This window comes from Corynebacterium sp. CMW7794, from assembly GCF_001563605.1.
GTDB classification, from domain to species: domain Bacteria; phylum Actinomycetota; class Actinomycetes; order Mycobacteriales; family Mycobacteriaceae; genus Corynebacterium; species Corynebacterium phoceense.
In genome coordinates this window covers 1-86,467 of the sequence record NZ_KQ961747.1, presented here as the reverse complement: position 1 = coordinate 86,467, position 86,467 = coordinate 1, and the positions used below count along the sequence as shown (strand labels likewise).

Below are 86,467 nucleotides of genomic sequence, written 5' to 3'. Positions count from 1 at the left end.
CTGTAAGTTCGCGCAAGGAGTCGACGTTTTCTTCTTTGAGCCGAGAGACGAAAGTGGTCATGGCTTTGAAGCTATAAAAACCTGTCAAGGCCTGCAACGATGAGCGTGCAAATCTGTGGATAACTCGGCTTTTGCACAACCCAGTGGGCAACCATGAGCGCCTAGCCTGTGGATTACTCGGCAGAGGCGCGCCGGAAGGCGGCGACGAGGAGCACCGCGAGCGGCAGGAGCAGCCACGCGACGGTGAGAACCCACGGCGCGCGTGGGGCGGGGGCGTTCGTGGCGGCGACGACGCGGCCGTCCTCGACGATGGCGCCGATGCCGAGCCGCTCGAGCTCGGCCGTATCGCGGGCCTCCCACGCGGCGCGAGCGGCGACCCAACGAGGCGAGGGCGCATCGACGACCTGTCCGTCGACGACGAGCTCGCCGGAGGCGACCTGCGCGACCGCCTTGGAATACGGGTCCACGGCAGGTGCACGCGTGCCGTCCTGGGCGGTGACCTCGACGAGGCTGGGACGATCCGCGAAGAAGGTCGCGCGGCCGGAGAGCTCGCCCACGAGGCGGGCGTCGATGGAGGACTCGCGCGGGGCGAGGACGCTCACCGAGGTCGCGGCGTCGGGCATCTGGAGCACGAGACACACGAGCGCCGCGACGATGCCGCGCCGGTCGAGCGCGCCCAGCGCCGCGACGTAGGCCGGAAGCGCGAGGGCCACGAGCTTGCCGGAGTCGCGGAGGATGCCGGCGCCGGGGAAGGCGTCGATGACGCTCGCGAGTACGTCCGGCAGCAGCCAACACGCAATCGCCCCGCCCAGGCCCGCCGCGCCGAGCGCGAGCAGCGGCCACGATACGCGGCGCAGGCCCACGAGGACGCAGGCAAGCACTCCAAACCCGAAGACTGCGAAGCCCGCCTGGCGCGAAGCCGGGAGCGCGTCCGCGTTCCATAGACCGCCGAGCTGCAGCAGGGAGCCCAACGTCCCGGTGCCAGCCTCGGCGCGGGGGGCGAAGGCGGCGACGGAGGAGGGGGCATCGGAAAGCGGGGCGGGGTGGAGGGAGTCGATGAGCCCGGGCACGAGCCACGGGATGCAGACCGCGAGGCCCAGGCCCGCGGTGGCCAGGCGGCGGCCCTTGACCGTGGCGACGCCCGTGGCGAGACCGAGGAGCGCGCCGGTGGGCGTGAGAGAGGCGCCGAAGAGCGCGGCCCACGCGAGATAGGGGCGGCCGCGCAGTCCTGCGGCGGTGAGGAGTACGAGCAGCCACGCGGCGACGGCCAACGACCATTGGCCCTGGAGGAGGCGCTCGACGGTGAAGGGATTGATGACGGCGAGGAACATCGCGGGTGCCGGTGAACTCCGCGCTAGCAGCCATGCGCCCCAGGCGGCGGCCGCGGCGGCGGAGATGACGAGCGCGCGCAGCAGGAATGGTGCAGGCAGGAGCGTGGAGAAGAGGGCGAAGACGCCGTCCTGGGGAGCGGCGCGCGCGGCGAGGTCGCCAGCGCCGAAGTTGGCTGGGGTGAGCCCGAAGGTCTCGGGCACGGCCATGTCGCGCCAGAGGAACTCGGAGCCGGGCAGGAGGAACGGCCAGGTCACCGCGAGCACGAGCGCGGTGCCCCAGAGGACGGGCCAGGCGCGCCTAAACATGGTCGCGGCGGCGCAGGTACGTGAGCCCCGCGGCGGCGAGGAGCACGACAGCGAGCCCCTTGCCCACCCAGCTCACCAAGCCCATGGCCTTGTGGAGGCGAACCGTGGGGCGCGCGAGCTCAAGCGCGGAGTCCTGCGTGGCCTCGTCCCAGTGCAGATCGCCCACGAAGACGGCGCGGCGCTCGGGCGGGATCGAGGTATCGCGCGCCTGCTTGGCGTCCGTGGCCCAGACGAAGGAAAAATTTTCGTCTACGTCGAGGATGGTGCCCGTGGCCGGGTCGACGGTGACGGTGCGATCGACCGAATAGAACGAGTCGAGGACCACGGCGGTGTCCTTCTTCAGACCGAAGTGGGCGAGTTCCTCGTCCGTGTAGAAGTCCTCGGCGCGGCCGCGGCGACGCAGATCGTCCGGGGTGAACGTGGGATCATTTTCGGTCGCGTACTCGGCCGTGCGCGCGAGGATGTCTTGGGCCGGTAGGGCGTCGATGTGCTGGTGGAACTCGTAGACGTCGATTCCGCCGCGCTTGGACTTCCCCGTGTAGTCGATGGGTACGGCCTCTTGCGCGATGAAGTCGAAGTACGGGTAGGAACGCTGCTCCGTGTCGGCGGGGAAGAACGCGGTGAGCCCCTCCATGTCGCCGTTGTCGATGGACGCGCCGAGGTTGAGCTGCCGCACCGCGAAGGACTGGTGGCTCGCGAGACCCGCCTCCGGATAGGCGGATTCGCGGTTGAGCGTGAGCGAGGCGGACAGATGCGCGGATCGGTCTTCCGGCTGGCCCTCGGGCATGCGGTAGAAATCCTTGGTGGCGTCGAGCTGGACCAGCGCATCATCCTCCTCGTTCGGCGAGGTGATGTAGGTGTTGTCCATGCGCACCGTGGTCGCACCGGTTTCCACGAGGACCGCGGCTGGTTCAGTGACGGCGTGGAATTCCACGTCGTCGGCGAGCCGGATGGAGCGTCCCACCACGAGCGAGGGCACGAGCACGCCCGCGAGCAGCGCGAGGATCGCGGCGATAACGAGCCACGGCAAGGGCGAGCGGGCCATAAAGGGACATCCTTTGGTGCTAAGTTGGGCAGACGATGGCCAATACCTTACCGCAGCACGTACCCGCGTTAGACGGCCTGCGCGCGGTCGCGGCGCTGGGCGTGCTCGTCACGCACGTGAGCTTCCAGACCGCCACGGGCTGGGCCTGGGCCGAGCGGCTCGACTACTTCGTGGCGGTCTTCTTCGCGCTGTCTGCCTTCGTGCTGTGGCGCCGCCGCGACGCGCACTCGCCGGCGGGCTATTACCTCGCGCGCTTTCGCCGCGTTATGCCTGCGTATTGGGCTTGCGTAGCTGTGGTGTTCCTCGCGTTGCCCGGCGCGTCCTTCTCCGTGGTGCAGGTCCTGTCCACGCTCACCGCGACCCAGATTTACGTTCCGGACGGTCTGGCCTCCGGCGTGACTCAGCTGTGGTCGCTGTGCGTGGAGTTCGCGTTCTATCTCGTGCTGCCGTGGCTGCCTTCTTTCCGGTCGTTGCGCGCACGCCTGATCGCCCTCGGCTCCGTCGCAGCACTCAGCCTCGGCTGGGCGTGGGTTGCAGCCCCCATTGAGGACTTCACCGGCGTCAACGCGCAGATTTGGCCGCCCGCGTACGCCGCGTGGTTCGCCGTGGGCATGACCGCCGCGGAGCTCGAAGGCCGCGTTCGCGCCCCGCGCCGCGCGTGGCCGTTCTGGGTACTCGCCGCGGGGTGCGTGTGGCTCGGTTCCCGGGAGTGGTTCGGGCCGCAGGGACTGACGCACCCCACGCCCGGCGAGTTCGCGCGCCGCGTCGCAATGGGCGCCGTCTTCGCCGCGGCCATCGTCGTGCCTTACGCGCTGGGCACGCGCTCACCCGTCCTGGAATCCCCTCTCATGCGTCGGCTCGGCCTGTGGTCGTACGCCATCTTCCTGTGGCACGTCGCCGTGCTGTGGGTCGTCTTTCCGCTCACCGGCTTGCCACTCTTTTCGGGCTATTTCTTCCTCGTGCTTATCGCGACGGCCGCGCTCACCATCCCTATCGCGGCGGCGAGCTACTACTGGGTCGAGGTCCCCGCGTCCGCGTGGCTGGCGGCCAGCGCGCCGAGGCTCGCGCCCGCGAAGGCCGCGAGCAGCCAGAAATCGCCCGCGTAGTGTCCTGAGCCCCAGGGCCCGCGCGCGAGGATGAGGCCCGCGGTGGCCATGAGTCCGGCGCACAGCCAGCTCGGGCGCAGAGTTGTCCACCGCGCCGCCGCGAAGCCGCCGATGCCCCCAGCAAGCCCCGCCGGGCCCGCCGCTGCCAGCGCCACGAGCGCCAGGAGCGGAACGGGAACCCGTGCCGCGTGTGCGAAGTGACCGCGGCGCGGGCGAGCGAGGAGGAGCAGGCAACCCGCCACCGTGAGCAGTGCGAGGCAGCCGCCGCCCAGCAGTGCGAGACGGTAAGCGCGCTCCCCGGCGAACTCCAGCCGGAACTCGCCCGCCGCGCCTGCCGGGATGACGAAGGCCTGGGACGCGGCGTCGACCTCGCGGGGCTCGAGTTCCGTGTCGCCGAGGTAGCCGCGCAGGCCCTGATTGAAGGCGCGCGTGGTGACGAGCAGGCGGTCCGAGTCTGCGGCGGTGATGTCGCGGCCGGTCGCGGCGTACGCGCCTGCGTCCGCCTCGCCGAGGCGGACGACCTTCGCCCGGGTGCGCAGCTCGTGCGTGCCCGCGGCCAGGGGGACGGTCGCGCCGGGCTCGTAGGTCTCGCCGTCGATGTCCACGGGGCGGTCTGCGTCGAGCTTCAGCGACATGTCCCGCGGGGCGGTGAACTCGCGAATGAGGACGCCGGTGTCCACGATGGCGCGCTGGAAGAGGAAGGCGCGCGCCTTCGGCGAGCTATCCGGCACAACGACGGTCCGGGTGATCTCATGCCCCTCGACCTGCGCGTTGGCGAGACCCACACGCTCGTGGAGCTCGACCCGCACCGCGCTCGCGGCCCCGCCGGGAATGCGGACCTCGGTGGGTTCTTCGCCGAGATCGACGTTTACGGAGGCGTCGCCGTTGCGGACCGTTACGGTCGTCTCCGCCGTCGCGGTGAGCGTGAGCGTCGAGCGCGCCGGGAACTCGCCTTCGAGTTCCAGCCAGCCCGTATCTCCAGGTGCGGGCCACCAGGCGGTGGAATCCTCCCCGTCTACCGCCGCGGTCACCGAGTGCGCCGGACGCGCTCCGCCCAGGGCATTCGCGTCCGCGGCAGAGCTCGACGCGCGCACGTGGCCGCCACGTTCCTCTACCGCCACAATCGGGCCCGCCGAGGGATAGTCGCGCTCCACGTTGTGCGAGCGCGTCGGCTCGTCTGCGGGCAGCGGCGCGGAGACCGGCCCGTCGAGCGTGCCGAAGTTTCGGTCCACGAGCAACGGCGTATCTGTGACGACGTCCGCGTCTGCGTCCACCAAGGAGTACGGCCCGCCAGGTAGGAAGGCGAGGGACTCGCCGCCGCCGGCCACGCGTACCGGGTCGGTGGAGCCGAGCAGCATGTCCGGCCGTTCGTTGAGGAGGATGACGTCCACGTCGCCGAAGGAGTGGACCTCGCCCGGGACGTCCTTGAGCGCGCCGTGCTTCTCCACGCCATTGCGGACGACGAGCGCGCCGATGCCCAGGCGCGTGAGCCCCGAGGCGTCGCCCGCCTGGAGCGCGGCCATGACGCCGTCGAGCCCGCGGATGGCCTCGGGCGGCACGAGCGGAATCGCGTCGCGCACGGCCCACGGCACGTCGAGCAGCGGCTGGAGCGGTTCGTCGCGCGTCCAACCCCAGTCCTCGCGCGCGAAAGAACGCTCGGGGAAAAAGAGGGTGCGCGTGCCCTGTGCATGGGCATTGAGGAAGTCCGCCGCGTCCTGCCAGTACTGCGGCACCGCCTCGTACGCCCCGCGCGGCAAGAGCCGGCCCGTGAACGCCGGGCTTGCCGATGCCCCCACCACCAGCGCCACGGCCACCAGCGCCGTCGCGCGTTGCCCAGAGTTGCGCTGGCGGCTTAGCGCCGCCCAGGCAAAGCCGATGCCGAGCGCGAGCGGCAGGCGCACGAGCGGATCGAATTTGTGGACGTTGCGCAGCGCCGCGCCGGAGCCGTCGAGGAAATCGAGGTAGCCCGCGTAGTGGCAGCCGAGGACCGCGACGCCCACAAGGAGCATCGCGGTCCACACACGCGGGGCCTTGGTGAGTCCCGCCAGGCCCACCGCGGCGACGAGCGCCGTGACGAGAACGAAGAAAGGCTCGGTGGCCAGCAACGTGCCGGCGAGGCGTTCATTGTCGACGAAGGGCGACCAGCTCGTGGTGCCCCGCAGGATCTCCGCGAGGTTGAGCCAGCGCGTCGTGACGAACGAAGACTCGATGTAGTCCGTAAACGGCGGCGCGTAGCGGCCCAGGATGAGAAGCGGACCGATCCACCACACGCTCACCAGCGCGCAGCCGGCGAGCCACGGCAGCAGCGCCCGGCGGTGATAGACAAGCGCCACAAGGGCGGCCGGGACGCAGGCCGCGAGCGTCGCCGTCGCGTTGACCGCGCCCATGCAGGCAACCGGCAGCGTCGCCGCGGCCGCCGTGCGCCAGGCGCTCGACCGCGTCCCGTCGGCCCGCGGAAGGAAGGGGAGCACGACCCACGGCGCGAGCATGACCGGCCACGTCTCCGAGGAAATCGCCGTGAGCGTGGTGAGCGTGCGCGGCGAGAGCGCAAACGCCGCGGCTGCGAGGCAGGCCGGCGCCGTGGCGAGGCCTACGCGCCGGGCGAGTGCGAGCGTTCCTGAAAAGCCCACGCCGAGCACGAGGGTCCACCAGGCGCGCTGCGCGACCCAGTCGGGGAGGGCATCGGAAAGCGCGAAGAACGCGCCTTGGGGAAAGAGGTAGCCGTAGGCCTGGTTTTGGAGCTGGCCCAGGGTGAAGGAGTCCGTCCACGCGTGCGCGGCGCCGGCGAGGAAGCCGGCGGGATCGACGGCGAGATCGTGCTTCGTATCGGCCGCGACGCGGCCCCACGGCTGCGTGAAGGCGAGGAGGGCGGCGAAAAGCCACCCGGCCGCATGCGCCGCCCAGGGGCGCGCGAAAAGCTGGGCCAAGCTAGTTGCGGGAGCCGTATTCCGGGCCGCCGAGCAAAGCATCATCCGCAGAGACCGCCGCCGAGGACGGGACGGTGTCTTGTCCGCTGAACTGGGCAATGCCCACGATGGCGACGACGCCGAGCGCGATGCCGACCACCGCGGAGCCCACGGCCGGGCCGAGGGTGCGCTTTGTCATGGAGTCGGATTCAAGTGCCATAAGGCCACATCCTAGCAGCCTGCTCACGCAGGTCCGCCGATTATTCGGCGGTGTCGGTGTAGTTCGCGTCGTTCGGGTCGTCCGGCTCCGGCGGGACAACGAGGACGGGACGGCCCGCGGTGCGCACGAGCTGGTCCGCAGTCGACGCGTTCCACCACGCCTTAAAGCCGGTGAGCGCGCGGGTGCCGGTGACGATGACGTCGACGTCGAGCTCCTCGGCGGCATCGGCAAGCGCCTCCGCGGTGGTGGTGACGACCTCGACGAGGTGCGCGCGGCCCGCCAGGCCGAGCTTCTCCGCGACGGCGACGCCCTTGCGGCACACGGCCATGGCCTCCTCGTAGGCTGGGTCTTCTTCCTGCGCCGCGTCATCGAGCGCATACGTGGACTGGTGCAAGCCCGTGCGGCCCAGGGCGCGGGCTGCCTGGCGCGCGGCGGGCTCCCACGCGGTGAGGATCTCCACGATGCCCGGGCGCAGCAGCTGTGCCGCATACTCGATGGCGCGGTCCGCCCGCTCGGAGCCGTCGTACGCAATCAACATGGTTTGACCTTTCATGGTCCCCCAGCCTAGCGCCCCACGCGCGCCAAGAAGGACCTTATGCATGCGAGATTTTCACTCATACGCCATACTGAGAAAACAATGAAGAAAATTCTCGCGCTCGCCGTCGTCGCGTCCGCGGCGGCGCTCGCAGCCTGCGACCCGCCAGGCGAAAAGCCCTCGCCCGCCTCCCTCGAGTCCGTGAGTGCGGGAGTTCTGGCGAGCCCGTCACCGGCGCCGACGTCCGCGCCTTCTTCTGCCGCCCCGTCCGACCCGGCGCCAGCGGCTCCGGACGTTCCCGCTGCGAACCCGCTCGTCCCACCGGAGCAGCGCCGCGCGGCGGCGGCCTCACTGCTCATGCCTGCCGTGGTCAACTACGACGACGCGCTGGCTAAGCTGCAGGCCGGTGTGGGCGGCATCTTTATCGTGAGCTGGGCTGACCCGGGGCTGCTCACGCAGCCAGGCCGTGACCTGCACGCGCTGCGGGAGGCTGTGGGCCGTGACTTTGAGATCTCCATCGACTTCGAGGGCGGCCGCGTCCAGCGCTTCTCGGAGGTTCTCGGGTCCTACCCGTCGGCGCAGCAGATGGCGCAAGGCACACCCGAACAGGTCGAGGGCACCGCGTTCCAGATTGGCCAGACGCTCGCTGCGTACGGCATCACGCTGGACTTCGCTCCCGTGCTCGACGTGGGCGGCGCGGATCTCGACGTGGTAGGTGACCGTGCGTATTCCACGCACCCCGTGCGCGCCGGCGAGTACGGCGCCGCGTTCGCGCGCGGCCTAGAAAACGCAGGCGTCGATGCCGTGTTTAAGCATTTTCCGGGCCACGGCCGCGCCTCCGGAGACACGCACCTGGGAGCTGCGGTGACGCCGCCGCTGCCGGAGATGGAGGCCTTTGACATCGTGCCGTGGGACGGCGCGCTGCCCGGCGAACCGCGCGCGGATGCGATGGTCGGACACATGGTCGTGCCGGGGCTGGGCAATGGCGTCACGCCGTCGAGTCTCAACCCCGCGGCGTATGAACTGCTGCGCACCCGCGAGCACTTTGGCGGCCGGATTTTCACCGATGACCTCACTGGTATGGCGGCGATTACCAGCCGGTATACCCCAGAGCAGGCCATCGTCACGGCGCTCGCCTCGGGCGCGGATGTGGCACTGTGGTCGACGGCCACGGATATCAACTTCATCATCGACCAGGTGGTCGGTGCGGTGGAGGTCGGTATCATTCCTGAGCAGCGCTTCGCGGATGCCGTCGCACATTCTGCGGCTGGACTCGCCCCGCGCTAACGTTTTCGCGCTTCAAACGATAACCTTAAGTGTTGTGAAGAAAGCAGTAGGAAAGCGCAAGTCTCAAGGGCTCATCATCACCCTCGCGGTGGTGCTGGGGTTTTTGGTGCTCGCCGGGGTCGCATACGCCCTCGATATCGCCCAGAACCAGGGTAAAGTTCCGCGCGCGACGAGCGTGGGCGGCGTCGACATCTCGTCCATGGAGCGCACTGCCGCGGTGGACAAGCTCCAGAAGGAGCTCGGCGGCATCGAGAATCAGGTCGTTACCGTGCGCGCGGGGGAGAAGCACAGCGAACTGCTGCCGTCTGCCTCCGGCCTCGCTATGAACTTCCAGAAAGCCGTGGACGGCATTCCTGACGCCTCGCTCAATCCGTTGACGCGCGTCGCGTCCTTCTTTATGGACCCGCGCGAGCAGCCCGTCGCCGTGGACGTCGATGACGCCGCGCTGAACAAGGAGCTCGAGCGTGTCAAGGGCGAGCTGTCCATCGCTCCCGTCGACGGCGCCTTGGCCATCGAGAACGCAGACTTCAAGGTCACAGACCCCAAGCTCGGCCAGACGGTCGACCCCGCTCAGCTTTCCGATGCCGTCCAAGCCGACTGGCTCGACCCCGCCGGCGTCGAGGTGGAACCGCAGGTCGTCGAACCCGCCATCAATGACCAGGTCATCGAGGACATGCAAAAGGGCGAGGCGAAGACCGCGCTCGATAAGAACCTCGTGGTCAAGGGTGACAAGGACGTCACGGCGACGCTCGACCGTGGCGCCATCGCGCAGTTCGTCTCGATTTCCTCAAAGGACGGAAAGCTCGTTCTCAATATCGACGACGCGAAGGCGCAGGAGCTGCTTGCTGCGCAGCTTGCGGATTCCGAGGTCCCCGGCGAGAACGCCAAAGTGAGCTTCGCCGGCGGCGGCAAGTCCGTCACGCCGTCCCAGGACGGCAACGTCGTCAACTGGGAAGAGACCATGAAAGACTTCGACTCCCGCGTGCGCAGCGACGACAAACGTGAGTGGGAGGCGGCGTACAAGCCGGAGCCGGCCACGTTCACCACGGAAGAAGCCGAGGCCTCGACCTTCGACCAGGTCGTGAGCGAGTTCTCCACCGGCGGCTTCTCTGGCCCCTCGGGCGAGAACATCCGACTCGTCGCGCAGACCGTCAACGGCGCCGTGGTCAACCCGGACGAGACCTTCTCGCTCAACGGCTACACCGGTCCGCGCGGCACGGCGCAGGGGTACGTCGAGTCCGGCATCATCATCAACGGCCACTCAGGCACGGCCGTGGGCGGCGGCATCTCGCAGTTCGCGACGACGCTCTACAACGCGTCCTACTTCGCGGGCATGGAAGACGTCGCGCACACCCCGCACTCCTACTACATCTCGCGCTACCCGGCCGGCCGTGAGGCCACCGTCTACGAGGGCGCCATTGACCTGCAGTTCAAGAACACCTCGGACCACCCGGTGCGCATCGACACCTCCTTCGGTGGCGGCCAGATCACCGTCCGCTTCATGGGTGTGAAGACCGTCAACGTCGAGTCCGTGAACAACGGCCGCTGGGCCACGACTCAGCCCACTAGGATGACCGTCACCGATGACTGCTCGCCGTCCTCCGGCGCGCCGGGCTTTACCACCTCGGATACGCGCGTGATCAAGGACCTCTCCGGCAAGGAAATCTCCCGGGAGACCACCACCACGGTCTATGACCCGCAGCCTATCGTTACCTGCGGTTAAGCCACGACCCGGCCGATGCACACCGCGGTGAAGGACCCCGCGGACGTCGATCAGCTGGCCCAGCACCCAGTGAAGTTTGGTCGCGTCGCCGGCATCTTCGCAGCCCACCGCGGCACGCTGCTTGTGGTGGTAGCGCTCATCATTGCGACTTCTGGGCTGACCGTGGTGCAGCCTTTCTTGGTGCGCCGCACCGTGGACGAGGCCATTCCTGAGCACGACACCACGCTGCTTCTGTGGCTGGTGGGCGGCATGCTGGCCATCACCGTGGTCTCTCAGGCCATCGGCGTTATCCAGTCCTTTTTATCCGCGCGGGTGGGGCACACCATCATGCACGAGCTGCGCACGCAGGTCTTTGCTAACCTGCAGCGCCAGTCGCTGCAGTTCTTTACCAATAACCGCGGCGGCGAAATCCAGTCCCGCTTGACTAACGACATCGCGGCCATGCGCGGCATGGTGACCACCACGGCGACCTCTGTGGCCAGCAATCTCACCATGACGGTGGCCACGCTGGTGGCGATGGTCGCGCTCTCACCCACGCTCTCACTGTTGTCCCCTGGTGGTGCTGCCGCCCGCCGTGTGGCTCACCCGCCGCGCCGCCGTTCTGCGTTGCAGCCTCATGGAGAAAAACAGCCGCGCGCAGGCGACGTTGCAGCAGACCATTTCGGAAAACCTATCCGTGTCCGGCATGCGCCTGGCGGCAACGCTGGGCGCGCAGGAACGCGTCTATGACGGGTTTGAGAAGACCTCGCGCTCCCTGATCCGCCTGGAGCTCGAATCGCAGCTGGCCGGGCTCTGGCGCATGGCGCTGACCCAAATCATCTTCGGCGTGATGCCGGCGCTGATTTACCTGGTGGCTGGCCTGCGCCCGGGGATTACGATTGGCACGCTCATCGCCTTTTCCACCCTGCAGACTCAGATATTCCGCCCCATCACTGACCTGCTCAACGTGGGCGCGCAGTGGGTGGCGTCGATGGCGCTGTTCAGCCGCATCTTCGAGTACCTGGACCTGGAGCCCGAACTCACGGAAGCCACCGAGCCCGCGCAGCTTGCCGACGCCTCCCTCACCCTCCAGCACGTTTCCTACCGCTACCCAGGCACCGACACCGACGCGCTTTCCGACGTCTCCCTCACCATCCCCGCCCACACCACCACCGCCCTGGTTGGGCATACCGGTTCCGGCAAGTCCACGGTGGCCGCGCTTCTGGCGCGCTTGGCCGATCCGACTGAAGGCTCCGTCACCTTGGGCGGTGTCGACCTGCGTGATGTACCGGCGGAGCAGCGCGCTGAGGTCATCGGCGTGGTTTCCCAGGAAACCTACCTGATTCACGGCACGGTGCGGGAGAACCTCCTCTTTGCGCAGCCGGGTGCTAGCGAGGGAGAGATGTGGGCGGCGCTGCATGCCGCGCGCGTGGACGAGGTCATCGCCGCGCTTCCAGAAGGCTTGGACACAGTGGTGGGCTCGCGCGGCTACCGTTTCTCCGGCGGTGAGCAACAGCGCCTCTCGCTGGCCCGCACACTGCTGCGCCGCCCGCGGGTGCTCATCCTGGATGAGGCCACCTCGGCCCTTGACAACGAAACCGAACGCGCCATCCAGGAAACAGTCATTGGCGCGGACGCTACCCGCCTGGTCATTGCGCACCGCCTGTCCACCATCCGCGATGCCGACCAGGTCGTTGTCCTTGACGCCGGCCGCGTGGTCGAGCGCGGCACCCACGCCGAGCTGCTCGCTCGTGGTGGTGCCTACGCGGCGCTGCTTCGTGCTGCGTCCGCGGCTGACGCTTCGTAGAGGGCTGCTCCAGAGAATCTTAACGCTATTAACTTTCAGTCATGTGGCTTGTTGAAAGCTGAGTATCTGAATGGTTTTGGAATACCCCTGGGCCTTCTTGGTGATACTTCCTTTTGTCGGGCTGCTGAAGGCTCTGGATTATCTGCTGATATTGGCAGTATTAATGGTTGTTTTACTGCCGCAGGAGGGTACTCTCCGGAAAACCATTCCTCTGTGTGATGGTCGCTTGCTATGTGACGGGTGTAAAATCGAATAGGTTTACCCCCTCCAAGGGGTAATGAGTTCAATTTCACACAAAACTATATGACTTTTCAAAAACGGTTGTTGACCTGCGAAAAAGGTTTTCATGCTAGCGTGGATGAAGCGGAGCCTTGAGCGATCTGGCTGAATCTCCGGGGGGGGAGCTTTGGTCGGGGGCTTTGCCTCAGGTGCTGGGTGTAGGATCTAGTTATGTAATCCACAGGCCATCGTTAGTTAAGGCTAGGGCCTGCGCAGGCGTTTCCACCTGAAAACTGCTCTCGGCAGGCGAAAGAATCTTAGCAACGGGTCAGGTCATGGTGCGTGAACCGTGGGGAATGGATTGCACACAGCTAATGAGACGTGGTATCTCATTTCAGAACTCGTGTAAAGGACCAGTTTCCGTGAACAATATCTCTCGTACCGCTCGTTCAGTTGCCTTCGCTGCTATCGCCGGACTCGCTTTGGGCGTTTCCGCTCCGGGTGCACTGGCCCAGGATAACCCTGGCGCTGAGCAGGGGGCCGTGAACAAGGCAAACATCGATTTCACTAAGAAGGGCTCGATCACCCTCTACAAGAAGAAGGGCGCCGAAACCGCTAATCGGGCCACTGGTAAGGAAATGGCGGGCGTCCCGGGTGAGGCACTGTCTGGTGTGACCTACAAGATCACCAAGCTTAATTACGACCTGCAGAACGGTGATTGGGCGACGTTCCCGAAGACCGCTGCCGATGCCAAGGGCCACGAGACCGACACGACTGTTGAGGGGATCACTGGTGACGACGGCAAGGTGGCCTTCGAAAACTTGGACTTGGGTATCTACTTGGTAGAAGAGACGAAGGCTCCGGCCGGCATCGTTGCTGGCGCTCCGTTCATCGTGTCGGTGCCGATGGTCAATGAGGCTTCCGATGCGTGGAACTACGATGTCGTGGCCTACCCAAAGAACACCGAGACCAAGACCGAGAAGACCGTCAAGGACGCCGACAAGCACATCCAGGACGCATACACCTACACCATTAACGCCGACGCTCCGACTTTCGGCACAGATAAGACTCTGAAGAAGTTTGTCTTCTCTGACCAACTGGATGCTCGCTTGGAGTTCGACAAGGTTACTGAAGTTAAGGCCGGCGATGTCGTTCTGACAGAGGGCGACTACACCATCGACGCACCTGCTGCTGGCAACACCAACACTCTTACTGTGACCCTGACTGATCAGGGCTTGGCTAAGGTGGCCTCGGGTGCCAAGATGTCGCTAACCTTCGCCGTCAAGCGCAAGGAGGTCGGCGACACCACTGAATTGAAGAACCAGGGTACGGTCATCTTCAACAACCCGAACACCGACAAGGATGTCGAGAATAAGACTAATGAGGTCGTGACCTACCACGGCAAGCTGAAGGTGGTGAAGAAGGATGGCAAGGAAGCCGGCAAGGTCCTGCAGGGTGCGGAGTTCGAGCTCTACCGATGTGCCTCCGCGCAGGATAAGCTCGAGAACCCGCTGACGGTAAACGGTGTGGACAAGTGGACCACTGGTGAAGACGGCACTATTACCATCGACGGCCTGCATGTCACGGACTTCGCGGACAACGCACAGGTCACTGACGTGAAGAAGTTCTGTCTGAAGGAGACCAAGGCTCCGGCCGGCTATGCGCTGCCGGAGAAAAACATTACTGAGATTGACTTCACTCGCGACAACATCGCGAAGACTGGTGAGCTCAAAGGCGATGACAAAGTCACCCTCGTCTCTGAAATCGAAAATATCAAGCGCGACACCCCGAACCTGCCGATGACCGGTGGTGCCGGTGTGGGCATCCTGGCTGCTATTGGCGCAGCAATTGTTGCTGCTGGTGCTTGGTTCGCTCGTCGTACCGCGCGCAACTAATAGCCGGGCGTAGTTCCGGTGGCGCAGACTGTCCATGATGGTCTGCGCTGCGGGTCGGGTAATCAAAATATGGTGCTCGACCCAGTGAGGGGACTGGGCTAGGTATAGACTTCAGTCCCCTTCATTCTCTTTCGTTGTAATCCCGGTCGCGCTGCGCTAGCGCGTGGGGCATTGTTTTGGGTGGTGCGGGTCGTTGACTACGGTGGTAGGCCAAAATGCAGGTCGACGGCACAGGCGCCGTGGAGGCCTAGTCCTTCCGGCGGTAATCGTTGTCGTTGGGTTGTTAGTGATGCTGTACCCAGTGGTCTCGACCGCATGGAACAATTGGAACGCCTCAAGAGTGGCGCAGGAATATGCGCGACTGGATAAAGAGACACCGGTGCAGGTGCAGGATTCGGTTTGGGATGCTGCACATGCATACAACGAGGAGCATACGTCGGGCCCAATCTTGGATCCGTGGCTGAACCGTATCGGGGTAGACAATCCCGACTATGAGGCTTATTTGAAGCAGTTGGGCGAGAACGAAGCGATGGCTCGCCTCGTGTTTCCAGCAGTAGACGTTGATCTTCCGGTATTTCATGGCACCGCAGATAAGACACTGCAGCGTGGTCTGGGGCATTTGTATGGTTCTGACCTGCCGGTCGGTGGACCAGGAACCCATTCCGTCATTACGGGGCATACGGGTCTGGCAAATTCGACGATGTTTGATCACCTCGACTCTGCCACCGAGGGAGATGTGTTCTATATCCAGGTTGCTGGCCACAAATTGAAGTACGTCGTCGACAGCATTCAAGTGGTTCTGCCGAGTGAAGTTGATGGCCTACGGCCAGTCGCCGATCAGGATTACGTCACGCTGATTACGTGTACCCCATACGGGATCAACACTCATCGCTTGCTGGTGCGTGGCCATCAGGTTCCTATGGAGCCTGGGGAGGAGTCGGTGTTTGAAAACTCCCATGGTCCGGGCTGGCAATGGTGGATGTACGCGCTTTTGGCTGCAGTGATTGTCATTGGTTGCTGGCTGGTGTGGTGGCTGCGACGGCACCAGGCGGCTGTCGGAGCACAAGAAGTTATTAATGAAGAAAGTAGCGTGCGGGAGTAAGGCGATGCAGAGGTTGACAAGTACATGGTCGGCCCAAATGGCTGCCGTCGGAGTGGCGTGTGCAATTGCATTTGCTGGGCCGGGCATGGTTGCTGCGGGAGCGGTACAGGTTGCCGGGCAGCAGACTACTGGTGCGGAGCGCACCGTGGACTCGGATACGGTGACTGTTCGGCTCACGCAGGGCAATCCCGACGACGATGGGCAGGCACCCTCGGGGCAAGTCCAGGGAGTCACGATTCATCTAGCCCGGCTTGCCGGCCTAGATCCAAACAACGCTGACGATGCAGCACGCGTGCAAGACGCGAATCTGGACGAGATTCGTGAATGGCGTAGCGACGTGCACGTGGATCAGGTCACCGATGCCAATGGAGAGGTGACGTTCGATGGTCTAGCGGATGGCTTCTATGTGGTGACATCTTCGGCCCCGGATGATTCCTATCGGGAGATCAACCCGTTTGTGGTGGCGGTTCCGTTCCACACCGTGGTGGATAACCCGAATCCGGTACCAGGAGTAATCGTGGCTAAGACCCACAAACCGGGTGAAACGCCGACGCCAACCACGTCGTCATCTACTCCGAGCGCTCCGCCGTCACGCCCGAATACCCCGCAAACACCTCCGAACTATCCACCGACTAAACCAGGGAAGCCGCCTCACCAACCCGAGACAACGCCGTCGGCTACTCCAAGTGCCGGTAAGACCTCAACCCCAGCAGTGTCGTCGGGCAATGGTGGCTCATTGGCGATGACCGGTGCACAGGTACTCGGTGTCGTTGCCGCAGCGTTGGCGTTGATCGCCACTGGTTTCGTGATGATTGCCTTTAGCCGTAGGAAGAATTCAGAAAGCGAGGGACGCTAATGTCCTGGACAGATTCTCATCTGGTCGAGCCGGTAGCGTATCGCTGGCGCGTCGTAGGGGCGTTTGCTGCGGCGCTGGCCCTAGTTTTTAGCGTCGCTGCACCGGCTGCTCTTCCAGGTTTCGTTGGCGCTGTCGCCGAGGCACAAACCACAGCGTTGCGTGCCGAGCTTGATTCCTCAGACCAGCTGAGCATTCCCGCTGGCGACAGCGCTACATTTGAAGGCCATTTTGTCGATGGCGGAACGGTGGAAGAGCTGGAGTTCACTACCAAGGTTTCGCAGCTTGAATTCGAAGGCGCGGCATTCACGCTGACAATCGCCGGTGAGGAGATCCCCGTTCGCGAAGGCGACAATCTCGTTGTAGATACGACGAGCAATGCAGTGACTTTCCACGTCACCGGACTCAATGCCGATGTACCCGCAGGAGCAGCTTTTTCATTGAACACCCCGGCGGTCGCAGAGGAATCCGAGCTGAGCGGGATATCCGTCGATGCGTCTGGTTTAGTCGAGGAAAACGCTAGTACTTCTGTAAATGAAGACAGCGAAGCTTCGGAAGCGCCCGCGGAGGACGGCGAGTCGTTGGAGGTTTCTGACGTCGACGCGGCCCCAGCACGCCTGATGGCAGCACCGAACATTACTCCGTATGCTGCCGGTGACCACACCATCACAATCCAGAACGATGGATATGTGCTCAAGGGAAACCGCTATATTCCGAACTTCAAAATCCCAGCTACAGAGCTTCCGACAGGCAGAATGACCATCCCGGATGGCACGGTGGTTACTTTAAAGTCCAACGTCAATAGCTACCTTTCGACAGACCCTAACGATCTTACTGTCTATTACACCGGTGCTAATGGCGGCTGGTACGAGGCCAAGGCAACCTATAAGAAGATCAGTGCTAAGGAATACCACGTCACCCTCCCACAGATCGCTATTGGCGGTAACGCCCAGATTCAGTTCAAGGGTGTTCATCGTGGACCGGCTAATACGGTGTTTACGGCCTCTTTTACCGTGCCAGATCCGAAACAGTGTAAAGACGACACAACAGTCGAACGTAGACAACCAAAGCGTGAGCTGACTGCCGAGGAGTATACCGACGGTAGCCCAGTCTATGTCGTAACCAGTGAACCAAAGGATCTTCGCCGAGATACGTCTATCCTGAGCCGGCAAGTAAATCAAGGCCGAGACTTCCGGTCAGTGGGGGAAAAGTCGCCTTGGGTTTACAATGCGCTGGCATTCAATACAAATGATAATTGGCTCTATGCCGTGAGCCAGAAACGTGGCCTGAACGGTGATCCGTGCTACCCTGCCGGAAACCTTCTTCAGATCAATCCCGCCACGGGTGAGGTGCATAATCTTGGTCCGATTCTCGCGCCAGGAAGCAGTGGCACGCCATTTGAGAGCGAAGGCGACCGAGACTTCCTTAACGCAGGCGTGTATACCAGCGAGGGGTTCTTCGTGGGTAACGCTTCGACGTCTGGTACGCGCCATCTCTACAAGATTGATCCTGACAAGCTAACTGCTGACCGCACATTGGGCAACGCGACGTCCTACGCCGAAGACTGGGCCGTGCTCCCCCAAGCCCAGAAATACATGTGGGGTTTCCAGAGTAAGGCAAAAGCGGGCGATAGGCTTATTCTTGAGCGCATCGATACACAGACCGGCGCAATCAAGACTTGGGATCTCACAGGGATCAAAACCCTGGATGGCCGTACGATCTCTAATCCATCGGCCTCTTGGGGCAAGGCGTGGACCTATTCCAACGGTAACCTCGGCTTTGGCTCAGGCAGCAAAGATGCAAACCAGCTGGGCTTCGAGCTAAAGATCACCAACCCCGATTCCGATAAGCCGACATTTGAGCTGGTTAACATTATGGATAACCTGCCGGCTTCTTTCAACACGGACGCCGCCTCCGACCTAGTGCCGCCACCGCCAGAGCTGCAATCAAATATTGCGGTGAAGAAGCAACGCTCGGAGACCAAGGTGGTAAACGGCGAGGTGCGTACTTTCTGGACCATCTCCGTGGAAAACACCACGGATAACACCAGTTCGGGCGGCACATTCTGGGAGTACCTACCAACGGATACTCACTATGGTGTGAACGCTTCCGGTCCCACTGCGAAATTCGAGGGATTTGGAGCAGGATCTACCCAGGTCAACGGTCGTGGGCCAGGACCTGACCAGATTGCGCCGGGAACTGGTATTTATGCAGGCATGATTGTCCCGTCCGGAGCGGACGGTGAGTCTCGATACATGATGGGCTATGTTGGTACTCTTCCAGGGCGCGCGAAGGTAGAGTATGTCGTCTCTGCGCCGGTGCGAACAGACGAATACGGGAACCTTAAGACGGTGTGTAGTCCGAACAAGGTTGCTTTTCAGGCTACAGACGGGGAGTCGAGCCCGGCTGAAGATGACAACGTCGCTACAGAAGCCTGCTTCAGCAAGGTTGCCGTCGACAGCACACCGCAACCTGTTCCTGGTGCAGCGAATGAATACACTGCGAAGTACAACGTCGTAGTTGAGACCCCCGACGCGCCTGGGTTCGACACCAACGAAGTGATCTACGGCAAGCTCACGGACACCCCGAAGTTCGTTGGTGCTGCTACAGTTATTGGCGCCTCCGTCGTATTCAAGGACGAGTTCAACAAGACCAGCCAGCCGCGTGCGTACCAAGGTGCCGGCCCCTTTGAGCTCAACAAGAATGGCACTCCGAAGATCATTAAACCCAAGGGTGTTGACGGAAGCACTGGGCAGCACGTCTACGAGGTAACGGTGCGCTTCAAGCTGGATCGTTCGAAACTGGACAGCACCTCCGTCCCAGCCGGTTACCCGAGTCAACCTTCAGGAAACACCCGCTGCTACACCAAGGATGGCCTACATGAGCCAAAGTTTGGTCTCATGAACGAGGCAGAAATGGGCGGCTGGAAGGATACTGACTGTATCCCGCTGGAGACGGAAACGATGGACGTCCTGCTCGAAAAGGCGAGCTATAACCCGGACAACCCGGACGAGATCCAAACAGACGGGTTGCTTGGCGGCGCGCAGTTCACAGTCCACCGCGGTGACGCTGACGGAAACCTTAGGCTGAACGCAGATGGCAGCGTTAACACTGATGTTAACCCCGTGGTGAAGCAATCCACGACCACCACCACGGGCCGTGTGAAGCTCGAAGGCTTGGACGCCCCTGGCGTTTATTACCTCATCGAGACCAAGGCGCCGAACGGCTATAATCTGCTGCCCGCGCCGATCAAGTTCTCGACGGAGTGGGATCAGAATGGCAATGCAGTCATCAAGGTGCTCTCCGGAGGGACCGCGATCACCAGTAATAGGTGCGCTGAGTCTGACACCGCTGCCAACTGTGTGAAGAAGATCGGCGTCCTTCAGGTCGCTGACATCACCAAGGGTGCACTGCCCAAGACCGGTGGTGAGGGCGTAGGCCTGTGGGTGCTCGCGGGCGCCGCGATTGTCGCGGTCGGGTACCTTGCTTTGCGACGTCGCCCGGCGTAGAACCACCACTTGCGGCAACTTTTAGAAAAGGCCCGCTCTTCCAACCAGGGAAGGGCGGGCCTTATTGCATGCGCATTGTCGGTTAGGAGTCTTGCGGGTCGTCGTCAAGCGCGGCGTCCTTGGCGTTGCTGACATATTTGCGCCACCAGTAGATGAGCAGAAGCACGATGATGGCAGCGGCTGCCAGAATGGCCCACATCCACCACTGCCATTGAGCGCCCGAGTTGTTGAATGCGGCCTCGTCTTCCGGTTCCATCGGCACACGGTGGCCTGTGACGAGCAAGCGGTGGGTATTTACGCCGTAGGGAGTGCAGGTAATGAGCGTAACGAGGTCCTGGCCTGGCTCACGGTGGAGCGAGCTGGTGTCTGTTGGCTCGACGACCCGAATATCGTGTACGTCGTATTTGAGCTTCTCGCCGCCGGCGGCGATGTAGAAAGCATCGCCCTTCTTGACCTTGGTGAGGTTGTCCCACAGCGTGGCATTTTGTAGGCCAGTGTGGGCGGAAAGTGCTGCGTGCCGACCCGCGCCATCACCTACGCCGCCGACAGGTAGGTCCGTGCCATAGAGGTGGCCAGCGCCGCGGGAGAGTGCTTTTTCTGAGGTGCCGTGATAAATGGGCAGATCGGAATCGATGGAGGGGATAACAATGCGGCCCATGGCATCGGTCTCCGACAGCACAGACAGGTATTGGCGGTAGCGCTGGTACTCGGGAGAGCTCTCGTCATCGGTGGTGGTCCAAGCGTCTTCCACACTGATGTGGCCCAGCTGGGCGTTGTAGGCCTGTGCCTCCTCCCAGGCGGTGTGCAGTACTTCTGGCGGGGCTTGCTTCTCCAGCTTGGCGTATTCCTCTGCGGCACGCGATTGGTTAAAGTTATTCCACTGCGTGGCCACCACGGGGTAGAGCAAGACACCGAGGCCGACGAGGATCAGAATTAACGCAATGATGGCGTTGCGGTTGACGCCTTTCTTCTTGGGTGCGTCGCTGATTTCCGCTGGTTCGTGCTTGCCCATTGTGTCCTGCCTGTGTGGGGTCTGTTACCGCATGCCCTGGTATTGACGTGGGGGTAGTTTTGAATCTCGGACTAGGGACGATGTAGCTCTGAGAGAAAACGTGTCTGTCTAGTCGCCGATAACGAAGCACAGGGCTTCATACCGATTCAGAGTGGTCTCGTCGATGGCCAAGATTTGATCAACCGCGCGCTGTTCGCGGAGCTCATCGATTGTGCGGGGCGCAAGCTCTCGAAGTACATGCTCACGCTCAGCGCGAAGCTCCGCTGTGGTTTTGGGCGTGAAGATAGGGGCTGTCATGATCCATCCTGGAGGTATGAAATTAGTCCATGAAATGGGGAAATGTGGAGCCGACGACGGGAATCGAACCCGCGCTAGCAGCTTGGGAAGCTGCAGTTCTACCATTAAACTACGTCGGCACTGCTGCTAGAAGTTAGCAACTCAGACAGTCTAGCACCGCCCTCGCCGCGACAGGGAAAGGCACCGCGTAAGATGTAGGACGTGCTTCTTTCAGATCGTGACATCCGTGCCGCCCTAGACTCCGAGTCCCTCGTCATCGAGCCGTACGACCCGGAGATGGTCCAGCCGTCCTCCGTCGACGTGCGCCTAGACAAGTTCTTCCGCGTGTTCAATAACTCGCGCTACACGCACATCGATCCCAAAGAAGAAATGCCGGACCTCACGAGTCTCGTGGAGGTCGAGGACGGCCAGTCCTTCATCCTGCACCCGGGCGAGTTCGTGCTCGGCGCGACGTACGAAAAATTCACGCTGCCGGCGGACCTCGCGGGTCGCCTCGAGGGTAAGTCCTCGCTGGGCCGCTTGGGGCTGCTCACGCACTCCACGGCGGGCTTTATCGACCCGGGGTTCTCGGGCCATATCACGCTCGAGCTGTCGAACACCGCAAACCTGCCCATCGCCCTGTGGCCCGGTATGAAGGTGGGCCAGCTGGCCATCTTCAAGATGTCTTCGCCGGCCGAGAACCCGTACGGCACCGGCAAGCTTGGCTCGAAGTACCAGGGGCAGCGCGGTCCCACGCCGTCGAAGTCTTACCTCAACTTCCGTTAAGTCTTAAGCTGAACGTCGCCCTTTGTTTACCAGCCGCTCGTAGGATTGCCCTTTATGCGAATGACTGTGATCGGAACTGGATATTTGGGTGCCACGCACGCGGCGTGCATGGCGGAGCTGGGCCACGAGGTTCTGGGCGTCGACGTGGACGCGGCCAAGATTGAGGCGCTCCAAGCTGGGAAGGTTCCTTTCTTCGAGCCGGGGCTGCCGGAGGTCCTCGAGCGCAATATTGAGGCCGGTCGACTGTCGTTTACCACGGAGTACACAGAGGCCGCCGAGTTCGCGAAGGTTCACTTCTTGGGCGTGGGCACGCCCCAGCGTCATGGTTCGTACGCAGCGGATATGACCTACGTCAAGGCTGTCATCACGGACCTCGTGCCGAAGCTTACGGGCGAGAATCTCATCCTTGGCAAGTCCACCGTTCCCGTCGGCACCGCCGCGGAATTACAAGACATGGCCAACGAGCTCGCGCCCGCGGGCACCACGGTAGAGATTGCCTGGAACCCAGAGTTTCTGCGCGAGGGTTACGCGGTCAAGGACACCATTACTCCGGATCGCATCGTCCTCGGCGTCCAGGATGGCGGCCGTGCCGAAGAAGTCGCTCGCGAGATCTACGCCCAGCCGCTCGCTGGCGGCACGCCGTTCATCACCACGGACCTGCAGACCGCCGAGCTGGTCAAGGTCTCCGCCAACGCCTTCCTGGCCACCAAGATTTCCTTCATCAACGCCGTGTCTGAAATCTGCGAGATTGCAGGTGCGGACGTGACACAGCTTGCCGATGCCATCGGGTACGACGATCGCATTGGCCGCAAGTTCCTCGGGGCTGGGCTTGGCTTCGGTGGCGGTTGCCTGCCCAAGGATATTCGTGCGTTCATGGCACGTGCGGGTGAGCTCGGCGCGGACCAGGCTCTCACGTTCCTCCGCGAGGTCGACGCCATCAATATGCGCCGCCGCGACCGCGTGGTGGACCTAGCCAAGGCATCTTTCGCCGGCGCGCTGCTCGGCCACCGCGTGACGGTGCTGGGCTGCGCGTTTAAGCCAAATTCGGACGACGTGCGCGACTCGCCGGCGCTGTCCGTGGCCGGTTCGCTCTCGCTGGCAGGCGCGGCCGTGACGGTTTACGACCCGGAGGGCATGGCGAATGCGAAGAAGGTCTTCCCCACGCTCAACTACGCGCCTGATTGCGAGTCCGCGCTGCGCGACGCGGAGCTGGTCATCCTCGCCACGGAGTGGAAGGAATTCAAGGAGCTCGACCCGGCGGCTGCGGGCGAGCTGGTGAGCCGCCGCCACATTATCGACGGCCGCAACGTCCTCGACGTCGAGGCATGGCAGACTGCTGGCTGGACGCTCGACGCGCTCGGCCGCTCGCTTTAGGGCTCCCAGCTTTGGGTTTATGGCGCCTCGGCGTCGAAAATCTCGTGTGAGGCGCCATAAATCCAAAGCTAGCGCGGTGCGGATTCGGAAACGACCTGGAGAGCGCGACGTTCGGGGACCGTGAGTGCTGCGATGATCGTGGCGAGCGGCACGGCGATAGTGAGCGCCGCGGCGCCGATGCCGGAGCGCAGGAGCTCGGTGGACACGAGATCGGAGACGAGGATCTGGCCGGCGGGACGCTTCGCCGCAGTGATGAGGATGAGCAGGGGGAGTGCGGCGCCCGTATAGGTGAGCACGAGGGTGTAGACCATCGAGGCGATGTGGTCGCGGCCGACTTTCATCGCGGAGACGAAGAGGGAACCAGCGCGGGCTTCGGGCTCGGCGGCGGCGAGCTCCGTGACGGTCGACGCTTGGGCGATGGCCGCGTCGTTGAGGCTGCCCAGTGCGCCGATGATGAACCCGGCCATGAGCACGCCGATGACGGAGACGCCGGGCAGGTAGAGGACGAGCTTGAGGTTATCTTCGGAGCTCAGTCCTTGCAGGTGCGTCGTGTCGATCATCGCCCAAGCGAGGAGCGCGGTGACGCCTAGGGCGAGGAGTGAGCCGCCCATCGCGGCCGCGGCCTTCCAGTTCACGCCGTGGACCATGGGCACGGCGATGAGCACGATGATGGAGCAGGCAAGCAGCGTGACCACGATCGGATTGTGACCTTGGAGGAGCGCGGGGAGCAGGAAGAGGAAGACGACCGCGAGCGAATAGGCGAGCCCGAGGAGCGCGCGCAGGCCCTGCCACGCGCCGAAGCCCACGATGATGATCGCGACGATAGCCGCCCAGATCCACAGCTCGCCGCCGCGTTTATAGTCGGCGAAGGAATAGGTAAGCGAGCCGTCGGGATTGGTGGCCTCGGCAAGCAGGACTTCTTGGTCGACCTCAAGCGTTGGGTCGCCGGCCACGCCGTGGAAGACGAGCTGCGTCTGCTTGCCTTCGTTGGTGCCACTCGTGAGATCGAGCAGCGCGCGCGTACAGGACGTGTCCTCCTCGAACGCGGGGCGCAGCGGCGGCTCGTCAAACGCCGTGCCCGTGAGCGGCGAGGCGCACAGGTGATGGTCGACCGTCGTGACGCGCGCCGTAATCTGTGGCTGATTGAGCGCGTAGGTTCGAGTGAACTCGGGGCTGAATATCGGGGTGCCCGAAGGCCACTGCCACGCGAGCCCGATCGCGGTGAGGAGGAAAGCGAAAAGCAGCGCACCGGCCAGGCCGACGCGCCATGGGTTGCGGCCGGTGACCGGTGCGGAATGTCGAGACATGTTCACTATTGTGAACTATCTCCAGCAATAGCGGAAATCGTTACTGTTTGTAGCTCACGAGGAAGTTGCCGAGGCGCTCGATGGCATTCTCGATCTGCGAGGCCCACGGCAGCATGACGATGCGGAAATGATCCGGGTTCGGCCAGTTGAAGCCCGTACCTTGAACCATGAGAATCTTTTCCGCGCGCAGGATGTCGAGCATGAGTTTCGTGTCATCGTGAATGTCGTAGACGTTGGGATCCAAGCGCGGGAACGCGTAGAGCGCGCCCATCGGCTTCACACAGCTGACACCCGGAATCTTGTTGAGACCCTCGTACGTGACGTTGCGCTGCTCGAGCAGGCGGCCGCCCTGGCCGGTGAGCTCGTAGATGGACTGGCGCCCACCGAGCGCGACCTGGATGGCGTGCTGGCCCGGAACGTTGGCACACAGGCGAGTGCCTGCGAGAAGATCGAGGCCCTCGATAAAGCCGTGAGCGTACTTCTTCGGACCCGTGACGACCATCCAGCCAGCGCGGTAACCGGCGACGCGGTAGGCCTTGGACAGGCCGTTGTACGTGATGGTGAGCAGATCCGGGGCGAGCGAGGCGATCGAGATGTGTTTCGCACCGTCGTAGAGGATGCGGTCGTAGATCTCGTCGGCAAGGATGAGCAGGTCGTGCTCGCGCGCGATGTCGACGATGCCCTGGAGGATTTCGCGGGAGTACACCGCGCCCGTCGGGTTATTCGGATTGATGACGACGATGGCCTTGGTCTTCTCCGTCACCTTGGAGCGGATATCCTCGAGCGAGGGGTTCCAGTCGTCTTCTTCGTCGCAGAGGTAGTGCACCGGGGTGCCGCCCGCGAGCGAGGTCGCCGCCGTCCACAGTGGATAGTCCGGCATGGGGATGAGGACCTCGTCGCCATTGTTGAGCAGCGCCTGCGTCGTCATGGAAATGAGCTCGGAGACGCCGTTGCCCACGTAGACATCATTGATGTCGAAGGGCGGGAAATTCTCCAGCTCATAGCGCGTCACAATCGCACGGCGCGCCGGGATAATGCCCTTGGACGTGGAATAACCCTGGGACGTGGGCAGCGCCGCAATCATGTCTCGCATGATGACGTCCGGCGCGTCGAAGCCAAAGATGGCTGGGTTACCGGTGTTGAGCTTCAGAATGGAATGGCCGTCGAGCTCCATGCGCTCGGCCTCGGCGGTCACCGGGCCGCGGATGTCGTATGCGACGCCCTTGAGCTTGTCTGCCTGATCGAAAATGCGAGTCATGCCGCCTAAGTCTATACCCCGACTAGGCTACTTTTCGTTCCACTGATTGAATTTCTTCTTTGCGAAATTCATGGCCTCGCCCGTGAGCTCGCTTGCCTGCTGGCGGCGCTGCGCCCACATCTGGGATTCGATGGCTTTCTGCTCTGCGCGCTGTGCCGCCGTGGCCTGCTGGATTTCCCGCATGCGTTGGCGCTCCATTTGCCGGGCGCTGGGCGTGCTCCAGTTTTCCGGACCCACTTTCGCGACGTAGAGGAGGATCCACAGCACCGGTACCAGTGCTAAGAGGGTGACCACCCCAACGGCCGCCCCCGCACCCGTGCCCGCAACGCCGACGGAGATGGCGGCCACGTTGAGGCCGATCGTGCCGATGAGCGCCGTGGCCAGACGCGGCTTGCGCGCCGCAGCTCGTGCACGCTCCAGATCGCCCTGCGAGTAGACCTTGAGCTCCTGCGTGCCACGCGCCGGGATATCGGCAAAGAGCGGCACGAGATCGCGGCGCGTGGCCGCGCGCATGATGTCATCCGAGCGCTGTTCGAACTCGTCCATGGTGATGCGTCCCTCGCCCACGGCGCGGGCGAGTTGATTCATGGCGTCGGTGCGCTCGGCATCAGAAAGCCGCAGCGAATTATCAAACGGGGAGGCTCCAAAGCTAGTCACGCTGTCTATATTAGGTGTTTGAATCCTTACGGAGCTCGTCCTTGACTGCTTGTTCTCTCTCAGCGTGCTCCGCTTCTTCCCTGGACTCGGCCGTGGAGTCCTCGTCTTCTTTTTGCTTCTCCTCCGCGTTCGGGTCATTGCTGCGCACCAGAGAACTCAGCAGCGGGAAGATCACGACGGTGAGCGCGCCGCCGGCGATGAAGATGGACGCGTGTTCGTCATCCATGATGCCGGAGGCCACCGCCACCGTGGTCACGGCGACGATGATCGGCAGACCCGTCGCGGCATAAAGTGCGACTTGCAGGCGCTCACGCGTGGTTTCGATTTCGGAGCCAGTGTGGTGAACATTCTCGCGCAGGAAGACTGGCAGGCCGCGCGTGAACAGGATGAGCAGCGGGATGCCGATGACCTGGAGCGGTTTGTCTGCGATGACCTTCCAGTCGATGGACATGCCGGAGACCACGAAGAAGACCGGGATGAGCATGGAGTAGCACAGCACGTTGAGACGGTTTTCCAGACCCTTGTGGAACTCGTCCGGCACCACGCGGTTCAGGATAATGCCAGCCGCGAACGCGCCCAGAACGATGTCGAGCTCAAAGACCGCCGTGACCGCCATGAGGATGGCCAGGATAAGCACGATAAGGCGCAGGATGGTTTGGTTCGTCGCGCCCGCACCGGCGATAAACGCCCGCTTCACCCAGGGCGCGAGCTTTCCGATGGCCTGGGGCGCGACCGCCACAAAGACCGCAATGCCCAAGAAGGCCAGGAGGATGAGCGCCGTGAGCCACGTGGCGCGGGTACCCAGCAATAGCGCCATCGCGGTAATCGGTGCGAGCTCACCAACGGCGCCGTGGATCATCACGGAGTCGCCCACGCGCGTGCCGATGAGCTTGTCCTGCTTGAGCATCGGCGTAATCGTGCCCAGCGCCGTCGAGGTCACGGCGATGCCCATGACGATGGCGAGTGGAATCGTATCCACCAGGAAGTACGCGCCCGCGATACACGCGATAATACACATCAGCCACGTCGTAAACGCGGTCTTCGCTTGCTTGGATTTCAGCGTGCCGAGGTCAATCTCGAAGCCGGCGAGGAGGAACAGCGCGCCCACGCCAATTTCCTTGAGCATGCCGATGCCCGGATCCTCGTGCGCCAGATCCAGGATCGACGGGCCGATGATCATGCCGAAAATGATGAGCAGTGCCACCGACGGCAGCCGGTTGCGCAGCATGGCGGCCACAATCGGGGCAAGCAAGGCTACCGCCATGATCCACGCGAAGGAGACCAGGGACGGCGTGTAGTCGGTAGAGCCAGCCGCGAGGACAACAACATCTGCGGCGAGAGTGTGAGTCATGCGATTAGAGTACTTTCCTCCCGCGCCGTGTGCCTACTCTCGGCGCTGCTCCGTGGCCCAACCGTTATCGATTCCCCACACCCCGCCACGAGTGTGCCATCTCACCTGCTGCCAGAGAATTATCAGGAACTGCCAGAAAGCGCGCAGGCGCTCGTACGGCCTGTGCAAGGTGCGCGCCCCATAATGAGTTCATGCGTTTGAGAGGCGCATACCTGAGAGAGATAGAGAGATAGCCCCGGGTCCCGGGGGTGGCGACGTGAGACACCGCCAATGGGACACCTCCTAAGAGAGATAGAGTTGCCTCGAGCCCCGGCCTTTCGGTCGGGGCTCGAGGCGTTCTCTTTGCCCGCGTGCGCCTAGGACGCACCGCCGAGCACTGCATTATCGGGTGCGTTAGTGACAAATTTCCCGCGATGTTCGCGCCAATCTCGTCCGCGAGAACGTGCGCATGCGAGGCGCCCATGCCCGGGGCCGCACCAGTGATGAAAACTACTTTGCCGTGAACTCGATTACTCATGCCGCCCACGGGACGCGTGGACGCTGCAGCGTTCCTGTCGAAAATCTCGTTTCAGCTCGAGGCGCGGAGCGCTTTTGGGCAGCAACAAAAAAGTTCCTTGTGAAAATCGCTCAAATTTTTCGATCTGAGAAGCGATTTTCGCAAGGAACTGAACTAGCTGGACTTAGCGCATGTTGAGGAACCAGTACGCGCCGCCGCCCAGAGCGGCCAGGACAGCGACAATCGCAGCAATGATGCCGCCGATGAGCCCGCCGTCCTTGCTCGAACCCTTATCCGTAGCAGCACCCGGCGTCGCCATAGTCTTCGTGACCGTGACCGGTGCTGCGACCTTCGTGACAGTCGCGGTTTCAGTGACCGTCGTCGGAGTGGCCACAGTCGTCGGGACAGCGACGGTCTTCGTGGTGGTTGCGGTTGTAGTCTCGGTGGCTGTAGCAGGCTCGCGGTTGATGACCGTGGTGGTGACCGGTGCGGGTTTCACGGTGACGGTCGTCGTAGCGGTAACAGTCGGAAGCTCCGGCGTCGGGTCTGCGGGGATCGGCTCGCCGTCCTTGACAAGAGTGGGAATGGGAGCGAAAGTCCTAATTCCCGAAACGGTGTCTCGAGTTCCGTCGGTGTAGATGATTGTTGCGGTGAAAGGCACGCTGAATTCAGCAGGGTAAATGGGCTCTGGGTTGATTGAGGCTTTTGCAAAACTTGGAAGGAAGCTATTTCCTGCGAGGTTGATTGGGTACGGACTTTCTCCGAATTCAACATTTACACGTGAAATGTAGTCGTTGCTTGGGAGACCATCCAGAAGGATGACTCCCGATTCTGCGGAGCCAACCTCAGCCGGGAAGGGGTTGAAAGGTTGCGGGTCGTAGGCTTCGGCGAAAGTGAGGGGCGCAGCGGTTGCGGCCTGGGGGACGACCACGAGCGCGCCGGAGAGCGCGAGGGCCGAGAGAAGAGTTCCAATCTTGCGCACGGGCAAAGACTCCTTGAGTTAAGAGTGGCGGACGTGGGAGCAATGAAAGAGGAACAAATTTTCGGGATGGCGCATTCGGGGGTTGAAACATTAAAAACCCCTGATTTACTGCTAAGAAGCAGGAGATCAGGGGCGGCAGCACGAGTCTCGGGGAGGAGGTTAGTCCTCCGCGAACTGGGCCTGGTTGAGACGCCAGTACGCGCCGTGGGCCTCCAGCAGTGAAGCGTGGGTGCCTTGCTCCACGATGTCGCCGTCTTCCATGACGAGGATGAGGTCCGCGTCACGGATGGTGGACAGGCGGTGGGCGATGACGAAGGACGTGCGGTCGGCGCGCAGGGCGTTCATGGCGTCCTGGACGAGGACCTCGGTGCGGGTGTCGACGGAGGAGGTGGCTTCGTCGAGGATGAGCAGCGCCGGTTGGGCGAGGAAAGCGCGCGCGATGGTGATGAGCTGGCGCTCGCCAGCGGAGACGGATCCGCCGTCCTGGTCGATGACCGTGTCGTAGCCGTCGGGGAGGGAGTGCACGAAGCGGTCGACGTACGTGGCCTTCGCGGCGGCGATGACCTCCTCGTCCGTGGCGTCGAGGCGGCCGTAGCGGATGTTATCCATGATGGTGCCCTTAAAGAGCACGGCATCCTGGAGCACCATGCCCACCTGGGAGCGCAGCTCAGCGCGCGAGAGCGAAGCCGTGGAGACACCGTCGAGGCGAATTTCACCCGAGTCGATCTCGTAGAAACGCATGAGCAGGTTGACCAGCGTGGTCTTACCGGCACCGGTGGGGCCGACGATGGCGGCGGTCTGGCCGGGCTCGACGCGCAGGGACAAATCCTTAATCAAGGGTTTGTCCGGATCGTAGGAGAAGGCCACATGATCGAACTCAACGAGGCCGCGGGCGCGGCCGGGGTGGGAGGAGGGGGCATCGGGAAGCTGTTCCTCGGCGTCGAGGAACTCGAAGACGCGCTCGGCGGAGGCGACGCCGGACTGGACCTGCTGGGCCATGCCGCCCAGCTGGCCGAGCGGCTGGTTGAACTCGCGGGAGTACTGGATAAACGCCTGGGCATCGCCCAATGTCATCTGGCCGTGGGCCACGCGCAGGCCGCCGAGGACGGCGATGGCGACGTAGGACAGGTACGAGATGAACTGCATGATCGGCATCATGATGCCGGAGAGGAACTGGGCGAGGGACGCGGAGCGGAAGAGCTCCTCGTTGCGCTCGTCGAACTCGGCGGTCATGGCCTTGGTGCGACCGAAGACCTGGGCAAGCTCGTGGCCGGAGAAGGCCTCCTCGACCTGGCCATTGAGCAGGCCCGTGGACTTCCATTGCGTCTTGAATTGCTTCTGGGAGCGGGTGCCGATGACGCCGATGACGATGCCGGTGAGCGGCAGCGAGAGCAGCGCGATGAGTGCGAGGCGCCAGGAGACGTTGAACATCATGACGGTAATGCCCACCACGAGCAGGACGTTGTAGAACATCTGGCTGATCGCCTGTTGGAGGGCCTGCTGCACGTTATCCACGTCGTTGGTAGTGCGCGAGAGGAGGTCGCCGCGCTGGTTGGTGTCGAAGTAGTTCAGCGGCAGGCGGTTGACCTTGGCCTCGACCTGCTGGCGCAGATCGTAGACGACGCCCATGACCAGCTTGTTGAGCCATAAGCCCTGCCAGAGCTGGAAGAGCGAGGACACCACGTACATGAGGATGACGAGGATGATGATCTGGCCCAAGCGCGTGAAGTCGATTCCGCTGCCAGGGTGGAGCTCCATGCCCGACGCCATGTCCGCGAACTGGTCCTGGCCAGCAGCGCGCAGGCCCGCGACGGCTTCTTCCTTGGTGGTGCCGGCGGGCAGCATGCGCGAGACGACGCCGGAGAAAATGACGTCCGTGGCCTTACCCATGATCTTCGGGGCGACGACGGCGAGGACAACGCAGACCACGTTGAAGAGGCCGATGACCGCGAGCGCCGCCTTGTGCCCGCCGAGCAGGCCAATGAGGCGCTTGGCCGAGGGCCAGAAGTTCTTCGCGGTGCGCGGGGCGGAGCCGGACCAATCGTCGCCAGCGGTGGCGGCTTCGAGCTCGTGGAGCTCCTGCTCGGAGAGTTCTTGAGTCTTTTTAGCCATGGTTTATGCCTCCACCGTCGCTTGGGATTCGACGATCTCGCGGTACGTCGGGGATGTCTCGAGCAGCTGCGCATGGGTGCCCTTGGCCACCACGCGGCCGGCCTCCATGACAAGAATCTGGTCCGCGTTCTCGATGGAGCTCACGCGCTGCGCGACGATGATGGTCGTGGCGTCGGCGGTATAGGAGCGCATGGCCTCGCGGACTTTCGCGTCCGTGATGACGTCGAGCGCGGAGAAAGAGTCATCGAAGAGATAGACCTTCGGTTTTGCGACGAGCATGCGCGCGATGGACAGGCGCTGGCGCTGGCCACCGGAGACGTTCGTGCCGCCCTGCGCGATGGGCATGTCGAGGTCCGTCACGAAGTTCGCCTGCGCGACTTTAAGGGCGTCCCACAGCTCCTCGTCCGTCGCGTCGGGTGCGCCGGTGCGTAGGTTGGAGGCCACGGTGCCGCTAAACAGGTAGGGTTTTTGCGGGACGAGGGCCACGCGCTTGACGATGCCCTCTCGCGCCAGGTCGCTCGTTGCCACACCGTCGATCCGGACCTGGCCCTGCGTGGGCAGGTAGAGACGCGGAATGAGGGAGAGCAGCGTGGTCTTGCCTGAGCCGGTCGCGCCGATAATGGCGGTGGTCTGGCCGGGGTGGGCGGTAAAGGAGACGTTCTCGAGGACGGGGGCATCGGCGCCGGCGTAGGAGAATGTCACGTTATCGAATTCGACCTCGCCGGTCTCGTGTGCGGGCTCGATGGGGTGCTCGGGCTCGACGATGGACGGGGCGCGGTTGAGGACCTCGGTGATGCGCTTGGCGCAGATGATGGCGCGGGGGAGCATCATGGCCATAAACGTGCCCATCATGACGGCGGCGAGGATCTGCATGAGGTACTGGAGGAAAGCCGTGAGCGAGCCGACCGCGACGAGTCCGTCGTCGACGCGGTGGCCGCCGAACCAGAGCACGGCGCCGGTCGCGACGTTGAGGATCACCGTGATGATGGGGAACATCGTGACGAACAGGTTGCCGATCTTGAGCGAAAGCTGCGTGATGTCCTCGTTGGCCTCGGTAAAGCGCTCGGTCTCGTGGGCCTCGCGGACGAAGGCGCGGACGACGCGGATGCCGGTGATCTGCTCGCGCAGCGTGCCGTTGATGGCGTCAAGCTTGTCCTGCATGACGCGGAAGAGCGGCATGAGCTTGGCGATGAGCGCGGAAATGACGCCGAGGAGCACTGCGACGGAGACCCACACGAGCCAGGAGAGGCCAGCGTCTTCACGCATGGCCATGATGATGCCGCCAATGGCCATAATCGGCGCGGCCACCATGAAGTTCAGGGTCATCATGAACGTCATCTGGACTTGCTGGACGTCGTTCGTGCCGCGCGTGATGAGCGTCGGCGTGCCAAAGTGACCCATGTCCTCGGCGGAGTAGCGCGCGACGCGGCGGAAGACCATCGCGCGGATATCGCGGCCGAGGCCCATGGCGGAACGCGCGCCGAACCACACGGCGATGACGGCGGCGATGACCTGGACGAACGCGACGGCGAGCATGACGCGGCCCGTGGTCCAGATATAGGGGACGTCGCCCTGGGCGACGCCTTGGTCGATGATGTCCGCGTTGAGCGACGGCAGGTAGAGCGTCGCTGCGGTTGAGATGGCCTGCAGCGCGAGTACCGCCAGGATTTGCCAGGTGTACGGCTTCGCGTAGCGACCGATGAGTTTGATCAGTTCCACAAGGAACCAACTTTAGCAATCTTCGGTGTTAAAGCTTTAACTGCGAACTGGGGGTTCGCTTGCAGCGTCGCTTATGTGCGCGAACTACGCCATGGCGAGCTCGGTGGCGCGCACGCCGGCATGGCGAGCGCTGGACTGGATGGCTTCCCAGTCCGTGGGCTCTGCGCCGTCGAGGGGGACGCACAGTCCCTCCCACGTGGTGACGGGAATGCCGCGGGCCTTGAGCTCTAGGATGATGAGCTCGCGCTGGCCGGTCGCCGCGAGGCGATGGAGCTCGGCGTGGGTGATATCCCCCTCTCCTGGGCGGGCGCCGACTTTCACGTTGCCGATGAGCCGCAGGCGCGGGGTGGCTGCGGGGCCGCAGGGATTGAGGGCATCGGAAGCATAGCGCTGGAGTAGACCGAGCGGTGCAGGAGAGGAAGAGATGAGGTCGACACACATGCCCGCAGCGATGAGGTGTTCTGCTGTGGACAGCGAGGATGGGCCCTCGCCGACGATGATGACGCGCTGGTGGTCGTGCATGCGTGTCGTCCTTTCTGTATCCCTAGACTGGCTTGTCTATAAATATAGACCGAGCCGTACACCTTGCGCAATTAACATTCATGACATCAGGCAAGCTCACGTCCCGTAATGTCCGGTTCGGGCTGCAGCAGACTGCGTGGTTCTTTAGAGTGTTCGGCATGACAGAACCGATTAATCTCCTGGACGCGGGAAAGACGTTCCGCGACCCGGCCATGAGCCCCGAGGGCACGCGCGATACCGCGCCGCTCGACCCCGAGGTGGCCGCCACTAACCGTGCGCTCGTCGAGGACTGGGCCGACAAGCTCCATGACGCGACGGCAGAAGAGATCATCGAGTGGGCCGCCGAGCACGCGCCGGGCCGCCTCGCCGTGACGATGTCCATGGAGAACACTGTTCTGGCCGAGCTCGCGCACCGCGCGCACCTCGACGCGGACCTTCTCTTTATTGATACGGGGTTCCACTTCCCGGAGACTCTCGAGACCGCCGACCGCGTCGCGGAACGCTACCCGGACCTCCCGCTCGTGCGCGTCCTCCCGCTGTTGAGCCCCGAGGAGCAGGACGAGGTCTACGGCCCCCGCCTCTATGCCCGCGACGTCGCCGCGTATAACCGCATGCGTAAGGTCGAGCCGCTCAACATGGCGATGGACCCCTACGTCGGTTGGGTCACCGGCCTGCGCCGCGCCGACTCTGAGCACCGCGCCACCGCGCCGGCGCTGAGCCTCGACCAACACGGCCGCCTGAAGATCTCGCCGATTATTACGTGGGACCTCGAGGATACGGACGCGTACATCAAGGACCACGACCTCATCATCCATCCGCTTACGCTGCAGGGTTACCGGTCCATTGGCTGCGCCCCGCTGACCTTCCCCGTCGCAGAAGGCGAGGACGCGCGCTCGGGCCGCGTTTTTGCGGATGGCAAGACCGAGTGCGGATTGCACGAGTAAGGAGCTGACCCCCATGACTACGACTATTTCTAAAGCGCCGGCAGGCGCGCTGTCGCCGCACCTCAAGGACCTGGAGAACGAATCCCTCCACATCCTGCGTGAGGTCGCCGGCCAGTTCGACAAGGTGGGCCTGCTGTTTTCCGGCGGCAAGGACTCCGTGGTCGTCTTCGAGCTTGCCCGCCGCGCCTTCGCTCCGGCCACCGTGCCCTTCGAGCTCCTCCACGTCGACACCGGCCACAACTTCCCGGAGGTCATCGAGTTCCGTGACCGCCTCGTCGCCGAAACTGGTGCCCGCCTCCACGTCGCAAAGGTCCAGGACTGGATCGACCGCGGTGACCTGCAGGAGCGCCCCGATGGCACGCGTAACCCGCTCCAGTCCGTACCGCTTGTCGAAACCATCGCCGAGCGCCAGTACGACGCCGTCCTGGGCGGCGCCCGCCGCGACGAGGAGCGCGCCCGCGCCAAGGAGCGTATCTTCTCCATCCGCGACTCCTTCGGCGGCTGGGATCCGCGCCGCCAGCGCCCCGAGCTCTGGGACCTCTACAACGGCGGCAAGATGGCCGGTGAGAACGTCCGCGTCTTCCCCATCTCCAACTGGACGGAGTCCGATATCTGGGAGTACATCGGCGCCCGCAACCTGCAGCTGCCGTCCATTTACTACTCCCACCAGCGCGAGCTGTTTAACCGGGGCGGCATGTGGCTGTGCCCCGGTGAGTGGGGCGGCCCCAAGGAGGGTGAGGAGCTCGTGACCAAGACCGTGCGCTACCGCACCGTGGGCGACATGTCCTGCACCGGTGCCGTCGAGTCCACCGCGTCCACCCCGGACGAGATCCTCGCTGAGATTTCCATCTCCACCCTGTCCGAGCGCGGCGCCACCCGCGCCGATGACAAACTCTCCGAGTCCGCCATGGAGGACCGCAAGAAGGAAGGCTACTTCTGATGACTACCGCTATTGATACCGCAACGCCGCAGGTAGCCGCCCTCAAAGAGCGTGAGACCCTGCGCCTGTGCACTGCCGGTTCCGTGGACGACGGCAAGTCCACCTTCGTGGGCCGCCTGCTCTACGACACGGAGTCCGTACTCGCCGACCAGGTCGAATCCATGGAACGCTCCTCTGCGGACCGCGGCTTCGACGGCATGGATCTTTCCCTCCTCGTCGATGGCTTGCGCGCCGAGCGTGAGCAGGGCATTACCATCGATGTCGCCTATCGCTACTTCGCAACGGATAAGCGCACGTTCATCCTCGCGGACACCCCGGGCCACGTGCAGTACACCCGCAACACCGTGACCGGCATGTCTACCTCCCAGGTCGTCGTCCTGCTTATCGATGCCCGCTATGGCGTCGTCGAGCAGACCCGCCGCCACCTCAACGTCGCCGCACTCCTGGGCGTGCGCCACGTCATCCTCGCAGTGAACAAGATCGACTTGGTCGACTATGACGAGGCGACCTTCCGCGCCATCGAGGAGGACTTCCACTCCATCGCCAATCGCCTGGGCATCACCGACTCCACTGTCGTGCCCATCTCCGCGCTCAAGGGCGATAGCGTTGTCGAGCCGTCCACCAACATGCACTGGTACACCGGCCCCACGGTGCTGGAGGTCCTTGAGTCCATCCCCGTCACCGGTGGCCGCGCGGAAGAGCTCGCCTTCCGTTTCCCCATCCAGTACGTCATCCGCGAGCACGCCTCGGACTACCGCGGCTACGCGGGCCGTGTGAAGGCCGGCTCCATCGCCGTGGGCGATGAGGTCACCGCCCCGCACGGCCGCACCACGACCGTGACCAACATCGACACCACCGATGGGCCTGCCGATGCCGCCCGCGCCGGCGACTCCATCGTCCTCCGGCTTGCCGATGAGATCGACCTCGCCCGCGGCGATCTCCTCGCCGCCGGCCCCCGCCCCGAGCCCGTCCGCGAGTTTGTCGCCACCGCCGTCGTCCTCACCGAGAAAGACCTCACCCCGGGCCAGATGCTCAAGCTGCGCTACGGCGCGGCCCAGGTCAAGGCCCGTATCACGAGCGTCGACCGCATCCTCGACCTCGATGGCGTCGCCGACACTGACAACCCGGAGAAGGCCACCCTCAACGACATCGCGCACATCACGCTGCAGACCGCCCAGGAACTGCCCGTGGAGGACTACGCCGCTCGTGGCGCCGTGGGCAACTTCCTGCTTATCGACCAGTCCAGCGGCAACACCCTGGCCGCTGGCTTCGTGGGGCAGCGCCTGCGCTAGATAGCGCCTTGTGCATTAGCCCTGAATTCGGCCGGGCATCGCAGAAATCCTGTGGTGTCCGGCCGAATTTCTGTGGTTTTCGGGGTGACATTTTTTGTAACCTCTGGGCGGCTACGAGGGCGTTCGCATGCTCGTTCTAGGCTCAAGTCCACGGCGCCCGAGTTCATGTCAGGGGTGCTTCATAAGGTGGACACCATAGCGCGCAATCCCGAGCGCTATGACCGATGTCGACCCTCGTACAAGAAAAGGAACCAACCTCATGTCCGCCCCCTATTCCCACAAACCCGGCACGCTGACCCCTAATCCGGCTGCCATCGCTGCCTCCGCGCGCCCGGTTGCTGCATCGCTCGTCGTCTATGGTGCCCTCGTTACCGTGGACTCGGTCCGCTACGCGGTCGTGTCGACCGGTTGCAATGGCCGCGCCAAGGACCTCTTCGTCCGCGTCCTGACGCCGGCCAAGGAGCGCGGCTTCGGCGACTACCCCGAGGACTGCCGCATGCAGGTCGCTCGTGCCGAGGCCATGGACCTCGCCGGCGTCATGGCCGAGGCCTTCCACCGCCTGTGGTCGCAGCATGCCGCTCTTGCAGAGGACGGCACCACGGCCGTGTACGTCTCCTCGCCGGAGGTCTGCCAGGTGCTCACCGCCTACCCGGAGGAATACCCTGGCATGGTCGTGCGCACCGTTGTCTCCGGCGCTGCGATGCAGTCCACGTGGCAGGCCTGCCGCACCTGGCACTCCGCTGCCGTGACCTCTCTGCAGGACGAGTACGAAGCCAAGCGTGCCCGCGAAGAGGAAGCCAAGGCTGCTGCCGAATACGCGGCTCTTGCTCACGTTGTCGTTGGCACGGACGCCTCCCGCAATACTTACGGCACCACCGCTGGCTGGGCGGCGGCTGCGACAACGGGCGATATTTTTACGGGTTGCTTGCGTACTCGCTCGATAGCGCATGCGGAGGCAACGGCAATCGCGTCTGCGGTCAAGAGGTGCGGCCGTCGCGGATTCCGCACTATTGATGTGCTCACCGACAGTATGGCGTGTTATCGCCTGTTCAACCATCCAGAGCAGTGCTTGCAGATGCTGCAACAGTCCGCCATGCGAGAGTGCGCCGAGGTCGTCCAGCAGTGGCGAGATGCCGGAGTGGTGGTCAATATCCACTGGGTGCGCGGGCACAATGGTCACGTGCTCAACGAGTTCGCGGATCGCGCTGCGGTACATGTTCGTCGTAAGTATGAGTGGGGTCTCCACGGCGACTGTGGGCGCTCTATTTATAGCCGGATCCGTACGGATTTTGACGAGGCCTTGGCGAAGGTCGATATCGACGACCTCGTGGTGATGGACCCCAGCGCCGATTTCCACGCCGCCTTGGCCCACGCCTAGCCATCCCGGCTACACCGGACTTCAAGAACACAACAAGCCGACGCATCCACTGCGTCGGCTTCTGTGCGTGCCAACTCGTTAGATGAGGCCGAACTGCGAGGCGAGGCCGCCGAGTACGCCCAGCAGGCTGATGACGCCAGTGATGATGCCGATGATCGAGCCAGCATCCAGCGACGAGCCCGTCTCCGTGCTTCCAGAATCGGGGTTAGTCGGAGACGGTTGTGGGGTAATAGTTCCCGGATTCGTCGGCGTCGTGCCAGGGTTCGAGGGACGGACCGGAGTGTTCGCCGTGGAGGTGAAGATGGAGGGGTCAAGCGACAGCGGATTGATAAAGATACCGCTCTCGATGCCCGCCATCTCGCCGCCGGTGGTGATGAGTCCGGAGGTCACGCCTTGGATTTCACCCTGGGCGTTGAAGAGCGGGCCGCCGGAGTCACCCTGGATTATGCGCGCGCCGTTGGCGATATTGCCAACGGCCAGGTGTGCGTCGTACAAGGTGCTGGCGCTTGTGGACTGTTCGTTGAAGAGGACGGTGGCTGTCGCCTTGCGAGTGACACCATCGGTAGGGCCGCCCTTGCCATACACGGTCAAGGTCTGACCGTTCTGTGTCGGTGCGGTGGTCGTTTGTGCAATGGAGCCGGTCCACGCGCGGCCGAGCGTCAGGATGGCAACGTCGCTGTCGTTACCTTTCCTGTAGCTGGTGACGGGGAGGACGGAGCCATCCGGCGCGGTCACGGACCGGGGCGTCGTGGTTTCTACGCAGTGGCGTGCGGTAAGGATTTCCGTGGCGGAAATGGCAGCGCCGGTGCACACGCCGGTGTACCCCGTGCCGTCGGAGGTGATGCGTGCGACGGTGTTGGAGAGGGCATCGGAAGCAATCGGCGCATTCTGAATGGCCGACGCCGGCGCCGCCATGAGGGAGGTGGCGGCAGCCAGGGCGACGGCAGTAGAGGCGAGGCGAGAGGCAAGAGACATGAGAAACCTCTAGTGATGAGTGATAAAGAGGGGCGAAAGGATAGAATTTCCTTTCTCGTTTTAATAATCGTCGACGAATTTCAAAGCGTTTCATCAGGTGACTTAAATCATGGAAATGCCCTGCAAGGCGGGCTTTGCGTGGGGTGGCCGGTGAATTTGAACGGGGAAAGACGTAGAATTATCGGCATGCGTCCTCATCCTTTGTCGAGCCTTGAGCTTAAAAATTTTGGTCCGTTCTCCGCCGCGCGCGTGGACTTCGCGCCAGGGCTCAACCTCCTCCTAGGCGGCAACGCCACCGGTAAGACGTATGTGCTCAAGGCGGCGTATGCGCTCACCAAGTCGCTGCGCGACGGCGCCTCGCAGCCGGCGGAGCGCCTGCCCACGGTGCTCACGGACAAGTTGGTGGGCACGTATCAGCCGGGTAGTCTGGGGCGCCTCGTGCACCGCGCGCCGTACCCCACCGAGGCGGGCATGACTGCGATGTACGCCGAGCTTGCCGATGCCCTCTCGCTCAGCTTTGCTTCCCGCGGCACCGCCGCGGTCGACGTGGCGAGCGCTCCCGCAGCTCAGGAAATTGGCGGGTCCCATTATTTTGGCGCACCAGAAGCTTTGACGCAGACTGGCGGGGACGACACATGGTCCGATCTGCAGCAGATGCTCGCGCGCCCTGTGCGCGAAGGTGGCCCGGCCGGTCCGGAGCAGCAGCTGGTGCCCGCTTTTGATGTCGTCCTGCACGGCGGCTCTATTGTGGACAAGGACGGCGGCTTCTATCTGGAGCAGCTCGGCGTGGGCGTTATCGAGCCGGGCCTCATGTCGGATAGCCAACGCACATTCGGCATGCTGCAGCGCGTGCTGGCCAACGGGACACTCAAGCCGGGCGGCTACATCTTCTGGGACAACCCGGACGCGGGGCTCGACGCCGCGGCGCAGAACGCGCTCGCCCAGATTCTCACCGTCCTTGTCCACTCGGATATCCAGGTCTTCATCGCCACCCACAACACGGACTTCGCACGCACACTCGCTGACCTGGCCCGTGAGGTGGAGGCCGAGCCGCGCTTTGTCACTTTCACTCGCGATGGCTCGCGTGCGGCGGCGCTGGCGAATATCAGCGTGGAGTCTGCGACGCAGCTGCTCTGAATCGGGGGCAGAGAACTAACCGAGCAGCGCCAGCGGGACAACCGCAATGCCGTCTTTGCGGCGGTACGCTGCCGGGCCAGTCGTGACAACGACGGCATCGACGAGGCGATCCCCAAGCTTCTCCTTGAGCCAGTGAAGATGCCGAACGTCGCGATCGGTTGGGGTGGGCTTTGTCTTCACTTCGAAAGCGATGACCTTGCCGTCGTAGCGCTCGAGGATGAGGTCGACTTCCTGCTTTCCGCCTTGAGTTCGGAGGTGGAACGTGGACGCCTCTGCTGCCTGCCCAGCGACTCGGACAGTGAGCGTGACGAGTGACTCAAAGAGCTGCCCAAAGGCTTCAAATCCACCGGGCGCTTGTGGCAGGAGCATGTCTGGGGTGAGCCTGAGCAACGCTGCCGCAATTCCCGGATCGAAGACGTGGTGTTTGGGAGCACCGGTGAGCCGGGTAAACGGGGAGTAGTTGGGTGACCACGCCGGACAGGCTCGATGAGCTGGAGCTGCGTCAAAATGGTGCGGTAGTTGAGCGACGTTCCCTTGGCCAGTTTGTCCGATTCCCCTGGCGTCGCAGCATTGAGGATTTTTGTGTAGTTCGTTGTCGTTGCTGTCGCGGCTGCGCATGCCGCCCACCACGCGCGGAGCATGTCCGGCCGTTGGACACGCATACCTTGATCCACGACATCATGCGTGACTGCGTAGTCGATATAGCGGGAAATCGTCGCGCGGCGTTGGCGGGCTGGCAAATCCTTGACGCCGGGCAACCCCGTGGCGCAGAGCGCTTCCGCGAAGTCCTCGATTGTCCAGTCGCTCGTTCCTTCGATGGTGGCTTTCCCGCGAAGAGATCGTCAATAAGCACCGTTGGCGTCGTTTCTTCGTATTCCGCGAGACATAGCGGGCGCATGGTGAGGGCCAGGATGCGTCCAGCACCGGAGTGGGTATCGGTACCAGGTATGGGGCTTGCGCTGCCGGTGAACAGATAGCGGTTGGAGACTCCCTCGTCCACGTTGTGACGAACAGCGTTCCAGAGTTCGGGGAGCCTTTGCCATTCGTCGAGGCAGATCACGGGGTTTTCGCGCAGCTTTGTATCCATAGCAGCGCTCATAAGCTCAAAGTCGGTAGAGCGATCGAGTGAATACATGATGTCCGCTCGTCGCACTGCAGTAGACGTCTTTCCCACGCCTTTTGCGCCATTGATGGCGATCGCCGCAACACCCTCAAGATCATCCAATTCGCGGTCAAGGTAACGCGTCAAATACGGCTGACTTTTATCGGGAGTCTGCGGTGTCATGACCAGTAGTTTAGTCGAAGATTGAACGTTCTAACACCCTGACTTTGAACGTTTCAACACTCTTGGATTGAACGTTTTAACACCCTGTGATTGAACGAATGATCATTCAGGTTGGGGGATTTCACGTCGCTCAAGTGCTAGACAAAGAACTTCCCTTTCTGTCATATCAAAGTCATGCACGAGTTCTTGGAGTTTGCGGTTAAGTTCGCTTGAAAGCCGCACCTGCACCCGACGCGAACGGCCTGTGCCGCGCGTTGCACCATCGAGGCTTGGCCGGCCGACGCGGCGCTGTAACTCGCGGAGCGAGGCAAAGTCGTCCTCGGTTGGAGGCTGTGCAATGCTCAGTGCTGTGATGGCCTCGTCACTTTCGGTATACCGCTAATCCGTTGAACTTTCGCCCTCGGGCGGGCGTAGATCGGGGAGATACATATCTAGTGCTAGCGCTTCTTCCAGATTCGATCCCTCGCCGGAGGCCGTTGAATTGAGTTGTTTCTCAAGATACTCGTGGCATCCGATACCAAGAGTTTCGGGGCTTTCAACACGTGGAGCAAGTCCCTCCGCCCAAGCGCGGCCTGGATGAAGGGTGTCCCACATGCTCCTGACTGATTTAGACCGTCCTGATCCGGGATTGTGGTTTCCTAATCCCGTAAGGTACGAATTCCATATTGGCTGATGGTTTCTAATCGAGATGATTTCGGCCAATGCAACCCATGTGGGGGTTAATGATAGAGCTCGAAACTGAAAATCTTTAACGTCGATGCCGTCACCGAGAATGATCGACTTTCGGTGGTCGTCGATCCTGTTGTACAGCTTATTTCCTATCTGAAGGTGACTTTGGGTCGGATCTCCATTTGGGACATAGTCGAACCCTTTTTGTGCCGCATTCATTCCTGTGCGGCTGTTCTCGGCGGAGGCTCGGCCAATATAAATTGGAACAGATCCGGGATTTTTCCGGTTCGCTTCAGACAGTAATCGGTAAGGGTGAAAGTCCCCCGAGTAGTACAGGACATACACACCGACGCCTTCAAACCGCGCTAGGCTTGATAATTTTTGCAGCGGCTGTCGATCAAGCGCCCGCGAGATCGAGTCTCCGAGATTTGCATAAGAAAGAGGGTCGAAGGGCTCCATGTCACACAACCTTTAGGAACGGTAAGGGGTGTTGTTGCTCCTCAAGGTGAGAAACAACGCTAGATACAACTTGTTGGGCAAGCTCCACTGGTACAGCATTTCCGAGTTGTCGGAGTGCCTCCGACCAAGCACCATGTAGCGCGTAATCATCGGGAAATGTTTGGATACGGGCAGCTTCGCGAACTGTAAAATAACGTACTGATCCGTCAGGATAACGAATCATGTTTTCGCCACCCGGGACACCGTGGACGCCAGCTTTTAGCGCTTTTGACGGCGCGTCGATTGGGGAGCCAGTATGGCCAGGGTAAGTCTTTGCACCTGGTTTATATTCATGATTGAGCCACTTATCCGAGCGGACCTGAGGATCGGGAAGCCCATCGAGAGCTTGGCGCACTGTTTTCCACGGTATCATCCCGTCATCAAGAGGCTTCTTTGAAATGGCAATGCGATCAGCGCGCGGAACCTTCATTCGTTCCCAATACTCCCCATTCGCTTGAGCCAGGGCTAATGCTGCGCCACTGTGTGTCGGTTTGGGGAAGTGCCATTGCGCGTCGATATCTGCTCGGAAGCCAACGATAAAAAGCCGATGCCTATGTTGTGGAATGCCATAATCAGCAGCATTCACTAACGTCGAAACGAGATTGTATTGCAAATCACTGTGTACGGAGGTGTGTTCCTTTTGGAGGCGCAAGAAATGCTCGCGCCAGCTTTCACGAGGGCGGGCTGAAATAGCAGGGTGTTGCAGCCGAAGCTTGATGAACTCAAGATACTCTGAAAATGAAGGACGAGTAAGGCCTTTAACGTTCTCAATTACAAATGCTTTGGGCCGAAGCTTCGAGATGACGGCAGTTGCAGCGGGAAACATATCACGCGGGTCTTCAGCATTTCGAGCCAATCCTCCCAAGGAAAAAGGTTGGCAGGGAGGGCCGCCGGTAACCAGGTCTATCTCGTGTCCTTCAGTGACTTCATCCCAATCGACCTTCCTAATATCGCCTTCGAGGACTTTAAGACCTGGGAAAAAACGAGAGTCTGACTGGGAATTCTCGCGCATAGTTTCGCAAGCCCAGTGGTTCCATTCGACAGCTGCGACGTGATCGACATTAGCTTGGGAAGCACCAAGCAGTAGACCACCGCCGCCGGCGAATAATTCGACGCTTCGTACAGGCATGAGGATAGGTTACCTTACATTTTTTGAAATTTTGCATTATGTCGAGCGAGTGGATGGGCTCTTGAGATTCGAGTGTATCTAGCAAGGGCAACATGTTTCATATAGCGACGAGACCTATCGAAAATTTCAGCGAAAGACAAGAACGAAGGACGAAGGCTTGTACCTACTGAATGGAAGAAGTACGCTGAGAATCACTGAGCAGGAATCACCTGCACATTAAAAGAAATTTCGGTCCCGAGGTTATCCTTGGGGCCGTTTTCAGTTGCATGACAGCCCCCAGTTGGCCCAAAGTTTAACATCACATTGGTTGTGTGGCTTGTGCACTCTTTGGAGGTCGCGAGCATACTTAGTCCGCTACGCTTAGACACTATGGATGCAACCCTCAACGCTAATCCCAACGCCAGTGAGGCTATGGAAAACTACGCGGCCGAGATCCTCTTCGTCGCCGCTGTAGACAAGGAAGCCGCGGCCTTGCCGGAGGGCACTCCGCTGTTGGTGACGGGTATTGGCACGCTTCCGGCGGCGATGGCGCTGACGGAGTATCTCACGGTGGCGCGCGAGGAGGGCACGCTGCCGCGCCGGGTGGTCAATATTGGCACGGTCGGCGCGCTGCGCGACGGGCTGGATGGCGTCTACGAGATTGACCGCGTGACCAAGCACGACTTCAAGCTGGAAATCCTCACCGATATTGACCGCTACCTGCTGCCCAAGGTCATCGAGATTCCCGTTTCCGGCAACCATCCGGTCCAGGGGTTGGCGACGGGTGACATGTTCGTTTCAGATACGCACACCCGTGAGCGTCTGGCGCAGGACTCGGGTCTATGCGACATGGAGGGTTACGCCATCGCGGCGGTCTGTCAGCGCTTCGGCGTGCCGGTGACGCTGCTCAAGCAGGTCTCGGATCCAGCTAATGAGTCGAGCGTGGGCAAGTGGGATGACGCTCTACCGCGCGCGGCGCACGAGCTGCACGAGGCGTGCGTGACATCGGGATTCCTTTCGCAGGCTTAGGTCGTTGTTCGCAACGGTTGCACCACGCCCGGTGGGACAGGGAAGTCTGTAGGAGGGGGCATCGGCAAGCTGGCCCGCCTGATGTGGGCTTGTACGTGGGAGAAGCAGGAACGAAAAAGAAAATCACCTCGCCCGTAGGCGAGGTGTGGGCGCTTGTGTATGTAGATGCGCTCCGAGTGCTAGGCGCTCGGCGCCATCGCGAGGTAGAGCTCGCGCACCTTGGCGCGCGGGGAGTCGGGAGCGAGGCGCTCGATGTCGCGGGCGATGTCCATGTCGGGGCTGGAGTCAGTGGCGTTGTCGTCGGCAGCCTGCTCGGAAGCGACGGAATCTTCGGCCTTGGTGGCGTCCTTCTTCTTCGATTTCTTATCGGGCTTGGGCGCGCCGGTGACGATCTCAGCTGAAGCGGGATCGACCTCGCCGGAGCGGATGGAGGTCACGAGCGCGTTGTAGCGGAAGATGACGCCGATGGTCGCGGCGACGGGCACAGCAAGGAACGCGCCGATGATGCCAGCGAGGGCGGAGCCCACCGTCACGGAGAGCAGGATGATGGCCGCATGCAGGCCCATGGCCTTGGACTGCAGCAGCGGCTGGAGGACGTTGCCCTCAATCTGCTGGACGGCGACGACGATAATGAGCGCGATAATCGCGCTGGTGAAGCCCTGCGAAACGAGCGCGATGGCGACGGCGAGGATGCCAGCGGTCACGGCACCGATAACAGGGATGAAGCTGGCGAAGAACGTGACGACGCCGATGACGAAGGCCAGCGGCACGCCCATGATCCATAGGCCGGCGCCAATGAGGACGGCGTCGACGAAGGCGACGGTGGCCTGGGCCTGGATGAAGCCGGAGAGCGTCTTCCAGATGCGGTTGGACAGCTCCGTGATGTGCCAGCCAGTGGAGTGGCCCACGTACTTGCGCAGCCAGGGCAGGAACTTCTCGCCTTCCTTGATGAAGAAGAAGGTGAGGAAGAGCATGATGACGAGGTTGACCACGATGGAGCTCACCGTGGACACGCCAGAGAGCACGCCGCCAGCGATGTTGGAGGCCTGGTTCTTAATGAGGTTCGTGACGTCATCGACCACGGACTGGATCTGTGCCTGGTCGACGTTGAAGGGCAGTTGGTCCGTCATGTCAACGAGTTTGTTAATGCCCTCCTCGGCCTGCGAGAAGAGCTGGCCGCTCTGTTCCTTGACGGTCGGTGCCATGGCGACGAAGATGCCACCGACGATGACGAAGAAGCCCACCAGCGTTGTCGCCGCGGCGAGCGCACCCGGGAAGCGCCACTTCGTACGCATAAAGGCGGTGACGGGGTAGAGCACCGTGGAGACCAGAATTGCGAGGATAACGGGAAGGAGGCCTGCCCACACGAACTTGAGCACGTAGCCGATGAGCGCGATGGCCGCGACGATGACAATGAATCGCCACGAGAACGACGCCATCGACTTGAAGTCGTGGTGGATGACGGCGGTCTTGCGGTCGTGCGCAAGGGCATCGGGCACATCGGCGCCAATGCCTTCGGCGTCGGAAGCGACGAGTGGCTGCGCAATCTTTGCCTGGCTACCCGTGGCTGCCTGCGGCACGGCGGTGCCGTGTGCCTGTGTGGAGGTATTTTCTTGGGATTTGTCAGAACTCACCCGTCCCATATTGCCACAAATGCCCCAACCTCCTGCAGAAAGGGCAGAAAGTTGGGGCAGGACAGCGTGCGTCTATGGCACGCCGCAGGCGCGCTTAACGCGCGATGCCAGCGACCGAGCGGATGATACCGAAGCGGTGCATGGTCACCGAAACTGCCTGCTCCAGGAGGTAGGGCAGGAGCTCCCGGCGGCCATCGGCAAGCACCGGCTGGTCGAGGATGACCGAATTGGACTCCACCGCGGCCGTGCGGGCATCGTCCGCGACGGCGCCGAGGGCACGCACGCGTGCAGACGGCGTGTGGGCCAGCTCGCGGGCGAAGTCCTCGTCCGATTGTGCAGCGACCGTGACGCCCAGCTTGCCGATGCCCCGTTCCGCCAGCTCAGCCGCAATCTCCGGCGTCGCGGAGAAACGCGGCTCCACGTTGCCGAAGTGGACTCCGTCGAACTCGGCTCGGAGGAGGGCGCCGGCGAGGGCATGGCGGACGACGTCACGCAACGCGTAGCCGGAGCCGATGCGGATGCGCAGCGGCTCGAGCACTGGGCGGTAGCGGAAGATATTGGCTTCGGAGACGAGACCTGCGCGGTCGTGTTCGCGGCCGAATTCCTCCTGCCACGCGAGCTGGTCGAGTTCGGCGGCACGCCACAGCCAGGCGATGTCCTCCTCACTGAGGGCATCGGGAAGCTGGGCGAGCAGGGCCTTGACCGGGGCCTGAATGTCGACGTCGTGGACGCGGAGCTCGCCGTCGGACCACGTGCCCATCTGCGGGACGTAGTTGGGGCCGCCGGCCTTGGCACCCGGACCCATGACGGACTTCTTCCAACCGCCGAAGGACTGGCGCTGGACGATGGCGCCGGTAATCCCGCGGTTGACGTAGGCGTTGCCCACCTCGACGTGGTCCATCCAGTACTCGATCTCCTTGTCGTCGAGCGAGTGGATGCCGCCGGTGAGCCCGTAACCAGTGGCGTTCTGCCACGCGATGGCCTGCTCGAGGGTGTCTGCATGCATGATGCCGAGCACTGGACCGAAGCACTCGTTCAGGTGGTACCAGGAACCTGGCTGCACGTTATCGCGAATGCCCGGGGACCACAGGGTGCCCTCCTCGTTGAGCTTTTCTGGCTTGAGCAGCCACGTCTCGCCCGGCTCCAGCTGGGTGAGGCCGCGCAGGAGCTTCTCACCGGGAGCTTCGGCGAGACCGTTCATCGTCGTGGTGATGTCGTGGCCGGGGCCGACCTTAAGGGTCTTGGCGGCATCGATAAGCTGCGTGCGCAGGCGCTGCGAGGTGCCTGCGGCGCCGACGAAGATGACGAGGGAGGCGGCGGAGCACTTCTGACCGGAGTGGCCGAACGCCGAGTTGTAGAGATCCGCGATGGCCAGGTCCGGGTCCGCGGCCGGGGTGATGATGAGCGCATTCTTGCCGGAGGTCTCCGCCATGAGGTTCATCTCCGGGCGCCAGGAGCGGAAAAGCGCGCCGGTGTCCGAGGCGCCGGTGAGGATGACGGCGTCGACGTCCTCGTGGGAGATGAGTGCCTTGCCGGCCTCGCCTTCGTCGGTGAGGACAAGCTGGACCAGGCTGGTATCGAGGCCGTGCTCGCGCAGGCCTTCGTGGATGGCGCTGACCGCGACCTTGGCGCAGTGGACGACCTGCGGCGCCGGCTTGATGATGACGGCCGAGCCCGCTGCGAGCGCGGAGAGTATGCCGCCCACCGGAATGGCCACCGGGAAGTTCCACGGCGGGGTGACGACGGTGACCTGGTTCGGGGTAAAGATCGAGCGGGCATCGTCAAGCAAGCGTGCGGACTGCGCGTAGTAGGTGGCGAAGTCGATGGCCTCGGAGACCTCCGGGTCCGTCTGCGTCACCGTCTTGTTAGCCTCCCACGCGGCGACGGAGATGAAGTCCCCGCGGTGGTCCGCCAGTTTGTCCGCGATGGTGTCGAGGACCTCCGCGCGCTCGTGGCCGGTCTTCGCACCCCACTCGGGCGCCAGCGCCTTGGCCGTCGCGATGGCGGCGACAGCCTGCTGGGGATCGGTGACCTCTTCGATGCCGTGCTCGCCTGGGTTGGTGGTGAGCGCTTCCTGTGCCCACTGGCGGTTGGCATGCAGGGCCGGATCCGTGTCCGGCTCGTTGGTAAAACGGCCGGTGCGTGGGGCCTGGCGTCCTTGTTTGTTCGTCGATTCATCGACACGATCTTGGGTGCGCTTCGGGCCAGCAAAAGTCTCCCAGCGCTCGGCGACGGCGGTCCGGAAATGCTGCTCCTGATCGGCGAGGGCCTGCTTCTGGTCCGGCGCGAAGAGCGCGTAGAGGAAGTTCTGGGACGCGGAGTTTTCCTCGAGGCGGCGCACGAGGTAGGACACGGCGACGTCGAAGTCCTCGGCGTGGACGACCGGGGTGTAGAGAATCTGGCGGCCCTCGAAGCGGGTGCGGACCGCTTCTTGCTGTGCCGGGGACATGCCTTGGAGCATCTCCGAGTCGAGCATGCGCAGCACGCCGCGCTTGGTGGCGAGCTCGTAGGCCATGCCCGCGGTGAACAGGTTGTGCGTGGCGATGCCGATGCGCACGGCGTCCGCGAACTGCGGGCGCACGATGTAGTCAAGCAGGCGGTAGTAGTTCGCGTCGACCTGCGCCTTGTCCTCGTAGGTGGCGACCTTCCAACCGTGGATCTCGCCCTGGACGTGCTCCATGGAGAGGTTCGCGCCCTTGACGATGCGGATCTTGATGGGCGCTCCGCCCTTGGCGACGCGCTCAACACCGAACTCCGCGAGCTCCTCCAGGGCCTCGAACGTATCCGGCAGGTAGGCCTGGAGCACGATGCCGGCCTCGAGGTTGTGGAACTCCGGCTCGCTGAGCAGCTCCTTGAAGAGGCGAATGGTGAGGTGGAGGTCGTGGTATTCCTCCATGTCCAGGTTGATAAAGACGTGCGGGCTGCGCGCCACCGCGGCTTCGTAGAGCGGACGCAGACGCTCCTTCAAGCGCTCAACCGAGCCATCGATATCCCAAGGATTGAGCTGCGCCACCATCGAAGACGCCTTGACGGAGACGTACGTGACCTTGGGGTTTTGGATGAGTGCCAGGGTGCGCGCTGCGCGCGAGCGGGCCTCGTCCTCGCCGAGGACGGCTTCGCCGAGTAAGTTGAGGTTCAAGTGCTCGCCGGACGCCGCGGCCTTGTCGAGCATCTTGTCCAGCGCGTCCGACTCCGCGTCGAGGACCAGGTGGCCCACCATCTGACGCATGCGCAGGCGCGCGAGCGGCATGACGAGGCTCGGGAGGATCGGACCGAAGAAGCCACCCAGGCCCACGAGCGTGCCGTTGATAAGACCCAGGAAGCGCGCGTCATAGCGGCTAGTGACGTCCTTGAGGGCGTCGGCGGCCACGGCGTTGTCCTCCGGGCGCATGACGCGGTCGACGAAGTCCATGGTGAAGTTCACGCCATCGGAATCCCGCAGCAGGCTGGCGAGCTGCTCGGTTCCCTTGTCTTGCTCGTCCGCGCTGGCGTTGAGGAATTCGTGGGCGCGGGTGACGGCGGCCTCGACGACGGCGTCGACATCATCGGATTCCGGCAGGCGGGTGTAGGCAGGGGAAGAAGAATTCTGGCTGGTCATAGTGACAGTACCTCTCAGTCATGCTCACCGTGGCCGAACCCTCGAAAGCACGACACACGGTGCTCAGACACGTCCCTGCCTCTGGCTCGCGGCTGGTGTGCCGTGGCCCGGGGCGAGTCGGGTCCGAAGAAGAAAATATGTGGTGGTGCACTTGAGGGGGCCTCACGGGTGCGTGCGCCCTTGTAGGTACGAGGTGCCGGGGCCTGAAGCCGGGCTTTAACCGGGTCCTTATGCCTGGGGTTTCAACGTGGGCTTTATGCCGGGCACCGCGCGAGCTGTCATGTGACGCTCCTCTAACCTGGGTGCGTTCCGTGATCTATCTCGCTTGATGAGAAAAAATAGCGCTCGCGTTGGGCGTCGTCAACCCATTCACGCGGGCGGGGGTAACCGGGTTCTTTGGCGCAAGTGGAAAAATATTTTTTGCTTTTTACCTGCGGGTATGGGGAAATTTGAAAGAAAGTTGAGTCATATGGGAACAACTTCGGAAGTCGTACCGTTGTGTAGGTTGAGTGACGGGCGCTCAAGGTTCTACCTTCGAGTCGCGGACTTCTGTTAGAGTGGCGCAAGGACTCCAGCGAAGTTGAGTCACGCCGGGTCAACCCTTAAGGCTTAAGGGGCAGCCCGAAACGATGAATACACAACAAACCTGTAGAAGGAGAACATCATTATGGGACGCGCAGTAGGTATTGACCTCGGCACCACGAACTCGGTCGTTTCCGTTCTGGAAGGCGGCGAGCCGACTGTTATCGCTAACTCTGAAGGTGCTCGCACCACCCCGTCCGTCGTCGCATTCGCGAAGAACGGCGGCGAAATCCTCGTTGGCCAGTCTGCCAAGAACCAGGCTGTGACCAACGTTGACCGCACCATCCGCTCCGTCAAGCGCCACATCGGCACCGACTGGACTGTGGATATCGACGGCAAGAAGTACACCCCGCAGGAGATTTCCGCTCGTACGCTCATGAAGTTGAAGCGCGACGCGGAGGCGTACCTCGGTGAGGACGTCACGGACGCCGTCATTACCGTCCCGGCGTACTTCGAGGACTCCCAGCGCCAGGCCACCAAGGAAGCCGGCCAGATTGCGGGCCTCAACGTCCTGCGTATCGTCAACGAGCCGACCGCCGCTGCTCTGGCCTACGGCCTGGAGAAGGGCGAGCAGGAGCAGACCATTCTGGTCTTCGACCTTGGTGGCGGTACCTTCGACGTCTCCCTGCTGGAGATTGGTGACGGCGTTGTTGAGGTTATGGCTACCGCCGGTGACAACCAGCTCGGTGGTGACGACTGGGATCAGCGCATCGTCGACTGGCTGGTGGAGAAATTCAAGAACGCCAACGGCATTGACCTGACCAAGGACAAGATGGCCCTGCAGCGTCTGCGCGAGGCCGCGGAGAAGGCCAAGATTGAGCTGTCTTCCTCCCAGTCCGCCACCATCAACCTGCCGTACATCACGGTCGACTCGGACAAGAACCCGCTCTTCCTCGACGAGACCCTGTCCCGCACCGAGTTCCAGAAGATCACCCAGGACCTGCTCGACCGCACTAAGGCGCCGTTCAACCAGGTCATCAAGGACGCTGGCCTGTCCCTGTCGGACATCAACCACGTCGTCCTCGTGGGTGGTTCCACCCGTATGCCGGCCGTCTCTGAGCTGGTCAAGGAGATGACTGGTCGCGAGCCGAACAAGGGCGTGAACCCGGACGAGGTCGTTGCCGTCGGCGCTGCCCTGCAGGCTGGCGTTCTGCGCGGCGAGGTCAAGGACGTGCTGCTCCTCGACGTCACCCCGCTGTCCCTCGGTATCGAGACCAAGGGTGGCGTGATGACCAAGCTCATCGAGCGCAACACCACCATCCCGACTAAGAAGTCCGAGACCTTCACCACGGCTGAGGACAACCAGCCGTCGGTCCAGATCCAGGTCTTCCAGGGCGAGCGCGAGATGGCTTCGGCCAACAAGCTGCTGGGCTCCTTCGAGCTGGGCGGCATCGCCCCGGCCCCGCGCGGTGTGCCGCAGATTGAGGTCACCTTCGACATCGACGCCAACGGCATCGTCTCCGTGTCCGCGAAGGACAAGGGCACTGGCAAGGAAAACACCATCAAGATCCAGGATGGTTCCGGCCTCTCCCAGGAGGAGATCGACCGCATGATTAAGGATGCCGAGCAGCACGCTGAGGAGGACAAGAAGCGCCGCGAGGAGCAGGAGGTCCGCAACCAGGCTGAGGGTGCTTCCTACCAGACTCGCAAGTTCCTTGACGAGAACGCAGACAAGGTTTCTGAGGACGTCAAGACCAAGGTCACCGAGGCTGCCGACGCCGTCGACGAGGCCCTCAAGGGCGAGGACATCGAGGCCATCAAGTCCGCCGTGGAGAAGCTCAACACCGAGTCCCAGGAGATGGGTAAGCAGATCTACGAGGCTCAGGCTGCCGAGGCCGCCGCTGCCGACGCTGGCGCGTCGGCAGGAGCTGACGAAGACCCCAACGTCGTCGACGCTGAGGTTGTCGACGAGGACACCGAAGGTAAGGACAACAAGTAATGGCTGACCACAACGGAATGCCGGACAACCCCGGCGACCCGGAGCACACCGACCCCGAGGCTACCTCGGCCGACCGCGCCGAGTCCGCTGCCGAGGAGGCTCGCGCCGCCCAGGCTAGCGGTTCCGCTGAGGAGCTTGACCCCACGCTCGAGTCCGACCTCGAAGAGGCCCTCGCCGACGTCGAGGCTGACCTCGACGCCACCGAGGACGGCGCAGAGGCTGAGGCCGCGGCTGCCGATGCCGCCTCCGACGCCGAGGCTTCTGCTGAGCCGACGGTCGAGGAGCAGCTCGCCGAGCGCACCGAGGACCTGCAGCGTCTCAACGCGGAGTACACCAACTACCGCCGCCGCACGGAGCGCGAGCGCTCCCAGGTCATTGAGACCGCTAAGGCGCAGGTGCTGGGGCAGTTCCTGCCCATCCTCGATGACCTTGCGCTGGCTCGCCAGCACGGCGACTTGGAGGATGGCCCGCTCAAGTCCATCTCAGACAAGCTCGTGGGCGTGCTCACCGCTCAGAAGGTGGAAGCTTTCGGCGTGGAGGGCGACGCATTCGACCCGGAGATTCACGAGGCAGTCCAGGATCTCTCCTCCGGTTCCGAGCAGGTCATCGGGACCGTCCTGCGCCAGGGCTACCGGGTGGGCGAGAAGCTCATCCGCACCGCCATGGTGATTATCGCGGACCCGGCCGAGTCGGCTGAGTCAGCGACTGACGCGGAGTAGAACGCTGGGGCGCCGGGGCCACACCAATGGTTATCCGGCGCCCGCGGTGTATCCGCACCTTTTAGATTTTTAGTTAGAGCTTTAGAACACACGTTGACAATGACACCACGCCGGTGTGGGCCGGCGACCAACACGAAAGGAGGAGATGCCCAGTGAGCGTGAAACCTGAATGGGCAGAGAAAGATTATTACGCGGATCTGGGGGTCTCCTCATCCGCAACCCCGGAGGAGATCAAGCGCGCCTACCGCAAGCTGGCCCGCGAGAACCACCCGGACGCTAATCCCGATAATCCGGAGGCGCTCGAACGCTTCAAGGCCGTCGCCGAGGCCCACGAGGTCCTCGCTGATGCCGCGACCCGCAAGGAATACGACGACTTCAAGGCTATGGTCGCACGCGGCGGCGGCTTTGGGACGGGAGGCGCCGGCTTTCCCGGCGGGTTTCGCACGGCGCCGGGGCAAGGCTTCGAAGCGGACTTCGACCTCTCGGACATCTTCGGACACGCTGGAGGAGCGCCTCGCGGCGGTGGTCTTGGGGATATCTTCGGTGGCGTTTTCAACCGCGGCGGTGGTGCTGGCCGAACAGCTCGCCCGTCGCGGGGGGCGGACGTCGAAACGCACGTCACCCTTGAATTCCGAGAAGCGGCGAAAGGGACGACGCTTCCGCTCCAACTAACGGGCGACGCGCCGTGTACCACGTGCCATGGCTCTGGCTCCCGCTCCGGCAAGAAGCAGAAGTGCTCACGCTGTGACGGCACCGGGTTTACCTCGGAGCAGCGCGGCACCTTCGGGTTTTCCCAGCCGTGCACCGACTGCGGCGGCACCGGCCAGAAGATCACGGATCCTTGCCCGGACTGCAACGGCAGCGGAACGGTGCGCCGCACCCGCTCGATCACCGTGCGCATCCCCGCCGGCGTCATCGACGGTCAAAAGGTGCGCCTGGCCGGCCAAGGCGAGGCAGGCCCCAACGGCACTCCCGCGGGCGACCTCTTTGTGAGCGTGTCCGTGAAGCCGGACAAGGTCTTCACTCGTGACGGCGACGACCTGCACATCACGGTCCCCGTGTCCTTTGCGGAGCTGGCCCTCGGTGACACCATCACGGTGCCCACGCTCGACCAGCCGGTGCGCGTGAAGATTGCCGCCGGTACTCCGGATGGCCGCACGCTGCGCGTGCGTGGCCGTGGCATCACGCGCCGTTCCGGTACACCGGGTGACCTCATGGTGACGGTCCAGGTCAAGGTCCCTTCGACGCTCGATGCCGCAGCCACCTCGGCTCTGCGCACCTACGCACAGGCTGAGCGCGACTCCGGCTTTAACCCGCGCGCCGACTGGGCGGGCAACAAGTAAGGCAGGTGAGCAGTGATGGCTAATTCCACCGACGGTCCGCGCGAGGCACCGAAGAAGATGTACGTTATCTCCGTCGCTGCGGAGCTTTCCGGAATGCATGCGCAGACCCTGCGCACGTACGACCGGATGGGTCTGGTGTCCCCGGCCCGCACGCGCGGCGGCGGACGCCGCTACTCTGACCGAGACATCGAGCTGCTGCGCCACATCCAGGAGCTGTCCCAGGAGCAAGGCGTCAACCTCGCCGGCATTAAGTCGATTATCGAGCTCACCGAGGAACGCGACCAGCTTCTCGCCGAGCGCGACGCGCTTCTTGAGGAAGTCCGCGAGCTGCGTGCCCGCTCCTCGTCTGCGTCGACGGGCCGCGAGCTCGTCCACGTTCCGCGGTCGACCTCCGTGGTCATGTGGACCCCGCGCCGCAAGCGCGGCCGCTAGTGTCGCACGCCAGCTCGCTGCACCCGAGGGTTCTCCCTGTTGGCTCAACAGGAGGGCACTCGGGTGCTTGTGGTTTCATCGTCTATTTTGAGTGGGATGTCGTAGGCGGGACGGTGTGGTGCTAGTGGTCTGTGGTGAGTAGTTGCGTCGACATTTCTCCGTAGCGGGCTGGGGTTGCGATGCCTGCGGCAAGAAGGGGATGCGTGGCAAGGATTGGCTCGACGCGGTTGGCGAGCCAATCATGCTGGAGACCGGTCTTGGTGGCGACCTGGTCAAGCGCTACGAAGATCTTGTAGATCGAGTGATCACTGAACTGACGGTGGTTTCGTTCGACTCGTCGTACGATGTTAGGCAGGAGTCCTGGACGGTCGAGGACCGCATGGTTCCACAGCTTCGCACAGTGGGCGTTGCGGTTGCGCAAGTAGACGAATGACCGGACTTGGCTTGGCAGCGTAGTTGGAGAAACGTTCATCGACGCTGCCATGTCGTGCAGCACTCCGGACTTGCTTGAAGCTTCAATAAGCCTGGATAGACTGCCAAACGAGAAGGCCTCAACCGCTACCCAGATGGGCATGCGCGCATAGGCATCGATGCTGTAAGCGTTGCCCGTTTTGAGTCATCGCGGTAGTGAGACACAAAGGTCTCTTTGCTGCGATCTAAATTCGCCAGCGCATGTTCTTCGACACGTTCGTCATTAGGATCGGGCGATTGCGTGAACCCGTCACCACGGGCGAACGTTCCGATCGTTCCGACCCGCTGTGCGTAATAGTAGGCGAACCGGGTTCTCAGAAGGACCTCGATCGGGTGGAGAACTTCATCGCATACTGCAACCAAGTCTTGCTCGGCTTCGTAGAGCCTCTGAATATCTTCAAAGGAGGAACCATCGAGGAAGCGATTGTTGCCTGCCATTGGGTCAACTTGCCAATAACGGAAATATCCCGAAAGACGGTAGTAGTTTACGCGAGATAGAAATTCGGCTGCTGATGCGGTGTCAGCGACGTTCAAACCGCGTTCTTGAAGCAGCGTGATTTGTTCGCCGTAACTGAGCCAGTGTTTGACCATGAGCTTCCTAGAATGTGAAAGGCCCCGGTCATTTGTGCATTGTCCCTTGCGGGATTAGAGGCCTGACCGAGGATCTATCGCTTCTTACGGTACGTCAACGTGGCTGCTTGGTCAACCTTACGTGTCGAAGCTGGTGTCTCCACATGAGAGTCCCGGCCCACTTTTAACAGGGGTTAAGTCGAGCTGAATGGTTGCCCTCAATCTAGGCAGTCTCATGCCGGTCTCTAGGGGCAGGAATCGTGTCAAGGCTGCCACAACGATCTTCCAGGTGGCTCGTCCGGATTCGCAGGTGCTCAAGGGGAGTGGGCACTTCGACGGGTCGCGAACTCGTCCACGTTCCGCGGTCGACCTCTGTGGTCATGTGGACCCCGCGCCGCAAGCGCAGCCACTAGCGCAGTACGCCACGTCAGCACACTCGAGCGCCCTTTCTGTTGAGCCAACAGGAGGGGCGCTCGGGTGTTTTTGATTCCTGCCAGCCGATTGGAATACCCCCGTTGAGTTGGGGTTGGATGTCGTGTGAACAGCGTGAATATTCATGGGTGGGGGATCCTTGCAAAGCTTCGCAAAGTAGTAGTGCCGGAGTTGTGGCGGTAGTTAAGTCATTTCAGTTACTGTTGGGTAACTCAATCCGATATGGCGTAGCTCACTACAGAAAAGAATTGTGGCGACGCCTCCGCTTCGAAAGGACACCACCATGACCCGCTACGCAGATCCCGGCACTGAAGGCTCCATCGTCACCTACCGCGACCGCTACGACAACTACATCGGTGGCGAGTGGGTTGCCCCGGCCGACGGTGAGTACATGGACAACATCACGCCGATCACCGGTGAGGTCTTCTGCCAGGTTGCGCGTGGCAAGGAAGCAGACATCAACCTCGCCATCGATGCGGCAGAGAAGGCCTTTGAGACCTGGGGCCACACCTCGCCCGCCGAGCGCGCCAACATCCTGCTCAAGATCGCGGATCGGATCGAGGAGAACCTCGAGAAGATTGCCGTCGCGGAGACATGGGACAACGGCAAAGCCGTGCGCGAGACGCTCGCCGCAGATATCCCGCTCATGGTCGACCACTTCCGTTACTTTGCGAGCGCCCTGCGCTCCCAGGAAGGCCGCCTGTCGCAGATCGACAAGGACACCGTCGCTTACCACTTCTACGAGCCGCTCGGCGTCGTGGGCCAGATCATCCCGTGGAACTTCCCGCTCCTCATGGCGGCATGGAAGCTGGCGCCGGCGCTCGCCGCAGGCAACACGGTCGTCCTGAAGCCGGCCGAGCAGACCCCGGCCTCCGTCCTCTTCGTCATGGAGCTCATCGGCGACCTGCTCCCTGCGGGCGTCGTCAACATCGTCAACGGCATCGGCGAGGAAGCCGGTGTGGCGCTGTCCACCTCGGACCGCATCACAAAGATCGCCTTCACAGGCTCGACCCCGGTGGGCAAGATCATCAACAAGGCTGCTGCCGACAAGCTCATTCCGGTCACCCTTGAGCTGGGCGGCAAGTCCCCGTCCATCTTCTTCCCGGACATCATGGACGAGGATGACACCTACCTCGAGAAGTGCGTCGAAGGCTTCGTGATGTTCGCCCTCAATCAGGGCGAGGTCTGCACCTGCCCGTCGCGCGCGCTCGTCCACGAGTCCATCGCGGACAAGTTCATCGAGCGTGCCATCGAGCGCGTGAAGAAGATCAAGATTGGCCACCCGCTCGACACAGAGACCATGATGGGTGCCCAGGCGTCCCAGGAGCAGATGGACAAGATCACCGAGTACCTGGAGATCGGCCCGAAGGAGGGCGCGGAGGTCCTCACCGGTGGCCACGTGAATAAGGTGGAGGGCCTGGACAACGGCTTTTACATCGAGCCGACCGTCTTCAAGGGCACGAACGACATGCGCATCTTCCGTGAGGAGATCTTCGGTCCGGTCCTCTCCGTCGCGACCTTCAAGGACTACGACGAGGCCATTCAGATTGCGAATGACACGAACTTCGGCCTGGGCGCTGGTGTGTGGTCGCGCAATGCAAACATCTGCTACCGCGCTGGTCGCGACATTCAGGCAGGCCGCGTGTGGGTGAACCAGTACCACGTCTACCCGGCGCACGCCGCGTTCGGCGGCTACAAGGAGTCTGGTATCGGCCGCGAGAACCACCTCATGATGCTCGCTCACTACCAGGAGACCAAGAACCTTCTGGTCTCCTACAGCGAGCAGCCAGCGGGCCTGTTCTAGTAGCGCCGGGCGATAGCTCCCACGCCCTCAAAGAAGGCCGGGTCTGACCAATAGCTGGAATGGTCACCCGGCCTTCCCTGCGTTCCGGGCACGGGGTCGGCTCCAAACCACGGCGTGCTGGGATCGGTCCCGTGGACGCCGCCCACGGGACCCGTGGAATAGCGGATCGGATCGTCCGCATTCGTCACGGACCACACGCGTCCCGGAAGTTCGTCGGCGCGATGGACGCCGGCACCGGGGCTACCCACGAAGACGAGATCGTCGGCGCGCATGCCGTCGCGTGCGGCGTAGCCGGCGACCGTCGAGCCATACGAATAGCCGACCACGATATGGTGCGCGCGTGGGAAGCGGCGACGCAGCGCGCGGTGAAAACGGGTGAGCGCGCGGGCCCCCTTCTCCGCGGGAGCGCGCCGGGTGGCCAGCGGTACTCGCGGCGGCGCGTCGTATCCCACCCACGCGACGGCCGGGCTTCCCGTCGCGGTGGCGAGCGCTCGGGCATTGTCGATGTGAGACTGCCAGCTCGCCGGATTCGAGGACCCGGTGCCGGGGATATACGTGGTGATGGACGACGGTTGCGTGCGGGCGGAGGTCGGATCCACGAGGGCGGCGAACCTGCCCTCGGAGGCCTCGAGGATGAGCAGATCGGGGTTGGCTTCGGCCAAAGCTATGACGTGTGCTGGGGCGCTGGATAGATGAATCTCATGAATTCCCTCGAGTGAGAGGCCCTCGAAGTCCTCGAGACGTTGGGGTGGCTCGGCTGTGGTGTCCGAGCAGAGCGCCGCGATCTCACGGGCGCACATCCAGTCGAGCGCCTCGCCGATGCCCGCGAGCCCGGGGGCGAGGCCATCGGCAAGCGGTTCGAGGAGGTCTTCTAGTGGGGAGTAGCTGCGGAGGACTCCCGCCACGGCGGCCATTTCGGCGCGTGGTTGCTCGAGGGACGCGCGGGCGAGCTCGACGTTGTGGCGTGCGCTTTCAGGCGCGGGGCCAGCTGTTGCCAAAAATAGGGCATCCGCATGATGGCGCCACTCCACTGTGTATCCGTGCAGGTGAGAGGAGGTGGAGTCGAGTTGGGTGGCGGCGGTGGCCAAGGAACGCGCGGGGCTCATGGGAGGTCTCCTAAGCGCGCGGCGAGTGCTTCGTCGCCGACTCGGATATCAGTAAGTAGGCGTTCGAGGGCGTCGAGGTGTGCCCCGCGAGCAGTCTCAGCCTGGCTAATCGCTGACGACCAGCGAGCGGCGACGGTGGCTAAGGCGCGGGAGGTGTGCGGGCCTCCCGTGGTAGGAAAGTGCGGCGTGAAGTGGTGGCTGCGCAGAGTGGACAGGTGCTGTGGTGCGTTATCAGTGAAGTAGATCATGCCTTCACAACTACGGGGTGCGCCGCCATCTGGCAAGGGCGAAAGAAGAAATCTGTGGATAACTCACCGGCTGCCCATTACATTGGGCAACCATGAAGGTCGCAGCTGTGCAATTTACGTCCACTGGAGATACGAACGGCAACCTGGAGCGCGCCACGGAGCTTATCCGGCGCGCTGCCGGTGAGGGCGCGCGGCTTATCGTGCTGCCGGAAGCGACGGCGCAGAACTTCGACTCCGGGCGTCTCGACACCCAGGCGTCCGACTTTGATGGCCCCTTCGCCACGGGGCTGCGCGAGGTGGCTGAGGAGTTGGAGGTCACGGTCATTGCGGGCATGTTCCGGCCTGCCGATGCCGTCGAGCGTGACGGGAAGACTATCAATCGCGTCTCGAATACCGCGCTCATCACTGGCCCTGGGATCCATCGCGGCTACGACAAGATTCACACGTATGACGCTTTTGATTACAAGGAATCAGATACCGTGCGACCGGGCACGGACCTGGTCACTTTTGACCTTGACGGCGTGACGGTGGGTGTGGCGACGTGTTATGACGTGCGCTTCCCCGAGCAGTTCCGAGACTTGGCGCGCGCGGGTGCGCAGGTCATCGCCGTGCCGTTTAGCTGGGCTGACGGTCCGGGCAAGCGCGAGCAATGGCGCCTGCTCTCGGCGGCGCGTGCGCTGGATTCCACGAGCTACATCGTGGCGGCGGGTCAGTCGCGCCCGGGCGGCGAAGCTGCGGCGGGCGAGGCCTCGGGGCCGACGGGGCTGGGGCACAGCGTTGTGGTGGGCCCCACCGGCGTGCGGCTTGAGGAGGCCGGCTACGAGGACGAGATCCTCTATGCCGACCTCGACATGGCAGAGGTGGAGAAGGCGCGTAAGGCGCTGCCTATTCTCTAGAGCTGTTACCGCTGCTTAGGGCTGGCCCACCACGGTGTGGGAGAACAGGTGAATGCGGTTGAAGACGTTCATGTTGATGCAGCCCATGAGGAATACCGCGAGGACGTCATCGCCGAGCTGCGCGCGGAGGCGGTCATAGTCCTCGTCGGGAAGGGCGCCGTGCTCGACGCTCGTGACAGCCTCGGCGATGTCGAGTCCGGCGCGCTCGAGGTCGGTGTACACGCCAGCGGCTTCGCGCCAGCTGGGAGCGAGGGCGAACTTGCGGGTGATGTCTTCGGCAGATTCTCCAGCCTCGGTGTAGAACTTCGTGGCGAGCCGCGAGTGGACGTCCGTGCAGTACGCGCAGCGGTTGACCTGTGAGACGCGGACGAAGGCGAGCTCGAGGACGGCGCGGGGGATGCCGAGCTCGGTGGCACGGGCGATGATGGTGTCCGTGACGGCGTATTGCGCGCGGGAGGTCTCCGGCATGGCGGAACGCAGCTGGATACGTGAATTATTTTCAGTCATAAATCCAGTGTAAATTCGCGCGGTGCGCCAGGCTAGAAACTGTGACTCGTTCGTCCCCAGGGGTGTTCCTCGACGGCGGTGATGCCGGCGGCGCGCAGCTTCGCGGCGGCGTCCGTGACGCGGACCTCGGGACCCACGAGAATGAAGCGGGAGCCGTGGGCGTCCTCGCGTGAGAGCATGGTCATGACAGGATCATTGGTGGGTTCGCAGTAGACGTCAGGCTCGGGCGCGCCCAGGAGGAGTGGGTCCTCCGCGGCGTCGACGAGGAGATGGACGCGCATGTCCGGGTTGAGTGCGGCCAGGTTGTCGAGCACCGTCGTGTCGTAGTGATGTCCGGGGCTCGGCGCCACCGAGTAGAGCGAGCACTCGATGTCGGCGGGGGTCTCGATGGCGGCCTCGACCTGGGCGAGGAGCCAGGTACGCACGGCCGCCCAGCCGGTGCCGAAGCAGAGGAAGACGGGGTACTCGCCGTCGCCCAGCGTGTGCGCGAACTCGCCGCGCGGCGCGCCGAGGGTCCACGTGTCGCCCACCTGGGCGCGCGCAAGAGTGCGCGAGGCATCCCCCACACCGCGCACGTGGAATTCGAGCTGGCCTGTGGAGGTCGAGGGTGCGGCCGGGGTGAGGTGACGCCAGGTGCCGGGTAAAAACTTGGAGGTCACCGGGAAATACTGACCGGGCGCAAAGTCAATGGGCATGGCGGTCTCGAGGCGCACGAGGGCGAGCTCGCGGTTGGGTCGGACGACGTCGACGACCTGTGCCTGGTGTGCCGGCGGGGTGCCTGCGAGGTCAGCCTCCTCGGCGGCGCCGGAGAGCAGGGCGGCGAGCTCGGTGAAGGCGCGCTGGGCGGCGCGGGAGGCGGCATCGGAAAGCTCAAAGGGCTTCAGGCCCGCCATGAGGGACTGGGAGAACGCGGCGAAGGCCGCGGGAGGGAAGCCGTGGCGGCGGTGGTCGCGGCCGAGGAAAGCAATGCGCTCGCGCGCTTGCGCGTTGGGCACGCCATCCTCCGAGCAGTGCTGAACGTACCACGCGAGGGCCGGAGCCATGTCCACGTGGGTCTCGGCCATGCGAAAACCAAAAATCTGGCGGGCCTCGAGAATCCTGGTGTAGAAATCCTCGTGCACGCGGTCACGAAATGCCGAGGGATTTTCTAGGATGAGGTCTGCCAGATGTTGCATATCTAGCAGTGTATTAGTCGATCGGGTAACCCGTCACCGGGCCTTCCGTATTCGGCTTCCAGCCCAGGGCCGGCGCGACGTGCGTGGCGAAGTTCTCGAGGATCTTCACGTTGACGTCGACGCCCATGCCGGTGGGCACGGTGATGAGCAGGGTATCGGTACGTGCATAAGGTTAGTTAGGGTACAAAAGCGTATGAGGTGTGTTTATGCAGCGCAGTAGTGATAATGTCGCGGCCTTTGACTACCGCCGGCGGCCAAAGGTCTCTGGGTCGATGGGGCGCAGGCGGCGGGGGAGCTTGGCCACGACGAGGCGGTAGGACTCGGTGACCAGCTCACGGATAACCTCCGGTGGCAGGCCATCCACGAGGGTGATCCAGTGCTTCTTATTCATGTGATAGCCAGGCGTGATGAGAGGGAACTCGAGACGCAGGCTCTCGCCGATGAGGGGATCGGACTTTACGATGGCCATGGGCTTTCCGGCTTCCTCGGTGAGCAGCGCGAAGACTTTTCCTTGGATCTTCCACACGTCCCACGCGGGGCCGAAAGGGTGGGTGAGTTGTGTGCCGGGCAGCTCGAGTGCCGCGGACTGGGCGTGGCTGAATACGGGGGCTACATCGCTCATGATTGTAGGGTACTACCCCAGGTAGGGGTAAAGTTGCGTGATCCACACTCAAGGGCGAGCAGGAAAAACTTTTAAGAATTTTCAACTTGAGTGGAACAAACTCAACTTTGGCTGCGTTATGGACAGTGAAGCCCCTAGAGTGGGGTGGCACAACGGCCGGGAACGGCAGATATATCAGGAAGAGACGAAAGAAGAAACAGGAGGAAACCATGAGCGGTTTCAACCCCACCACGAAGACTCAGGAGGCTCTGCAGCAGGCGCTGCAGACCGCCTCGAGTAACGGCAACCCGGATATCCGTCCGGCGCACCTGCTTGCCGCTATTTTGAACCAGGAAGACGGCATCGCCGCCCCCGTGCTCCGCGCTACTGGCGTGGACGCGGGCACCGTGGCCAAGGAGGCCGCGGCCCTCGTCGACGGCTATCCCAAGGCGGAGGGCGCTGGGATGGCGAACCCGCAGTTTAACCGCGACGCACTTAACGTGCTCACCCGCGCGCAGGAACTCGCGGGCGAGCTGGGTGATGAATACGTGTCGACGGAGGTGCTGCTCGCAGCCATCGCCGGCTCCAAGACGGACGCCTCGGAGCTGCTGACGAGCCGCGGCGCGACCTATGAGGCGCTCAAGGGTGCCTTCCCGTCCGTGCGTGGCGCGGCCAAGGTGACGAGCGAGAACCCCGAGGACCAGTTCCAGGCCCTCGAGAAGTACTCGACGGACCTCACGGCGCGTGCCCGCGAGGGCAAGATTGACCCGGTTATTGGTCGTGACCAGGAGATTCGCCGCGTCGTGCAGGTGCTTTCGCGCCGTACGAAGAACAACCCGGTGCTCATCGGCGAGCCCGGCGTCGGTAAGACTGCCATCGTGGAAGGCCTTGCCCGTCGCATTGTCGCGGGTGACGTCCCGGAGTCGCTCAAGGGCAAGACTCTTATTAGCTTGGACCTCGGCTCTATGGTCGCCGGTGCGAAGTACCGCGGCGAATTCGAGGAGCGCTTGAAGGCCGTGCTGGACGAGATTAAGGCCTCGGACGGCCAGATCATTACGTTCATCGATGAGCTCCACACCATCGTGGGCGCCGGTGCGACCGGCGAGGGCTCCATGGACGCGGGCAACATGATTAAGCCCATGCTCGCCCGCGGTGAGCTGCGCCTCGTGGGTGCGACGACGCTCGACGAGTACCGCAAGTACATCGAGAAGGACGCCGCGCTTGAACGCCGCTTCCAGCAGGTCTACGCTGCCGAGCCCTCTGTCGAAGACACCGTCGGTATTCTCCGTGGCTTGAAGGAGCGCTACGAGGTGCACCACGGCATCCGCATCCAGGACTCTGCCCTGGTCGCGGCAGCGGAGCTGTCCAACCGGTACATCACCAACCGCTTCCTCCCGGATAAGGCCATCGACTTGGTCGACGAGGCGGGCTCGCGCCTGCGCATGGAGATTGACTCCTCGCCGCAGGAGATCGACGAGCTCGAGCGCATTGTCCGCCGCATGGAGATCGAGGAACTCGCGCTGAAGAAGGAGTCTGATGCCGCCAGCCAGGACCGCCTGGCCAAGCTGCAGCAGGAACTCGCGGACGAGCGTGAAAAGCTGGGCGAGCTCAAGGCGCGCTGGGCGAACGAGAAGAAGTCCATCGATGATGTCCAGGCCATCAAGGAGCAGCTCGACGAGCTGCGCCGCCAGGCCGAGATCGCGGAGCGCGACGGCGACCTCGCCGCGGCCTCCGAGATCAACTACGGCAAGATCCCGCCGCTGGAGAAGGAGCTGGCCGAGGCCGAGGCGGCATCGGCAGAGCATAAGAACACCATGCTCACCGAGGAAGTCACCCCGGACACCATCGCGGAGGTCGTCTCTGCATGGACCGGCATCCCCGCCGGCAAGATGCTCCAGGGCGAGACCGAGAAGCTCCTCCACATGGAGGACGTCTTGGGCGAGCGCGTCGTGGGGCAGAAAGCCGCCGTCGCCGCCGTGTCTGACGCTGTGCGTCGCGCACGCGCTGGCGTCGCCGACCCGAACCGCCCGACCGGCTCCTTCCTCTTCCTTGGCCCCACTGGCGTGGGTAAGACGGAGCTGGCCAAGGCGCTTGCGGAGTTCCTCTTCGACGATGAGTCGGCCATGGTCCGCATTGACATGTCCGAGTACGGCGAGAAGCACTCCGTTGCGCGCCTCGTCGGTGCCCCTCCGGGATACGTTGGCTACGACGCTGGTGGCCAGCTCACGGAGGCGGTCCGCCGTCGCCCGTACACCCTCGTCCTCTTCGATGAGGTCGAGAAGGCCCACCAGGACGTCTTCGACGTGCTGCTCCAGGTACTCGACGAAGGCCGGCTTACTGACGGCCAGGGTCGCACGGTGGACTTCCGCAATACCGTCATCATCCTCACGTCCAACCTGGGTGCAGGTGGCACGGAAGAGCAGGTCATGGAGGCCGTCAAGCACGCCTTCAAGCCGGAGTTTATCAACCGTCTCGACGATGTGGTGGTCTTCGAGTCGCTGTCCCCGGAGCTGCTCGCCGGCATCGTGGACATCCAGCTTGGCGCCCTCGGCGCACGCCTTTCGGGCCGCCGCCTCACCCTGGACGTCACGCCGGAGGCCAAGTCCTGGCTCGCCGAGCGCGGCTACGACCCGGCCTACGGTGCACGCCCGCTGCGCCGGCTTATCCAGCAGGCCATCGGCGACAAGCTCGCCAAGCTCCTGCTCGCCGGTGAGATTGCCGACGGCGACACGGTCCACGTCGACCGCGCCGCGGATGGTGAAGCGCTCACGCTGAGCGCTTAACCTGCGCCGACGCCGCGTGTCCGGCAACCCTTCGCTCATGTCCCTACACTGTGGGGGCATGAGCATTGCGGTTTCTCCTCAAGACCTGAAAAATCATCTTTATCAAGGCCAGCGCTCCACGGTCGTCTACACCACGTGGGCACCGACCGCGGGCGCAGCGTTCAACCAATTTTCTTCGCTCCACATCCCCACCTCCCACTTCGCTGACACCGCCCTCGCGTTTGCCGGCACCCCCGGCTCCCGCGTGGGCCGCAACCCCCTGCCGGATCCGGACAAACTCCAGAACTGGTTTGAACGCCTCGGATTGCGCGCCGAGTACCCCGTCGTCATCTATGACGACGGCCGCGGACTCTTCGCCGGCCGCGCCTGGTGGACGCTGCGCTGGGCTGGCGTGGGCGACGTCCGCCTCCTCAACGGCGGCTTTGCGGCTTGGCGCCGCGCCGGGCTGGAAACGCTGACCGGCCCCGGCAACCTGCCGCTGCACTCCAACCTCGTGGTCGTGCCCGGCGGCATGCCCACCGCCACGATCGACGAGGTTAAGGAGCATCTCGCGAACCCGGACCCGGAAGTCCAGCTCATCGATACCCGCTCGCCCAGCCGCTTTACCGGCCGCCGCGAGCCTCTCGACCTCAAGGCCGGTCACATTCCGGGGGCCATCAACGTCCCGGAGCGTGAGCTCCATGTGGACGACGAGACGTGGCTGTGGAAGTCCCCGGAAGAAATCCGCGCCGTCTTTGAAACCGCCGGGGTCAACCTCGACACCATCGACAAGGCCATCATCTACTCCGGCTCGGGCAACCACTCCGCGCTGGCCATCGCCGCCCTAGAAATCGCCGGCCTGCCCAGCCCCCGCCACTTCGTGGGCGGCTGGTCCCAGTGGTCCGCCGTGCGCGACAACCCTGCCGAGCGCGGCGACTAACACGCGGGGACGAACACGCAGCAACTAACGCCCAGGAGCGCACCAGGGGACGTAGACTAAGGCACTAATGGCTGTCATACTTCTCCTCCTTGCGCTCCTCACCGGCGGCGCCGGCGCCTACCTGTGGTGGCTGTCCGGTCGCCCGGCTTCCGATGCCCCCGCTCAGCGCCCCGCCGTCTCCGGCGCGTCCGCCGAGGCCCGCGACGCTGCAACCGCCCCAGAGGAAGCAACAGAATCTGAAGACGATGACTTCTTCGGCGAGTGGTCCGACGACTCCCACGGCCTCCAGGACGCACCGAGCGACGCGCCCGTCACCGAGGCCGAGCAGGCTGAGCAGACCGAGGCAACCGAGGAAGCCGAGGACGAGGACGACAACACCGCCGAGGTTTCCGAAGAACCCACCCCCATCATCGACGCCGATCCCGCTCCGACCCATGGCCGCCATGCCGCCTGGACGGACGACGATGACGTTGACCACGACGTTGACGGAGCCCTGTTCGATTCCGAGTCCTCTGACTCGGCGGAGCCCGAGCCGGACGACGCCGACTTTTCCGATACGAACGCTGTCGCCGACGACGCCACCGACAACACCGAGAGCATCGACGAAGAAGACAACGAGGACAGCAACCTCGACAGCGACCTCGGGGACGGCGCTGAGGACGCCGAAGACACCGCATCCGAACCCGAGCTCATCCGCGGTCGTCGCTCGCTGCTGGGAAGCCTGCCCGGTGCCGTGGCCCGTGAGCGGCGTGCCTGGGCTGCGGCGCGTGACTATGACTTCGCGAAGCAGGACGAGTACCTCGTCGACGAATTCACCCGCGGCGCGGCTGCAGGTGGCGCGGCGCCGCACGACGTGGTGGCCGGCCGCGTGCTGGGCCACGAGATGCTGCTCATGGACATCGGCGGCGTCAACGTTATGGCCATGCGCACCGGCGCGGCCTCGGACATCGTCGTCGACTTCCGCCGCACTGGCGCGCTCGAGGACACCGGCGCAGATGATCTCGTTCCCGCCTTCGAGGCCCAGGGCTTTAGCGTCTACGCCTCTGATGCCGCCGTCGCTGAGCGTCTTATCGACGCCCGCGTGCGCACGGCGCTCGACTCCTTCCCGCACGAGGTCACCGCGGTGTGGATGGAGTCCGAATGGGTGCTCGCCCAGATGACCAAGGACGCCCGCGCCGTCGAGTGGGATGCCATGCAGGCACCGCTGGCGCTGCTCGCCGATTGCGCCCGCGTCCTACCGCCGCGCTCGCAGGCCGCGCAGGTACTGCGCCTCGGCGATGGGGACCCCACCCGCTCGATGGAGCAGGAGGCTGTCACCCTGGCCAGCGGCCCAGCCCTCGTGGCGCCGGAACGCGACGAATTCGAGTACCCGCCCGTCGAGCGCCCTGAGGAACCCGTGCCCATGCCTAGCCGCGTGACCTCCGACGTCCGCGGTCCCGTCGAGCTCACCGCGCTCGGCGCGGACGAGGTCGACGCCATCGCGGACGGTAAGGACCACCCCGACATCGACGAGCGCGCCCCGCGCGTGCGCCGCTACCTCGACGGCAAGTCGAGCATCTTTGGCGACGACTAAAACGACGACTAAGAACACTCGGAGACCGCCACGAAACGCCGCGGGCGGTCGAAGTAAGCTGTACACAGACCACTCGCAGACGTAATCAAAGGAGCGCTCATGACCGCACGTGAACTCGATCAGGCCAAGCTGGACCGCCTGGCGGAATTGGTAAAGGAACTCGCCGTCGTCCACGGCAAGGTCACGCTGTCCTCGGGCAAGGAAGCTGATTACTACGTCGACCTGCGTCGCGCGACGCTGCAGCACGAGGCCTCCCGCCTTATCGGTTCGCTCTTGCGCCAGCTCACCGCGGACTGGGATTACGTCGCCGTCGGCGGCCTGACCCTGGGCGCCGATCCGGTTGCGACCTCCATCATGCATGCAGACGGTCGCGACATCGACGCGTTCGTCGTGCGCAAGGAAGCGAAGAAGCACGGCATGCAGCGCCGCATCGAGGGCTTCGACGTTAAGGGCCAGAAGGTTCTCGTTGTTGAGGACACTACGACCACGGGCAACTCGCCGCTTACCGCCGTCGCCGCCCTGCGCGACGCCGGTGCCGAGGTCGTGGGCGTTGCCACCGTCGTCGACCGCGCAACGGGCGCCGCGGACGTCATCAAGGCCGAGGGCCTGGAGTACCGCTTCCTCCTCGGTCTCGAGGATCTGGGCCTTGCCTAAGCCGGGGGCATCGGAAAGCGCGGCGAACCCGTACGCCGAGGGCCGTGGCCCTACCGAGTGGAACGAAGGCCGTCATGGCGTAGGCCCGTGGGAGGGCCCGCTGCCAGACGATCCGCGTTACGACCCGGAGCTGCTCACGGACGGTGACCACCGCAACGTCGTCGACGCGTACCGGTACTGGACGCGCGAGGCGATCGTCGCGGACATCGATACCCGGCGGCATCCGCTGCACATCGCGATCGAGAATTTCGAAAACGACTCGAATATCGGCACCGTCGTGCGCACCGCCAACGCGTTTGCGGTCGATACGGTGCACATTGTGGGTCGTCGCCGCTGGAACCGCCGCGGCGCCATGGTCACCGACCGCTATCAGCACCTCATGCACCACGACACGGTGGGGGAGCTCATCGAATGGGCACACGACCACGGTGTGACCGTCGTCGCCATCGATAACACGCCCGGCTCGGTGCCGCTGGAGACCGCGGAACTGCCCGAAAAATGCCTGCTCCTTTTCGGCCAAGAAGGCCCCGGCGTGAGCGCCGAAGCACAAGATAACGCCGTGATGACATGCTCCATCGCGCAGTTCGGTTCGACGCGCTCCATTAACGCGGGCGTGGCGGCGGGCATCGCCATGCATGCGTGGATCCGCCAGCACGCTGATCTGTCTCGCGCGTGGTAACAAGCGGTATAGAATAGCGATGTTTGTAGTGCGGCCGTCGTGCCGCAGAACCTCACACCGACCATAAGGGACACGCATGAACGAGACGTGGGCACACCGCGCAGACCTCGCGGAAACCGCGATCAACGAGCGCCACGCCTCCGCGGTGTGGGGGCTGCCGCGCACCAATCTCGCCGTTGTGTCCTGGCCGCCGACGCTCAAAGAAAAGCTCTTCATTCACTGGCACTACTGGTGGCAGGCGCACTACCTCGATTGCCTTGTCGATGCCGCCGAGCGTAAGAACACCAAGGCTCGCCGCCGTCGCATCGCGGATACTGTCCGCGGCATTCGCATTCGCAACGTCGAGTCGCTCACGAAGAACCGCTACTACGATGACAAGGCGTGGTTGGCGCTTGCCATGGGGCGTGCTGGCGAAGTTAAGAACATGAAGCGCGCCAAGCGGCTTGGTGCGCTGGAGCTCAACATCGCGGCGGGTCTCGATCCGAAGCTCGGCGTGCTGCCGTGGCGCGAAGGGGAGTCGTTCCTCAACGTGCCCTCCAACGGTCCAGGCGCCATCATGCTCGCGCGCCGGGGACGCATCGCCGAGGCACGCACCATCGTCGACTGGATTTACGACCACCTCATCGATGATGACGGTCTCGTCATGGACGGCGTGCGCATGCGCATGGACGGCCCCGAGATCGTCCGCGTCATCCATCCGTACTGCCAGGGCGTCGTCTTAGGCGCGTGCCTAGAGATCGCGCTGAACCTGCGCGAGCGTGCCGGGGTTACCTCGCTCGAAGACATCGACACCGTCCACGAGGCAGAGCTCGTCGAGGACCTCATGCAGTACCTCACTCGCATTCGCGGCCTCGTCCAGGCGGTAGCGTCGTACCAGGCCACGCCGTCGGGCGTTCTCAACGCGGTGACCGGCGACGGCGACGGCGGCCTGTTCAAGGGCATCCTCGCGCGCTACCTCGCGGACGTCGCCGTGCGCCTGCCGGGCGACTCGCCGGCCAACCGCGCGACGAAGAAGCTCGCCGCCCGCCTCGTGCGTGCCTCGGCTGAGTCCGCGTGGGAGCACCGCCTTGAAGTCGACGGCCTGCCCATCTTCGGCACGGACTGGGCTGCCGATGCCCGCCTGCCGCACAACTACGGCTTCGCCTCGACCACCCTCAGTGAGCGCGTCGGCCTCATCCGCGTCGCTGAACGCGACCTCTCCGTGCAGCTTTCCGGCTGGATGCTTCTTGAGGCCTGCGCACGGATTTATCGCGAGCTGGACATCTAGCCGGCTGCCGCCGTACTCCGCCCACCCACCGGGCGCAACCGCCGTGGCCCGAATGCAGGCTTTCCACCCGAAATTTCACACATTCCCTGTCCCCGCGTGCCCTCGAGATGTGCGAGTGGGCAGGGATTTTGCGTAGCTAGCGACAGATCGGGCACAAAGTACAACAAATGTCACAAAAATTAGGTCGACATGATCCGCTTAACGCGGGCATACTTGGAGGGGTAAACATATCGGCTCCGAACACCCAAGGATGATTCAATGCCTATCGCAACCCCTGAGGTCTACAACCACATGCTGGATACCGCCAAGAAGGGCGGCTTCGCATTCCCGGCTATCAACTGCACCTCCTCTGAGACCATCAACGCAGCACTACGTGGTTTCGCTGAGGCAGAGTCTGACGGCATCATTCAGTTCTCCACCGGTGGTGCGGAGTTCGGTTCCGGCCTGTCCGTGAAAAACAAGGTTGCTGGCGCCCAGGCTCTCGCAGCGTTCGCGTACGAGGCAGCCAAGCACTACGGCATCAACGTTGCTCTCCACACGGACCACTGCCAGAAGGAAGTTCTGGACGAGTACGTCCGCCCGCTCATCGCCATCTCCCAGGAGCGCGTCGACCGTGGCGAGCTCCCGCTGTTCCAGTCCCACATGTGGGACGGCTCCGCTATCCCGATCGACGAGAACCTCGTCATCGCCCAGGAGCTGCTGGAGAAGGCCCACAAGGCCAACATCATCCTTGAGGTCGAGATCGGCGTCGTCGGCGGCGAGGAGGACGGCGTCCAGGCTAAGGCTGGCGCTAACCTCTACACCTCCGTTGAGGACTTCGAGAAGACCATTGACGCACTGGGCACCGGCGAGAAGGGCCGCTACCTGCTGGCCGCTACCTTCGGTAACGTCCACGGCGTCTACAAGCCGGGCAACGTCAAGCTGCGCCCGGAGGTTCTGGACGAGGGCCAGAAGGCTGCTATCGCTAAGCTCGGCCTTGACGCTGACGCTCAGCCGTTCGACTTCGTCTTCCACGGTGGCTCCGGCTCCGAGAAGGAGAAGATCGAGCAGGCTCTGTCCTACGGTGTTGTGAAGATGAACGTCGACACCGACACCCAGTACGCCTTCACCAACCCGGTTGCTCGCCACATGTTCGAGAACTACGACGGTGTCTTCAAGATCGACGGCGAGGTGGGCAACAAGAAGGTCTACGACCCGCGTTCTTACATGAAGAAGGCCGAGCAGGGCATGTCCGAGCGCGTTGTTGAGGCCTGCACCGACCTCCACTCCGTGGGCAAGACGGTCTCCAAGTAAAACGCACGACTCGTCACAGCGGTAAGCGCTGCTGACACCTCCTGAATACCTCCGCACCGCGGCTCATCATCGGGCCGTGGTGCGGAGGCTTTTTCTGCCACCACACCCTTAGGACCATAACCCGCTGTCGCGCCACGGCATGACCGCTAAAATCAGGCATCATGGCGACTGAGAAACAACCTTCCCGCGTGCGACAGACCACCCGCGAAACCTTGCGCACGGTGGATAAGTCGCTCAAAGCTCGTTTTGGCCGCCTGCGCAACCGCTTCGTCTACATTCTGCAGATCACGCTGGGCGCCGGCCTGGCCTTCTTCGTTGCGCACAGCTTCTTTGGTCACTCGCAGCCGTTCTTCGCGCCGATGTCGGTTATCATCATTCTCGGCCTGTCCGGCAGTGACCGCCTCAAGCGCGCCATCGAGCTCTCCGTCGGCGGCATCATCGGCGTCATCGTGGGCACTTTCCTCGTCGACACTCTCGGCACAGGCCCTATCCACATGACCATCATCATTGGCGTCTCCTTACTTATTGCGTCCTTTGTGACGAGTTCGCAGCTGGTGAGCAACCAAATCACTATCGGCGCCATCCTTATCGCCACCATCATGCCGCCGGAGGAGATGGGCGGCCTTTCCCGCGCCATCGACGCAGTCATCGGCGCCGTCATCGGCGTGGTCATGATTGCGCTTATTCCTAATTCACCGCTGCGTGCCGGCCGCGGGGAAGTCTCCAAGGTCCTGCGCGTCGCGAGCTCTGTGCTTTCCGATGTCGCTCAAGGCCTCCGCAAGGACGACCCCGAGGGCATTCGTGACGCCCTCGACGCCGTCCGCGGCACCCAGGCCGATATCAATAAGATGCTCGCCGCCGCGAAGGGCGGCAAAGAGACAGCAAAGGTTTCGCCCTTCCTCTGGGCGTCGAAGCGCAGTATTCGGTCGCTCGAGCGCACCTTGTCCCCGGTGGACAATGCTGTGCGCGGCGTTCGCGTCCTGGCGCGCCGCGCGCGCGTCCTCGCCGAGGATGGCGACCACGTCTCACCCGTCCAGTTGGAACTCATCGAAGAGCTTTCCGATGCCGCCCAAGCCCTTGGCGCCCTCTACTCCGAGTCTGCACGGGAGCAGCGGCTCCACGAAGCAGAAATCATTCCCGAAACCATCCACCAGTTGCGCTCCATCGCAGCGCGCGCCGGAATGGACGTCGTGGCAGACACCCACGTGCTCTCGGCCTACGCCATCCTCGCGCAGACGCGCTCCATCACCGTCGATCTGCTCATGGTCTGCGGCATGTCGCGCGAATCCGCGGTGGCGGCGCTCCAACCGACGTCGGAACACCCCGCCTATCCGCCCGAGGTACACGGCGAATAGCCGAACCTGTATTTTCCCTGCGGATTAAAACTAAGATAATTGTAAGTAGTTGCCTTATACGATTATTGCGGCGCGATAGCATCGGCATGATTTTAAGGTCTTCACGGTTTGTAGGACGATTATCTCCCTTTCTGTTGCAGAACTAATTGGACGGTTGACCTGTGTCGATGCTTTGTGCTCCACGAGAGGTAGGGAGGGGGGATAGATATGAGTCCGTATGAATCTATCGAAAAAGGTACACGTGCCATTATGGCTATGATTCTGGCCGAAAAGTGCTGCTTAACCGGTGAAGTGGGTGGTATACACACTTCGTGAAAGTAAAGTCCATGTGAATTCTGCGACTCGGAAATGTGACCATGAATATAAAAGAAAATGCGTAATAAAATTGCCTCAGATGTTTAACGAAGTGGATGTGCCTACTGACCTGCGGTTACTCCGAGTTGCACATTTCAATCTTCAATTTGACACGTCAACAATCATAAGTTTCTGGTGAGATCCTATTAGATTGCTCTTGGTTTGTTTGGTAGCCTCGCTCCTGCAGTTTGGGCTTAGCTGTGTGTAACCGTCACGCGAGCTGGGTTTCAATTCAGATCTTTTAGGGAGTTTTTCAAAAAAATGAAGCGTCTTTCTATGACCCAGCGCCTGGGTCGTAACGCCATCACCGCCTTCATGGTCGGTGCCATGGCTACGAGCACCGTGGTTGTCACTGCTCCGGCCGCGCTGGCCGAGTCCGGTATTTCCGTGCGGTCCGCGGACAACTTCAAGGCCGTCCAGGATGGTGACAAGTACCTCGGCTCCGAGCTGTCCAATGCAGGCCTGGCCAAGACCGGCAACCTGGGCTGGGGCTGGTGCATCGACGGTGCGTCGAACATACCTGCTCCCACTGCGAACTACGACCTTGGCAAGATGACCCACGCCGTGTGGACCTCCAGCGATGGAAGCCGCATCGTTGACCTCTATGCAGATAACGCTGAGTCGACGCAGCTGCGCAACGCCCTCCTGACCCTTGCCGAGGGCATGTCCGACGGCTACGAGTCTGGCGATCTGGACAAGGCTAAGGAGTACCAGCTCTTCGTCCGTGCGCTTGCAGGTTCCTACAATGGAGAAATCCGCCAGCTTCGCGCTGCGGTCAGGGGCGTATTCAGTGACTACACCGGTGGTTACAATAACCACCTCGCTCGCTTCAAGGAGCTGACCGGCTACACCATCGACAACAAGAACAACCTCTCTTCTGTGGGCCAGCCGGCGAAGACCTACGACAAGTCTGCCTACATCACGATTGGTGCACCGAAGGGCTTCCAGCTCTTCGCTACGAACACCAAGGGCGACCCCAACTATGCGAAGAAATACACCCAGCGCATTCTGACCCCGTACCAGCCGGGTATCAAGGAAAACCCGCCGCAGCCGACCCCGGAAACCACCCCGGCCCAGCCAACCACCGTCACCCAGGCCGTCCCGACCACGGTGACCAAGGATGTTCCGACCACTGCTGTTGAGACCGTGACGGTCACCAAGCCGAACATCACCGAGCGCGTCACTGAGACGGTCACGAACGAGAAGACCACCAAGGAAGTCATCACCGTTCCGGCCGAGCCGACGACCGTCGTGAAGAACGTAACCAACATTACGAACTACTACAACTACTCGAACGTCTCCAACGGCGGCTCGATCGACCTGAACTTCGAATGGTCTCACAACCAGGGTGACGTCAAGATCGTCGAGGGCGGCGAGGACTTCGACGTTAAGGTCGATGAGAACGGCAAGCTCGTTGTCATCGGCAAGAACGGCAAGACCTCTGGCACCGTTGTCGTTGTCATCACTGACAAGAAGGGCAACGAGCATAAGATCACCATCAACGTTGACGGTGGCTCGAACACCTCCACCGAGGTCAACAACTACATCATCAAGATCGGTGATGGCGAGTCCACCAAGCTCATCGATGGCAAGATCGTCATCGTCAACGACTCCAACAAGGATAAGAACGGCAACCCGCTCGTCATTATCGAAAACGGCGCCGTCAAGGTGAATCCGGACCGCACCTCCGGCGGTACCGTCGTCATCAACATCACCGATAACAATGGCAAGGTCATCGGAACCTACACCATCGTTGTGACGGAGCCGACGAAGGTCCAGGAACTGAACATCAACCTGGAGCACAGCGATAACCAGAAACAGACCGGCACCATCGTTATCGACGGCGCAGTGACCTACGAGGTCGAGCAGGGTGGCACGATCATCTCCGTTGACAACAACGGCAAGATCACCCCGAAGGACGGCCAGTCCGGCACCGCGATCGTCATTGTCAAGGACAAGGACGGTAAGGTCATCGGTCGCGTGACGGTCAACGTCACCTACAACGATACCCAGGTCTCCCAGCTCGAGCAGAACATCACGATTGAGGGCAACTCGGCCAACAACACGGATAAGCACAAGTTCACCCTCACCGTCACCGGCGACTACAAGGTCGACTCCTACGAGTCTGACAAGGTCACCGTCACCCTGGAAAACGGCCGTCTCGTTGTCACCCCGGTCGACGGCTTTGTTGGCAAGACCGACATCGTCCTCAAGGATGCCAAGGGCAACACCATCACCATTCACGTGACCGTGACGCCGGCCAAGGAAGACACCACTGAGGTGGCCAACAACAACGTTGAGGTCACCATCAAGGACAACCAGACCTACCAGGTGTCCCGCACCGACATCGTCGGCACGATCACCAAGACCAACGTTGACACGACCATCGCCGATGTCATCCAGGTTCCGGGCGGTTTCGAGGTCGTTCCAGTCAAGGGTGCGAAGGGCACCATCGAGTTCGAGGTCACTCTCCAGGGTGGTTCCACCATCACCTACAAGGTCAACGTTGAGCCGACCGCTCGCTACCTCGATGTCGCAGAGCAGGTCGTCACCATTCCGAACACCCACCCGGGTTTCACCATCAACAAGGGCGAGACCACCAACGTCATCGTTCTCGTTGATGAGAACGGCAAGGAGATCTCCTCCAGCGACGTCATCGATGTCGATGTCAACACCGGTAAGGTCACCCCGAAGAAGGACGCCAAGGGCACGGCGTACATCGAAGAGCGCGACGCACGCGGCAACGTTCTCGTTCGCTACATCGTGAACGTCACCGAGGGCACCGTCGTCAAGGACACCAAGACCGTCACCGAGAAGACCGAGCTCACCATCAACCGCGGTGGCTCCAACACCACTCTGGTTGTCAAGGAAGGCTCTGAGTTCTACGACGTCAAGGAAATTTCTGAGGGTGTCTTCCACGTCGTGACCAAGCTGCCTAACGGCGCTACCTCCGGCAAGATCGTGGTCGAGGAACGCAGCTCCAACGGCACCGTGCTGAAGGAGTACACCATCAACGTGACTCCGGCCGAGAAGACCACGGTCAAGGAGAACTACGCGAACATTTGGAACACCTCAACCGTTGTTGTGACCCCGGGCGCGAGCGACCACACGCTGAAGATCACCTCCGGCGGTAACATCGCGAAGATCGACAAGAACTCCAATGGCACCTGGACCCTCGATCCGAACGATGGCGCAGAAGGCCTCGTGGTTGTTGAAGAGACCACTGCTGACGGCACCGTCGTTGCTCACTACAACGTCACGGTTCTTAAGAAGAACGATGCCGCACAGCCAGGCAAGGGTGGCAACATCGTCATCGACAAGGACTCTGACGTTATCTCCTCCGGCAAGATCACCATCAATGGTTCGGACAAGGCTCCGAACTCCGGTGCTGTCGAGGTGACTCAGGGCAAGGACCTCATCACCGTCACGAAGGATCCGAAGACCGGCGAAATCATCATCACCAAGAAGGACGGTGCCGGCTCGGGTATCGCCGTCGTGGCTGAGAAGGACAAGGACGGCAATGTCGTCCGCGAAATCACCATCACGGTTCGCCCGGATGGCACCATCTCCACCGATGATGTGAAGACCGACAACAAGGGTGGCATCTCCAAGGACGGCGTTGTTGTTGACAACAACGGCTCCACGATTGTGGTTAAGGACGGCGAGTCCGCCGTCGTCCGTGACCAGAATGGCAACAAGCTCGACATCGTCATCGAGCGTAAGTCTGATGGCACCATCGTTCTCCGCGACAAGGACGGCAACATCCTTACGCAGGACAAGCTGAAGGAACTCAGCGGCGGTAACAATGTCATCGTCGTGGTCATCGACCGTAGCGGCCAGGTTGTCAAGGAGTCCACGACGGACGTCACCCCGGACAAGAAGGGCGGCGACGAGGACAATAACAACAACAATGGCGGCACCCAGACCGACAACGGTTCCTCCGGCAAGGACAACGAGGGTTCCTCGAACCCGACGTGTATTGCTACTGGCTTGGCTGCAGGCCTGCCGCTGCTGGCTCTCATCCCGCTGGGTCTCGCTTCCCAGGTGAAAATCCAGCTGCCGGGCGTAGACCAGTTCTCCAACCAGATCAATGGCGCTCTGCGCGACTTCAACACGCAGGCGCAGCGCCAGCTGGGCATTTTCAACCGTGATATCTCCCGCGCTATCGAGGGAGCCCTCGGCGGTGGCGTGAAGGTTCAGGGCACTGAGAACGCTGGTCTCATCCTTGCCGGCACCGCTGCCGTGGGCATCGGTCTGCTGCTCGCTGACGGCGTCATGCGTGCCTGCGGCGCGGAGGAGTACACCTCTTCCCACGCTATCCAGCAGGCGGCTGGCGGCGAGGGTTCCTCTGCTTCCAACGCAACTGAGAAGTAGTCAGCCGCACGGCGAAAGCCCCGGCTCCTCGGAGCTAGGGCTCACGCCCCTGGCGTGAGGGCCCTGAGGCTCGCTGACAGGGCTAACCACTCATAAAAAGACGAATACTCACAACCCGGTGTAAACGGTTTCCCGGGAAGTGAGTATTCGTCTTTTTCGTGTGAAGTGGCGCGCCGTGCACGCTTCAGTGAGGGGCGGCCACCGCGACGGTGCTAGTGACTACCTTTGCCCGTCGTCGGTGAGGAGGGCTGCGGCGGGTGCAAGGCGCGCGGCGACAAGCGCGAGCCGCGTGTGGCTGAGTCGCGCGAACTGGCGAGCGTTGCCTAGACCGCGGTTAGGGTCGTGCGATTTGAAGGTCGCGCAGGTGGCGGTAGAACGTCACGCGGTCCACGGGCCGCTTGGCAGAAACGCCGTCGACGACGACGCGCATCTCGGTGCCGCCGGCTTGGACCGCGCGTCCGGTGCGCACACTCTCGTGGTCGAGGGCACCGGGTTCCGGCGTGTGCCGGTTCCGCAGACGCGCGAGGAAGCCCTTGGGAGCGGGTGGCTCGCCGTAGAGGGGACCGAGCGCTGTGGCGGCGACGATACCGGGGGCGTCGAGCATGGGCACGAGACGAGTGCCCCACGCGCCGGCGCCGGCTTCCTGGCGCACGAGCACGGCGTCATCGACGATGATTTCGCCGGTGATTTCGCCGCCATCCCAGGAACAGATGGCCGCGGAACCAGCGATGGCGAGGCCGGAGTCGTTGCGGATGAGAGGCACGGGACGCACGGGTGCGGTGAGGGCCACGGACCATGCGGCCTCGGCATCGGTGGGCAGTCCCCAGTTGTGGGCGGCGGTGGAGGCGGAGGCTGGGGTAGAGGGGGCATCGGCAAGCTGGGCGGGCACGAAGCCGAACTCGACCCACATGTAGTCCGCGCGCATGGCGCGCGTGAGAACGGCAGACAGCGCAGCGTCCGTGCCGACAACGACGGTGCGCAGGGGCTCCGGTATGGGCTGCGGGGCGAGCTGCGGGGTGCCGAGGTGAGAGACGTCGGGCTGCGCGGCAATCTCGTCGAGCGAGGGCGTGGGGTCCTCCGGGAGAATCTCTGTCGCGAGGGCATCCATGACCTTGAGTTCCTGGCGGGTGGGGATCGCGGAAAGATCGTGGACGTGAGCGTCCTTGGGTAAGGAAGCGGGAAGCGGTGCGTCGGTGCCGCAGCGCAGGACGAGGTACGTCATGAAAGACCCCTTGGATGAAATATGAGTAGTGAGTTTTAAGCCTACAAAATGTGGGCGGGGGTGATTCAGTCGCGGCGCCCACACATGCGTGAGTTAGTTGTTTGGGCCACGTAACGGTAAACTGGCCCAGTTACATTGCCCCCTTTTGTTGCGCTAAGCGGGGCGCTGTCGCGCTCGCAACCTTGAGTTCTAACCCCAAGAAGGCCTGAGGTATATATGGATATCGAATTTTCTCTCATTCAGTCGGTGGGTTTTTCCATCGTCGTGCTCATCATTGGCATGTGGCTCAAAAGGCGTATCTACTTCTTTGAGCGCTTTGCCATTCCGTCGCCGGTTATCGGCGGCTTTTTGTTTGCCATCATCAATCTGATCCTGCGCCAGACCGGGCTGGCGAATATCACGTTCGACGTGACCGTTCAGTCCTTCTTTATGGTCATCTTCTTTACCTCGGTGGGCTATGGCGCCTCCATCAAGATGCTCAAGAAGGCCGGCCCGAAGGTCATGGTCTTCCTCGTGCTGTGTACGGTGCTGTGCTTCTTCCAGGATCTCGTGGCCGTGCTCCTCGCGCCGCTCGTGGGTGTGTCCAAGGACCTCGCGCTCATGACGGGCTCGGTGTCCATGACTGGTGGCCACGGCGTGTCCGGCGCGATTTCCCCGCTCGTGGAGGAATCCGGCGTCACGGGTGCAGAGACCGTCGCCTACACCTCCGCGACGTTCGGACTCGTGGCCGGCTCCCTCCTGGGCGGCCCCATCGCTAATCGCCTCATCCTCAAGCACCAGCTCCACAAGCAGGAGTCGGAGAAGGTCCACATCGACACCTCTCTTCTCGAGCAGGGCGTACGCAAGCTGCGCCAGGACCGAATTATGCACGCGTTCATCGTGATCCTGCTCGCCATGTTCATCGGCTCCTTCATCACGGACTTCCTCAACACGTGGGTCGGCACCTTCACGGAAAAGGCCGCCTTCCCCGTCTACCTGGGCACCATGCTCGTGGCCGTCTTCTTCCGCTATATCAACGATAAGTACGAGCAGCGCGAATACGAAGAACTCGTGCCCGTCCAGGAAGTCGAAATCGTGGGCACCGTGGGCCTCAACATCTTCCTGGCTATGGCGCTGATGAACGTCCGCCTGTGGGAGCTTGCCGATGTCGCCGTGCCCCTTCTCGTCCTTCTCCTCGGCCAGGTCATCCTCATGGCCACCGCCGCGTACTTCATTACCTTCCGCGTTATGGGCAAGAACTACGATGCCGCCGTGCTCGTCGCCGGCCAGGTCGGCTTCGGCATGGGTGCCACCCCCAACGGCATGGCCAACATGGAATCCGTCACCACCAAGTTCAAACCTTCCCCGCTCGCCTTCTTCATCGTGCCCATCGTCGGCGGCATGTTCATCGACTTCACCAACTTGTTCATTATTCTGGGCTTCCTCAACTTTGCGTAGTACTCGTCTCCGGTGCCGGCTGACGTCTCGTGGAGTCAAGCGCAGCTGAACAGGCGTAAATGGTGTGAGCCAGATGGTGTATTTCACCCTCAAATGAGACAAATACACCATCTGCCTCACACCATCTTTATTTGTGCTCGGTCGGCGCTCATTGAATTGGCTATGCGCGGCCGGTAGACGAGGTCGTTACATGAAAGCTCGCCGCCGGATTGTCACGCCAAAACAGGCGAAAGCCCCGGTTCCTCCTAAAAGTCGCCGAGGCTTTCGGTGAGACTAGCTAGTCAGCCAGTTCCAGACCCGCTCGATAGTATCGTGCAGGCCAGTGGCTGCCAGCGTCCCGAGGGGCTTGGTTGCGATTGTGGTAACAATCGCAGTCAGGGCCTTCTTCTTATCCTTGCCACGCTCAGGCGGCTGAGAGTCAGAAGTGGAGATGTGTCATCTCACCTCCCTCCGTCAGGTAGGTGGAACTCCGCACCTGGCGGTGCGAAGAAAAACAACGGCCCCGACCCCCATATATGGCGGTGGGGACCCCGGGCGACCCCGGTTGACAGTACCGTCAAAAGGGGAGAGCTTGCGCTCTCGCGGGCCAGATTACACAAAGTTGCAAGGAGTGAGGCGTTGAATCGGCTTCGCGTGGCCGGTAAGCTGGGCCGTGACATGAAAGCTCGCCGCCGGATTGTCACGCCAAAACAGCGGAAAGCCCCGGTTCCTGGTAAAGATCCCGGGACTTTCCAGTGAGACTAGCTAGTCAGCCAGTGCCAGACCTGCTCGATAGTATCGTGCAGGCCAGTGGCTGCCAGCGTCCCGAGGGCCTGGGCGAAGATCGTTCCCGCGAACTTCTTCCAGGCCTTCTTCTTATCCTTGTCGCCCTCAGGCGGCTGCGAATTAGAAGCGGACATGTGTCATCTCACCTCCCTCCATCAGGTAGGCGGAACCCAACGCCTCAGCGCTGACGATGGCAGTTGGCCCCCGACCCCCATATATGGCGGTGGAGACCCCGGGCGAAACCCGGTTGACAGCACCGTCAGAAGGGGAGAGCTTGCGCTCTCGCGGGCCAGATTACAGAAAAATAGATGGGTAAGGCGCACGGTCATGTCGACCCCTGCGACCAACTGCCGCCATGGAGCAGCGACCATTTCGATGGATAACCCGGCTGACCGCGCGGCCATCGCTAAGATTCTTGAGCTTGTTGTTTGGACGGAGTCTGAAGATGGGCGCAAGAAATGTGGAATGTCCTCGGCGATGGTTGTGACTAGACATCTGCCGCGCCGCCTAGGCCGTGGGTTCTATAGCTTGGCAGAGCGGCTTTACCTTCTTCCACCTGGCGCAAACGCGCAACAGTGAGAACAGATGTGGTGGGCTGAGGTTGCCAAGCTTGAGAACTTTTATGGGCCCGCCGGCGACGGTAGTCGCTGCCTGGTTCTCGCTGGGACGCGTAATTACACCCACATAATCGCGTCCAGGTAATGAAAACTATTGTGCGACCGGGTACGATAGGGCAGTATTTTGATCGTAGCGGCTGCGGTCGGCCGTCGAGAGACGGCACGATAAACGCAACCCACGCAATCGGCCCATCAGGGCTAGGGAAGTGAACGAAGCAACATGGCAGCTATCGTGATTGTCGGCGCCCAGTGGGGCGACGAGGGCAAGGGCAAGGCCACCGATATCCTGGGTGGCCGCGTGGACTACGTGGTCAAGCCCAACGGCGGTAACAATGCGGGCCACACCGTGGTCGTCGGCGGCGAGAAGTATGAGCTCAAGCTCCTTCCGGCCGGCATCCTCTCCGAGAACGCCACCCCGGTCCTGGGCAACGGCACGGTTATCAACCTTGAGGCCCTCTTCGACGAGATCGACGGCCTTGAGGCCCGCGGCGCAAATGCTTCTCGTCTGCGCATCTCCGCCAACGCGCACCTCGTTGCGCCGTACCACCAGACGCTCGACCGCGTGCAGGAGCGCTTCCTGGGCAAGCGCGCCATTGGCACCACCGGCCGCGGCATTGGCCCGACGTACGCTGACAAGGTTGCTCGCATCGGCCTGCGCGTCCAGGACGTCTTCGATGAGTCCATCCTGCGCCAGAAGATCGAGTCTGCGCTCGACATCAAGAACCAGATGCTGGTGAAGATGTACAACCGCAAGGCCATCGACGCTGACCAGATCGCGGAGTACTTCCTGCAGTACGCGGACCGCCTGCGCCCCATGGTCATCGACGCGGAGCTTGAGCTCAACAAGGCGATGGACGAGGGCAAGCACATCCTCATGGAGGGCGGCCAGGCCACCATGCTCGACGTGGACCACGGCACCTACCCGTTCGTGACCTCCTCCAACCCGACCGCCGGTGGCGCGTCCGTGGGCTCCGGCATCGGTCCGACTCGCATCACGCACGCCCTGGGCATCATCAAGGCTTACACTACCCGCGTCGGTGCCGGCCCGTTCCCCACGGAGCTGCACGATAAGTGGGGCGAGTACCTGCAGACCACCGGCGGCGAGGTGGGCGTCAACACCGGCCGCAAGCGCCGCTGCGGGTGGTACGACTCCGTCGTCGCACGCTACGCCACCCGCGTCAATGGCTTCACGGACTACTTCCTCACCAAGCTCGACGTGCTCACCGGCATCGGTGAGATCCCGATCTGCGTGGCCTACGACGTCGACGGCAAGCGCTTCGACGAGATGCCCATGACCCAGTCTGACTTCCACCACGCCGTCCCGATCTACGAGACCATGCCGGCCTGGGATGAGGACATCACCGACTGCACGACCTTCGAAGAGCTCCCGCAGAAGGCTCAGGACTACGTCCTGCGCCTTGAGGAGCTTTCCGGCGCCCGCTTCTCCTACATCGGCGTCGGCCCCGGCCGCGACCAGACCATCGTGCGCCACGACATCCTGGCGGACTAACCTCAGCTTTCCGATGCCCTCGTCGCCCCGCGTTTCTGCGGGCGCGGCGGGGGATTTTGCATGCCTTCAGGTTTCCGATTGCTGAGATAAACCTTAGAGAAAATCGGCCTGAGTGTGTCACACGGGTATTTTCCCCCGAAAATAGAACACTTCAACGCCGTGCGGGGGTTAGGTGGGGAAGTTTCAAAAAGGTCCGTGTTCACAACAGTTGCCTCTTTGGCGGTTATATTTTTCAACAACAATCACCAACTAGACCAAAGGGTAAAAGGCCTCTGGCATGGAATCCTCAGATACTATCTAATATGTGGGCAATATCACAATTAAGTGCTCTCTCGGCAGTGGTACCTTGTGAGCTGGCCTTTCTCTCAATAACTGCGCATAAAAGCTGTAATTTCACGCGGAATCCATTGGCTGGATGTGGGGGGTAGTGGTGGAACCTGTGAATCCACCTTAGGATTGTTTCTAGGTATTTCGTGAGAGTTTCTAAGTGCTTATCTTAGGGACACTGCCGCTCTCTTGCTGGTATCGAAATTCCACTTGGATTATCCGCCGTCCTACTTCGCTCGCGGTGATCTAGGTTCCCCTATTCGTCTTTCTAGGAATGGATTTTCTGTTGAAGTTTAATTTTGATGCTTCCCAGGCTCCGCGCAGTACGTCTGCGTTGGCTCTCCAGGGTCTCGGCTTCAAGGGCCGTATGCGTAATCTCATCGCTGGCGGTGCTGCTTTCGCCATCGCCGCGACCGGTACGGTTGTTGTACCGAACATGATTGATACCGTGCCTGCTGCTGTTGCACAGGATGCTGCTACTGATGCAGCTAACAACACCCCTGCAGATATGCCGGGTTCTTCTGAAGCCACGGCCATTCGTGCTGACGGTGTCTGGGGTCAGAAGCAGGGGTACCAGGGTGAGGTCTTTAAGCAGTACGGTGGCGGTCTTGGTGCCCGCAACGGCGACGATGTCCTCATGCCAGGTGTGAAGGTCTTCCTGCAGTGGATCAATGGACAGGGCGTCGTTTCGCCGGTGTACTACACGGTGTCTGATTCTGAGGGCAAGTTTGTCTTTGACCTTTCCAAGCCGGTGAAGGACGCTAATGGCGGAGAGTACGGGTTTGACCTTGCAGGAGACAGTAAGTTTCAGCTTCGTACGTGGGCTGAGAATCCCGACCCGGCGCGCCTTATGCAGGTTAAGACCGGTGACATGATGGCTGGCCGTTTCCACGGCAGACTTTCTCGTAAGAATGAGTCTTGGGACTTCACTGCCGGCATTAACCGCGTCGTCAACAGCATGGTTGTCTTCGAGGAGAAGCCGAACGTTGACGGTTGGCTTGCTAAGCCGGAGGCACAGCGAACCGAAGCCGGTAAAAACACCGGTAAATACGGTACTGTTCGCGGTAACGTCTGGTGGGAAAACCGCGAGGCTGGCGGAACGCTGGCCAACCAGTACTACAAGGACACAGAGTTCAACGACCGCGCGGCCACGGATACGAAGGTTGTTGGGTCTTACGTAAATGATGAGGTCGCCCGTCAGTTTGACGCTTGGAAGGATGCCAATGCTGGCTTCACTCCTGACGAGTTTGCGTCAGCTCAGAAGCAGATTGTCGCTGACTACGAGGCGGAAAACGGTGCTGGGTCCGCTATCGCAGAATCGGTTGTTGCAACTGTGGCTTCGAACGGCGACTACTACATTCCATTCAATGGCCTGTATGGCGTGTCTCGCGATAAGCAAAACTCCGGAGCCTCCATTTCCCACACGATCTCTGATGAGGAATACGGTACCGTTGTGCCGGACTCGGACGTTGATCATGGCAGCCTGATGAAGTGGAATGGCACGGTCGGCCAAAAGCATCGCCACATCAACTCGGATTACTTGTACGTGTACCCTGTGATCGAGGGCGACCGCGATGTGTGGATGAACTCGTTCCAGAACAATATGTTCCAGTCGCCTGAGCTTGCTACCGCTGTTAACGCACTGGAATCCTACAATATTTCGAACGTCAAATTCGCTGTGTTCACTGCAAATCCGATGCATGACATCACGAACTATGATCTGTCGAGTCGGATTGCGGGTCCGGGAGACACTGCGGTCAACACGACTACTGGACTGAACCCGTTCAATGACTACGTTATCCAGTGGTACGCAGATGGCGTTGCTATTGGCGGTGCTTCGAAGACAGTAAAGGCCAACGAATCAGGCACGCTCGAGTCAGTTCCGTTCACGGTTCCGGAGGACCTTGCAAAGGCAACTGTCTATTCGTCGCAGGTTTTTGCTGCTGATGCTTCTGGTAAAGCAACTGGTACCGTGCTTCTCGCGGACTCTTTCCTGGCTGATCCGGCATACATCGATTACCCAACGGTCACGGGAACCGCAGGTTTGAAGGCTCTCACTTCGACTCCCAAATTCGATAATCCGAACACGGATAAGACTGAGACGATTCCGCAAGGTGCTAAGTTCGCCTTCTCGGATCCTGCGGCAGCAGAGAAGCTCGGCGTTACGATCGACCCGGATACGGGCGTAATCACTTGGCCTAAAGATAAACAGGTTAAGGGCGAGACGCAGGTTGCGGTCACCGCAACTTGGACGATTCCTGGCACGGATACCGTCGTGAATCGCACAGTGAACGCCGATTTCAACTTGAAGCCCACGACGGATTCTGTGGATCCGAAGTATGCGGATGATA

General features: G+C 62.5%; 64 protein-coding genes, 1 tRNA gene and 2 pseudogenes. 34 read left to right on the top strand and 33 right to left on the bottom strand.

All coding sequences use genetic code 11. The features are described 5' to 3' along the window. Positions 1–173: 173 nt before the first annotated feature. Together HMPREF3227_RS08310 and HMPREF3227_RS08305 are read right to left on the bottom strand one after the other, a co-directional pair. Entirely contained in the window at positions 174–1,637 is a 1,464-nt protein-coding gene (locus tag HMPREF3227_RS08310; RefSeq protein WP_066488675.1) for an MmpA family trehalose lipid delivery protein, read from the bottom strand. Continuing rightward, positions 1,630–2,682, bottom strand: coding sequence for a porin PorA family protein (locus HMPREF3227_RS08305; protein ID WP_066512056.1), 1,053 nt, complete (start codon positions 2,680–2,682; stop codon positions 1,630–1,632). The genes HMPREF3227_RS08310 and HMPREF3227_RS08305 overlap by 8 nt, the downstream gene beginning before the upstream one ends. A 35-nt stretch (positions 2,683–2,717) precedes the next feature. On the opposite strand from HMPREF3227_RS08305, the gene HMPREF3227_RS08300 reads away from it, so the two are divergent. Continuing rightward, on the top strand, positions 2,718–3,788 hold the full coding sequence (locus HMPREF3227_RS08300) for an acyltransferase family protein (RefSeq protein ID WP_066512054.1): 1,071 nt from the start codon (positions 2,718–2,720) through the stop codon (positions 3,786–3,788). On the opposite strand, the gene HMPREF3227_RS08295 is transcribed toward HMPREF3227_RS08300, so the two are convergent. From HMPREF3227_RS08295 to HMPREF3227_RS08285, 3 genes are read right to left on the bottom strand one after another with little or no spacing between them, the layout of a single operon-like run. Beyond that, positions 3,692–6,757 carry an alpha-(1->3)-arabinofuranosyltransferase domain-containing protein gene (locus tag HMPREF3227_RS08295; protein WP_082750311.1) on the bottom strand — a complete coding sequence of 1,022 codons (3,066 nt, stop codon included), beginning with the start codon at positions 6,755–6,757 and terminating at the stop codon, positions 3,692–3,694. The genes HMPREF3227_RS08300 and HMPREF3227_RS08295 overlap by 97 nt on opposite strands. Next, the gene (locus HMPREF3227_RS08290; RefSeq protein ID WP_066488687.1) at positions 6,717–6,914 is read right to left on the bottom strand and encodes a DUF2613 domain-containing protein; all 198 of its coding nucleotides are present in this window, start codon (positions 6,912–6,914) and stop codon (positions 6,717–6,719) included. Before HMPREF3227_RS08290 ends, HMPREF3227_RS08295 begins: the two co-directional genes overlap by 41 nt. Positions 6,915–6,954: 40 nt before the next feature. After that, complete coding sequence (locus HMPREF3227_RS08285) at positions 6,955–7,452, bottom strand: universal stress protein (protein WP_231732342.1); 498 nt, start codon at positions 7,450–7,452, stop codon at positions 6,955–6,957. Positions 7,453–7,551: 99 nt separating this feature from the next. Between HMPREF3227_RS08285 and HMPREF3227_RS08280 the strand changes: the two genes are divergently transcribed. From HMPREF3227_RS08280 to HMPREF3227_RS08255, 7 genes and pseudogenes are all read left to right on the top strand, one after another. Beyond that, positions 7,552–8,736 (top strand): glycoside hydrolase family 3 N-terminal domain-containing protein, encoded by a 1,185-nt coding sequence (locus tag HMPREF3227_RS08280; protein WP_066488703.1) that lies wholly within the window; start codon positions 7,552–7,554, stop codon positions 8,734–8,736. A gap of 34 nt (positions 8,737–8,770) precedes the next feature. Further along, on the top strand, positions 8,771–10,459 hold the full coding sequence (locus HMPREF3227_RS08275) for a VanW family protein (RefSeq protein WP_197429514.1): 1,689 nt from the start codon (positions 8,771–8,773) through the stop codon (positions 10,457–10,459). A 15-nt stretch (positions 10,460–10,474) separates the two neighbouring features. After that, positions 10,475–12,245: pseudogene (locus HMPREF3227_RS08270) on the top strand (ABC transporter ATP-binding protein). 641 nt (positions 12,246–12,886) lie between these two features. Then, positions 12,887–14,359 (top strand): SpaH/EbpB family LPXTG-anchored major pilin, encoded by a 1,473-nt coding sequence (locus tag HMPREF3227_RS08265; RefSeq protein ID WP_066512042.1) that lies wholly within the window; start codon positions 12,887–12,889, stop codon positions 14,357–14,359. A gap of 193 nt (positions 14,360–14,552) precedes the next feature. Next, positions 14,553–15,461 (top strand): class C sortase, encoded by a 909-nt coding sequence (locus tag HMPREF3227_RS08260; RefSeq protein ID WP_231725062.1) that lies wholly within the window; start codon positions 14,553–14,555, stop codon positions 15,459–15,461. 37 nt (positions 15,462–15,498) lie between these two features. Further along, the gene (locus tag HMPREF3227_RS12920; RefSeq protein WP_230383976.1) at positions 15,499–16,317 is read left to right on the top strand and encodes an isopeptide-forming domain-containing protein; all 819 of its coding nucleotides are present in this window, start codon (positions 15,499–15,501) and stop codon (positions 16,315–16,317) included. Beyond that, positions 16,317–19,823, top strand: coding sequence for a DUF6923 family protein (locus tag HMPREF3227_RS08255; protein WP_066512039.1), 3,507 nt, complete (start codon positions 16,317–16,319; stop codon positions 19,821–19,823). The genes HMPREF3227_RS12920 and HMPREF3227_RS08255 overlap by 1 nt, the downstream gene beginning before the upstream one ends. Positions 19,824–19,905: 82 nt before the next feature. Here HMPREF3227_RS08255 and HMPREF3227_RS08250 read toward each other — a convergent pair whose 3' ends face one another. The 3 genes from HMPREF3227_RS08250 to HMPREF3227_RS08240 all read right to left on the bottom strand — a co-directional run bounded on the left by HMPREF3227_RS08250 (position 19,906) and on the right by HMPREF3227_RS08240 (position 21,251). Then, positions 19,906–20,835 carry a class C sortase gene (locus tag HMPREF3227_RS08250; RefSeq protein WP_066512036.1) on the bottom strand — a complete coding sequence of 310 codons (930 nt, stop codon included), beginning with the start codon at positions 20,833–20,835 and terminating at the stop codon, positions 19,906–19,908. Between the two features lie 108 nt (positions 20,836–20,943). Further along, entirely contained in the window at positions 20,944–21,132 is a 189-nt protein-coding gene (locus HMPREF3227_RS08245; protein WP_066488722.1) for a hypothetical protein, read from the bottom strand. A 45-nt stretch (positions 21,133–21,177) separates the two neighbouring features. After that, positions 21,178–21,251: transfer RNA gene (locus tag HMPREF3227_RS08240), tRNA-Gly, on the bottom strand. Between the two features lie 82 nt (positions 21,252–21,333). On the opposite strand from HMPREF3227_RS08240, the gene dcd reads away from it, so the two are divergent. Both dcd and HMPREF3227_RS08230 read left to right on the top strand, forming a co-directional pair. Next, on the top strand, positions 21,334–21,897 hold the full coding sequence (gene dcd, locus HMPREF3227_RS08235; RefSeq protein ID WP_066488725.1) for a dCTP deaminase: 564 nt from the start codon (positions 21,334–21,336) through the stop codon (positions 21,895–21,897). Between the two features lie 54 nt (positions 21,898–21,951). After that, on the top strand, positions 21,952–23,271 hold the full coding sequence (locus tag HMPREF3227_RS08230) for a UDP-glucose dehydrogenase family protein (RefSeq protein ID WP_066488734.1): 1,320 nt from the start codon (positions 21,952–21,954) through the stop codon (positions 23,269–23,271). Positions 23,272–23,339: 68 nt separating this feature from the next. Here the strand turns inward: HMPREF3227_RS08230 and HMPREF3227_RS08225 are convergent, their stop codons facing one another. From HMPREF3227_RS08225 to HMPREF3227_RS08190, 8 genes are all read right to left on the bottom strand, one after another. After that, positions 23,340–24,578, bottom strand: a complete 1,239-nt coding sequence (locus tag HMPREF3227_RS08225) for a YibE/F family protein (RefSeq protein ID WP_066512033.1) — start codon at positions 24,576–24,578, stop codon at positions 23,340–23,342. Positions 24,579–24,618: 40 nt separating this feature from the next. Beyond that, entirely contained in the window at positions 24,619–25,836 is a 1,218-nt protein-coding gene (locus HMPREF3227_RS08220) for a pyridoxal phosphate-dependent aminotransferase (protein WP_066488740.1), read from the bottom strand. Positions 25,837–25,863: 27 nt separating this feature from the next. Then, entirely contained in the window at positions 25,864–26,493 is a 630-nt protein-coding gene (locus HMPREF3227_RS08215) for a DUF1707 SHOCT-like domain-containing protein (protein WP_255356861.1), read from the bottom strand. 10 nt (positions 26,494–26,503) lie between these two features. After that, the gene (locus HMPREF3227_RS08210) at positions 26,504–27,844 is read right to left on the bottom strand and encodes a cation:proton antiporter (RefSeq protein WP_066488748.1); all 1,341 of its coding nucleotides are present in this window, start codon (positions 27,842–27,844) and stop codon (positions 26,504–26,506) included. 680 nt (positions 27,845–28,524) lie between these two features. Beyond that, positions 28,525–29,322 carry a hypothetical protein gene (locus tag HMPREF3227_RS08205; RefSeq protein WP_066512029.1) on the bottom strand — a complete coding sequence of 266 codons (798 nt, stop codon included), beginning with the start codon at positions 29,320–29,322 and terminating at the stop codon, positions 28,525–28,527. A 159-nt stretch (positions 29,323–29,481) separates the two neighbouring features. Continuing rightward, on the bottom strand, positions 29,482–31,434 hold the full coding sequence (locus tag HMPREF3227_RS08200; protein WP_066512023.1) for an ABC transporter ATP-binding protein: 1,953 nt from the start codon (positions 31,432–31,434) through the stop codon (positions 29,482–29,484). 3 nt (positions 31,435–31,437) lie between these two features. Continuing rightward, the gene (locus tag HMPREF3227_RS08195; protein ID WP_066512019.1) at positions 31,438–33,153 is read right to left on the bottom strand and encodes an ABC transporter ATP-binding protein; all 1,716 of its coding nucleotides are present in this window, start codon (positions 33,151–33,153) and stop codon (positions 31,438–31,440) included. 84 nt (positions 33,154–33,237) lie between these two features. Further along, entirely contained in the window at positions 33,238–33,675 is a 438-nt protein-coding gene (locus tag HMPREF3227_RS08190; protein ID WP_066512016.1) for a methylenetetrahydrofolate--tRNA-(uracil-5-)-methyltransferase, read from the bottom strand. A gap of 158 nt (positions 33,676–33,833) precedes the next feature. Here HMPREF3227_RS08190 and HMPREF3227_RS08185 point away from each other — a divergent pair, with 158 nt between their 5' ends. From HMPREF3227_RS08185 to HMPREF3227_RS08170, 4 genes are all read left to right on the top strand, one after another. Next, on the top strand, positions 33,834–34,619 hold the full coding sequence (locus HMPREF3227_RS08185; RefSeq protein WP_066488766.1) for a phosphoadenylyl-sulfate reductase: 786 nt from the start codon (positions 33,834–33,836) through the stop codon (positions 34,617–34,619). A gap of 13 nt (positions 34,620–34,632) precedes the next feature. Further along, on the top strand, positions 34,633–35,559 hold the full coding sequence (cysD, locus tag HMPREF3227_RS08180; protein ID WP_066488770.1) for a sulfate adenylyltransferase subunit CysD: 927 nt from the start codon (positions 34,633–34,635) through the stop codon (positions 35,557–35,559). Beyond that, entirely contained in the window at positions 35,559–36,851 is a 1,293-nt protein-coding gene (locus HMPREF3227_RS08175; RefSeq protein WP_066512013.1) for a sulfate adenylyltransferase subunit 1, read from the top strand. The genes cysD and HMPREF3227_RS08175 overlap by 1 nt, the downstream gene beginning before the upstream one ends. 259 nt (positions 36,852–37,110) lie before the next feature. Further along, complete coding sequence (locus tag HMPREF3227_RS08170) at positions 37,111–38,229, top strand: RNase H family protein (protein ID WP_066512010.1); 1,119 nt, start codon at positions 37,111–37,113, stop codon at positions 38,227–38,229. Between the two features lie 78 nt (positions 38,230–38,307). On the opposite strand, the gene HMPREF3227_RS08165 is transcribed toward HMPREF3227_RS08170, so the two are convergent. Next, complete coding sequence (locus HMPREF3227_RS08165; RefSeq protein ID WP_066512007.1) at positions 38,308–39,204, bottom strand: trypsin-like serine protease; 897 nt, start codon at positions 39,202–39,204, stop codon at positions 38,308–38,310. A gap of 186 nt (positions 39,205–39,390) precedes the next feature. On the opposite strand from HMPREF3227_RS08165, the gene HMPREF3227_RS08160 reads away from it, so the two are divergent. Then, a complete protein-coding gene (locus HMPREF3227_RS08160) occupies positions 39,391–40,341 on the top strand; it encodes an AAA family ATPase (RefSeq protein WP_197429513.1) in 951 nt (316 codons plus the stop codon). Positions 40,342–40,356: 15 nt separating this feature from the next. Here HMPREF3227_RS08160 and HMPREF3227_RS13780 read toward each other — a convergent pair whose 3' ends face one another. The 4 genes from HMPREF3227_RS13780 to HMPREF3227_RS12910 all read right to left on the bottom strand — a co-directional run bounded on the left by HMPREF3227_RS13780 (position 40,357) and on the right by HMPREF3227_RS12910 (position 43,922). Next, complete coding sequence (locus HMPREF3227_RS13780) at positions 40,357–40,959, bottom strand: DUF4143 domain-containing protein (protein ID WP_231732341.1); 603 nt, start codon at positions 40,957–40,959, stop codon at positions 40,357–40,359. Further along, complete coding sequence (locus tag HMPREF3227_RS13775) at positions 40,844–41,626, bottom strand: AAA family ATPase (protein WP_231732340.1); 783 nt, start codon at positions 41,624–41,626, stop codon at positions 40,844–40,846. Before HMPREF3227_RS13775 ends, HMPREF3227_RS13780 begins: the two co-directional genes overlap by 116 nt. Before the next feature lie 378 nt (positions 41,627–42,004). Next, positions 42,005–42,754: an Eco29kI family restriction endonuclease gene (locus tag HMPREF3227_RS12915; protein WP_082750308.1), complete on the bottom strand. Its 750-nt coding sequence runs from the start codon at positions 42,752–42,754 to the stop codon at positions 42,005–42,007. 1 nt (position 42,755) lies between these two features. Next, complete coding sequence (locus HMPREF3227_RS12910) at positions 42,756–43,922, bottom strand: DNA cytosine methyltransferase (protein WP_082750307.1); 1,167 nt, start codon at positions 43,920–43,922, stop codon at positions 42,756–42,758. A gap of 411 nt (positions 43,923–44,333) precedes the next feature. Between HMPREF3227_RS12910 and HMPREF3227_RS08150 the strand changes: the two genes are divergently transcribed. After that, positions 44,334–44,930 (top strand): nucleosidase, encoded by a 597-nt coding sequence (locus HMPREF3227_RS08150; protein ID WP_066512058.1) that lies wholly within the window; start codon positions 44,334–44,336, stop codon positions 44,928–44,930. Positions 44,931–45,109: 179 nt separating this feature from the next. On the opposite strand, the gene HMPREF3227_RS08145 is transcribed toward HMPREF3227_RS08150, so the two are convergent. Both HMPREF3227_RS08145 and HMPREF3227_RS08140 read right to left on the bottom strand, forming a co-directional pair. Next, positions 45,110–46,573, bottom strand: coding sequence for an AI-2E family transporter (locus HMPREF3227_RS08145; protein WP_066512001.1), 1,464 nt, complete (start codon positions 46,571–46,573; stop codon positions 45,110–45,112). Between the two features lie 85 nt (positions 46,574–46,658). Further along, positions 46,659–50,162 carry a bifunctional proline dehydrogenase/L-glutamate gamma-semialdehyde dehydrogenase gene (locus HMPREF3227_RS08140; RefSeq protein WP_066511998.1) on the bottom strand — a complete coding sequence of 1,168 codons (3,504 nt, stop codon included), beginning with the start codon at positions 50,160–50,162 and terminating at the stop codon, positions 46,659–46,661. Positions 50,163–50,829: 667 nt separating this feature from the next. On the opposite strand from HMPREF3227_RS08140, the gene dnaK reads away from it, so the two are divergent. From dnaK to HMPREF3227_RS08120, 4 genes are all read left to right on the top strand, one after another. Next, on the top strand, positions 50,830–52,683 hold the full coding sequence (gene dnaK, locus HMPREF3227_RS08135) for a molecular chaperone DnaK (protein WP_066488835.1): 1,854 nt from the start codon (positions 50,830–50,832) through the stop codon (positions 52,681–52,683). Then, entirely contained in the window at positions 52,683–53,402 is a 720-nt protein-coding gene (grpE, locus tag HMPREF3227_RS08130; protein ID WP_066511996.1) for a nucleotide exchange factor GrpE, read from the top strand. Before dnaK ends, grpE begins: the two co-directional genes overlap by 1 nt. Positions 53,403–53,554: 152 nt before the next feature. After that, positions 53,555–54,745: a molecular chaperone DnaJ gene (gene dnaJ / locus HMPREF3227_RS08125; protein WP_066488847.1), complete on the top strand. Its 1,191-nt coding sequence runs from the start codon at positions 53,555–53,557 to the stop codon at positions 54,743–54,745. Between the two features lie 15 nt (positions 54,746–54,760). Next, positions 54,761–55,177 (top strand): heat shock protein transcriptional repressor HspR, encoded by a 417-nt coding sequence (locus tag HMPREF3227_RS08120; RefSeq protein WP_066488858.1) that lies wholly within the window; start codon positions 54,761–54,763, stop codon positions 55,175–55,177. Positions 55,178–55,298: 121 nt separating this feature from the next. Here HMPREF3227_RS08120 and HMPREF3227_RS13885 read toward each other — a convergent pair whose 3' ends face one another. Continuing rightward, a complete protein-coding gene (locus tag HMPREF3227_RS13885; RefSeq protein WP_197429512.1) occupies positions 55,299–55,751 on the bottom strand; it encodes an Abi family protein in 453 nt (150 codons plus the stop codon). Continuing rightward, positions 55,736–56,239 (bottom strand): Abi family protein, encoded by a 504-nt coding sequence (locus HMPREF3227_RS13880; RefSeq protein ID WP_197429511.1) that lies wholly within the window; start codon positions 56,237–56,239, stop codon positions 55,736–55,738. The genes HMPREF3227_RS13885 and HMPREF3227_RS13880 overlap by 16 nt, the downstream gene beginning before the upstream one ends. A gap of 694 nt (positions 56,240–56,933) precedes the next feature. Here HMPREF3227_RS13880 and HMPREF3227_RS08105 point away from each other — a divergent pair. Then, on the top strand, positions 56,934–58,454 hold the full coding sequence (locus HMPREF3227_RS08105) for an acetaldehyde dehydrogenase ExaC (RefSeq protein WP_066511990.1): 1,521 nt from the start codon (positions 56,934–56,936) through the stop codon (positions 58,452–58,454). On the opposite strand, the gene HMPREF3227_RS08100 is transcribed toward HMPREF3227_RS08105, so the two are convergent. Further along, complete coding sequence (locus HMPREF3227_RS08100) at positions 58,451–59,560, bottom strand: alpha/beta hydrolase (protein WP_066488880.1); 1,110 nt, start codon at positions 59,558–59,560, stop codon at positions 58,451–58,453. The two genes, HMPREF3227_RS08105 and HMPREF3227_RS08100, sit on opposite strands and share 4 nt — an antisense overlap. Then, the gene (locus tag HMPREF3227_RS13320) at positions 59,557–59,808 is read right to left on the bottom strand and encodes a hypothetical protein (RefSeq protein ID WP_141628663.1); all 252 of its coding nucleotides are present in this window, start codon (positions 59,806–59,808) and stop codon (positions 59,557–59,559) included. Before HMPREF3227_RS13320 ends, HMPREF3227_RS08100 begins: the two co-directional genes overlap by 4 nt. Positions 59,809–59,900: 92 nt before the next feature. Between HMPREF3227_RS13320 and HMPREF3227_RS08095 the strand changes: the two genes are divergently transcribed. Next, complete coding sequence (locus HMPREF3227_RS08095; protein WP_066511987.1) at positions 59,901–60,704, top strand: carbon-nitrogen hydrolase family protein; 804 nt, start codon at positions 59,901–59,903, stop codon at positions 60,702–60,704. Positions 60,705–60,719: 15 nt separating this feature from the next. On the opposite strand, the gene HMPREF3227_RS08090 is transcribed toward HMPREF3227_RS08095, so the two are convergent. From HMPREF3227_RS08090 to HMPREF3227_RS08075, 4 genes and pseudogenes are all read right to left on the bottom strand, one after another. After that, positions 60,720–61,211 carry a carboxymuconolactone decarboxylase family protein gene (locus tag HMPREF3227_RS08090; RefSeq protein WP_066511986.1) on the bottom strand — a complete coding sequence of 164 codons (492 nt, stop codon included), beginning with the start codon at positions 61,209–61,211 and terminating at the stop codon, positions 60,720–60,722. Between the two features lie 32 nt (positions 61,212–61,243). Further along, positions 61,244–62,386: an FAD-binding oxidoreductase gene (locus HMPREF3227_RS08085; RefSeq protein ID WP_082750306.1), complete on the bottom strand. Its 1,143-nt coding sequence runs from the start codon at positions 62,384–62,386 to the stop codon at positions 61,244–61,246. A gap of 13 nt (positions 62,387–62,399) precedes the next feature. Continuing rightward, a pseudogene (locus HMPREF3227_RS08080) lies at positions 62,400–62,543 on the bottom strand (alkane 1-monooxygenase); the annotation flags it as partial. A gap of 84 nt (positions 62,544–62,627) precedes the next feature. Further along, on the bottom strand, positions 62,628–63,008 hold the full coding sequence (locus HMPREF3227_RS08075) for an MmcQ/YjbR family DNA-binding protein (protein ID WP_066511984.1): 381 nt from the start codon (positions 63,006–63,008) through the stop codon (positions 62,628–62,630). Between the two features lie 209 nt (positions 63,009–63,217). On the opposite strand from HMPREF3227_RS08075, the gene clpB reads away from it, so the two are divergent. The 9 genes from clpB (at position 63,218) to HMPREF3227_RS08030 (ending at position 78,238) form a co-directional block, all read left to right on the top strand. Further along, positions 63,218–65,770 (top strand): ATP-dependent chaperone ClpB, encoded by a 2,553-nt coding sequence (gene clpB / locus HMPREF3227_RS08070; RefSeq protein ID WP_066511981.1) that lies wholly within the window; start codon positions 63,218–63,220, stop codon positions 65,768–65,770. Positions 65,771–65,828: 58 nt separating this feature from the next. Next, on the top strand, positions 65,829–66,689 hold the full coding sequence (locus HMPREF3227_RS08065; protein ID WP_066511979.1) for a sulfurtransferase: 861 nt from the start codon (positions 65,829–65,831) through the stop codon (positions 66,687–66,689). 67 nt (positions 66,690–66,756) lie between these two features. Then, complete coding sequence (locus HMPREF3227_RS13765; protein ID WP_231732339.1) at positions 66,757–68,262, top strand: hypothetical protein; 1,506 nt, start codon at positions 66,757–66,759, stop codon at positions 68,260–68,262. A gap of 99 nt (positions 68,263–68,361) precedes the next feature. Continuing rightward, on the top strand, positions 68,362–68,916 hold the full coding sequence (gene pyrE / locus HMPREF3227_RS08055; protein WP_066488910.1) for an orotate phosphoribosyltransferase: 555 nt from the start codon (positions 68,362–68,364) through the stop codon (positions 68,914–68,916). After that, positions 68,909–69,595 (top strand): TrmH family RNA methyltransferase, encoded by a 687-nt coding sequence (locus HMPREF3227_RS08050; RefSeq protein ID WP_066488915.1) that lies wholly within the window; start codon positions 68,909–68,911, stop codon positions 69,593–69,595. Before pyrE ends, HMPREF3227_RS08050 begins: the two co-directional genes overlap by 8 nt. A 76-nt stretch (positions 69,596–69,671) precedes the next feature. Further along, a complete protein-coding gene (locus tag HMPREF3227_RS08045; RefSeq protein WP_066488919.1) occupies positions 69,672–70,862 on the top strand; it encodes a glycoside hydrolase family 76 protein in 1,191 nt (396 codons plus the stop codon). A 258-nt stretch (positions 70,863–71,120) separates the two neighbouring features. After that, positions 71,121–72,155, top strand: a complete 1,035-nt coding sequence (gene fbaA, locus HMPREF3227_RS08040) for a class II fructose-bisphosphate aldolase (RefSeq protein ID WP_066488920.1) — start codon at positions 71,121–71,123, stop codon at positions 72,153–72,155. Between the two features lie 161 nt (positions 72,156–72,316). Beyond that, positions 72,317–73,510, top strand: a complete 1,194-nt coding sequence (locus HMPREF3227_RS08035) for an FUSC family protein (protein ID WP_066511976.1) — start codon at positions 72,317–72,319, stop codon at positions 73,508–73,510. A 615-nt stretch (positions 73,511–74,125) separates the two neighbouring features. Further along, positions 74,126–78,238, top strand: a complete 4,113-nt coding sequence (locus tag HMPREF3227_RS08030; RefSeq protein WP_156452985.1) for a hypothetical protein — start codon at positions 74,126–74,128, stop codon at positions 78,236–78,238. A 334-nt stretch (positions 78,239–78,572) separates the two neighbouring features. Here the strand turns inward: HMPREF3227_RS08030 and HMPREF3227_RS08025 are convergent, their stop codons facing one another. After that, complete coding sequence (locus tag HMPREF3227_RS08025; RefSeq protein WP_066511967.1) at positions 78,573–79,460, bottom strand: hypothetical protein; 888 nt, start codon at positions 79,458–79,460, stop codon at positions 78,573–78,575. A gap of 216 nt (positions 79,461–79,676) precedes the next feature. Between HMPREF3227_RS08025 and gltS the strand changes: the two genes are divergently transcribed. Further along, entirely contained in the window at positions 79,677–80,897 is a 1,221-nt protein-coding gene (gltS, locus tag HMPREF3227_RS08020; protein WP_066488940.1) for a sodium/glutamate symporter, read from the top strand. A 740-nt stretch (positions 80,898–81,637) separates the two neighbouring features. Here gltS and HMPREF3227_RS13315 read toward each other — a convergent pair. Further along, a complete protein-coding gene (locus HMPREF3227_RS13315) occupies positions 81,638–81,796 on the bottom strand; it encodes a hypothetical protein (protein WP_154666875.1) in 159 nt (52 codons plus the stop codon). Positions 81,797–82,499: 703 nt separating this feature from the next. Between HMPREF3227_RS13315 and HMPREF3227_RS08015 the strand changes: the two genes are divergently transcribed. After that, positions 82,500–83,789, top strand: coding sequence for an adenylosuccinate synthase (locus HMPREF3227_RS08015; RefSeq protein ID WP_066488946.1), 1,290 nt, complete (start codon positions 82,500–82,502; stop codon positions 83,787–83,789). 601 nt (positions 83,790–84,390) lie between these two features. After that, the coding region (locus HMPREF3227_RS08010; protein WP_304438319.1) for a Rib/alpha-like domain-containing protein at positions 84,391–86,467 on the top strand (2,077 nt) is incomplete at its 3' end.

Bases quoted from the DNA above. Each gene is read 5' to 3' on its own strand.
- HMPREF3227_RS08250 (WP_066512036.1), bottom strand. From the start codon at position 20,835: ATGGGCAAGCACGAACCAGCGGAAATCAGCGACGCACCCAAGAAGAAA.
- HMPREF3227_RS08245 (WP_066488722.1), bottom strand. From the start codon at position 21,132: ATGACAGCCCCTATCTTCACGCCCAAAACCACAGCGGAGCTTCGCGCT.
- grpE (WP_066511996.1), top strand. From the start codon at position 52,683: ATGGCTGACCACAACGGAATGCCGGACAACCCCGGCGACCCGGAGCAC.
- HMPREF3227_RS08230 (WP_066488734.1), top strand. From the start codon at position 21,952: ATGCGAATGACTGTGATCGGAACTGGATATTTGGGTGCCACGCACGCG.
- HMPREF3227_RS12920 (WP_230383976.1), top strand. From the start codon at position 15,499: ATGGCTGCCGTCGGAGTGGCGTGTGCAATTGCATTTGCTGGGCCGGGC.
- HMPREF3227_RS08025 (WP_066511967.1), bottom strand. From the start codon at position 79,460: ATGACGTACCTCGTCCTGCGCTGCGGCACCGACGCACCGCTTCCCGCT.
- HMPREF3227_RS08300 (WP_066512054.1), top strand. From the start codon at position 2,718: ATGGCCAATACCTTACCGCAGCACGTACCCGCGTTAGACGGCCTGCGC.
- HMPREF3227_RS08280 (WP_066488703.1), top strand. From the start codon at position 7,552: ATGAAGAAAATTCTCGCGCTCGCCGTCGTCGCGTCCGCGGCGGCGCTC.
- HMPREF3227_RS08295 (WP_082750311.1), bottom strand. From the start codon at position 6,757: ATGCTTTGCTCGGCGGCCCGGAATACGGCTCCCGCAACTAGCTTGGCC.
- pyrE (WP_066488910.1), top strand. From the start codon at position 68,362: ATGACCGCACGTGAACTCGATCAGGCCAAGCTGGACCGCCTGGCGGAA.
- HMPREF3227_RS08045 (WP_066488919.1), top strand. From the start codon at position 69,672: ATGAACGAGACGTGGGCACACCGCGCAGACCTCGCGGAAACCGCGATC.
- HMPREF3227_RS08285 (WP_231732342.1), bottom strand. From the start codon at position 7,452: ATGTTGATTGCGTACGACGGCTCCGAGCGGGCGGACCGCGCCATCGAG.
- gltS (WP_066488940.1), top strand. From the start codon at position 79,677: ATGGATATCGAATTTTCTCTCATTCAGTCGGTGGGTTTTTCCATCGTC.
- dnaK (WP_066488835.1), top strand. From the start codon at position 50,830: ATGGGACGCGCAGTAGGTATTGACCTCGGCACCACGAACTCGGTCGTT.
- HMPREF3227_RS13775 (WP_231732340.1), bottom strand. From the start codon at position 41,626: ATGACACCGCAGACTCCCGATAAAAGTCAGCCGTATTTGACGCGTTAC.
- HMPREF3227_RS08290 (WP_066488687.1), bottom strand. From the start codon at position 6,914: ATGGCACTTGAATCCGACTCCATGACAAAGCGCACCCTCGGCCCGGCC.
- HMPREF3227_RS08200 (WP_066512023.1), bottom strand. From the start codon at position 31,434: ATGGCTAAAAAGACTCAAGAACTCTCCGAGCAGGAGCTCCACGAGCTC.
- HMPREF3227_RS13315 (WP_154666875.1), bottom strand. From the start codon at position 81,796: ATGTCCGCTTCTAATTCGCAGCCGCCTGAGGGCGACAAGGATAAGAAG.
- HMPREF3227_RS08305 (WP_066512056.1), bottom strand. From the start codon at position 2,682: ATGGCCCGCTCGCCCTTGCCGTGGCTCGTTATCGCCGCGATCCTCGCG.
- clpB (WP_066511981.1), top strand. From the start codon at position 63,218: ATGAGCGGTTTCAACCCCACCACGAAGACTCAGGAGGCTCTGCAGCAG.
- HMPREF3227_RS08140 (WP_066511998.1), bottom strand. From the start codon at position 50,162: ATGACCAGCCAGAATTCTTCTTCCCCTGCCTACACCCGCCTGCCGGAA.
- HMPREF3227_RS13765 (WP_231732339.1), top strand. From the start codon at position 66,757: ATGGCTGTCATACTTCTCCTCCTTGCGCTCCTCACCGGCGGCGCCGGC.
- HMPREF3227_RS12915 (WP_082750308.1), bottom strand. From the start codon at position 42,754: ATGGAGCCCTTCGACCCTCTTTCTTATGCAAATCTCGGAGACTCGATC.
- HMPREF3227_RS08065 (WP_066511979.1), top strand. From the start codon at position 65,829: ATGAGCATTGCGGTTTCTCCTCAAGACCTGAAAAATCATCTTTATCAA.
- HMPREF3227_RS08105 (WP_066511990.1), top strand. From the start codon at position 56,934: ATGACCCGCTACGCAGATCCCGGCACTGAAGGCTCCATCGTCACCTAC.
- HMPREF3227_RS08170 (WP_066512010.1), top strand. From the start codon at position 37,111: ATGTCCGCCCCCTATTCCCACAAACCCGGCACGCTGACCCCTAATCCG.
- HMPREF3227_RS08015 (WP_066488946.1), top strand. From the start codon at position 82,500: ATGGCAGCTATCGTGATTGTCGGCGCCCAGTGGGGCGACGAGGGCAAG.
- HMPREF3227_RS08075 (WP_066511984.1), bottom strand. From the start codon at position 63,008: ATGAGCGATGTAGCCCCCGTATTCAGCCACGCCCAGTCCGCGGCACTC.
- HMPREF3227_RS08120 (WP_066488858.1), top strand. From the start codon at position 54,761: ATGGCTAATTCCACCGACGGTCCGCGCGAGGCACCGAAGAAGATGTAC.
- HMPREF3227_RS08210 (WP_066488748.1), bottom strand. From the start codon at position 27,844: ATGACTCACACTCTCGCCGCAGATGTTGTTGTCCTCGCGGCTGGCTCT.
- HMPREF3227_RS08095 (WP_066511987.1), top strand. From the start codon at position 59,901: ATGAAGGTCGCAGCTGTGCAATTTACGTCCACTGGAGATACGAACGGC.
- HMPREF3227_RS08145 (WP_066512001.1), bottom strand. From the start codon at position 46,573: ATGGGACGGGTGAGTTCTGACAAATCCCAAGAAAATACCTCCACACAG.
- HMPREF3227_RS08175 (WP_066512013.1), top strand. From the start codon at position 35,559: ATGACTACCGCTATTGATACCGCAACGCCGCAGGTAGCCGCCCTCAAA.
- cysD (WP_066488770.1), top strand. From the start codon at position 34,633: ATGACTACGACTATTTCTAAAGCGCCGGCAGGCGCGCTGTCGCCGCAC.
- HMPREF3227_RS08190 (WP_066512016.1), bottom strand. From the start codon at position 33,675: ATGCACGACCACCAGCGCGTCATCATCGTCGGCGAGGGCCCATCCTCG.
- HMPREF3227_RS08150 (WP_066512058.1), top strand. From the start codon at position 44,334: ATGGAAAACTACGCGGCCGAGATCCTCTTCGTCGCCGCTGTAGACAAG.
- HMPREF3227_RS13320 (WP_141628663.1), bottom strand. From the start codon at position 59,808: ATGATCTACTTCACTGATAACGCACCACAGCACCTGTCCACTCTGCGC.
- HMPREF3227_RS08225 (WP_066512033.1), bottom strand. From the start codon at position 24,578: ATGTCTCGACATTCCGCACCGGTCACCGGCCGCAACCCATGGCGCGTC.
- HMPREF3227_RS08165 (WP_066512007.1), bottom strand. From the start codon at position 39,204: ATGTCTCTTGCCTCTCGCCTCGCCTCTACTGCCGTCGCCCTGGCTGCC.
- HMPREF3227_RS08310 (WP_066488675.1), bottom strand. From the start codon at position 1,637: ATGTTTAGGCGCGCCTGGCCCGTCCTCTGGGGCACCGCGCTCGTGCTC.
- HMPREF3227_RS08085 (WP_082750306.1), bottom strand. From the start codon at position 62,386: ATGCAACATCTGGCAGACCTCATCCTAGAAAATCCCTCGGCATTTCGT.
- HMPREF3227_RS13885 (WP_197429512.1), bottom strand. From the start codon at position 55,751: ATGCCCATCTGGGTAGCGGTTGAGGCCTTCTCGTTTGGCAGTCTATCC.
- HMPREF3227_RS12910 (WP_082750307.1), bottom strand. From the start codon at position 43,922: ATGCCTGTACGAAGCGTCGAATTATTCGCCGGCGGCGGTGGTCTACTG.
- HMPREF3227_RS08030 (WP_156452985.1), top strand. From the start codon at position 74,126: ATGAAGCGTCTTTCTATGACCCAGCGCCTGGGTCGTAACGCCATCACC.
- fbaA (WP_066488920.1), top strand. From the start codon at position 71,121: ATGCCTATCGCAACCCCTGAGGTCTACAACCACATGCTGGATACCGCC.
- HMPREF3227_RS08220 (WP_066488740.1), bottom strand. From the start codon at position 25,836: ATGACTCGCATTTTCGATCAGGCAGACAAGCTCAAGGGCGTCGCATAC.
- HMPREF3227_RS13780 (WP_231732341.1), bottom strand. From the start codon at position 40,959: ATGCGCAGCCGCGACAGCAACGACAACGAACTACACAAAAATCCTCAA.
- HMPREF3227_RS08100 (WP_066488880.1), bottom strand. From the start codon at position 59,560: ATGAGCCCCGCGCGTTCCTTGGCCACCGCCGCCACCCAACTCGACTCC.
- HMPREF3227_RS13880 (WP_197429511.1), bottom strand. From the start codon at position 56,239: ATGGTCAAACACTGGCTCAGTTACGGCGAACAAATCACGCTGCTTCAA.
- HMPREF3227_RS08255 (WP_066512039.1), top strand. From the start codon at position 16,317: ATGTCCTGGACAGATTCTCATCTGGTCGAGCCGGTAGCGTATCGCTGG.
- HMPREF3227_RS08035 (WP_066511976.1), top strand. From the start codon at position 72,317: ATGGCGACTGAGAAACAACCTTCCCGCGTGCGACAGACCACCCGCGAA.
- HMPREF3227_RS08160 (WP_197429513.1), top strand. From the start codon at position 39,391: ATGCGTCCTCATCCTTTGTCGAGCCTTGAGCTTAAAAATTTTGGTCCG.
- HMPREF3227_RS08090 (WP_066511986.1), bottom strand. From the start codon at position 61,211: ATGACTGAAAATAATTCACGTATCCAGCTGCGTTCCGCCATGCCGGAG.
- HMPREF3227_RS08185 (WP_066488766.1), top strand. From the start codon at position 33,834: ATGACAGAACCGATTAATCTCCTGGACGCGGGAAAGACGTTCCGCGAC.